Here is a 115,343-nt window from a genome sequence, read left to right on the forward strand (position 1 = left end):
CATGAGCCGGATTTACTATACCCTTTTCTGCGTTTCCACTTCCTAGAAAATAAAATAGTGATGGTCTTTCCATTGAGAAATAAGCAAAACTTTCCACTCCCATAGTAGGCTGGTCTAATTTATAAACATTGTCATCACCAATTAATTCACTTGCTTTTTTTTCAAACATCTCCGCTAGCTTATCGTTATTATAAAGACAAGGGTAGCTTTCCTCTATATCAATTTCACATTTGCCTCTCATAGAGTGCACAATGCCCTCTACTACCTGGACTAATCTTTTTTTTATATATTCCCTATGTTCACTTTTCATAGTTCTAATAATCCCTGATATTGTCACTTGTTCTGGTATAATATTTTGAGCTGTGCCTCCATGAATGGAACCTATAGTTATAACGGCTGCATCTGTGGGTGGAATTTCGCGACTTACAATGTTTTGAAGAGAAATAATAACATTGCTAGCTATTACAATAGGATCAATAGTCATATGTGGACTTGCACCATGTCCTCCTTTACCTATTATTTTTATAGTAAATGGATTTGATGCTGCATAGGCGTCACCTCTTTTTAAACCAACAGTCCCAGCTTCTAGCCACTCTTCTACATGAAGTCCAATAACAGCATCTACGCTAGGATTCTCTAGCACTCCCTCTTTAATCATTAAAGGCGCACCACCAGTAGTTTCTTCTGCTGGTTCAAAAAACAATTTAACATTGCCTCTGATTTCATCTTTCATGCTATTTAATATTTTTGCTGTTCCTAAAAGTATGGTGGTATGAGCATCATGCCCACAAGCATGCATTTTACCTAAAGTTTTTGATGCGTAACTGCATGTTTTCTTATCCTCTAGGGGAAGTGCATCCATATCTGACCTTAGCGCAATGGTTTTTTCACCCTTGCCGCGAATAATAGCACAAACCCCTGTTCCAGCTACTTCATAAAATTCAATACCTTCATTTGATAAAAAGTCTTTTACCTTTTGAGATGTCCTAAATAAATTAAAGCCCAGTTCTGGGTTTTCATGAAGATCACGCCTTATTTCTATTAACTCACTTTCAATATTCTTTGCCCTATCTAAAAAATTCAATATTTACACCTCTTTAATTGTTAGCCATTTACAAGAATAACTAATTTATTTTATTTGGGATGCACTAATGCTATTTTTCCCAATACATTTGGATTACATCTCCATTATTTAGCGTCTCGTAATAACTAGCTTTGCTTCCATTAAGCGTCAGTATTAAGTTTCCCTTTGAAATAGATAAATCGAATTCTACATAATCAAATATATCAAGAAATATGTATTTTTCTTTATTTTTAAGGGTAATGTTTTTTTTATTAACTTCAACCACAACACTTAGCACTCCGCTTTCTAATTTAGTATGTACAATTTCTGTGCTAGCCTGCTTTTCATTAACTATGGATCCCTTATTTTCTATTTCCTTGTGAATTTCAAGGGGTATATCAGTTTGTTTCACCTCTTGATCTTCCACCTCTTCCACAATACTTTCATCTTTTTCAATTACACTATATATTCTGTCCCCTTCTTTTATAATATAATCCTTTTGTAGCTCTTTATTATTCATTATAAAAATTGAACCACATGCAATATCAGGGAAATAATTTGCGTATTCCTGTATTGTAGTAGGGAACACTATGCGAGCATCGTCATCTTCTTTTATTACAGCGTTTATTCGCGACCTTTCGCCATTAATAAATGTTGCTGGCTCAATGTTTTGTATTATATCATCAAAATAAAAACTCACAGCTTGAATATTCTTCACAAAATCTATAATTTTAGGCTCAGCATTTTTTCCATCAATACAGAAATCAATTTCAATAACATCGCCTTCTTTTACCTCAGAATCAATATTACTCGGTATATTATTTATCCTTATTTCTGCTCCCGTGCCAAGAGTTCCAAAGGCCACTCGTTTTATCCCATTAACTACAAATCTTATATTACGTCCGTTTTTGCCAATCAATATTTTCGGGTTTATGCCTGATTGTACCATTACATCCATAACCGTATGTTTATGTGCATTAAATAGACTTATAATCTTATCATTTATGGTGACGTCAACAAAATCATGCCCTAGTTTCTTTATTGATATGAGTGCAATACCTAAAACTGTAACTCCTATGCTTCCAAGGTTACCATCACATATACAGTCAACTACTGCATCGCGACCTTTAATTGCAACCCTTTGAATTGGTAGATTTAAAATTTTAGCAATATTTTCTTTAATAAAAGGTGTATGTGCTCCCCCACCTACTAGAAATACTGCATTAGGAGCCTTTCCTCCATTTAATTCAATTATCTTATTCCCAATTTCTTCTGAAGTCTTAGTAACTGCGGGGTTAATTATTTTTAATACATCCTCTGGCTCTATTTCATTTTCAAAGCCTAAAACATCTATAAATTGAATTTTGTCTTCTCCACTGCACTGCTTTTTAATTATTTCAGCGGTATTAAAATCAACTAAATAAGTTTGCGCTATTATTTCAGTTATCTCATCTCCTGCAATAGGCACCATACCATAAGCACTTATGCTATCCTTGCTACTAATAGCAATATCCGAGGTACCTGCTCCGATATCCACTAATGCTAAATTTAATAATCTTAAATTCTGTGGCACTGCAGCTTCCATAGCAGCTATTGGCTCTAATGTTAAACTTACAACTTCAAGTCCAGCTTTATTCATAACGGCATAAAGACTATCAACCACTGAGCGTGGAAGGAAGGTTGCAATTATTTCTACTGCAATCTTCTCTCCTTTGTGGGCGTTTAGATTGGATATTATGTATCCATTTAAATAGTAATTTTTCACACTATATCCTACACAATAAAGCTTACCTTGTGTGGACTTATTAACTTCATCCTCAGCCATTTTAACTGCAGTAAGCTCTAAACTTCTAATGACTTCCCTATCAATTTCATTATCGCCCTCAATTTCTATTTCAGACTTTATTTCAGTTGTCCTTAAAAATCTTCCCGCAGCCGCAATAGCAACCTTAGTTAATGAAATCTTTAAACTGCCCTCTAATTCTTTTTTTATTTTTTTTACTCCACTAGCTACCAATTGAATATCATGAATTTGACCATCAATCATAGCTCTTTCTTCATGTTCTATATAACTTTCAGCAATAACTTGAAATTTTTTCTCCGCTATTACTCCCACTGTCCCTATGATGGATCTTGTTCCTATATCTAAGGCAAATATAATATCCTCTGCGTTAACATTTGTGATTTCCATTTGTATACCTCTTCCTCACAAAATTATTTTAATGTAATAAGCTCATATTCATAGAATATGAGCTTATTAAAATTATATAACATTATATAGCAACTTTCAACAAAACTACTGTATTAACTTAATTACTCCAGAGTTTTCTGATATATAAGGTAATTGTTTTATAATAGTGTAAATATATTTTGGTTTTGATTTATCCTCTTTTAAAACCTGCTCCAAGGATAATTCATTATAATACAATAGCTTGCACCAAAAATCCACAAAGTCATCTCTTGTAATAAAAATAATATTATCTCGCTCTTTAACTGTAAACCCACAGTTAAATCTCTCCAAAATTTCTACTTCTGAGTATTCTTTATTTGACAAAATTAATCGTACATCTTCCCACATTTTCTTAAATGCAACCATTATATTCCTCCTTAATAGGACTACCTTTTATAGTATAACATATTGATGTTCCGTGTTAAATATTACGCCCTATTACATTATATGTGTTATTCAATTGCTTTGCAACTAGATAATATAATACATAAATCATATAATTTAACCCCAAATTCTTTTCTACACTTTTGATATTAGTGAGTTATTATACAATACCGACGCATCAAATTTCCTTGTAATTCCACCCTCAAATTTCAAATCTAAATCTTTACTTGTAATTGAAATTACTTTTCCCTTTCCAAAATTTTTATGTAGTATAATGTCCCCTTCCTTAAAAGGCAACCCTGTAGGTAATCCCCCTATAATATTGCATTCCACAACAAATCGCGAAGTCTCCTTTACTTTTCCTTTTACATTTTTACAAATGCATAGCCAAACATTATCTATAGCTCTTGTAATTCCTACATAAAACAATCTTCTTTCTTCTTCTATGTTATTATCCATACTATTTACATGTGGTATATTCTCCTCATTACAATTAATAAGATATACATTTTTAAATTCCATACCCTTCACGCCATGAATTGTACTAAGTATTACCGCATCCTCATTTGTATTTTTCTTTCCCTTACTAATTTCTTCTTTAACCTGGTCTACATGAGCTAGAAAAGCTATTATAGAGTTATACCCATCTATGGATTGCCTAAACTCTTCAATGACATCCTCCATCTCACCTAAATCTATCTTAAACTTAGTACAATACTCTCTAATATAGTCATGATAGCCTATACTTAAAACTATATTGTCTATAGCACTTCTTAGAGAAATTTTATTTAAAATGTGAATACTTTTTTTTAATTTATCTAGCATCTTCATTTGAAAGATTGGTACGCCGGAAATATCCTTTACGGTTTCAAAACAGTCTTCTTTAACAATATTTCTTCTTAAATTGTCTAAATTTAATTTACTTACATACCTAAAAGGTTTATTAATTATTCTAAGGAAGCTCTCTTTATCGGATTTATCAATACTTAGTTTTAAGTATGCAATTATATCCTTACAAATGAAATGTTGAAAGAAATCATATTCCTTATCTAAGAGCATAAAAGGTATTCTTTTCTTTATAAAAACATCTATTAAACTTCTACACTCCACGTTTGTTCTGTACAATATGGCATTATCTTTATAATTTTTATCCAGCGTTTCATGGCGACTTTGAATAATGTTACTGATTTCCTCTGCCTGAGAGTTTTCATTTATATTATTGAGTACTGCAATACCACCATCTTGCTCTTTAAACGCTACTATAGTTTTTTCATTTCTCATGCTATTATTTTTTATAATATTCATAGATATTTCTACTATATTCTTTGGGCATCTATAATTAGTAGAAAGAGGAACTTTACCTCCCCCTTCAAAATGCTGTGAAAACTTCACCATGCATTCAGGATTCGAGCCTCTGAACCCATAAATACATTGATCTTCATCTCCTACTGCAAAAATAGAACTGTCTTCATTTAATAGTTTTAGTATATCTACTTGCATAGAATCACAATCTTGAAATTCATCGACTAGAATATGCTTAAATAAAGTTCTATACCCCTTAAGTATTGTATAGTTTTTTATAAATAAATCCCTACAGCCTATTTGGAGATCATCAAAATCAAATAAATTCCTTTCTTTCCTATACTGTTCATAAATATTATAAGCTGCTATAAATATTCCCTTATCAATACTTGAATCAAAATCATAAATTATTTTTCCACTTGTTTTAAATACGGAAATATTGTTTATTACTTCCTTTACTTTTTCATCGCTTACTTCATCTAAATAGGACATCAGTACATTTTTTATTAGCTTATACACCTCTAGTGTATTAATTATGTTTATCTGTCCATAATAATTTTTAAGGATCTTATAAAACAAGCCATGAAAGGTTCCAAAAAACGGAACTCTCTCTTTTCCATTGATAGCAATATATCTATTTTTCATATTAATAGCTGCAGCTCTTGTAAAAGTAATAACTATAATATTACTCGGATTAATGTTTTGCTCATTTATTAAATGAACAATTCTATTAACTATAACTACAGTTTTTCCAGATCCTGGTCCTGCAGTAACTAGTAAATTTCTATTATCTGAAAAAACTGCTGCTCTTTGCTGCTCACTTAGATTTGAATTTATTTTACTGTTAATCACTTTATTATTCATATTATGTTTGTTCTCCACCTTCATTCAATTGTCATATATTATGTTTATACCCAAAATACTATTGTAATAATCCTATTTAAACATTAAAATATAAATATGTTATAATTTCATTATATACTTTTATTAAATTTCAAAGGGGAAAAAATTATGAAACACTCAAAAGATTTTAATGTGCAGAATGAAAGAAATTTAACAATGCTCGTAGACTTTTATGAATTAACTATGGGAAATGGTTATCTTCATAATAATGTTCAAGATAAGATTGCTTACTTTGATATGTTTTTTAGACGAGTACCTGACGGTGGCGGCTATTGTATAATGGCAGGGGTACAACAATTAATTGAATATCTTTCAAATTTAAAATTTTCAGATGATGATATATCCTATCTAAAAAGCAAAAATATTTTTTCAGATGATTTTATGGATTATTTAAGAGATTTCAAATTTTCCTGTGATGTATGGGCAGTACCGGAAGGTTATCCTGTTTTTCCTGGTGAACCCTTAGTTATAGTTAAAGGACCTGTTATGCAGGCTCAATTCGTTGAGACAATGATACTCCTTACAATTAATCATCAAACCTTAATAGCTACTAAAGCAAGTAGAATATGTAGAGCCGCAAAAGGCAGACCTGTTATGGAATTTGGTTCTAGACGTGCCCAAGGTTATGATGGTGCTATATATGGAGCTCGTGCTGCTGTTATTGGTGGTTGTGTTGGTACTGCCTGCACTATAGCTGAAGAAATGTTTGGTATTCCAGCAATGGGTACTATGGCCCATAGTTGGGTACAACTTTTTGATAATGAATACGATTCCTTTAAAGCATGGTCTGAAACTTACCCTGATAACTGCGTACTACTTATAGATACTTATAATGTACTACTCTCTGGTGTTCCTAATGCCATAAAGGTATTTAATGAAGTACTTAAACCTATGGGAAAAAGACCTAAAGCAATTCGAATTGATAGCGGTGATATTACCTATCTAACTAAAAAAGTTAGAATAATGTTAGATGAAGCTGGATATGAGGATGTAAAAATCACCATTTCCAATTCTCTTGATGAATATATTATAAGAGGGGTTTTGGAAAGCGGGTCACAAATTGATAGCTTTGGTGTAGGTGAAAGACTTATTACTGCAAGATCAGAACCAGTATTTGGAGGCGTTTATAAACTTGTTGCTGTGGAAAATGACGGAGAAATAATACCAAAAATTAAGATTAGTGAAAATGAAGAAAAAATCACCAATCCTGCTTTCAAAAAATTATATAGAATTTTCGACAAAACATCCCACAAGGCTATTGCAGATTTAATTACCTTACACAATGAGGAAATCGATGAAACTAAACCCCTTGAAATATTTAATTCTATATATACTTGGAAAAAGAAAAAAATTAAAAATTTCTATATAAAAGATCTTATGGTTAAGATTTTCGAAAATGGACAGCCGATTTATGAATCACCGTCTGTTATGGATATAAAAGCATTTTCTGCTAAAGAAGTTTCTAAATTATGGAGCGAAGTTTTAAGATTTGAAAATCCTCATGCCTATTATGTGGATCTTTCTTCGGATTTATGGAATCTTAAGCAGGGCTTATTAAATTATTATTCCGAAACCTTTGAGCAGTAGCATGAATAAATTTATTATCTAGCCTAAAGGAATACAAGGAGGTATTATGGATCAAACTTTAAAAATCAAACTTTCCAAAGATGCTCATGACAAACTTATAGAAATGCTTAAACAAACCGATGAATATACTAGCGTAAGATTTATGTACGTAAGTGGTTGCTGTAAATCAGCAAAAGTTGACATTTACTTAGACAATTTTAAAACAGGAGACATAAAAAATAATATTGATGATTTGCCAATATTATATGATGAAACTCTCTTGGATAGCATTGTGGAACTCACAATAGCCTATAGTGATTCTAGATTTTGGGTTAAAACAGTTTCTACAAAAGATAGTAAGATAAATTGTTCTAAGTCTAATAGTGCATCCTGTAGTGGTTGCTCTGGAGATTGTGGTTCACATTAGACATGAAAAAATAACGTCCTATGGGTTACCAGCGGACGTTATTTGATTGTCTAAATTTTGGACAATCAGTATTCTAATATTTTTTCAAATCAAATATAATATTCAATAGGTGAAATTAAATCACAAACTATACGTTTATTAATGGACCATCAATTTTTCGCAGCAAATCCACAGTTTTTTTATAACTATCTTTACATGTAAGCTCAGGGAACCAGATGGCAATTTCACGTTCTGCACTTTCAGGGCTATCGGAGGCATGAACTAAATTATGAGTTTTATCTAGTGTAAATTCCCCTCTTATGCTTGCTAGTTCTGCTTTTACAGGATCTTTATCTCCATTAATTTTACGTACCACATCAATAGCTTTTTCACCCTTCAAAATCATTGCACACAGCTTGCCTTCAGTAAGATAATTTATTAATTCTTCAAAATATTCTCTTCCCTCATGTTCCCTATAATGCTCTTTAGCATCGTCCATTGTGGCAGTAATCAATTTTAATGCCACAATTTCTAGTGATTTCTCTTCATAATGATTAAGAATTTTTCCAATTAGTCCACGTTTAACTCCATCAGGTTTAATTAAAACCAAGGTTCTTTCCATTTAAATTCACATCCCTGTTTTGTATTAACTATAAAATAAATTATATCCTAATTATTAGAAATAATACACATGCACCTATAAAGGATACTATGTATATTTTTCTTTATACAACATTCTTAATGGAGAAGTTTTATCATCGTTATATAGATCATAGTCAGAAATATTCTTAATAGTGAAAGGTTTGAAATTTTTCAAATCAAGAAATGGGCATTTCCCCCCATTATCTGCCCATTTATAGAATGCACACTCCTTAAAACAGTCTATCTCTTCTTCCATAGTTGTTAGAAAAGGACACTGTAACATTTTATCACCCCACTCCCATAATTTGTTACTCTAGTAACATTGTCACCGTGGTAACATTATAAGACATTTTAACAATAAATTGAAGTGTTTTTTGAAAAAATTCACAATAATCATACAATACAGAAATATAGACCTAATTATTTATACCATCCTTTTATAAAAGTAGGTCACTTTCCTTCTGAAATGTCGTTAAAACCCGAAATCCTCACCAATTACAACTACTGTAATATCAGTTCTCATAGGCTTTCTTTTGATTACAGAGTAAATCCTACAGGCTCTAGTATCAGCTCTACAATCACTACAAACTCCAGTTTTAGTACAAGGATTAGGCATATTTAATCTTTTACAATTCATTGGTGCTGCAATTTGTTCTAGTCTTTCAAAAGCAGAAGCTTCATTTTTGCAAATTTTATTAACCCCCACTACAACAATGACTTTTTTAGGTCCAAAGCTCATTGCTGCCACTCTATTCCCTACTCCATCAATGTTTACAAGTTCTCCATCTAAAGTTACAGCATTAGAACTGCATAAAAAAACATCTGAAAGGAGCTCCGCCCTCATAGTTTCCATTTTATCTTCTAATGATAAAGTTGGGTCACCGTGATCTAATACATGTCCTCCCAATGATTTTACCTTTTCTTGTATCCCAAGTTTTTTTATAGTCATGGATCCTCCAAACCCTACTCGGTCTCCCTTATGTACATTCTTCACTATGAATTCTGAAACTTCCTCACCACTCTTACAATAAAGGGCTGAAAATCCATTTTTTTTAAGAACTTCCACTACTTTTAATCCTATGGTCTCATTGTGCCAATTATAAATTTCTTTCATTTTTTTCCCTCTTTTCAAAATAATTTATATTAATTATGTATTTATTATACCTCGTGAACTTTAAAATTACTAAAGCTTGTTCAAATTCATTTTGCAAACATATTGGATGGAATTTATATTACTGAAATATTGCATATAAAATATATCAATGCTATAATTGTAAATAGTAGAGGTTTTTAAATCAAGTACTAACTTATAAGTGCCTTAGTATCCTAAAGCACTTAGTATCTTAATGTACTTACTGTGTTAATAACAGTTATCCTATCCAGCGGAAAACTAGGAGGTAATAATCATGGGAGATAACCCAATGAAAATAAATAATAAAGAATATAGTTGTGCCATAGAGTTAACACTGGATATTATAGGTGGAAAATGGAAGCCAATTATTCTTTGGAAATTAGCCAAAAATGACGTATTAAGATTTAGCGAATTAAAACGGTCAATGGGCATAATAACACAAAAAATGCTAACTCAACAGCTTAGAGAATTGGAAGCATATGAAATGGTTCATAGAAAAGTATATGCAGAAGTTCCTCCTAAAGTAGAATACTCTTTAACAAAACAAGGCAAAAGTGTAATGCCTATATTAGATGTTATGTGTAAGTGGGGAACAGATTATTTTGAAAGCGTTGTCTCAGACAAGGAAGAATAATTTTTTATAAAAAAGAGTGGATTTCCACTCTTTTTTTGATTACTTAAATCATCATCTGCGATGCTGCAATTAACGACTTCAGAAGGAGATTTACCCCCTTGTAGACCTCTGGAGCAGATAACAATTCTCAATTGTTATCCCCCCACTGAAGTTTTTTATTTGTTATAGGTTGTAACTCCCACTTAAAGAAGTGGGAGACCTTCCTTCTGGAATGTCGTTAAATTATGCATGTTGGAAAGATTATATATTAAGTATATGAAATAAACATATGTTTTAACTTTTAGGGCACATTAATTATATAAAATATGATTTCAGCAATTATATTTCTAAAAGGAGTGGTTTTTTTGAATATAACAAATATTTCTTTAGCCTATATATTTTTTGGGATTTCTATAATAGCCTTTGTATTTTTCTTATATTACAAATTTCTAGTAATTAATACAGGTGCTAAAAGTAAAAGACGAGATAAAATTATTGGCTCCATGAAAGACCCTGACAATTGGAGACATAGAAATAATATTATGGCTTTTATCTCTCTTTTTTGGGCTTTTATCTCCCAAGCTGCTTTTATCTATCTAAAATTTTTCAATAAATCAGGATTAATTTCAATTATATATGTTTTTGTGTATTTAGCAGTTATTGTGTTAAGCGTTTCATTATTCCTTAAGAAGAATAAGCTTGTGGGGAGTAAGTAGTTCTTTCTATTAAAAATAGCTGTAACCAAATAAAAATTAATTTCTATTTGGTTACAGCTATTTTTGTAAATTATCCACATTATTAATTTAAATATTGTTACTATTTTGCAAAACATCCACAAAGCTTTTAATAATCTGCGCTGTGAAACCCCATATTATATAGTCATTATACTCATAAAAATACTCATCCATATACCCTTTTCTAAAATTATAATCTTTCCCTCCATTTATTAAATGGAAAGGAAAACCTTCTTGATTTACAGGTCCTATTTCCATTTTATAAAGCAGTGGCTCATTTTCTAAAAAGAATTTTAATGGAACTTTAAATATGTGGCTTACTTCATCAACGCTTGGGTTTATTTCTCCATATTTTAGTTCTCCTACAAATGCATGCATTATATTTCCATAGGGGCTTATATAATAATCCATATCTCCTATAACTTCAATTTGATCTCTTTCTAAATTTAGTTCTTCCATGGTTTCTCTTATAGAAGTTTCCCTTGGACTTTCATCTTCTTCCACTTTACCACCAGGCAAACATACATCTCCTGGCTGACTCCTTAATTTAAGAGCGCGCACTTCAAATATCACAGATAATTCGCCCAGTTCCTCTGTAAGTAGTATCATAACTGCACTTTCCTTAAATTCCCCTATTGGCTTAGAATTTCTACCTTTAAATATTTGTTCTAGCTTATTTATCATGTTAATCACCACCAGTTTATATTCAGATTAATAATATCACACAAGTCTATTAAAAACATTTGTTTTGTTAAAAATATGATTACAAGCTAACAAATTAGTGTATAATAAAATTAAAGGTAGGTGATATGTTTGCCACATAATATAAGTTTAGAATTAAATAATCTGTTGAATGAAATAAAAAATGCTTCAGATATAAATACCATATATCTTTTTGGGTCTTATGCTTATGGAACTCCTAATGAAGATAGTGATTTAGATATATGTGTACTAACTAATGATAAATCCTCAAGAAAAATAGATATAATGAGAACTATAAGAAAATCAATATCTAAAGTGGCAACTATGCCTGTAGATTTATTAGTGTACTATAATGATGAGTTCAAGGAAAGATCAGAAGTTGATTGTACTATAGAACACCAAATTTTGCTTCAGGGAGTTAAACTTTATGGACAGTAAACAAGTTTCAAAAGAATGGTTTGAATTTGCTAAAAGAGACTTAGGGTCTGCTAAATTCTTAATAAATATGTATCCAAAACCAATAGAAATTATTTGCTACCATTGTGAACAAAGTGCTGAAAAATATCTAAAAGGATATACTATATTTATGGGTAATAACTTAGAAAGGACCCACGATATAGTATTACTCAATAATAAGTGTAAAAATACCGATAAGAGTTTTGAGTATATAGAGGATGATTGTATTGAGCTAGTCCCTTATGGAGTTCAAGTTAGATATCCATATCAACTAGAAGTTAACGAAGATGATATGAGGAATGCAATAGATAGTGCAGAGAGAATTCAAAACTTTATAGAAGATAAATTAAAGTAGCTTATTTTAGGCTACTTTTTTAAATGTAAAAATTTTTATAAGCTGTGAATTTTTTTATTACTTACATAACATTAAAAAAAATGTTAAAATTTACACAACATCAAATTATGACGTATTGCAACTGTTGCATATACTTTTGTTTTTTACAGAGGGGGACTAAAAATTGAAAAGAATATCCGCATTGTTCGATCCCTATAGAGGGCTACCAAAAGAGATATATGTGCTTTTTATTTCAAAAATTATAAATGCTATGGGATGCTTTGTCATGCCATTACTCACCCTTATTCTCACAGAGAAAATTGGCCTATCTATGAGTGTGTCAGGAGCTTACATTAGTATAGCAGGATTAATATCTATGCCCGCAGCTATACTTGGTGGTAAATTAACTGATGTTATTGGAAGGAAAAAGGTTATTATTATATTTGATTTTTTATCTGCCATGTTATATATTGTTTGTGGATTTATGAATCCATCTATAAATATGATTTACGTGTTGATGCTTGCAGCTATGAGTATGTTTGTAGCTGGTCCGGCTCACGATGCTCTTATTGCAGATTTAACTACACCTGAAAATAGGGATGGTGCTTATGCATTGTCCTATATGGGGTGGAATATTGGATTCGCCATAGGCCCCATTATTGGTGGCCTTCTCTATGAAAATTATTTACCGCTTGTATTTATAGGAGATGCGGTAACAGCACTTATATCCCTTAGTTTAATATTTATTTTCATTAAAGAAACTATACATCTTACAAAACAGGAGATTACAGTGGAAAATAGGCATTTAGAATCTAGGGAAGAAGGATCAATAATATCAGTACTATCAAAGAGACCAATACTCATATATTTTGCATTATGTACTTTAGGGTACAATTTTGTTTATTCCCAATGGTCTTTTATGATGCCAATACATTCAGCGCAAAATTTTCTAAACCTAGGAGCCAAATACTATGGTTTAATGGCTGGCTTTAATGGATTAATAGTTATGCTTTTTACTCCACTTATAACTAAACTGTCACAAAACACGAAACACATTAGAAAAATGATCTATGGAGGCCTTTTATATGCATTTGGCTTTGGGATGCTAGGCATATTAAATGCACTACCTTTCTTCTTTGTATCTGTCTTCATATTTACTTTGGGAGAAATTATTTTGTCAATAAGTGTTACACCATTTATTGCAAATCATACACCTATGTCACATAGAGGTAGAATGAATGCCGTTCTTCCCATAATCTTTGGACTAGGCTATACTTTAGGACCCATAACTATGGGCAAAGCCTTAGGATATATTAGCATAGAATCAGCATGGCTGGTTTTAGGGCTGGTAGCATTTATATCAACAATATTTATGTGTATGCTTGAGAAATATGACGAAAACCAAAAGAAAAAAAATTTTACCGTAATCGACTAAACGTAAAATTTCATGTTCTTTTAAAATTAATAGCGGTTTTTCTTAGATTATGCTAACAAAAGTATATATTGCGTAGAATACATCGAGCAAGCCTTAGCAATTCTTAACTAAATTTAGTGAAAAATACGTTAAGAAAAGTTCATGTTTGAGCGCTAGCGAGTTTGAACTTTTTAGTATCTTTCACTAAATTTTGTTTAGAATTACTTGGCGAAGCGATTGCATTCCTAGCAATATATACTTTTCGTTATAGCATAATATAAGAAAAACCTCTTAGTTTAAAATAATACTATACCTAAGTCGTTAAACAATGTACCTTGTTCTTAATAACCTAAAATGATATACTTATTCTGTATTTATCAGTAGATAAATATAAAATTCAATATAAATGGAGAGATGAAAATTGAAAAGAAGAAATCGACTTTTATTATTTGCACTAGTATTTACACTAGCCTTTTCTACAACTGCCTTTGCTGCCGTTAAACCTCTTGAATTAATTGGTAAAGCTGCTATTTCTGTAGATATAGATACTAATGAGATTATTTACACCAAAAACATTGATAATAAGATGTATCCAGCAAGCATTACAAAGCTTATTACAGCCTTGATACTTGCTGAAAATAAGAAATCAACTGACAATTTGACCTATACAAAAACTGCAAAGGAGCAGCCAGCTTTTTCTTATAACCTAAATGTTCATCCTGTAGCAATAGGTGATACTATGTCAGCTGATAACGTAATGGATGGACTGCTTCTTTATTCTGGAAATGATATTGCATATATGATTGCAGATAACCTTGGTGGAAATTCAGCGGGTTTTGCTAAAATGATGAATGCCAAAGCGACTGCACTAGGGATGAAAGGCTCTCATTTTATCACTCCAAATGGTTTAGATGATATAAATGATCAACATTTTACAACCCCTTATGACTTAACTATTTTAGGTAGAGCTGCTTATAAAAATGAATGGGTAAAAAAATCCATGGCTAAAAAAACAAGCTCAATAAAATCTGCTAAAGGGCCTTCCGCTATTGTTGCAAATAGAAACAAACTCCTTGGAGTAGATGGTAACATAGGTGGTAAAACCGGCTATACACTAAAAGCTGGAAGATGTTTAATTTCTATATATGAACGGAATGGTCGCCATATCTTAGGCGTTGTTATGAATTCGGAGAATGATGCAAAAGATACAAAAGTCTTTGAAGATATGCAAAACCTAATCGACTTTAGTTATGCCGCTAAAAAAGAAGTACTACATCAAAAAAACACTGCTGTAAAAACAATTTCTGTGAACTATAAGGTTATTCCATTCATAGGACCAGAAAGAACAGTTAATATTCCATTAGAGTCAAAAGAAGATGTGACTTTTTATAATAATGATATAAAACCACAAACTATTGTTAAGGCTGATAGCATAAATGCATGGAAGCTTAATAAAGAGACTTCTGTTGGAACTTTAGAATTTAAACAAAGAGATGCTCAAAAGAGCTATAAATTATATTCAACGATTTCAAAATCTACCCTTATTAAAGACAATATAATAATCTACACTATAGTTACCATTCTATTAGTTGTAGTTTTAGGTTTAATTGTGCTATTAATTTCATCTATCGGCAAGCGTAAAAATCGTCATGGTAGAAGAATGGATTTTAAAAGGAGATAAGCAATGAATAAGGATTTCCAAGAATATACAGAGATTGCAGAATTACTAAAGGCTCTTGCTCATCCTGTAAGAATCTGTATTATAAGAGGGCTTATGAAAAAAGGTAGCTGCAATGTTAGCTATATGCAGGATTGCCTAAACCTTCCTCAATCCACCATCTCTCAACACCTTCAAAAGCTAAAAGCTTTAGGAATTATCCAAGGTGAAAGAAATGGCTTGCAAATTAATTATAAAATTTGTAATGAAACCATTGTAGACATAGTAAATGTAATGTTTCCTGATGAAGATTAATTTAAGTTTATAAAAAGCAGGTAGTACTATAATTTGTACTACCTGCTTTTTCTCATAGTATGCTATAACTAAAAGTATCAGATTATAAGTTTCGTTTTTTAAAGTTAAACTTACCATCAAAGCTCACTATAGTCACTCCCATTATTATTACAATGCACCCTATTACCTGCCAAATTGTAACGACTTCATTTAAGATTACTGCCGCAGCAATTAGACTCATAACAGGCTGTAAGTTTATATAGGTAGTAATGATTGTTGCTCCAAGTTGTTTTAGGCAATATATATATGCTATATATCCAATGCAAGAGCAGAAAATTGATAAAAACACTATATTTAATACGACCGTAGTAGAAGGCATTTTCACAGTACTAAAAAATAGTGAGGGGCTTAAGAATAATGACCCCCACATGATTTGATAGGTAGTTATAGTTATACTTCTATAATTCCCTTTAAAATTACTACAAACCCTATTGTAAATTAACCAAGAAAATACTGCTCCCAGAGCCAGGATATCTCCTATGCTACCTTTTGAAAATAAGCTTACCCTTTCCTTAGATGCAATTATAATAATAATTCCAACTAAGCTTAATGTAGCACCAAAGATTTTTCCATAGCTCATTTTTTCTTTATAAAATATTCTTTGGGAAAACAGAGTAAATACTGGTATAGTTGCAATTAAAATTGCCACATTTGATGCAGAGGTATTTGCAACAGCATAGTTTTCAAATATAAAATATATTGCTATTCCAAAGAGCCCACCCAATGCTACTTTAAACTTGTCCTCTTTTAGAATTTTCTCTTGAGGGTATTTTACTTTTAATATTATAAATAAAATTACTGCGGCGAGCATAAATCTATAAAATGCTGATAAAGTAGGACTTACCTCTTCCACTATAACCTTTATACTTAAATAAGATAAGCTCCACATAACCATTAAAATAATTGCCATTAAATGAGGTGTTTTTTTATTTTTCACTATGTCACGCCCTTTACTTTGACTTGTTATTTGTTTTTATACGCCCAAAATTATTATATCTTAGAATTTCCAAAAATTATAGTATAATTTTATTTCAAATTCTCATTTAATCTAATATATTCTTATGATAAGACACATATAAATAACAATTCGCTTTTCCATCATACTCCATATATTGATAGTATCAATATTAATATTAATATGGTAAATTATAATTTTGCAACTTTACCATTGTCAATAATTCATTTTTAGAGTATTATAGTATAGAAATGAATTATTTTAAGTTATTTATGATAATATGAAACCCAATAAAATTCATTTCACTAATTATATGTACTAACCTATGGAGGTGCCAATTTGAAAAAAGAATTTTCGCTAAGTAACGATAATGTAATGATAAATTTCACTGCAAAATACTGTAATAGTCCTGAAAAATTATTAGAAAGTAATGGCTTTAAAAGAGTTTTTAACGCTTATCTCAAAAAAATAAAGAAGAAAAATTCAAATATCTATAAATATTTAGTCCAAAATGCCCATACAGAAAATGAGGATTTAGATGTTTTCATGATACATTTGTTTAAACTTCTGTCTATATTAAATGTAAATGAAATTATTAATTTAAATACTAAATATAGTTCTCTTATAAATAACAAAGATTCCTTCATTGATTTTATAGAAGATTTTTATGGTTTTTGGAGAAAGCTTGAAAGATATACTGTAATTCAAAACAATAAAATTAATGATGGTTTAGAAAAAACAAGTTTTATTGAAGCTAACAATGATTTTTCCATGCTTATACTTAATTTGTATAGAAAAATTGAAGAGAATGTAGTTGGCCATAAACCTACGGTTTATAGACAACTACCTGCTGGTGGCAATGCTGGTCTTATTGTTAATAATGCAAATTGGCCTCTGCCTTCTGGATATGAAAAATTAAAAGACGTTCCCTTTATTGAATCAATAATGCTGGATTTACCTTATATAAGCTACCCTAAAAGAAACACTCGAGATGGTATTTTTAATGAATGTTTTGAAAATCCATTAGAGCATTGTACCCTAAGCACTGACCATTGGTTTTGTTACCCTGCAAAAGTAGGAACACTTCTTGCATTCATCTATGTTCACAGAGATTTTATGGCTCATGCAATAACTCTATGTAACCTATTTGAAATGGCAAGAGAGAAAGAATACAGGGGCATTAAACCAGATATAGTTTTTGTTTTTGGAGCTAAGGATTCTTCTCCTAAAGTCAAAACAGTATTTTATGATGATAGTGAAAATGATATTATGCTTGGATATATAAGTTATGGTGAAGAAATTGATTACTTCGGATATGTAAAAAAAATGGCCTTAACTCTGCATAACCTAATAATGATTAAAAGAGGTCATTTACCAATTCATGGCGCCATGGTTAATGTTGTTATGAATAATGGTAAAAGCGCAAATGTTGTTATTATGGGTGATAGTGGTGCAGGTAAATCTGAATGCTTAGAAGCCTTTAGAAGTTTAAGTGAAGATTACATCAGTGATATGACCATAGTCTTTGATGACATGGGTGTTGTAACTATGAATGAAGGTGGAAAGCCCTTAGGCTTTGGAACAGAGATTGGTGCTTTCGTAAGACTGGATGATTTAGATGCTGGTTATGCTTTTAAAGAAATTGACAGAAGCATATTTATGAATCCTGATAAAATTAACGCAAGACTTGTTATGCCTGTAGCAAGCTATAAAGATATTATTAAGGGATACCCTATAGATTTATTCCTCTACGCAAACAATTATGAAGAGGTAAAGGAAGGAAATGAAGAAATTACTTTCTTTACAAATCCAATGGATGCCATTGATGTTTGCAAAAAAGGGGCAAGGATGGCAAAAGGTACGACTACAGAACTCGGTCTTGTAACCTCTTATTTTGCAAATCCTTTTGGACCTGTTCAAAAACAAGAACTAGTGGATGTTCTTATAGAGAAGTATTTTGATGTGTTTTTCAAAACAGGAGTAAAAGTTGGACAAATTAGAACTTCCTTAGGTATAAAAGGTCAGGAAAAAGATGGCCCTAAAAAAGCGGCTAAAAAATTATTTGAATTAATCATAAAATAAAAAAGAAAAAAGTATATATTACTACAACTTCTGTTCGCTGCGCTAAGTAATTCTAAACTGATTTTAATGAAAGATGCTAAAAAGTGCAAACTCGCTAACGCTCAAACATGCACTTTTCTTAACGCATCTCCCATTAAAATCACTTAAGAATTACTAGAGCTTGCTCAAATGAAGTTTACGTAATATATACTTTCTTTACCGTGTAAAGAACAAAATCTCCCTACGGTCGAGTAAAAACCCTTATGCCAAGCAAATATGATAATTTCATCGTCCTTTAATTATCATATTTGCATCACATTCTGGGCATAGAACAATAGGACTACCACTCTTCTTGTCAAATTCCTCAGGTGTATAACATTCAAACGCAACAAATTCTGGTACCTCTTCTTCATACCCACATTTCTTACATTTAAAAAGTATCATCTTATCGGGCCCCTCTGTTTGAAATGGTATCTCCCTTTCATCCATTTTAATTTTAAAAATCCTTTTAATACGTTCCCATATCATAAATATACCCATACTTTCTGTGCCAAATTTGGAATAACTCCATTAGCTGACCGCATTTTGAACATTTCCCTGGATCTTTAGAAAAATTAATAATCATTAATTCTCTATACTTCATTTTTCTTATTTCCTTTTTCCAATTTATTTTTAATGTGTACTGAATTGCTTTAAGCCCACTTTTTATGTATTGCAATAAACCAAAACATTTTCTAATCTTTATACTTATACTTCCAGCATATACTCCATATAATCTAACCATTTTAAAATATTTAGGCGATATATGCATTAGTAACCTGCCTATAAACACTTGTGCCGTAACTGTTTCTTCTACTCTCTCATTAGTTTCATGACTCTTATACCAAAACGTTACATTTTTCCCATCATAGCTAAGTATTCTATATTCTGCTATCGCAGGTCTTGCTAAATATCTACCGATATATCTTGCTGCACCTCTTGCACTTTTCATTCTTGATTTGGCATTTATGTAAAATCCGTTAGGATAATCTTTGAACATTTTTAAGTACTCTGCTTTTTTATCTGGGTTTTTACTAACCATATAATTTATTAATTTGTACTGCCAAACTTTTCTAAAATATTTATAGTCAAAGAATTCCATATCCTTAACTTCATTATCCCTTGTTTTTATTTCTGGAACCAATGCATGCACATGTGGGTTAAACCCTATATTCCTTCCAAAAGTATGCACTACGCCAATCATTCCACTTTGCCAAAGCACTCCACCTTTTTTGCTTCTTTTCTTCTTTTTATATTCTTCTCTATTTTTATAGTTTACACCATTTGCAAACTCATTTATAACCTCATATACCATGTCTTGCAGGTCTTTCAGACTCTCTCTATTCCAAAAAAAATATTTTCTGTACTCAGTCGGTATCGTAAAAACACAATGCCTATGTGGAACATCCAAGATTTTACTTACTTGTTTCTCTACCCATTCGCTTATGTATTTTTTACCACATTTACTACAAAACCTACTTTTACATGTAAATCCTATTTTAAATACTTCCAGACATTTTAAACATATGTACGCAACAAAACCTAATGAAATATCTCCACATCCTATCATTTTCATTACTTCGATATTCATATGTTCTCTCATCTTTTCAGGATACTTTTCTTTATTCAATTTCCAAAACTTTGAATAATTATCTTCAAATATTTGTTTTATGGTAATCTTATTTTTTCTCATGATTTAATCATCTCATATTTATCTGATTTTTTCTATATATCTTTTAGCTAGAATGTTATCCACAGCGGCTTCCGCAAGCTGTTTCCTATATAAGAACAAATTCTCCCTACGGTCGAGTATAAATGTTATCCACAGCCACTTCCGCAAACTGTTTCCTATAAAATAAAAAAAACATATAAAATTACTCCACCCCAGTTTGAGGGTTTCTGTAAAATGAACTTACAGAATCAAAATTGTTTTTAAGTCTTAAGGCATTATTTAGTTTAAGTACTCTATCAGTATTTTTAATAATATAATTCTCAAGCTTATCCATGTACAAATTCCCCGCTATTTCATTTTGGGTAACCATGGTTAATCCTTTTTCCCAACTAGCTGTTAATTCTGGATTTAGCAAAGTAGGTATAGAATTTTTTACCACATCATATATAATTTCTCCAAGGAGCGTTGGCACAACTACCTGGGTTTTATTATTAGATTTGATGTATTCTATTTTTTCAAGCTTTGTTAATATTCCTGAACGAGTGGCACTTGTACCAATGCCAGATCCTTTTATATGCTCTCTTAGTTCTTCATCTTCAATAAGTTTACCCGCATTTTCCATGGCTATAATTATTGAACCTGTAGTAAATCTTTTAGGAGGAGAAGTTTTACCTTCTTTTACAATTAAGTCTTCCAAATTTACAACTTGACCCTTTTTTAAGGTACTTAAAAATTTCATATTTTTGCTTTCACTATCATTACTATCATTATCAGGTTTTAAAACTTGCAAATACCCAAGTTCAACGCAAACCTTATCTGTTGTGGAAAATCTTTCCTTGTTAATCTTTGTTATAATAGAAACCTTGCTATAAACAGCAGGGGGATAAAATATTGAAAGGAATCGTCGTAACACTAAATTGTAGATTTTCTTTTCTATATCTTTTAAAGACAAATAGTTTTGAAGCCCTTCTCCTGTTGGAATAATCGCATAATGATCTGTAATCTTGCTATCATCAACATATTTTGTTTTAGCTATATTACTATACCATTTTTTTCCTAGAATATTTGCAGCTATATTTTTTATTTCAGAGTCTCCCTTGAAATTTGTTAGCTTTTGTATGTTCTTATTAATTTCTTTTGCCACAGATGTAGATAATACCCTAGCATCCGTTCTTGGGTATGTGAGCATTTTTTTCTCATATAAAGCTTGAATATGACTAAGAGTTTGTTCTGGATTTATTTTGAATTTTTTAGAACACTCATTTTGTATCTCTGCTAAATTAAAAAGTAGTGGGGCATTCTTATTTTCTTTTTTCTTTACAACATTCTCAACCAGAATTTTTCCTTCTATACTAGAATCTCTAAGTTCTCCTATTAATTTTTCTGCATTTTCTTGTTTTTTAAATCCACCCTCATTATAAAGAAGTGGTGAGTCAAAATACTCAGATCCTTCTACCGCTTTCCATTCCCCCTCATAAATAGATTCTTCATCTACCTTAAAGCTTCCTATAATCTTATAAAATGGAGTAACAATAAACTCTCTAACTTCTCTTTCTCTTTGAACCACCATTCCAAGTACACAAGACATTACACGTCCCACCGCAATAACTATATAATTTTTTCCTAGATAATTACTTACAGTTTTTCCATAGACTAAACTTAGAAGTCTTGAAAAATTAATTCCCATTAGATAATCCTCTTTTGCTCTTAAATAAGCGGCTTCAGATAATGTATCATACTCTTTCAAATCCTTTGCTTCTTTAACTCCACGAATAATTTCCTCTTCCGTTTGTGAATCTATCCAAACTCTTCGTTTTTGTTTATTAGGATTCCCAGCCAAATCATCCACTAATCTATATATGTACTCCCCTTCTCTCCCAGAGTCTGTACAAACATAAACCCTATCAATATCTTCGCGGAGCAGTTGACTCTTAACTATATTAAATTGTTTTTTCACGCCCTCTATAACTTCATATTTATATGCCTTAGGTAAAAATGGCAAGGTATCTAAAGACCATTTTTTTAATTTTACATCATATTTTTCTGGATAACTCATAGTAACTAGATGTCCCACACACCAGGTAACAACAGCCTTATCAGACTCTATATATCCATCTGATTTTCTCCCATTTATTTTTAAAGCTTTAGCAAACTCTGCAGCAACACTTGGTTTTTCCGTAATAAATAATGCCTTACTGATATGTACCACTTCACTTTCTGTTAAATTACATTAATAGTCTCTGACTTAAACGTCATTGATAATTCTTTGAAAATTAATTATACCATTATTTATACACCTATTTCAAAAAAATTAAATGTCCCTTATAGTGTTTTTAGATATTCTTGCAGGTCTCTCCCAGTGCTTTTTGTAAATTTACCCTTATCTAATTTAAAGTATTGAGCCTGAATGCATTGTGAATTTATTAATTCTACTAAGGTTGCATGACAAGTAAGCACAAAAATTTGATGTGTCTCTGAAAGCTTTACTAAGGCTTTAACTGTATTCTTAGTATGTGCTATATCAAAATTAACAAAGGAATCATCAAGTATAACTGGCAAACTTGGCTTAATTTCTTTTATTCTACTTATTCGAACTGCCAAGAATAATTGTTCTTTTGTACCCCTACTTAATCCTTTTGAACTTTCCATAATACTCTCATCTCGTAGTACTGTTTTAAAGTCTCCCTGCATTAAGTCTTCCATAGGCATAATATCTTTATATTCTCCTGAGGTTATTTCACGCAGAATATCACTAGCTCCTTTTAAAAGCTTATCCTTGGTGTTTTCTAAAAATCTCTCTCTAATTTTTTCTAAGAATAATGCTGCTGTATTATAAATTGCGTATTTTTCTGCAAGTGGTCTTAACTGACTTCTTGCTTCTCTAATGTCTTGCTCATATTTCAGTAACTTTTCATCAGAATTCAATGCTCCAATCTCATCTTTTATAGTCTGTTTTTCATTCTTTAAATCATCTAATTGTCTTACCAAGTCCTTATTGTCTCTACTTAAAACCTCATAATCATAATTAAGTTCAGAAGCACTATCATACTGCTTATATAAATCATCCAGGATTTCTAATAGATTTTCATCTCTGCTCTGTGCAAGTTTTCTTTTTTCATCCTGTAGTAATCGTCCTATACGCTGGCTTTTTACAGATTGCAATAACTTGTCATTAATAATTTTTAATTCATTCTGATGATTCATATATTCTGTATACTCTTCACCCTTACTTATATATTTTTCTAATAACAAAATTATATTTTCACACTGATTTTCCTGAGAATTGTATGCCAAAGAAATATCTATATCTAAATTACCTCTAGCTAGAAACTCTTCTATTTCCTTGTCTACAATAATCAATTTTGAAAAGCTCTTTTCAGTTTTTTCTCCCAGCATCAAATGCTTATATAAAACCTCTACCTTTAGTAATATATCATTACAACTATTAGAAATATTATCTATATCTATTTCTTTTACGCTTATTTGCTTTGAATTTTTAGTGTTAAAACCATCAAACTTATTAATTAGCACATTAATACTATTCAAATATCCACAGATAGCACTAAATTCATTGTCTAGTTTTTTCTTTAATAAATTATATTCGCATATTTCATCCTTTAAAAAAGCTGCAATTTTAAAATAATCTTTAATACCCTCAGCTGTTACCCTGGCATCAAGCTTTAAAATATCCCTGTACTCATCCATGATATTGTTCATTTCTATTGAATTTTCTTCTAAATTTTTTAGTTCTCCATTGGTTTTACTAAAAAGAATCTCTATGTTGTCAATGCTTGCTTTAGTTTCTAAATTTCTATTTAACATTAGTTTGCTATTTGGGTAATTTATAAACAAATATATTGCTGTGCCTATGCCTCCAACTAATATTATTGAACATCCCAGTAATTTATCTATAAAAAACAATATAAGTCCTAAAATCATAGTGAATAGTGTAAATTTAAAATATTTTTTAGCATAAAACATAGAATCATAGGGTCTAATTTGCTTTTCTAAGGTTTCTCTTTGAATTTTAAAGTCTCCAATTTTTTTATTGCAAATTACTATTTCGGACTCTACTTTTCTAAAATTTTCTATATTGCTAGTTAATATATCTTGCTCTACCTCATCACAATTAATTTCTTCAACAATATTAAAACTAGACCAATTATTGTTAGCTTTTTTAATTTTATTCATCAGTGCTTGTGTCTTTTCATAATATTCTTTTTTTATAATGAGTAGATTTTTTCTCATTTCTTTAATGCCTGATATACCATTATAAAAGTTACTGATTTCCACCTTATTTTCAAGAAGCAACTCTTTAATATGCTTATCCTTGGATGTTTGACTTTGAAATTCAAGGTTGTCATTATTATACTGTTCTAGTTCTTTAATATATTGTGTTTTTAGAGCTTTTGCCTTTTCTATATTATATTCCCTTATATCCTCAGGATTAAATAAATAATTATTAAGCTCTCCTTCAAGATTCTTTTTATTTTCATTAAGCTCATAATTATGCTTTAACATCTCTAATTTAATTATATTGTTATTGCTATTTAGAAGTTCCACTTCTTTTGAAAAAATAGTATCCTGAAGCTTTGAAAATATTTTTTTCTTTTGCACAAAGGTATCTAGAAGCCCCATGGATTTTCTTCTTCCTTCTAGACTCTTTTTAATATTTTCCGTATAAGGCTTAAACATTTTAGTAGATGGATTTCCCCGAGTTCCACCAATGATATTAGCTTTTTCCCTTAATTCTTTAGAAGCCATCGGTATTTTTATAATGTGCTTAAAGCCTGCGCCTAGTAGCATAGACTGAATATTACTGTCTTCCTTATCTGAACTCTTATTAAGTTCATCAAGACTTATAGTGAATAGTTCTCTGTAGGTTGCCTTATCTATATTATATAACCCATTGCTATACTTATTATCTATGATATTTTTATAAACTATCTCCGGATTACTAAATCCTTTTAACAATATATTTACTTCATTACCCTCATGGAGTATCAAATCGCATCTCACATCATATTGGAATTTAGGTGGCGGTAGATTACTATTTTGAGAAAACCCATAGGGTATATTTCTAATTACCTGCATTAAGCTAGTTTTTCCGGACCTATTTGCTCCCCCAATAACTATTATCCCCTCCCCTAAGTTTTCAAGTTTTTCACCTTGGAACACCCCAAAATCTCTAATGTCTAACTGCCTTATTTTCAAATTCTCACCCCCTAAATTAACTCTAAAGCTTCTGCTAATTTTTCAATAACTAGTTCCCTTGCTTGCAATATAATATCCTCAATAATTTCTTCATCAAAATCAAATTTATCTTCATCTATATTTTCCGTGAAAATTTGCTTCTTCCAAATGGAACCCCAGTTTTTCACAAGTTGTACTCTATCTTCTCCCTCTTCCCTATATAAGTTGATTACTTCATCTAAATCACCAAAAATAGAGTTTTGCATCTTCATACTTTCAAAATCTTGCATAAGTGGAGCAGTTCTAAATATTATTGAATCTACCCACAGAAAACATTTTCCCTCTGAAAGTTCTTCGTTTATATCTTCTATAAACTGTTTATAATCATCTTCCTTCATATGAGTTATTTTATCCTGAAGCTCTGTTCTTCCTTTTATTACTAATTTCAAAATATAGCCTTTAATTTCCTCATTTATTGCTTGCTTTGCCTGCGTCAATTCATTAGAACTTTTGGAAAGAACATACGGTTCCTCTCTAGTTTTCTCTAAAATCAGTTCTGTTAAATCACTGAAATTCTCTATCTTGTTTTCTTCACCAATTATTATTTCTACTTTTTTATATATAATTGTTGCTATAGGTAAGAACTCCATATTAACAATTTCTTTTTTGCAAACCTCAACATAGAAAACTCCTCCTTGCCCCTGCTCTCCCATATCTCGGCCTTGAGGAATTCCTGAAAAAGCTATAATAGGCCTTGCATCACTTAGGATATTAGTTTTATGAATATGTCCAAGGGCCCAATAATCTATATTAGGTACCGCCTTAAGTTCATCTAAAGTGCAAGGAACATAATTTTTATTATCCCCCTCCATTGCAGTATGTAGCATTGCAATATTAAAGCAATCATTATCCAATAAATAGTTTTCATAAATTTTTTCTCTTTCGGCTCGAAGCTTATAGGATTTCCCAACAATTTTTGCTATAATCTCATTATCTTTACATACTTCAAAAATCTCTGCACTATCAGAACTTAATATATGAACATTTATAGGCATATCAAACAATTCTTGCTTATTACTTGCAGCATCGTGATTACCGTAAATAACATATACACCTATATTTATTTCACTTAGTCGTAAGCATTGATTAATAAAAAATCTATTGCTCCTCACTGACCTTAAATAACTGTCATATACGTCTCCACAAATCAATATAAAATCAACCTTATGCACAGTGGCAATATTGCATACCCTTTCAAATCCGCTATATACAGCCTCTTTACATAAGGTTTGTATTTCTTCTGATGGTTTCCCATTTATATTAAGAAAAGATCCTAAATGCAAGTCCGCAGCATGAATAAACCGAAATGTTCCACTCATTACTTTTCCACCGCCTTTTTTCAGATATCATTATAGATATTTTACCATAAAAACCAATTGTATATATTACTCAACTAGATTGAATTTTTATAATTTCAAACAATTTTTTCTAAGGTTTTTTGATGCCTTATAGTATAATAAATAAAAAAAAGCATATAATAATCTTAGTAGATGATTCAAAGTGGTTGAGTCAAGAGTGCTCCTAGACTGGAAATAGTTTTAGAGTATTCGGCCAAAGGTGTATACGATATCTGCTAAGGTTTTTTATATGCCAGAGGGAAGATTATTATGGGTTCTTAACAGCTATATATGTGCCCAACCGTACTTATATGGTTCTCCCGGATGTGTGATAGTCGAGCTAAGATGATATAGGTTGCCGCAGGTTTTATTAGTATATTACTAGGGGTTATTCTTGATTGAGAGATTGTTTTTAGCTCCCAAGGTGTTCTATATGGTCGAGTAAAGATGTATGTATGTGCCGTAATGCTCAAATGGGTATGTAGGGATGTGCATATGTTGTAGCGTAGATTGCTTTGAGTGGTCAAAAAATCCCTTGGGTTAAAAGGTAAGTTATTTTATGATAACTTGCCTTTTTTATCTTAGATTCACAAAAATAAGAACAAGTCAGTATGCTATCATATTTGACTTGTTCTTTATTTCCATTCTTTTATGTAAAGAATTATATGGTTATAGTCTATAAATATTATTTTTTTATCATTTCTAGATTTTCACTCATAGGTTTTCTAACATCGAAATGACCTTTAATACTCTCTACATTTTTTCCTTCAACAAGAAATTGGACCTTCTTTACCCCTAATTCCTTATCTAAAACTAATGTATTTATAATTGAAAACAAAGCCATTCCCTCTCCTGTAGATCCACCGGAGATTTTCTGCGTTGCGCTACTTTTAAAATCAACATAAGCAATATTTTCCTTAACTTGCACATCTATTACTTCTAAATCCACAGGCAACGTTGCAATTAATTTTCCTGCGCTTTGTGCACTAGGTCCTTTTACTAATTCGCCTACAATAGACTTTGCTGTAGGGTTTTCTATAGTTCTTTTTTCACCTACTAAGTTCATAGCTTGATCATCACTAAAATAAAGTACCACTTCGCTACTTTCTATTTTTTCGGTTTTAGGTTCTACTTTTGGTTCCACGGTGCCTCCAACTACTTTAGAGGGTTCTTTTGGCTGCTCTTTAACTACACTTTTTGAACTATCCTCTTTTTTTACCTGGTCTTTTCCACAAGCAACCAATGTAAACATTAATACACTACATAATATTACTGAAAGAATTTTCTTCATTTTTGTCACCTTCCTAATAAAATATTATATTAATAAAAGCTAAATATCAATATTTGAATTCATTAGCAATTATATATAAATTATATCATAGATTATAACCATATGTAGTAATGTTTATTAAAATTACCTTTTCTCCTCATAATATACTATGATATTATTAATTTTTTTTATTAGTTTTTGCATAATAAAGCAACATCGGGTAAGAATACTTAAGGAGAGGGTTTAGATTGGTTGAGCGAAGAGTATTACGAGGTTATAAATAGCTTTTTAATATTCGGCCAAAGGTGTATCTTAGGTCGTTATGGCTTAATTTATGCCAGAGGGAAGATCATTATGTGTCTTGAAAAGGTTGTATATTTGCATAACTGTGTGTATAGGATCTTAATAGATGTGTAATGGTCGAGCTAAGACTAGATTATGTGCCGCAGGCTCCAGTTGTAGTGTATAACATTATGTTCCAGTTATACTTTAATAATTAACTATGATGATAAGAGTTAGGGATTGTATATAGTCGGAAGATTATATATGTTCTCCAAGGTACATCTTTTAATCGAGCAAAGATGTATGCATGTTGTGTAATGCTTATATATAGTCGAAAGATTATCCTTAGGTGTGTAGGGATGTGTATATGTTGTAGTGTAAATCATTCTGAGCTTTCCATATATCCTAGGATAGGGCAGGTTTTAGCTAAACCTGCCCTTAAAATTTTTCATTGTAGATTTTGTGCATCATACTAATTGTTCAAAGTTCACATACCATTTAGAATATGTATTTCCCTCCCCATCTTTATAAGTACCCCTCTTATCCTTTACCATAACTGTTGCTCTTTTATTTATCTTATAAATGAATCCACTATATTTTTTATTCTCATGAGAGAAGCACACATTTTGTCCTATCTTAAAGCCATAATCCAGTGAAATTATCTCCTTTTGACTTGGCAATTGATGATGTACCTCTGTATGGGCAAATATATTATTAACCATAGTTTTAAACCTGCGCTTTTTACAACTAGATTCACTGTAAATATGGAACTCAATTAAATGACATAATTCATGTTCAAAAACTATTTGAAATGCCTCTAGAGAGTCCTTTGTATTTATACCAGATACTATCTTGTCTCTTTCTACCTTGTAATACTGAAAAAAGAATTTTATGCCCATCCTTATTTCATAAGTTTTTTCGATTTCCTCTAATAGTTTTATTTTTCTACTATACATAGTCTTCCCTGCAGCGGTGGTCATCCTAGTAGATAAAGAAAAAGTTATGCTTTCCTTTAAATTATCTCTAAAATAACTCTTAAAAAATTCTTCATCATATAAATCGAATAAAATTTTTATGTCCTGATTTGACATACATTGTATATTTCCTGTATTTACATTTTCAGATTTAACCATAAATTTATTTCTTATAGCATTTCTTTTTTTAACTATTTCCTGCTCACTGTATTTTAAATCTTTTATATTTTGTCCTATCATTATCCTTACTTCCTTATACTTAAGAGCCTTAAAAAATCACTAGTTCTTATTTTTTAAGACACTTTATTTTAACTTATAATTTCTAACCCGGATTATTCATGCAACACTAAAAAGCTATGCCTTACATAGCTAAAACACTGTATTCTATAAACTTTTAATTTTTCATGAAAAAAGTGATAAAAAAGTATATGCAAAAAGCCTCAAATTTGTTATGTTTAAGTTGACAAAACAAAACACAAAAACAAAGGAGAGACTTCTTACAATGAATAGTGTAAATGAAAAATCATTAGAATTCAACAAAAAAATTAAAATAGATTTTGAAGGTGGAAATTTAACATCAGATGCAGGGCTTTTATTATATAAAGAATTTGATGAAAAAATCGGCTTTAGTAAAACAATCAAAGAAAATATTTGTATTATAGATAGCTCAGCTGACGCTAGAACACATAAAAATGAAGACATTGCGATTCAAAGAATATATCAACGAATCGCAGGTTATGATACTGATGATAATGCCGATGAACTTAGACACGATCCTACTTTTACCAATATACTTGGTAAAGAATCATTAGCCTCTCAACCAACAATTTCTAGGTTTAATAAAAGGGTTACTGTTGAAACATTAAAAAGCCATGAATATATTAATGAAACGCTACAAGATAAAATTTATTCAGTTAGAATGCCAGAGCATATTATTTTTGATATAGATTCTACGAATTTTCAAACCTATGGTGATCAATATGGTTCAGATTATAACTCTCACTATGGTTCAAATGGATATCATCCACTATTAATGTTTGATGGGCTGACAGGTGATTTAATTAAAGCGGAGCTTAGGTCAGGAAATGTCTATACTTCAAGGCAAGCAGTAAGATTTATAGGTCCTGTGCTTAAAAGATATGTGAATAAATATCCTAATACTACAAGAGTTATAAGGGGCGATAGTGGCTTTGCCACTCCTGAGTTATATGAAATTTCTGAACAACTTGACACACTTTATGCAATAAGATTAAAGGTTAACCCTACATTATACAAATCGGCATGTGAATTTGCTAATGAAATGTCTAAATTGTGCAAAAGAGACTTTTGCTCATACCATGTTGTTTATGGAGAATTTAAGTATAAAGCATCAAGTTGGGAAAAAGAGCGTAGGGTGGTTGTAAAAATAGAAAAGCCAGAAGATCAAATATGCTATAACTATACGTTCATTGTTACAAATATGACATTGCCTCCAGAATCCGTGGTTAAATTCTATTGCAACAGAGGTACTATGGAAAACTTTATAAAAGAAGGTAAACTCGGATTATCTTTTGATAAAATGAGCAGTACTACTTTTATAGCTAATGCTAATAAGCTTCAAGAAATGGTACTTGCATATAATTTTAATAATTGGTTTCGAAATCTTTGCTTAGATAAAACACCAATGAAAAATATGACAATTGAAACTATTCGCACAAAATTAATAAAGATTGCAGCAAAAATAGTAAAAGGTGGAAGATATTTAAAGTTTAAATTATGCAGCAGTTGCCCTTACAAAGAAGTATTTTTTAATATATTAAATAGAATTTTCTATATACCTATATAGGTTCATTTGATTTAATAATTCATTTGCAAAACTTAATAATTTAAATAATATGATTAAAACAAATTGGTGAAGTGTATACTTTTTAAAATGTAAATATATGTATAATCATATTTTATGTGATTTCTATCCAGGAAACGCGATTTTTGTAATGAAAATAAATAATAAAACTCAAATTCTATGTGTTTTTAAAATTAAACCCATAAAATTTAAGTTCATGAATAATCCGGGTCTAAATATAATATATCATGATTCTAAAATAATAACTATGCATCTTTTACATATAAACAGACAAAGATCCCACATATATATCCTGTGGGATCTTTGTCTAATGTTTAGATAGTCTTTAAAATAGCGGTATGGATTATATATTGAAGTGTATCCTTAGGCTCATTAGGATTTACTCCTAAGCCTTTGATAAATTCACTCTTAATTTCAATTACATCACTATCCTGCAATTGGAATTTTCCTTGGATTTTATGGATTTCCTTGTCAATATTTTCTTTATAAAAAGATAGTACTATGTCTTTTTTAATAGATAATTTGAAAAGTAATAACAAATTTAAATAGTCATCTTTATTTAAATCTAAATCATTATTTTCCAATGCTTTATTTAAAAATTCTATTGATTTATTTAATTGATTAGTATATATTTTGATATCTTCATTACCTAGGACAAAGGCTAACATTGCTTTTGTAGTATATCTAATATTGTTTTGTATACTGTCATCCACATTGATACCAAAAGCCCCACTAGCAAATTGATTAGATGCTAAGACTTTTAATAACTGCTTTCTTTGAAAACCAGCATATTTATCATGTTCTTCTTTTAATATTGATAAATCTTTGTAATAAAATGCTGTTGATTCAGAGTCTCCATCTAAACTTTCATAGGAAAGTTCTAAGCTTTTTGTGGTTTTAACAGGTAGAATTTCTCTTATTCTTATGCCTAAGATAGGATCTTCCATCTCTTCATAAAGAATAAAAGAAGTTTCTTTGCAAATTATGCCAACCTTTTTAGAAATTTCTACAATCTTATTGTTCATTGCCTCTTGAAGTTCCCCGCGTTCATATTTTACTCTATGCTGAAGAGATCCTATACGTTTTTTATACCATATTTTTTCAATTAAATTAACATTCTCCTCTAGTTCAAGGTCATTCAGCATAATTATTCTTTGAATTCTCTCCTTACCAACTTTTCCTTTTAAGATAATTACTCCGCCAACTTCTCCATTAATTTTAGCAAAAATTGAAAACGGTTCTTTATCATACATATATTCAATAGTTCTTGGGAATGTTGTTTCAACCTTCATTTTACCCCAATCAATTTCAATATCAGTAACTTGAGGATTTTTAATTCTATTGAATTGTTTAAGCACAACATCTTCAATTCTTTCCCCAGGGTATATAACTTCTGCAGCACCATAAGAAATGCGAGCTAATTTATTTATAAAATAGCTATTTACTAAAGTATCTATCCCAAAAGGAAATATTCGACTTTCTTTAATATTCTCTTCCACAAAATTTAATATTTCTTTTTCGTTTTCCACCAAATCATCTGTAAATAAGAAAATTACATTTTCTTCTTTTTCACTTTTTCCAAGAAGTGCGTACTTTATTGCATCAAAAATCACTGCATTTTTTTCTGCTTTAAGTTCCTCAATCCATTTGCTGGCACTACTTAAATTTTCTTCATTAAAATCAACCTTTGTTTCTTTAGCGAAGAAATTAAGCTTATCTCCAAAGGCACAAATATTAAAGGTATCTCCTAATGTTAAATTTCTTAAGCATAGTTGAAGTGCATTTTTACCTTCTATTAATTTATTTCCGTCCATTGATCGTGATATATCTAAAAGGAATATATAGTTTGAAGCAGATGATTTTTGCTCAATTTCAAGGTCTGGTATAAATCTTAAATATAAAATTCCTTTATCATCCCTTGGATAATCATATATCATTCCTGTAGTTTCTAATTTTTCTAATTCTTCTAGTATGATTTCTAAATCCTTATCCATTCTTTGATTGTTTCCATCTAAAGTTACTTTATATAAATTATTTTCTTCGTATTCCACCTTTATTTTATGAGAAGAACACTTAAATTCTAATTTTGTTAAAGATTCAACGAGTAGCCTTAACGTAAATTTATAATCGTTATCTTTATGGATACTGCCTAATGCACTAGAATCTATTGTATTATCTTTCGAAAGATTTATTGGAGCTATTATTGTAGGGATAACCAATTTTAAGTTTCTATTCTCATAGCTCAGTTCTTCTATATAAGATATTTTTATTTTTACAACTTCATTGGGAATTATCTTACCTATAACTATTCTAAATATGTCATCACTAAATTCTTCAAGCAAAAATGTGTTATTATCCTTTTGATTAAAATTCTCATATATTTTATTTGCTTCATCTTTATCTTGTATTAATCCCTTTATAGTCCTACCACCTAGTACTGCTTCAAAACCTGATATAACTGCTCGCTCTGGAATTGGAAAAGTATAAATTGCCTCTACATCATTTGTTCCTTTATTTTCATATACATGATCAATAGTATACTCAGCGAATTCACCACATAAATTTCCTCTTATATTAACTTCTTTTAGAATTATGTTATTCTTCAATTCTTTTCCATGGTTTGTATTATTATTTGCCATTGTACCCCTCCTGATTTTATATCGCAAAGATTTACCAGAATCTTTAAAACATTATACATATATTTTATCATTAATAATAAAATTAGTCTTCCGATTTATTAAAATAATTTTAATTCTATTCCATATTTTTACTATTATAATAATTCATCATACTTATATAATATTCTCCTGATAAAAAAATATATAATTACTAAAGCACCTCTTTTATAACTCTAATGGCATTCTTATAAAAAATTTTATCCATTTCCTCTGAACTAAAATTATTTTTATTCAAAGCTATTGATAATTTTTCTATTTCACCAATATTCTTAATTTCAAGGCCTTGGTTACTTATTCCATCAAAATCAGAGCCAATAGAAATACAGTCTATTCCACCCACATTTTTTATATGGGATATATGGCACGCCATATCCTCTACTCTACTGAACTCATTACTGCCTAGAAATTGTTTTTCGAAACAAATTCCCATTACGCCACCGCGTGCAGCAAGAACTTTTATCATATCATCAGTTAAATTCCTAGGATGGTTACTTATTGACCTTGAATTAGAATGAGAGGCTACAAATGGTTTTTTAGAGTAATTTGCTACATCATAAAATCCACCATCTGATAAATGAGAAACATCGATAATCATGCCGAGATTATTCATCTCACTTACAACTTCAATTCCAAAATCCGTAAGCCCCTTACTTCTATCTTCCTTATTTTTATTTGGGAACCCTAGCTCATTTGGAAAATTCCAAGTAAGGGTCAAAAGCCTTACCCCTAACTTGTAAAAATTTCTCAATTGTTGGGTTTTCCCCTTAAGAACCCCACCCTCTTCGATAGTTAGAAATGCAGAAATCATCCCCTTTTTCATATTATCCATAAGTTCCTGATAGTTTGTGGCCAAGGCAATGTCCCCAATATTTTTTTCTAATTCTTCATAAAATTTATCTACCATTAATAAGCAATATTCTAAGGGGTCGTTTGCCTTATCCAGCTCTACAAAAAGAGCGAAAAACTGTGCAATGGAATTTGCCTTTTTCAATTTACAAATATCTACATTTAAATTATTCTCCTTTAAAACTGATTCTAGGTTTTTATCCATAAACTTCATGATTGTATCACAATGAAAATCTATTATGGGCATTAGTGTACCACCTTCCGTAAATAATACAAAATATATATTTTGTTACACCTCTAATATTTTATGCAAAATGTAAACCTTATATGTAATAGATTAATTATTCTTATTGTTTTAGAATGGCTCATTTAAAATTAAATTCTATCTTGAGTAACTTAAATTTATACCTTATAATCAACTAGTACATTCTATTAATTGTAATCACAATTTAATTCCAATGGAAAGGGGAAATTCTAAAATGAAAAATTGTATAGTAGCTCAATCAGGAGGTCCAACCTCTGTAATAAATGCTAGTGCCATTGGCGTACTAGATGAGAATATTAGCTCTCAATATTATGATAACGTTTATGCTGGCATAAACGGAATACAGGGTATTTTAAACGACCATATCGTAAACCTATCTAACATACCCTATGACGAGGTTAAAGGATTAAAATATACTCCATCTTCTGGTCTTGGCTCTTGCAGATATAAGTTGAAATCCGTAGAAGAAAGCCCTGAAGAGTACTTAAAGCTTTTTAAAATATTAGAAAAACATGAAATTAAAACCTTCTTTTATATCGGAGGTAATGATTCACAAGATACTGTGCATAAATTTAGTATTTACGCAAAGCAGCATAATAAGGATGTAAAATTTATTGGAATTCCTAAAACAATAGATAACGACCTACCAATTATGGATCATACCCCTGGCTTTGGTAGTGCAGCTAAACTAATTGCCACATCAGTTCTTGAAAACTTCCTAGACGCCAGTGTATACCCTGCAAAAGGAGTCTTCATACTTGAAACTATGGGACGCGATACTGGATGGCTGGCAGCTAGTGCTTGTATTGCAACAATTAATGGTAGACCTGCTGCAGATTTCATATATCTTCCAGAAGTTGCTTTTAGTACAGAGAATTTTTTAAGGGATATAAGTAAAAAACTTACTGAAAAAAATCATGTTTTTGTAGTAGTCTCTGAGGGCATAAGAACTAAAGAAGGCAAATTTATAGGCGAAGCTTCTTCCACTGGCCTTGATAAATTTGGTCATGCTCAGTTAGGTGGTGTTTGTGCATACCTGAAGGATTTACTTTTAACAACTGCTACGGCGCAAAAGGTTAGAGTTTTAGAACTTTCTACAATCCAACGTTGTTCAATGCACTGTGCATCACAAACTGATATTGATGAGGCCTATGAAGTAGGTAAAGCTGCTGCTGCTTATTCTATTGATGGAATAAGCGGAAACATGATAGGTATAAAAAGACTTTCAAATTCGCCATATGCCTCCAAACCTTTTGTACTTGAAACTGTAAAGGTTGCTAATAACATTAAATATTTCCCTCTAGAATGGATTAATGAGGAAGGTAATAATGTAACTCGTGAAGCCTACGAATATACCTTACCATTAATAATGGGAGAACCAAAAATTTCTATTGAAAATGGCCTTCCAAAATACACTTTTTTAGAGGCCCCATTTAAACTTTAAAACAAAAAAGCTCTAAGAAAAATTTTCATAGAGCTTTTTTTAAATTCACTATACTAAAATAGTGGGTTTTCATTACCATATTTAAAATAAATTAATGAATTCAAGAACCTTTGATATTTATTAATTTCAGAACTAACTTCTCTACCTCTAAAAATAACCATTGATATAACTTCCCACAAAAACACCCATCCACCTATATTAAATCCTTGTTGTACCGTTCCTAAAACTATATTACTACCAACACTAGTACTTAAAAAAACAGACACTGCTAGCAGACTAAGTGCTGTGATTAAATATTTAAATAATCTGCGATAATTATCCTTTAAAACTTTAATTTCTTGATGTAAATAAAAAGAATAGTAGGTTTTAATACCTGCAATTAACACTTCTTCTCGATTTACGTCTTTTTCCTCTTTGGGTAAGTAGAAACATATATCTACTCCATCTTTAGCCGGAATCTCTTCAAAACAGTTTTCAAGAAAATTTGCTAAATCCGGATCCATGTCTCTTTTTTTAAAAGGAGCACGATCCCAGTCATTAAATATATCATTATACTTGTCTAAAGCTACCTGTATAACGTAATTTCCTGTACTAGTATTTTTCTCGTAAATTTTTTGAAGATAATCACTTTTTTTCGCTTTCATGGGTTTTTTCTTCCATTTATTATTCATATTCCGCAATGCATTTTGCATATTATCAACCCTTCATAACCATTCAGTTATGCCTAATTATACACTTATTCTTGTGAATATCAAAATAGAGCCATTAAAGATAGTTAAAGGATTATTGAAACTATTCAAGTTATCCTCTAGTTTCCGTTAAAGTCCTTATGTTTAGAGTGTCACTTGCAATTAATCCTTTTATAATTTATTGGAATGTACTTAAATACCAGTTTAAAATTTTATCCCCCCAAATTATAATCAAAAAAGTAGCCATTATTATAGAAGGACCAAAGGGCATTTCCGATTTGCCATTTTTCTTTTTAAATCTCAATAAATAAATCCCAACAATACCACCAATTATAAAAGAAAAGAACATCATAATTAATGTTAATTTAAAACCTAAAAACAGGCCACAAAGGCCACAAATTTCTGCATCACCCCAGCCCATACCTTCTCTTCCAATAATAAACTTGGATAATAAAATAATAATAATTATGAAACCTGCACCAAATAAAGCCCCATAAAGGTAAGTAGCTACTGCTTGCCCCTGGTAAAAATTCACCCCTAGTAAAACAATACCCATGGCAATTGCTACCCATGTGGTTGTAGTATACACTTCCATAGTATCATAATCTATCATAGCTATAACTATTAAAAAAGGTGTTAGTATTAAATACCTTAAGAGAAAAATGCTGACTCCATATTGAAAGTAAGTTAATAAAAAAAGTATAGCAGTTGCAAGTTCTACCAGTGCATATCTAATAGATATTTTCTGGCCACAGCCTCTACATTTACCACTTAAAAAAATCCAGCTAATCACTGGTATAAGATCATAAGACTTAATATTATTTCCACAGGATATGCAGTGTGATGGTGGATACGCTATACTTTCTCCTCTTGGAATTCTGTATATACATACATTTAAAAAGCTACCTATTAATAGTCCTAATATAAAAATGGTTATTGGAAAAATACTTTCCATTAGATCACCTCATTTAATATTATTTTATAACTTTATTACGCACAACACAACATTATTTTTCAAAAACGTTATATTTTTACATGTTAAATAACTATGAATTTTAATCCCCCACTTATATAAATAGGGGGGATTCCTTCTTAAATTTCGCTAAAGCGAGTTATAAGATATTGTATATATACTTTTAACTTTTGTAGATTCAAAACTTTAGTTTTGCTTTGCTATAGAATTGTTTTTAAATTATTGTTTTTTATCTGTTGTAACTTTTGCCCCATAGTCCTTAGCATTTGGATACACTTCTATTTTATCCACATAGACTTTTGCAATGCCGTTACTAACTGCTACCGAAAAATTTTTATCTTTATATACCGCAGATGTTGGTATCAACTGAAGATAATCTCCTATAGCAACCGCATCCGCAGTAGCTTTATCATTAATTTCAACTGGTGCATCAGAAGTACCTATTGTTTCAGATACCTTATCTTGTGCTACTAAAACAGTAACTGCGTCAGCTATTGTCTTTGCCGTAGCAATATCAGCTTTTACTTTGGCATCTTTTTGTATACTGGCATACTTAGGCACCGCAATGGCCGCCAATACAGCAATAATTGAAATTACAATTATAAGTTCAATCAAAGTAAACCCTTTTTTCTTTTTCAAATTTTTCTTCATTTTATTTCCTCCTATAATGTTTTTTATTTTAACTCTTTTTGAGAGCTAATAACTTTAGCTAGTTTATCTAAAACTTCACCCCTAGTGCCCCTGTTTTCTAGCACCACAAATACCATCTACAGACCTAATTACCCAAATTATGTATTAGTGACCTTTAAAATTCTGTCCACTTTTTTTAAATTATAAACATACATTTATAATTATTTTTTACCTACTAAAAAATTAACTATGTCGTTAAATGAACAACAAAAAAACACACTCCTATTGAATATAGAAATGTGTTTTAGAAATAATCAGCTTAATTTTATTTTTTATTTTCCTCATTATCTGACATGAGTTCTATAAACTCATGTTTATTATAGTGAAACAATCCTCTAGACGTAATTTTAACTTCAGGTATTACTGGAAGTGCCATAAACGATAATGTTATAAAAGGATCATATTCGTCTCGCACTCCAAAGTTTCTAGCTATTCTACTAAGCCTCTTTAGATTTTCTGCCACCATATAGGGAGCTTCAAAGGTCATTATTCCGCCAATTGGCAAGTTTAATTGTGCAATAACCTTTCCCTCAGAAACCATGGCTATACCTCCACCACTAGTAACAAGAGTATTAACAGCTACCTCCATGTCTTTATCATTATCTCCCACCACTATAACATTATGAGAATCATGAGCTATTGTTTGTGCTATGGAGCAATGTTTTAAGCCTAAGCCTTCTATAAACGCAACAAAATGCTTACCTGTATTATGATGCCTTTCTATTACTGCTATTTTTAATATATCTTTTTCCATAGTTCTCTTTATATATCCAAATTCATTTTCTATTTTTTTCTTCACTAATTTAGTTTGCAGAGAATTTGGAATTAACTTTATCACATTTATATGTTCTACCCTACTTTGGACTTTGAAAATATCACTATTTATGAAATCCATATGCATTGATGAATTTATCTTTAAGTTAAAATATTTTTTATCCTGCAGTTCTGAATACACTTTACCATTTTTTATAATTTTTTTTATATTTAAACCCTTTAAATCTTCAAATAGCACTAAATCTGCTTTATAACCTGGGGCTATAGCACCTCTATCCAATAAGCCATAACACTTTGCTGCATTATGTGAGGCCATTATAAATGCCTTTATGGGACTCAATCCTTGTTTTATAGAAACTCTAATACAGTTATCTATAGATCCAATTTCTAGTAAGTCATCTATATGCCTATCATCCGTGCAAAATAAAAATCTTCCAAAATTACGATTATTAACAGCAGGAAGTATGTCTTTTATATTTCTTGCTGCAGAGCCTTCTCTTAGCATAACGTACATTCCTCTGCTAACTTTATGTGCTGCTTCCACAATATTAGTACATTCATGATCTGTTCTTATACCACAGCTTAGGTAAGCATTTAGCTCCCTCTGTGAAATATTAGGGCAATGCCCATCAATATGTTTATGTTTTGCCATGTCTATTTTTTTTAAAATATTTTCATCTAAATTTACAACTGCGGATACGTCCATTACCTCACCAAGCCCTAATACTCTATTATCATTTATTAATTCTTCTAAATCTTCAGCATTAAGAGTGTATCCACTATCCTCAATTTTTGTTGCTGGTACACAAGATGGTAACATAAAAAAAATATCTATAGGGGTTTCCTTACTATTCTTTAGCATAAAACGAATACCATCCAGTCCATCTATATTAGCCATTTCATGTGGATCTGCTATTATCGTAGTTACACCTTTTTTAATTACCACCTCTCCAAACTGCTGTGGCATAATCATAGAGGACTCCATGTGTACATGTGCATCAATGAAACCCGGGGTCACGTATAAATCATTACAATCAATTTCAGCATCCCCCGTGTATTCCCCAATGCCTACAATAGTCTCCCCAACTATTGCAATATCTCCTCTATCTATACTTTCAGTAAACACATTAATAAAATTTGCATTTTTAAGCACTAAATCTGCCTTAGCCCTTCCCATAGCTACATCAATGCTTCTCTTAACTCCATCCACACGCTCTCCCCCTTCAATATTTTTCATACGCCTTATATTAAATTATTACGGAAAGGGTCTTAGTATGCCTTTTTACTTACTAAAAAATTCAGATTATGATTTTTTTGCAAATAAAAAACACAGCTATTGCTGTGCTGTGATTTCTTCAGTTTTTAAATTTACTCTATTGTACCAATTTATATAGATATAAAATAAACTGACAACGTCCTGTTGATTATATAATAGTATTTTATCTTTTTTCTCTTGAGGCATTCTATTTATATAGTCATCATCTTTTACTATTTTACCAAAGGTTTTAGCTAAATTAGATCCACTTATTAATTCACTTTCGCGATCAATATCAAATTTCTTTTCTAGAGCTTTAAGGCCAATGCAAGTTCCTTCAGCTTTTTCATAACATTTTTGCAAATCTATTTCCCCAAAATATCCTTGTAATAAAAAATCTGTTTTATGTGCTTTTAATAAATAATTTATAACTGTAAAATCATTATTTCCTGAAAATGTAACGATGTATTTTTTATTATACTTCATTTTCATTTCTTCAAAATAATTTTTAGCTAAAGATAATATTTCTATAGCATCTTTTTTATTTTCCGCCATATATTGAGTAACCTTTAATTCTTTTGAAATTTCATCATAAACGCAACACCCAAAAACTCCAATACATATGGGCTTTTTATAAATGTAATGTTCTAAATCAAAAAACAATGCATCTTTAAAGAGTTGTTTATTTCCGTCTATGGTAAGCGAGCTTTCCATAGAAATTTCTCCTACTTTAACAGTACTAAGTTTTGTAATCACAATATCACTCTTTCCTACTAAGTTTACTAAGTTTCTTAGCAATTTTACTAAAGAACAAACTCATAAATTTGCATATATCTAACTTAAAACTCTGCTTCCTCTATTTTATCACAATTCCACTATTATATGAAATCATTTTAAAAATTTTGTTGAATTCCCCTGCTATTTTACATTGACACCAATTTATAATAATGTTAAAATGATATTGAGAATTATTTTCATTAAGGAGTGATTATTATGAGTATTTATGATTTAAAACCAGGAGATAAAGCGCTAATTCATTCAGTTTGTGGTGATGAAAAATTTGCTAAACGATTACTAGCATTGGGATGCATAGAAGGTACTGAAGTAACTTTAAAAGCTACCGCCCCTTTAGGCGATCCTATAATTATAAGTTTACGTGGTTTCAATTTAGCTATTAGAAAAAATGACGCTAAAAATATAAAAATAGCATAATTATTGTACAGAGACATAATGAGGAGGATTTGAATGATCACTGCTGCACTACTAGGTAATCCTAACGTTGGTAAAACAACTCTATATAATGCACTTACAGGTTCTAACCAATACGTAGGTAATTGGGCGGGAGTAACAGTCGAAAAAAAAGAAGGCTTTATCGATAATAAAATTAAAATTGTTGATTTGCCTGGTATTTATGCAATGGATACTTATTCAAATGAAGAAAAAGTTTCCAAAGATTTTTTGCAAAATGGTAATGTGGATGTAATTATTAATATTGTAGATGCATCCAGTCTTGATAGAAATTTATATCTTACTACGCAATTAAAACAATTTAACAAACCAATAATTTTAGTGTTAAACATGGTGGATGTAGCAATAGCTAAGGGTTTAGATATTAATTATGAGCTCTTATCACAAAAACTAGGTGTAACAGTAATACCTATAATAGCTTCAAAGAATAAGGGAATTTCTGATGTTCGAGATTGCCTACTTAAAGAAGATTATATTACCGCCTCTTCAAATAGCCTAAAATTCAAAGATGAAAAAGAAACTTATGCATACATTGAAGTTTTACTGAAATCAATCACCAATAAAAAAAGTGATAATAAAGTTTCTATTTCAGAAAAAATAGATAAAGTTGTGCTTAATAGAATAATCGCTTACCCCCTATTTTTCGGAAGTTTATTTTTAATTTTTATGTTCACTTTCAGCTGGGTAGGACAACCTTTAGCTGATTTTCTAGATACCTTGCTTAATGATTCTTTTGTTCCATTCTTAAAAAACCTACTTGCGAGTAACAGTCCTTGGTTTTCTTCATTATTAATTGACGGTATCGTAGGCGGAGTAGGTTCCGTAATAGTATTTTTGCCAGTTATATTGGCATTATTCTTAGGTATTTCATTTTTAGAAGACAGTGGTTACATGGCAAGAGCTGCTTTTATAATGGATAAGCTAATGAGGAAAATGGGTTTATCAGGTAAAGCTTTTATTCCATTAATTGTTGGTTTCGGTTGTTCTGTTCCAGCTATAATGTCTGCTAGAACTTTAGAGAGTGAAAAAGACAGAAAACTAACTGCACTTTTAGTACCTCTTATGTCTTGCAATGCTAGGCTTCCAGTTTATGCACTCTTTGCATCAGTATTTTTTCCTGGAAAACAAACCATTGTGGTATTTTCATTATACCTAATGGGTATTACTTTAGCCTTTGGAATTGGTATCTTATTTAAACACACATTGTTTAAAAAAGATGAAGAGCCTTTCATTATAGAATTGCCTGAATATAAATTACCAGAACCAAAAAGCTTATTAATTCATACTTGGGAAAAAGGTAAAGGTTTCTTAAAGAAAGCTGGCACTATAATCTTTTCAATCTCCGTAATAGTATGGTTTTTATCAAATTTCAACACTACAGGCATGGTTGATATAAACTCTAGCTTTTTAGCTGCTATTGGAAAATTTATAAACCCAATATTTATTCCACTTGGATTTGGTTCTTGGCAAAATTCCATAGCACTATTAACTGGTCTTATGGCTAAAGAAGTAGTTGTAGGTACCATGGGAGTTATATATGGTAGCAATTTAACACATGTATTACCTAGTTTTTTTACTCCTCTATCAGCTTATAGTTTCCTCGCTTTCGTATTACTTTACACTCCTTGTGTATCAGTAATAGCGACTATGAAAAAAGAGTATGGAAATAGAATGGCAATCTTTTCTGTAGCTTATCAATTAATATTAGCATGGGTGGTCTCTTTTATAATATTTAATGTAGGTAGTATTATAATAAGATAATAAAAAGGGGCTATTTAAAATCGCAGCCTCTAGTATAAAATATAGTGAGGTGAGGTGCCAATGGAATTTATTATTGTTTTTGTAATTGTTATTGTAGCTGGATATATCTTATATTCTAATATAAAAAAACAAGCAAAGGGTGATTGTGGTTGCGGAAATGGATGCAAGGGTTGTAGCCACAGCTGTGAGATAAAACCTTCTGCTAAGAATGATGACAAAATTAAATAAAAAACAGTCCTATAGTACATAAATGTATTATAGGACTGTTTTTTTATAGTTGGCTATTCACCACTTTTAGTGGCTGATTTGTGTTTATATTATTATTTAAAAGTGACATTTGTTTTTTTTCTGATTTTTCTTTCCTTTTTAAATCCAAATTATTTTCAATAATGTCAATCACCTTGAAAATTTTAGGCAAGTTTAGGACATCTTCGTAATTGTGAAGCATGAGGATTTCTTTTAATTTTTCATCATGTTTTACTAGGTATTCATTATATATTTCAACGCTCCTAGCTCCATTTATTTCATCTTGCCTTTTAATACCCGCAAACTTCTCTACACTTTTTAAACTACAGTTCTTCATTCCCATCTTTTTATGGAATGGTCTTATAATCTTAAACAAGTCAATATGTTCACTAGGCAGTCTAAACCCAAGATTATGTCTATTCATCTTTCTAATTACGAAAGGTTCATCAAAAGCTGTACCATTATAAGAACACCATTTTTCAAAATTGTTCATAGATTTTTTAAGTTCTTTCAAAATGCTCTCCTCTTCACAAGGCGATTCTGCGAAATATTGAACAATTTTAAATTGATCTTCTTTTAAGTAATATCCCAAAGATATCAATACTATTCTATCGCGTTCAAAATCAAAACCTGTAGCCTCAATATCCAAATACGCAATAGTGTCCATCTTATATTTTCTAAAAATCTCCTTGGGTAAAATAACGTTAATTTCATATTCTTTGATAAACATAGTTCCCCCTAATCTATAAAAAAAGAAAAGTATTACAACAAATGTTTTTCTATTTGCTAAGTAATTCTAAATAAATTTTACATTTTTCTATATTTTAATAATACATTAAAAACAAGGTTATTGCAAATCATTGCAATAATAAACAAACAAATAAATAATATGTCTGCATCTTATTTATTTGTTTGTGCCTAATCTGCTCTATTACATTCTATCTACTACTTCTATACCTATAAGGTTTAATGCATTCTTGATTACTTGACAAGTAGCTTCTACCATTTTAATTTTAGCTTTTTTATTAGATTCATCTTCTAAATTAGCTATATTATGCTGGTTGTAGAATTTATTAAAGGATTTAGCTACCTCAATAACATATCTTGTAACCATAGATGGTTCTAATTTATCAATAGCATACATAATTGAGTTTTGGAATCCTTCTAACTGTTTCACAAGTTCAAATTCTTCTTTAGAATTTAATTTATTGTAATCAAGCTCTACATTAGAGATAATCCCATTGCTATTTTCTTCAACTTTTCTTAATATGCTTTTTGCTCTTGCATAAGTATATTGAACATATGGACCTGTTTCTCCATCAAAGCTAAGCATTTCTTCCCAATTAAAAACAATATCTCTTTCTCTATGGTTCTTTAAATAAGTGAATATGATAGCACCTATTCCTACTTTTTTAGCTACCTCTTCTTTGTTTTCTAGTTCTGGATTTTTTACATTTATTATTTCAAGAGTTTTCGCCACCGCTTCGCTTAATAGCTCATCTAAGAAAATAACATCACCTTTTCTTGTAGATAATTTTTTATCCGCAAATCTTACAGTTCCAAATGGTACATGCACACAATCATCTGCCCACTCATTGCCCATAAGCTTTAACGTAGTAAATACTTGCTTAAAATGAAGAGCTTGATCTTTTCCAACTACATAAATATTTTTATGAAAATCATAAGTCTTCTTTCTGTAAGTTGCTGCTGCTAAATCACGCGTTGCATAAATTGTAGCTCCATCTGATTTTTTAATTATGCAAGGTGGTATATTGTACTCATCCAGCATTACAACCTTAGCTCCATTACTTTCTACAAGTAGACCCTTTGCCTCTATGTTTGCAATTACATCTTCCATTTTGTCACAGTAAAAACTTTCACCCGCGTAAGAATCAAATTTAACATTTAGTGTTTCATAAAGCTTTTTAAACTCCACTAGGCTTAAGTCTCTAAATTTAGTCCAAAGCTGAACTTCCTCTGTGCAGCCGTCTTCTAATCTCTTGAAGTACATTTTTGCTTCATCATTAAGTGCTGGGCAAGTTTCAGCCTCTTCATGGAATTTAACATAAATTCTTAATAATTCTTTAATAGGCTCTTTTTCTAAAGTTTCCTCGTCTACCCAATTTTTATAAGCATAAATAAGCTTACCAAATTGTGTTCCCCAATCACCAAGATGATTAACTCCAATACAATTATATCCTTCAAAAGAAAGTATCTTATATAAAGAGCTACCGATAACTGTAGTGAATAAATGACCTACATGGAATGGCTTTGCTATATTAGGTGATGAGTACTCTACTATCATATTCTTACCTTCACCCATTTTAGAAGAGCCGTAGTTTTCTCCATCTTTTAATATTTTTTCTATAGTGGCTTTAATAAATGCTCCTTTGTCTAAAAAGAAGTTTACGTAAGGACCAAAACACTCTATTTTTTCAAAACCCTCTGTCTCAATTTTTTCTTTTAAATCATTAGCTATTGCATTAGGTGCTTTTTTCATGGTTTTTGCTAACTGAAAACAAGGAAACGCAAATTCTCCCATTTCAGGTTTTGGTGGTATTTCAATTAAATTCTCTATTGTCTCTATGTCGAGTTCCACCAATTGTTTAATTCTTTCCGCAACTATTTTTTTATAATCCATATTATTTCCCTCCTATTTTGCTCTGTGCTAGAAAACAATTATTAATTGTTTTCCCTCCTGATTTTAGAACTCATATATTTTCTAATATAACAAAAAACCCATCTCTAAATAAAGAGACGGGTTATATTTCCGCGGTACCACTCTAGTTGACTATAAAGTCCACTCAATATTTTAACGCTCTTCGCGGCATGCCCTATAAGAGTCAAAAGTTATTCCTTCTAACTAGTTCAGGTAGCTCCTCCAAGGTTCTTTTCCTAAAATTAATCTGATTAATTTTGTTAAATAGTTGCCCATTTAACTTCCTATACCTTACAAGGCTTACACCATGCCCTTGCTCGCTTTAAGATTAATAAGAAAGTACTATCCTTTTCATAGAATTTAGTTATTATATATTCATTTCATATTACACCATATTATATTACTACTAGTATATTGTTGTCAACTTTTTTAATATCATAATTAAATTATATTTTTTACTTACATAATTTTTTAAATTCATCTGCTACAAATTGTACCTTTGTTCCAACAATAACTTGTAAACTTGTTTTACCAGGTCTCATTACTCCCATTGCACCTGAGGATTTAATGATTTTTTCATTTACACTTACCTGATCTTTAATTTCTAAACGTAATCTAGTTACACAATTATCAATAGATACTACATTTTCTTTTCCACCAACACCTTCTAATATAATAGATGCTATTTGTGTAAAATCATTATTTGCAAGTTTTACATTCATTTCTGCCTCTTTATCATCTTCTTCTCTACCAGGCGTTTTCAAATTAAATTTTGTAATTGCAAAACGGAATGTAATATAATAAATAACAGCGAATGCTAACCCAATTGGAATCAGCAAAATTGGATTTTCAGCCATAGGAGCTTTAAAGCTTAGAAACCAATCTACAAAACCTGCACTAAAATTAAATCCAGCTCTCACTGGTAACGATGCACATACGAAAGCAGAAATACCTGTTAGACCAGCATGAATTAAAAATAGACCTGGAGCTAAAAACATGAAAGCAAATTCTAATGGTTCTGTAACACCAGTGAAGAAAGAAGATATTGCTCCTGCTAATAATAACCCATATACCATTTTCTTCTTTTTGTCTTTAGCTGTATGATACATAGCAAGTGCTCCTGCTGGCAGCCCAAACATCATTACAGGGAAAAATCCAGTCATATACATACCAGTTACCCCTAATGTTCCTTTACCTGACCAGAAGTTACCAATATCATTAATTCCAGCTACATCAAACCAAAATACAGTGTTAAGTGCATGGTGAAGACCAGTTGGTAATAATAGTCTATTAAAAAATGCATAAATACCTGCACCAATAGCACCTGTAGATATAATTGACTTTCCAAAAGCTACTAATGCCTCATAAACTATAGGCCATATAAAGAATAAAATAATAGCTGCAAAAATTGACGCCCCAGCTGTTACAATAGCAACACTTCTTTTTCCACTAAAGAAACCTAAAGCATCTGGCAATTTAGTACCTTTAAATCTATTGTAACAACTAGCACCAATTAACCCTGCTAAAATACCAACGAATTGTGTTTCAATATGACTAAACGCTGCTGGTACTGCTGCAACTTTAATCACTTTAAACATTGCTACAGCTGCCGGGGATAATAAAGTTGTAATCATAAGCCATGAAACAAGACCTGCTAGCCCCGCTGTGCCGTCATTATCCTCTGACATTCCAACAGCTACACCAATTGCAAATAAAATCCCCATATGATTAATTAGTGCTTTACCTGCTGTTATTAAGAACGCTGCAGGTATGTTGTTTGCTCCCCATCCTGTAGGATCAATCCAATAACCAACACCCATTAAAATGCTTGCAACAGGTAGACAAGCTACTGGAAGCATTAATGATTTACCTAATTTTTGTAGATACTTCATCATAATAAAATTCCTCCCTCTATTTTTAAAAATTTATTTTAAGGATTTGTTACATCCTTAATTTCACAATAAATTTTTTAATAAAAAAAGCCGAAAAGGATAATTAATATTATCCTTTTCAGCTTTTGCCCGAATTTAATCGGTTACACGCTAAATAAAAGTTTCTATACATCTATAGATACTATACTATATTACATATATATAATCAATACTTTTTTTAATTATAGTAAATTAATTAATACCCTTAATACACTCTGAGAACTTTTTCAAATCAGTAATGGGCTCTGTGCAAGAAAAATTCTCACAAACATAAGCAGTAGTTTTTCCCTGCAATGGTATATGTGCTTTTATTTCAGGATTTATAGAATTTAACCTATCATCACCAGTGTTTAACACTACTGTAGCAAAAGGTAGATAATTGCTATTAATCTCTTTAATCATAGCCTTTGTTTCCACGTCCTCCTCTTTTCCTGCAACTATAATGTCTTTCCCTGGTACCCTACTATATAATAGTGCCGTCATAAAATAAGCATGAGCACTTTCTATAGTTTTAACCTTTGAAGCAAAAACTTCAAATTGCCTATCTGCCTCATTTCTGAGTTCATTATTAGCAGTTAACCTAGCAAGCCTTAACATATTTAAAGTAGCCACTGAGTTACCTGAGGGCACTGCACCATCGTATATATCTTTAGGCCTAACAATTAATTCTTCTCCGTCGATTCCATATAAAAACAATCCACCCTGATCTTCATCTTTAAATAGCTTAAGCATATTATCATTAAGTTCTAGTGCTTTAATTAAATATTTTACATTAAAAGTAGCTTCATATAATTCAATTAGTGCACTCACTGTGAAAGCATAGTCTTCTAAATAGCCTAAGTGAGCTATTTCACCATCCCTATATCTAGCCATTAATCTCCCTTTTTCATTAATCATATTACTTAAAATAAAATCCATAGCTTTTTGCGCCTGCTTAATATAACTACTATTATCAAAAACCCTTCCTCCATAAGCCAGTGCCGCAATCATAAGTCCATTCCAAGATGTTAATATCTTATCATCCTTGTAGGGATGAATTCTTCTTTCTCGATATCCAAAAAGCCTTTGTCTCATTTTTTCTAATTTTTGCTGCAGCTCATCATTTAGCTTAGAGCTACTTTCCATACCTATGAGGTTTGGAATATTCCTACCTTCAAAATTTCCTTTTCCAGTTATATCATAGTGGTCACAATAGGTTTTATAAAATTGCTCACCTAAAACTAAGCCCACTTCCTTTAATGTTAATAAATAAAATTTACCCTCGATGCCTTCACTATCTGCATCTTCAGCGGAATAAAAAGCCCCTTCTTTTGACGTCATATCCCTAAGTATATAAGTAAATATTTTTTCAGCCACTCCTTTGTAGAATACATTACCTGTAGCTTCAAAAGCCCCCACATATACCTCAGCTAAAAGTGCATTATCATATAACATTTTCTCAAAATGAGGTACTAACCATTTCTCATCTGTTGAATACCTTGAGAAGCCAAAACCAATATGATCAAAAATTCCACCCTCATACATGGCTTCCAGTGTTTTTTCTACTATTTCTAATGCTTTAGGCTCATTATAATTTTTCCAGTATCTTAACAAAAACTTCAAATTGTGAGGTGTTGGAAATTTTGGAGAAGAACCAAATCCACCATAATTCGCATCAAAGACACTGTTGAAACTATTATATGCATTATGTATTTCTTCTTCACCTATTTCCTCCCTATCTACCGATGCATCAATGCCTTTTATATGGTCTACTATTCTTTCACTGGATTTTACAATATCCTCTCTTTTCTCATTCCACTGCTGAGCAAGAGAGTTCAGTACATCCATTATCCCTGGCATTCCATATCTACCTTCCACTGGGAAATAAGTACCTGCATAAAAAGGTTTTTTATCTGGAGTCATAAAAATAGTTAAAGGCCATCCACCACTTCCTGTTAATGCTTGACATACCGTCATATAAATACTGTCTATATCTGGGCGTTCTTCCTTATCTACCTTTATAGCAACAAAATACTTATTTAAAATAGCTGCTACTGCTTCATTTTCAAAGGATTCTTTTTCCATTACATGACACCAATGACAAGTGCTATAACCTATGCTGACAAATATAGGTTTGTTATCCTGCTTTGCTTTTTCAAAAGCATCCTCACCCCATGGATACCAGTCTACAGGGTTATATGCATGTTGCAAAAGATATGGAGACTTTTCATTGATTAATCTGTTAGGTTTTCTATTTTGTTTTGTAGTGCCTAGTTTAGTCATAGCTACAACAACTCCTATCAAATATGCGTTAACAATATTATGCCCAAGGTAACTACTTTAAGTCCCTAAATAATCACTCTATGCTATTCTATTTTTTTCTCTCGGCGGAGAATAGTTTTGACGACCTAACTTCTATGTCTTGCCTTTTACTTTGCTGTGTACCGCAGGTTTTTATACATTCAGCGGAATATGAGTTATAATATGTTTAATTACTTTAAAAATAAAAAACTCAAGAAAAAGGGTGTGTTATTATGAATATAGAAATTAAGCAGGGTGTTAAAAAATATTTATATGAAAAAAATGTTCAAGATATTTACATAAAAATGGACAATAGGGGCGGATGTTGCTCAGGACCTGTTTTTGTTCCTGTGGTTAAGTTAGGCAAACCAGCTTATAGCAGCATGTATGACCTATTTGTGAAAGATGAATTTACATTTTACTTTCCTAAAAAAATGAGCAATGAAAAAACTGAAAACATTACGATTAAACTTCGGAATATTTTAGGTTATAAGTATTTAATTGTAAATGGAATACTTGCATATAAACAAAAAACATGGGAAAAGAAAAAATACTAAAATATTTGTTTATTATTTCAACGCACACTACACGAAAGCATCACATACCTGAGCATTACCAGCGAATTCACAATACTTGCACTGCTTACTATACAATTCAATGTTAAAATCTAAACTAAAATCATAATTATCCAATCTGCGTGTTAGCTGCATAATTTTTTCTTCATTAATTTTATGCTTACTCTCAGAATAATTAATAGTAATGATATCCTCTTTAAACTGTGGTTGCCAAAATTTCATACTTATATTTTCAAGACATATATCTCTATCAAATATTTCTAAAGATCTTTCTCCTAATATATACATATAAACAATAGCTTGCATTCTCTTACTTACTTCCTTATAATCAAGTTTCCTATTTTCTGTCTTCCAGTCCCATATTTCTATTTTATTATTTGGCTTAATAATTATTAAATCATACTTTGCTTGAATCCTAATATTATCTTTTCTCATTTTAATTTCATATTCCGGCAAATATATATTTTCATCTAAAATAATAAATTTTTCTCGAAGTGAATTTGTAAAGTGGAGCAATTCAGTATTACTATCATTTATTACCACAGGAATATTTGAAAAATATCTTTGGGCGGTAAGATGGAAATCCAGTCCCATGTCCATATTCTCATAATAATCCTCATCACTTTTTGAATCTTTTTTCCATCTGACATTATCCAAATATTTTATTTTGAATTTAAAAGGACATTTATCAAAAGTATTTAAAAGATTTTGACTATAGTAGACATGATTTAATTTTCTAATGTCTAACATTTACCGTCACCCCTTTGGCTATTTATGTAGTCTTGAAGAACATAAAAATACTTTGATGGTTTATCTTCATTCCATTTCCCTTCATTAGACTGGGTTGCCATTAAAATTAAATATTCTTTGGCCCTTGTTATCCCTACATATAAAAGTCTTATTTTTTCATTTATTATTTGTATTTTAGCTTCTTTTAATGGATCCTCACAAATATTATTACCTAGAATTTTAGCAATTTCAGCGCTACAAAGAACTGTTGGGTTTTTAAATTCATCTTTCAAATAATAATAGTCTTTAAATTTATCAGTTGTCATATATGGGTATTGATAAGATGTAATATTTAATATTAATACACAATCCCATTCTAAACCTTTAGCTTTATGACAAGTAGATACTGTTACTCTATCAGGGGATGGTTCATATCCTTCTAGGTCGTATATTATACCTGAAATATGGTCCAATACACTATTCTTTCCATCTAGCAATTGCTCTGCTACATATCGCAAGGAAAATTCACTATTATCTTTAGAAGCAAATCTAACATATGCTGAAGCGGCCTCTGCCATTGCTCTATTTTCAAGACTAAAATTTAGAACATCGCTAATATATAAAATCAGTCTATCAAAATTTGTCTGAGGATATTCAAATATTGTTTTAATTAACCCCATGGAATTTATAAATTCTTTATACACCTTGGAGCTTAATATTTCTCCTGGAATATCCAGCTCATTTATATTACCTCCACTTGGATACATAAGCTTTTCAACATCATAACCGCAAATAAAATCGAACAATTTTTCACTTTCTTCATTATGCTCTTCTATAAACACATTCTTAATTAAATCTTTAAATATAGCACTATCCTCTGGCCTTGAAATAAATTGCAGTATATATCCCAAAGTACTCGTAACTTTAATTTTTTTATCTGATTTATTTGATAACTCATCACATTCAATATTATAAGCTCTAAGAATATCTGCTATTTCTCTAACTTGATTATTAAAAGGAACCAATATTGCGCAGGTTTTACTAGGGAATTTTTCTTTAAATTTAATAGCCACACGAACAGCTTTTTTAATTTCCTCTTCTTTCGAGTTACACACCATAGTGCTTATACCATATTTATCTTGGCTAGTTTTGACTTTATCATTCAAACTTTTAATCTTTTGATCCACTAATGCAACTCTACACTTTTCCTCTCCATGTTGATTATTTGTATACCTAACTAGCTCATTTGCTAAATCAATAATATGATTTGTACTACGCCCCGCCATGAACATTTTGAACGCATTATTTGCATTACCACAAAATTCTCTAAAAAATTTAGGGTCAGAGGCTGTAAATGTTCCCGTTATACTTTGATTAACATCCCCAACCCTTACTAAATTACCACTTTTCTCAGAAATTAAGCTTAATATTTTCCCTTGAATTAAATTAGAGTCTTGACATTCATCTTCAAAGACAAAGGTATATTTTTTTTGTAACTTTTCTCTAACTGTGTCATCAGTTTTTAAAAGTTTATACGCAAGGACCAGCAAATCATTGTAATCTATATACCCTTCCCTTTTTAAAATTTTAGTGTAAGTATCATAAATTTCAGATATATGTACTAAGATACTATTTTGATCTAATAATTTTATATCCTCTTTTAATTTTTCAGGAGAAATGTCATTTATCTTTAATTCACCAATAATTGTATCCACTGTTGTAAAAAAATCACTCCACCACTTATCTTGTTTCCCTGTATATTTATTTAGAGCTTTATCCAGTATCATCCCCTTAAATACAGACTCTCCTCCCTTCCTTCGCCAGATTGATATGCAATTATTTAAATATAAACTCTTATTAACATCATCCAATATTTTAAATTCCTCATTAACCCCCATTACATCTGGTCTATCTTTTAATATTTTTAGTGCTAAACTATGAATAGTCATGACTTCATAATCGTTGCTTGCATTTATTCCCTTGTTTTGTAACACCCTAGAAATTCTATGTTTAAAGTTGTTAACTGCACTATTCATAAAAGTTACTATAAGTATTTTACCAGGTTTATGGACCTTATCTTTTATAATTTCACATACTAGATTACATATTATAAAAGTCTTTCCCGCTCCTGGAACCGCTGGCACTGCCATAGTTCCTTCTCGATATCCTATTATAGGCAATTGATCATCTCTATAAATTATTTCTTTAACTTCATTACTTATATCTTCATTATTCATTTCCTTTGTCGATGTTCTCATCTCCTTTATCAATGGTTTCACCTCTTTCACTTAATATTTCTATAAGTATATCTGCAAATATACTTTCTTGCTGGTATCCACTTAAAGAATATTCACTACCATATATGTATAATTCACCTCTACATTTTCTTAAAAGGCAATTAACAAGGGACATCAGAATTCCATATACATTATTATTTTCTTTCTTTTCGGTATATATATCATCAATATCCCAATTAGTTTTTAATACATAAGAATTTGATAATTCTCCTGCATTTCTAGGGCACCACATATTGCTGTTAATATCTGTCCATATCTGAACCTTACTATTTAAATTAGAGGTCAAATAAGTATAAGGAGATGTTAAAACTATACTATTATCTTGTAATAATATTTCCTGAATCTCATTCATGGAATAAAATCCGCTTCCTTCGCATCGAATAAATTCAATAAACCTCTCCTCTGAAGATTTCCCTTTAAATTCTAATTTATCTAAAGTATTTATGAAACTCTCGCAGCTTTCATATAAACCTATATAGTCCTCTATATGTTCTTTAACTTTTGGTAGGATTATAAGAACTTGTGAAAATGCATTTCTAAAAAATTCACCTAGAGAACTCTTGTGATCCATTAAATTAACTTTATAATTTTCTATCCATTGTTTTAACTCATTATATTTGCCTACTGCCTCATCCCCCACTCTACCTTCAATTTCCATGCTAAGATCTTGCAGGCCACTTTCCGCTACAAAAGGATAAAGTAAGGAACCTCGAATTGCATCTAGCCTTAGCATAAAAGAAAAAAAGTTTTTATAATCTTCCTTTGTTAACCTTATACTTTTATAATCATTACACAATACCGCGAGTACTATTAGAGGGTGTAAATATTCATTGTCTATAAATCTATCCTTTTTTGAAGTCTCCATAACTGATATGCTTAATTCCTTTGCTTTTTTCTGAAGCTCATAGGAAATAATGAAATCATTAAATGGACATATTATTGCTATGTCCTTTGGCTTAATTCCCTGATTTAATAATTCTTCAACTTTTAGTATTATTTTCTGGACCATTTCCGATCTTAGTTGTGGTGACATATCTATAAAGACTGGAACATCTTCATTTATTTTATCTGACCTATATGGAGTGTGCGCCCTGCTATCTATTACACTAGCAATGTTAATAAAATCATCATTGCAGCAAAAATGATTATCTAAGGTAAGCTCGTGATACTCAATGTTTAGTTTACTCTTCAAATAATCAGTATTAGCTCCATAATAACTACACAGGCCGCCTTTGGGATTATAAAACAAATATGCCTTATCCACATTATTAATAATTTTAAATAACAATTCTTGCTCTGCAGGTGAAGCCTCATCTATATCGTCTACTATAATATATTTTATATTATTTATACTAGTATATCTTGAATCATGAAGTAAATAATTATTATATAAATAAAAAGATAGTCCATAATCTACAATACCATTACACAATAATTTTGAGATATAATACCTAGTTACTTCATCCAATTGATTATATGTTTCTTTAATTAAGAAATCCTTTACCTCTAATGAATTATAAAGCCTAGTTCCTATTTCATCAAAAGGCACTAATGATAGTGCAGCATTATTAATATTAGAAATTAGATCTGATGCTATTTTTGAAGAAGTTGATGTTATATCCTGAAAGTATCCTTTAGCTTTTCTGAAATGCTCTACTAAGGATTTCATAGCATAATTTGTAGCATCAAAAGATGCGAACTCAGGCTTTAATATATTAATTTTTATTTCCTTACAATTCTCTACTACATAGGGCCAATAGAGTGATAATTCTCTCCTAATAAATCCATAGTAGGAGCTCTTTCTAATATCAGAAGCAGTATTAAAAATCACATCTTTTGTCCATGTTATATTTTGATATTTATTCATAAACAAGCATAATATATTTGAGCTTTTAATGTTTTCATTTTCTATCATGTTCCTATATTTAGAAACTGCAAGAGTCGTTTTGCCACTTGCTGAATTCCCTTTAACTAAGATACATTTCTGGCTAAATTTATTTTCATTTAATTTATTGTGGGCTTCTGTATAGTTCATAATATCAACTCCATGTAATCCATTATTTTTATGATTTTTATTTATAATTATTTTGTTACAATAGCATCAACCTATATATTTTGACTCCCCATTTTACCTTAATTATACAATGAAAAAGAGGCTTATAGTAGATTTTCAACTAAAGCCTCTTTTCTTAACGTACGAAATATCAGTTTTACATACGCTACACCTTTTCATATCAAAATCCCATACGCTATTGGGGGGAGTAGTTTTAATTTTAATATTTATAACTGTTACGTTCCTTGTAATTGCAAGATGACCATTTTTACGCAAGTGAGTCAGAAGAAAATAACTATTTTTAGACGTAAATTTAAAATATTATGTCACGAAACAAAAGGGCACTAACTCATTATAAGTTAATGACCTTATATATTAATTTATATTTTATTTTGGACTACTTTAGTATACAATCACCCATGCTAACACCCAATGATTTCCCATCAACAACTCCCTGTACCGTAACTGTATCACCCTTTTTTAAATTACCTATTTTATCAATATCAGCTTGTTCTTTAAAGGAACACAGAATACCTAAATCAAAGTCTGCTCCTGTTGAAAGATTAAGAGTAGTGTTTCCCAAAACAACAGAGATATCTGTTATCTTGCCACTAGTTTCAACTGTTTTACCTTTGTATGTTTTATCTGCCTTTACTTCATTTTCTTCATAAGCTTTTCCTAGAACAGTAGTCGTAACCTTTAACACTTCTACCTTTTTTTCTGCTGGCTTCTCTGTAGTCTTAGCTGGAGTGGTTGAAGTAGTTTTAGCTGGAGCAGTGGTAGCAGTATCTTTACCTCCACCCACTGCAGAACCTATACCACCTACTATTACAAGTGCCAATACAACAGTTAATACTTTATGCTTCTGAAAAAAGTTTCTTTGGTCTTTACCACAGTGAACACATTTACTTGCCCCTTTAGCTATCTCTTTATTACAAGCTTTACAATTTACCATTTTACTCATAAATAATCCCCCTCTTACTTTTAATTTTCAATTCAATATATCATATTTTTTCATTCAATTCAATATATTCCCATTTAATATATCTGAAAAAATTATTTTTATCATTATTATTTTGCCCTTTAGATTTTTATGCTAATAACCCGGATTATTCATGAACTTAAATTTTATGGGTTTAATTTTAAAAACACATAGAATTTGAGTTTTATTATTTATTTTCATTACAAAAATCGCGTTTCCTGGATAGAAATCACATAAAATATGATTATACATATATTTACATTTTAAAAAGTATACACTTCACCAATTTGTTTTAATCATATTATTTAAATTATTAAGTTTTGCAAATGAATTATTAAATCAAATGAACCTATATAGGTATGTAGAAAATTCTATTTAATATATTAAAAAATACTTCTTTGTAAGGGCAACTGCTGCATAATTTAAACTTTAGATATCTTCCACCTTTCACTATTTTTGCTGCAATCTTTATTAATTTTGTGCGAATAGTTTCAATTGTCATATTTTTCATTGGTGTTTTATCTAAGCATAGATTTCGAAACCAATTGTTAAAATTATATGCAAGCACCATTTCTTGAAGCTTATTAGCATTAGCTATAAAAGTAGTACTGCTCATTTTATCAAAAGATAATCCGAGTTTACCTTCTTTTATAAAGTTTTCCATAGTACCTCTGTTGCAATAGAATTTAACCACGGATTCTGGAGGTAATGTCATATTTGTAACAATGAACGTATAGTTATAGCACATTTGATCTTCTGGCTTTTCTATTTTTACAACCACCCTACGCTCTTTTTCCCAACTTGATGCTTTATATTTAAATTCTCCATAAACAACATGGTATGAGCAAAAGTCTCTTTTGCACAATTTAGACATTTCATTAGCAAATTCACATGCTGATTTGTATAATGTAGAGTTAACCTTTAATCTTATTGCATAAAGTGTGTCAAGTTGTTCGGAAATTTTATATAACTCAGGAGTAGCAAATCCACTATCGCCTCTTATAACCTTTGTAGTATTAGGATATTTATTCACATATCTTTTAAGCACAGGACCTATAAATCTTACTGCTTGCCTTGAAGTATAGACATTTCCTGACCTAAGCTCCGCTTTAATTAAATCACCTGTCAGCCCATCAAACATTAATAGTGGATGATATCCATTTGAACCATAGTGAGAGTTATAATCTGAACCATATTGATCACCATAGGTTTGAAAATTCGTAGAATCTATATCAAAAATAATATGCTCTGGCATTCTAACTGAATAAATTTTATCTTGTAGCGTTTCATTAATATATTCATGGCTTTTTAATGTTTCAACAGTAACCCTTTTATTAAACCTAGAAATTGTTGGTTGAGAGGCTAATGATTCTTTACCAAGTATATTGGTAAAAGTAGGATCGTGTCTAAGTTCATCGGCATTATCATCAGTATCATAACCTGCGATTCGTTGATATATTCTTTGAATCGCAATGTCTTCATTTTTATGTGTTCTAGCGTCAGCTGAGCTATCTATAATACAAATATTTTCTTTGATTGTTTTACTAAAGCCGATTTTTTCATCAAATTCTTTATATAATAAAAGCCCTGCATCTGATGTTAAATTTCCACCTTCAAAATCTATTTTAATTTTTTTGTTGAATTCTAATGATTTTTCATTTACACTATTCATTGTAAGAAGTCTCTCCTTTGTTTTTGTGTTTTGTTTTGTCAACTTAAACATAACAAATTTGAGGCTTTTTGCATATACTTTTTTATCACTTTTTTCATGAAAAATTAAAAGTTTATAGAATACAGTGTTTTAGCTATGTAAGTCATAGCTTTTTAGTGTTGCATGAATAATCCGGGAATAAGATTTTATAAAATTACCTCCACACATTTTTTTTATACTTATTAACTAAAATATCAATAGATTGATATTTTTTATTTATGTGGTGCTTAATTTCAATTTCTTTAGACTCTCCAGGTTGTATCTTTCTATCCGACTTAGTAAAATCGGAAAAATTTCAATTAAAAGCATGTGACTTTCCTTCTGAAATGTCGTTAAATCAAATAAAATAAGGATGTAATAATATGAGAAATATGCTATAATTTTTTAAACAGTTATGTCGAAATTCTAAGAAATTTCGAATTACTTAATAGAATTTATCTCTTTTGCTTTTATTTTCACAAAATTATATTCTTAAATTTTTACATAAATGACAATATAAAATAAAAATCGAGCACATTATAAATCTATTTGTATTGTGCTTAGTTTATCACCATGAAGTTTATACAAATATGCATTGAAAAATTGGGGTGTACCATGGAAAATACTATTAATAACATAATAATAGAACCATCTTTATATTCATGTGATAACATTATAATAGAGATTAATAAAGAATTTATTGATTTTACAGGCTTTACAATGAATGAATTATTAGGCAAATCACTTGTAGAACTAGGCGCAATTCTAAAAATCAACTCCCAAATACTTCTTCAAAATATTAGTAGTAAGTATTCAGGGTATATATTCACAAAATCACTTTCTGCAAGAGAAGTAAATATATCACTTTCTCATAACATGGTCACAAATAAAAAAATGTATACCTTTGTTGAAAAAACAAATTCCAGACTTAGTGACAAGCTTATTTTTGTAGAACACTCATTTATAGATAATATATCCGGTGTAGCCGTTTACAGTATACCTGATTTGATATTGCTTAAAACAAATCAAAAGTATCTTGAGTTTATGGCTTCGCCTTTTAATAAAGAGGAAAATAGTCTAGGTAGCCCTATTAACGAAATTATAGCTGGATTTATAGGAAGCCCATCTGAAGACATTTGGAATACTGTTGTTGAAACACAGAAGCCTAGTTATACAAAAGAATTTGAATTTACTGATCCTATAAAAGGTATAACTTATTGGGATTTTACCAAAATACCTATATTTGAAAATGGAAATATAAAATACATTTATGAAATTTCTATTGAGATTACTGAAAAGATTTTTAAAAACAGGAGTATACATAATCAAAGCAAGATGATAGAGCAGCAAAAGGAGCAGTTAGAAGATCAAAATACACGGCTAATTAATATAATTGAAAATTTATCTGAGGGAATAATGATTGCGGATAATAAAGGTAAAATTATAATGACAAACCTAGAAGCCCAACGGTTATTTTATCAATCAGACAAAGTAATTGATTTAGGTGAAGCTCTTAAAAACGCTAAAGCATTTGATATGAAAGGAAATGAGATACCATTTAAAAATTTCCCTTCAATTAGAGCGTTAAATGGTGAAATAGTAAAAAATGCTAAAATATTCGTAAGCCATCCTAATAAAGAGTATTTTGAGGAAATTAGCTCAATCCCAATTTATAATACCAATGGCGATTTAACTATGGCAGTATCCTGTTTCCATGATATTACTGAAACAATTGAGCAATCTAAAAAAATCGAAGAACAGAAAAATCTATTAGAAGCTATCATAGAAAATATAGTTGACAGTATTACTATTTTTGATAATAAAGGACAACATATACTACTTAATAAATCAGCAAGGGAACTGTATTTCCCTTCATCTGAATACACAGGCAAAATTGGTGATGAGTGTAACCAATCTGAGTTTTATAATATTCATGGAGATAAAATTGATTTAGAAAATATTCCAGCACGTGTTATAAGTGGTGAAAAATTCAAAAATATGAGACTAACAGTAAAATCTCCTAATAAAACATTAGAAATAGATGTTAGTGGTACACCTATTTATGACAATGAAGGTAAATTTACTTTAGGGGTGCTTTGCAGCCGTGACATGACCGACTATTTTAAGCATGAGGAGGCTATAAGAAACCGAAATGAATTCTTAAACAGAATTATAGATACTTTGGGTTTACCTGTTATTAGATTATCATGTCCCGATTTAAAAATCGTTGATATTAATAAAAAAGCATTTAGTTTTATTAAATTGTTGCTACCTAATGTGCAATCAATCAATCAAATAAAAAATGATATGACTTCCAATTTATTTGAATTATTAAATACAAGTGAATATTGCCTGTGTATTAGTGATATGTTAAAAGATAAGAAAACTAAGTTTTTGAATAAACAAAGTTATTTTGTAAATGAAAATGAAATTTATTGGAATGTTATCTTTGAACCACTCCTTGATGTAAATGGAGGAATTGAGGAAATATTAATTTTAATAATAGATGTTACTAATGAAATAAAATCTAATATAGTCATGGAAAAAGCATTAAAATCACAAGGAGAACTTCTTGTAAACATATCCCATGAACTTAAAACACCCCTAAATGTTATATTTGCAACAGCTCAGTTATTTAATATGTATTGCGAAAGTGGATCCCTTGACGATAAAAAAAATTCCATTGTTAAATATATAGACTCTATCAAGCAAAATTCCTATAGATTATCTAAAATTATTAACAACATAGTTGATTTATCAAAAATTGAAGCAGGCTTCTACAAATTGAACCTATCTAATAACAATATAGTCGAAGTTGTAGAGGAAATAGTAATGTCTGTAACTACTTTTACTGACAGTAAAGATTTAAATATTATTTTTGATACAGATGTAGAAGAAAAAATCATTGCCTGTGACACAGAAAAGATAGAGAGAATAGTATTAAATCTTATATCAAATGCCATAAAATTTTCAGATAAAGGTGATGAAATACTTGTAGATATTAAGGATAAGAATGAATTTGTTGAAATATCAGTAAAGGATAATGGCGTAGGCATCGAGCCTGAATACTTGGATATGATATTTGATAGATTTAATCAGGTAGATAAATCTCTATCAAGAAATGCAGAAGGTACAGGTATTGGCTTAAGTTTAGTTAAGTCCATTGTAGAATTACATGGTGGTAGTATAAATGTTGAAAGTGAATTTGGAAAAGGAAGTAAGTTTACAGTTATTATTCCTTCAGCAAAGGTGCTTCATGAAAATAATATATACAGTAGCAAAGTAAAAAACGGAAATGAAAGTATAAAAGTGGAACTTTCAGATGTTTATTCTTCATAATAATTCCATAGAAAAAGGCACCTGAGGTAAGCAGATGCCTTTTTCTATATACGAATATTATATTCCAGTACTCGCTATGATATTTGGTTTTTAAATTTACATTTTTCGATATAAAGCACAATATAACAGGTAACATAGTGATGCTAACGTTGCCAGTACAAATTTGCTACAGCACAAAGGAGTTCTAATTTAATTTCCTCTTAATATTTTCAACTTCTCCAACACTTAATCCAGTTCCCTTAGCAACCATATCAACGGCTAATCCCATTAACAAAAAATTCTTAGCATTTTTTATTGTTGCTTCTTTTAATCCTTCTTTTAATCCTTCTTCCAACCCTTCTTTTAATCCTTGTTCTCTTGCACTTTTTAATCTTGTCATTTGATCATGAAGTTCTGCCTCCCTTGATTCATAAGCAGCTCTTGCCTTATCATCTTTACTTATAACCTCAAGAATATTATAGGCTTTTCTTATTTTTTCATTTTTCTCAGCTAACATCAAAAACGCCTCCTTATTTCTTGCTTGCAAAAACATCATCCATTGAACTACTGGTTCATCTTCATCTTTAGGAACATTATCATCAAATAACTTTGGTAGCTCCAGATAATGAATCTCTAATACATCAGTTAATTTTTCATTAGTTTCATCTTCTGTTATATGAAAGCTTGTATGAAGCTTATTTATATCTATACACTTAAAATCAACTATATTTATAGTAATACATTTTTCAAGCTTATCATAAGTATCTCCTGATTTTATCTGCCCATTGTACATCTTACTCCAATAAAACAAAGTTCTTTCGGCCATATACGCTGTATATAAAACCTGAATTTCTATATCTATATGCTCACCATTTTTGGTTTTAGCTCTAACATCTAATATACCTTTTCTATCCTCTGCAAACTCTCTTAATAATTCTGTATTAATGAGTTCTATTTCTTCTAATTCATCCTGTGGCATTTTGAGTATTGCATTTAATAATTCTATTAATAAATCTTTATTCTTTTCATCTCCAAATAATAATTTGCTGACTAGGTAGGTGGAATTACTTCCACTTTCCCGTCTAAGAACCGTACTTGAAAGTTTCCCTTCATACGGCTCAAGCCCCTGAAAGCATTCTTTAGCATGAAAATGCCGGTTTCTATTAATAATTGGTCAATTGGTTAAAGTACAAGCCCTATGTGCTAATAATACTTTATCCTTTTGTTTATTTCCAATAGGATTATTATTATTATTATATGTTATACTTCTTTCTTCAGCAGTGTCCATTGATAATCCACATATAGTACATTTTCCATTCTGTTTTACCCATAATTTTTTAAATATTCCGGTTAGCTTCTTTGCTCCCAATTTGTACTTTCGCTCTTCAAAATATTGAGTATCAGTATATGGATTTTTATTAAGCTTTAGTGGTATATGTCTGATTATTTTCTTATCACTCATTAAAATCAGCTTCTTATTATCCTTGAATACCCAATTTCTAGCACCGTGTACTTTCCAGTATTTTGATTTTATCCATCTTTTGCCTTTGTTAGGATGTCTCCTTTTTGCCCATTTCCATAGCATTTGAAATGTAATATGGTCTATCTTTTGAAATATATCATTTGATACAGCACATTGATGGTAATTACTCCATCCAGTTATTATTTGATTTAACTTTATTATTAATATATCCTGTTCTACTGATTTATTCCCCTTTATAATCGCACTAATTTTACTTATTACCCTTTTAATTGATTTTTGAGATGGCTTAATCAGCAACTTACCTTTATATTTCTTTATATTCCATCCAATAAAATCAAAGCCTTCATCTATATGAGTTATTATTGTCTTTTCATCTGACAATTCTAGCCCTCTTTGGATTAAAAAACTTTTTATTATTTCTTTTGCTTTTATAGCAGTTTCACTGTCGGGAGCTGTAACAATAAAGTAAGTAAACCAAGGGAACTTCCCCCTTAGTTTCTCTCAGAACCGTACGTGAACCTCTCGGCTCATACGGCTCCCATTATTCGGCTGTTGGTAATATTCCCATTTTCCAGTGTGCAAACAAATTTCTATCTCTTTTCGCAATACATCCTAACCAATATTCTGCTCTTCGTCTGTGTTTTCTTTTCTTATACTTTCTTCGAACCCATTTGACTAAAGCATTATTGATATACCTTAATACTGCATACATTTCTGTTTTATAGAAATGTGTATAATAGTTTATCCAACCCTGTATCTTTTTGTTAAACATATTTGATATATCCCACAAATTTTTGTCTACCTTCAACTGTACTCTCCAACTTCTAACTTCTTTTCGGATTGATTTCTTTGCCTTGTCTGCTATCGCTGGTAAGAAACTTGTAAAATACTTTTCGTATTTACTCTTAGCACCTCTAGGCTTAAATGTATATCCTAGAAAATCAAATGATATATTTGGATAATCTCCCTTTCTATCATCATCTTTACAGTATACAATCTTTGTTTTATCAAGGTTCAGCTGTAATCCGTATTCTTCGAATCTTTCTTGCAAGCGTCTTTGTAGATATTTAGCCTGTTTTAGGGATACACAGTGTGTTACTGCATCATCTGCGTATCTTGCCCACGGAATTGTTTTGAATTCTTTTGTTATAAAGTCATCAAATACATAGTGTAGAAACAGATTCGCAAGTACCGAACTAATGACACCCCCTTGCGGGGTACCGGAAATTCTTGGAACTAATTCTCCATTTTCCATTTGAAATGGTGCAGTTAACCACCTTTGAATATATAGAATAATCCATTCTTCATTTGTATGTTTCTTTACCATTTTCATTAGAATGTCATGTCTGATATTATCGAATAGTCCCCTTATATCGAATTCAAGAACCCAATCTTTTCTCCAACACCTTTTTCTTGTGATTTCAACTGCTTGTATTGAAGATTTATTAGGTCTATATCCGTAAGAATCCTCATAAAACATAGTCTCCACTTCCGGCTCAAAATATAGTTTAACTACCGTCTGAGCAATTCTATCTTCAATAGTAGGTATTCCTAGTAATCTAGTCCCTCCACTTTTCTTTGGAATTGCCACAGCTCTTACAGGTTGGGGTATGTAACTTCCTGATGACATCCTATTCCAAACTTTGTATAAATTATTTTTCAAATTCTTTTCAAAATCTTCGATTGACTGTTCATCAACTCCATACGTTCCTTTGTTTGCTTTAACTTTCTCATAAGCTGTAACTACAGCTCTTTTAGAAATATTAAACGGCTTTGTTTCTGTCATAAGTTCCTCCTCCTTTTCAAAGTTGACTTATTTCTGAAACTGAATAACTCGAAGTCCTTCGCTCCACTTCCATTGCAGAAGTTTCTTCACTACTACGACTCAATCTGCCCCTATGCTTGCATCGATACTCTTTTCTCACAGTTCTTCTGCTTGAAATACTCTCTTAACATCAAGCCGTAGGTTCCCACGTTCCATACAAATGCCTGTACTAAATTCATGCCACCTTTATGCCGCCCACCGCCTAGCCAGTAAACAGGTTTCCTCTAGGCTTATCCCAAGTTAACGATCACCCCCTGGTTTTGATGGAATCTCTACGCTTTCGACATTTTCGTAAGTGGTTCACATGCTCATTCATCTCTTTAGTACATACTTGACAGATTACCTCTGCCTTTTCCTTAACGCTCAATACCATAACTTTTGATTACAGCACCTTAAGGTAGTTTGAAATCTCCACCTGCATGGCGATTTCGGAGGGCCCTCCTCCATCATCTGTATAGCATAGCTATATTAAGCCACTCGTGCGAGTTGCTTAATACGCTTTCGTGGCGCACAGTCATCCGCATAGCGGATTAGATTAACCTTGGGTCTTTCATTATTTCGGATTTTTGTACTTCTTTTAAATGTGCTTTTCAATAATTCGTCTATACCATCAAGAGTAAAATTAGCTAAACAAGGACTAATTGGAGAACCTTGTGCGGTTCCGCTTTTTGTAGAGAATAGTTTCCCCTTATATACATATCCAGATTTAATAAGCTTATTTAATACATTAGTATCCATAGGAGAGTTATCTGTTAGCCATTTATGTGATATATTATTAAAACAGCCTTTGATGTCTCCTTCTAGAACCCATGTTGGGGATGACTTGCGACTAAAGTTTATAAATATTTGTGACATAGCGTCTACACAACTTCTGTTTTTTCGAAATCCAAATGATGTTTTGTCACTCATGCTTTCTACAACAGGATCCAATCCCATCATATATAATGTTTGCATAGCTCTATCATGCATTGTAGCTATTCCAAGCGGTCTCAATTTCCCATTTTGTTTTCGTATATTTACTCTTTTTAATGGTTTAGGTTTATAGTTCTTACTGTTAAGCAACTTTACTGCTTCACATTTTTTCTTTGCTGAATTCCAGAGTATATTATCTATGCCCGGTGTTTTCTTACCTTTGTTTGTTGTTATACGTTTTACTGACATTAGTTTAGCATAGTGGGAATGAACCAGCATTCGCTGTAATTCTTTTACAAGTTTCCAATTTTTATTAATAGTCGCCTTTACAATCCTAGCTTGAATCTTATTAACGAATTTTTCAATGTTTTTCCAATCAATGCTTTTCCAATAAAAGCTTGCTTGTTTTTCGTCTAAGTTTGCAGTCTGTTTAATTAACAGTATACACATCTCCCTTATTCGTAAGATTCATTCCTTTAATGTAATCAAGCACCATAGTATAAGTCAGCATCCTTTCGGATCACTCCAAATATTGAAGAGTTATACCTTCCATTACAGAAGATCTTTCGCTTTTTATACTTTCCTATACCCTCTACTTCCCATAAAAAAAGGGCCTGTATAGGGCTTACCGAGTTCCAGTTTAAAACCAATTCAATGTGCCTTAGAACCTGTCTATAGCCCGGAGATACTGACCATCTTGCATACTGCATTTTCAGACATTATGCCCTTATCTCTCACCTTTTTTGTCCAAGCGTGTCAACCTTTTTTCGCTTGTTTGACTTAACGAGCCTTGCAACAGTTTGTTTATCCTGTTCATAACACATCATTTATGCTTGCAGTAGATAGGATAAGGTTTCCCATTTTTCCCGCTTTGTCCCAACAGCTTAGTACATTTCTGTTGCCAAAAATGCACCTGTGGTAGCATTACCCCAAATGGTAGGGATAGCCCAAAAGTTTAGTTAATACTTAGGCAGCTTTTAAACCGACCTCTCGTCACAGAAAAGCAAAATCATTCTTAGGTGACATTATAAACCCATCATTTAAAACTTCTCTTGTTACCACTTTAATCACCACACCTTAAATATATTTATATTTTTATTATATACCATATTGTGCTTTCCTTAAACAAAGAAATAGGCTAAATAGTAATTTAGCTATCTAAAACAGACCTTAATGAAATACTAGACACATTAGCAATGACTGAACCAGGAATAAGCATCAAAACATTTAATTGCTACATACATCTAATCTTAATCTAAAAGAGCTCCGATAAAATTTTATTTATCGAAGCCCTTTTATATATAGATACCCTGCTATGTCCTTCAGACCCTACTTTTTACAGCACACACTTTCCCTTAGCTTGTCATTGGTAATTTTTACACCCTTGGGATGATTTTTAAAAAAAGTTAGACTCGCTATTGTAAATCTGGTAACCTCACAACGTTAATTTTACAAGGACTTGCTACGCTGTTTCCTACTTTTATAAGATTAGTTAACTTGTGTCCAACAATTGCATTGGATTTTACAGTGCCTTTATACGCAAAGATAAAATGAGTTATATCACCCTCTATCGTAGGCATAGTAATGTTAAAACTACCAGTTTTACTTGTAACATCTATATTTGAAACACAAATTGGTTGACCATTTCCTATTATTTTATACAATTTCAAATCAGAAATTGTAAATTCATCATCAATTGCGATTTGTATGTTGGGACTTTTAATTGATGTTTTAAATTCTACTCCAAAGTTTCCACTAAAACCTTTTACTATTGCATACTCTGGTTTATCAGTAACTACACCATTTATAAACATTCCATGGTTTATAATAATAGTTGTATCTACTATTAAACTAACTTTGTTTGACTGCCCACTTACATTTCCTCCTACCTCTGTCTGTTTTGCTGTTATTTCATGCTCTCCATCTATTAATGCATTTGCTGGAACCAAGCTCCATTTACCATCAGGGGCTACCGTTGCTGTGCCTATAGGCTTTACATTATCATATACTGTTACTGTTGCTCCAACTTCTCCTGTTCCTGCAATCGTTGGTTTATTAATATTTGTAGTTGTCTTATCTATCGGAATTGTAATTACTGGCGGTAATAAGTCGCTTATAACTTTTAAGCTAAATTGCGGAAATTCCATTTGATCCTTCATGTTACCATTCAACTCTGTATAGGTAAGAATGGATTTTCCCAAATCACTTAAAACATAATTATCTTTCACAACCTTTGCTTTTAATGGAATTTGAATAATTACTGGTGATGCCCTATAAATCTGCTTTCCACTTACCGTTCTTAGTGTATAGTTTATAGACGAAGCGAGTTTTGCCTCAAGAGCCTTCATTATAACCTTCTTATAGTTCACAATACTATTTTGATTATTCACAGTAATGCTCTGTGTACTACTTTGACCATTTACAATAACTGCCGCATTTTTCGTTCCATCAATTTCTATATCCTGTGGATACACATCTGTTAATGTAATATCACCTAAAGAGATTGTATTCTTATAACTTCCATCGGTGTCCTTAAAACTATCTCTAACAGGTACATCATTTGGCTTAATTGTGTATTGCAAAGTAAATCCAGCCTTTAGTGGCGCTATATTTTTGCCACTAACAAGATTTTTGCTTAAAGTTAACCTATTTTCCACTATAAATGGTCCATAGAATCCTTCTCTTTGTATGTCTGTTCCCATTCCTGTTTGGTAAGCGATATAATAATTTCCTGGTGCTATTGGCAATTTAACCCCTGCATTTCCAGTAAATATATTTTCCGCATATTCTCCAGGTGCATTGCTTTTTGATGGATAAAACCAACCTGTTGGAACATTTTCACTATTGCTTCCCACTGCTCCATTCTTACTATATAGCATTCTAAATTCAGCTTCTCCACCCCAGTTGAAATATTCCAAATAAATCGGATAATATTGACCTGCTTTTAAATGAACTACTTCATGTGTGCTTCCAAAAGTAGATCCTTGCACTTTAAACATATTTGTAAATGCATTGGTTTGTCCATTTGCTGTAATATATCCCCTGCATCCATCATCAGAGACCGATCCAAATTCATAATCTCCCTCTTGGTCAACTTTAATATATCCCCAGAATTTTGATGCTTCTTTGTACTCTCCTCCAATATTTAAGTAACTCATGAAAGCAGAATTTGTATCCCACCTTTTATTTACTGTACTGTTTCCCACATTATAAGGTGCTACATCTTTCCAAGTTCCATATGCATCGACACTACTAGAAATGTCTGTAGTTTTATACGCTGTAGCATCAGAAGGATATTTAAACACTTTCTGCGGATCATTCCATCCTTTTTCATCGCTCATTGTCGCCATATGATTTACATCATAAGTTCTCCACTTTAGTTTTCCAGATTTATCTGCCTCTACATCTCCATTATAGGATTGATTCTGTAAATCAATCTTATTCCAATTCGCTGAAGGCATTGTTTGAGGGTTCGTACTTTGATTGATAAATTGATATTGAAAAAAATTCAATGCATTCCCTTTTACCGACATATTGGCATAAGCATCCCCACATAAATATGATGGATTTAAAAATTTATCCACTCTAGGGTTTGTATCTCCATTGAGTACACTATATTTCTCCCCCACATTTCCTGTGGAATCCGTTACCTGAATTCCAACCTCTGGAAGAATAGTTCCGTTCAATATCAAAGTATTAAAGTATTTTTTCACAGTTTGTCCTGCCGCTGTATAATTTACAAAGGAGGAATTGTTATCTCCTAAAATATAATTTCCAGTTCCATTCGCTTTATAAGTTACATCAAATGTAACAGGGTTCTGTGCTATATAAGATTTTTTATCTGGGCTCAATTTATAACATATATCATTTATTTTACCCTGTATCTGTGTTCCTACTTGTTTTAACCCATAAGGCAAAGTTTGTGAATCTACCATGGCTAAGTTAGTAGAAACAGTTTCTACAAAATCAGCACTAGCAATAATTTCAGAATCAATGGTTTTGTAAATTTTATTATACACTGCACTTACACTGGATTCATCTAATGCGGGATAATAAGACCCCTCCGCTGAAGTAGCTATTTGACTATTGTTCGTTGCAGCTCCAGTACCAAACCCTACTATAAAAGTATTCATTTTCATATCAGAATCAGCTATTTTTTTAGCTATTTTTTTAGCTATTATTTTTGCATACTCTAACCCTTCTGTATCAACTATTTGCCTTGCGCCATTATTCCATCCATACATATCATACATAATATTATAAGCAGCATAATATGGCGCATTCTCTTCACCTGTAGAATATTCCCAGTTATTTTTACAACTATAAGTATTTGCCTCTCCATCCGTCATAAGAAGGATGTACTTATCATGGTTGTTGTTTTGATTCAATAATGAATAATAAGCCTGCCTTAATCCATCGCCAGTATTTGTAAAGTTATCCATAGTCAAGTTTCCAATCTTAGTGTTTACATCACTCCTATTTCCAGAGTTCATGTTAGTAAATCTCAAACTCTGTGTTCCCACTTTGTTGTATTCCACTAAAGAAATATTAACATTCCCATTTCCATCAAACTTATTAACAAATTTTTTTGCAACATCTTGTATAATTTTTAATCTTGATTTCTCTCCATCGTAGTAAGGATCACGATCCGACCCCGGTATCCAATTCATACTTGTAGAAGTATCCATAACCAAAACAATATCTTTTTGCTTCTCCTCTGGTTGAAATTCCGTTACAGGAATAGGTTTTGGTGCAAGTAAATATTTTACAGTAAAAGTATTTCCATTTTGTATATTATTTGCATTTGTAGTTCTACTAATATCTAACAAATCCAATGTGGTTGGATTTGTTGGATTTGTTGGATTTGTAGATTTTTTATTAATTAAAAGCTTTACAAAGTCAATAGCAAATGCATCTCCAGTCGTATTCTGTTGTTTATCATCTATTTCTATAAACAGTTGCCCTTGATTTAGATTACTTAAAAATCTTTCTGGAATTTCCATCGTAACCAATTGTCCCTTATATCCCGTTTGATCCAACGAATTAATAAGTGCTTCAATTTCTGAAACTCGTTGCCCGTTTATTGTAAAAGTATATTGATTCTTTCCATTAGAAAGCTCCCCACTTTTTCTATCGGCATTTTTCGGTTGCAAATCACCTAAATACATTTGAAGTGTTGCATCTTTTATCACTATCTTTGAACCAGTCTGATAATTGGCTAAATCATAATACATATCTACACTATTTAATGTTGTACTGCTTCTAGGTGTATCTCTTGTAAATGCATCTCTCTGACTAATGCCCCAATCCTTCCTACCTGCATAGTCATAATCATAACCAGTTGGCAGCATAATTCTATCTGTAGGATTCGGTTCATCACTTGCCGCACTCGGAACTGCTATCATCCTTGTTTGATCTCCTGAAAAAGGATTAAAATTCGATGGCCATCCCCCTCCAAAATTGTCTATATCGCCCATTCTTATCATAAGTTCTGCCTCTGATGTGTTCATTTGGCGTGCTGTTTTAGCATTCCAATCCCCGTTCGCATTATCAGTTGTTGCAAAAGCAACCTTAGGAACCCCTGCAAATATGGTAACGATCATAACCATAACTAAAAAAATTCCAATTGATTTCATCTGTGTTTTTTTCTTTCTTTTAAAATTTTTGTTAAAGTTCATATTTCTCCCCCATATTCTAATCTTTATTTCTAAAGTTAACTTCATTAACAAATTTCTTTTTTTCGTTCTTTCCCTTTATAGAAATTAATTGTACTATCATCTAATGCAAACTTATATTTTTCTCCTCCAGCTTCTAATCTTTGTATTGATAGCGTTTTAATCGAAATCCCTTTTGATTCAGCCTTCTTTTCATTATCACCACTGTCTACAACTTCAATAACACTATATCCATCTATAATGCTATCCATCGTATAGTTAATTGTTTTCTCACACTGTGACTACAATTCTAAGTCCTTATTTACTGTATTTAAAAATCCACCACATACCTGTTTGCCTATTTAACTTACGTTTCTAAAATAGACTTTAGTCTTAATATTCTTCTTAATATCATTTTTTTCTAATTTAATTTCTATTTCAACACCAATAATTTTATCTCTTTGTTCAGTTTTATTATAGATAATATCCTCAATGTATTTAGCTATTTCAATCTTATCTGTATTATCTACTTGCAAATATAGTTTTTTGTTTTTTTTAGCATTATTTTCACCACTTAAAATAAATTCATACTCTATGTTTTCTTTAATAAACTTAATATTATTAGTTTTATTTTTTTCCATTTTACTACTTTGAATAGCTATATCACTTATTTTTTCAATAGCTTTTTCTGCTTCTGATTGAAGTTCTAGTTCAACTTGAGCTTTGTTTATAGCTTTGTAATCTGTTGAAAAAAAAGAGTAGATAACTGTAAGCGCTATAGATAAGATTGCTATGGAAATTACAAGTTCAATTAAAGTTATACCCTTTTTCTTATTATACACACTCACCTCTCCTATCCATATATTTATTTAATTACCACATTTGGAATATACTTATGTATCAATCTTATATATATTAGTTATAAAATTTATTCATTTTAATTTATTTTCCAATTTTTCAACTTAACTAAATCCTTGTTATTTATAAGTTTATCCTTATTAACATCTAATCCATAATTAGAATTTAATTTAATATCATAAACCGATTCATCATTGTCGTTATTATCATTTACAAATACACCTTCAAATACATTATAATAATTTTTAATCAAGTTTCTAACATTATCTTTATCATATTTTATATTTATAGTATTATCTTTACTACCAATGATTTTCAAATCACCTGAGACAATAATACTACCAGTAAAATCAATATTTCCTTTAATAGTTAAATCACCATTTACAATAATTATACCTTTTCTTACACTTGCATAGTCATTTGAATTAAAATCTAATTCGTAATTATTAAAATCTTTTTTAATATAGATTAAAGTTTCACCATTAGGTTTATCTTGATCTTTTAACTTATCAATATTTACTTTATAATTGTAAATTCCATTGATTGCTTCACCTTTTCCAAACGTATTATCAGGTGAGCGTGGATATACTTCATTTTTTGTTAATATGCCCATATTATTAACCATTCTATTAAATTCACTCTTTGCAGTTTTTAATTCTGTTTCTTCTATTGGAGTATTTTGGGGTATTATTTTCCCATCTGACACAACAGCTCCCGTTGCATTTACCCTTTTACCTAAAGTTATACCATTTAATTTTAATTGATTTTCACCTTTGTACTGTTCATAATAAGTTTTAAAGTATCTGCTCTTATAATCAGATGTTAAAGGCTGATTTCTTAGCTCACCTAAAGTGGCATCATCTTTAAATTTCCATACAAGAGTTAAAGGATCAAAATATTTGAAATCTACCTTTGCCATTTTTTTACCATCACCAATAAGTTTTTTTTCGTCAAAGGCACCTGTGTAAGCTATATAATTACCTTTTATGGCTATTGATTCTCCTGTCTTATATTCAGTAAGAAGATTAGAAATCGGATCTTTTATCCCCCCAATAAAACCTACTCCACTAATTATTGTCTGCCCCCCAATACTTAATTGCGAATTTTCATCTAAATTTCCTAAATCATCAGAATTTATAATTATTGCACTTGATTTATTAGATAATCCATCCTCCTCTTTATTAATCCAGCTTCCATCATCTATCCCATAAAAATTGCCTTTTATATGAATTTTACTTGCATTTGAATTTAGTTCTAAATCATCGCTAGTATATACTGTACCAGAATTATTAACTGTTAAAATTGAACCATTAGCTTCTAACCTTAATGTGTCATCATTTTTACCAACCTTTACATTCTTTCCATATATGCTTCCATTGACTGTACACGTCGTTTTCTTCGACAATAGAAAATCTTGGTTAGTCATTACATTGCCCAAAATATTAACTGTCGATCCTTGAGATTGAAAAATTATTCCATTATTTTTTATATGTTCACCTTTTTGTATATCTTCTTCGTCTTTACCTTTCACATAAATATCAGCTAATTTTGATTCTTCACCAACATTTAAATTTCCTTCTTCTACATACATATTCCCATCCACAGCAATAGCTTTTGACCACACCATATTAGGTATCTTTATTCTGTTAATATCTACAGAATAAATTTGTTTATACTCCGGCGTTATTATCTCATATTGGGCTGAAATAACTTTTTTCATACCATTTTTATTAATAAATGTAGACTCTAATTCCACATTTAATGTATGTTCTTTTTTTTCGTTTATCCCTAAGTCAATAAATTTCAAACTTCCTCCATTCTTCACTACTACCTTTGGATTTTTATCCTCTAATTTGTAATTATAAACTCCATTTAACACATATGGATTACTGTTTTCTTTAATTAGATTTTTTATTACATACTCATTAAAACTAATATTGAATTGTGCCTTTTGTTCTCTTACCAATGCGTCTGTATCAAAATCCCCATCATCTTTTACTTTAATATACTCGCTACCTGGATTTGATTTATCAAACTCTTCATCTATAAAAGATTCATCGCCGTTTAAAACTTTTTTCTTTTCATCTTCCCTCTTTTTCTCTTTCTTGATTTCCTTATCCATTTCTGTTTTTGTAAATATATCCACTTTTTCATTTCCATAATTTATAGCTTTTTCCACAACACTACTTATAATTTTATATGATTCATCTATCCCCGCTTCTGAAGCATATAAGATCTTTTTAACTTCGCCCTTAACAACTCTATATTTATAATTAGAAGCTGCTAAAGATATCAAAGCCATGCCCAAAATACTTAATACAGAAAATACAATAAGAATTAAAACTAACGCTGAACCTTTTTTTCTATATGATTTCAAATCATCACTTCCTTATCATATATGTTGTTAAAACACAAGATGGAATAACATTGCTAATCCATCAACTCTACTTAATTATTTTATATCCTTTTAATTCTTGCAAGACCTCAACTGCTGTTCCTTTTTTCTTCTCTACTTTTATATCAACTTCATATAAATCATAACTTTTCTTCTCAAGTTCAATTGGAGAACTAGTAAAATGTTCAATTTGACCAATAAAGTTATTTAAATTCAGAATCGACTTATCTTTAACAAAAAATATTTTTAGTTTTTTATCTTTACAATAATTAAAAACATTTACATCTAAATTAGAATCTGTTAAATTCACTTTTATCTTTATTTCATCATTCTTTTCCAATAAATTTAAAAATTTACAACCATTTAATGTAATCCCTTCATTGCACTGTAAAAGTTTAACATTTAATGTGTTATCAGTAATAAATTGATTTTCTTTTTGCAAAAAATCAATACCCTTACATCCACTAATGATACAACTATTAATCTTAACTACAGCATCCGCATCTTCATCTTTTACAGTTTCATACTCACTAACTGATTTATTCTCTATTTTCATAAATTTTGTTATGATTCCGTAACCATCTTTTTTAAATTCATCAAAATCTTTAATCTCTTCTTTACTGCAAAATTTGGCCTCCTCCATCCTTTTTTGTGCCAAGTTTAGTGCATTAAGCTTATCATCAGACTTTTTATTAATTTTCACACTAGTTAATGTTAACGATAAAATAGGACCGATGATTATTGCTAAAATAGCTAAACTTATAACCACTTCTATTAAGGTAAGACCCTTGCTACACTTTTTGACTTTCATAGGCTCTCCTCTTTTTAATTTCTAATAACCGAAATGTCACCTTTTTCTTTTAGTATATTTACTCTCGGTTTGTTTTTATCATCATCTAAAATATTTACAACAACACCTTTATCAGTATTATTTATAATTTTTATATTTGCTCCTGATAAATCTGACCCCATTCCTCTTTTTTGCGAAAAAATTTCTAGAATTACTTTTTCTCCATTAGGTACAAATTCAATAGAATTGCTAATTTCTTTAGGATATGTTTCTATACTTGTTTTATATTTATAAAAATATTTATTTCCTGTTTTTGTAAAATAAAATTCTACTGGTTCTATTCCTTCATTGTCTGCATAAATATATGATTGTCTTGATTCATCTTTTGCCTTTCCAATTCTTACAGTTGGCAAATCAGATGTTATAGGTTTTGTACTCATAACAAAGTCACTTTTTATTTCATTTTTTGCTTCTTTGTTTTCTTCTTTCTTTGTTATTATCTCATTGTTAACTTGTAATGAAGACGATAAACCAACAAAAGGATTCCCCTTCCCACTAGGTTCTTTATAATCCCACTTAAAATTATCATTACCATTAATCTTAGGTACACCATAAAACTCTAATATAAGATTTCCTGATACACCACTACCCTCACCTGCAGCTATGTTTATATTACTTACTATTATCTTTTTTTCATATTTCTCTACTTGCTTTATAAAACCTATAAGTTCATCATAGGTGCCTTTAAAATTAAGTGTAACTTGCATTTTATATGCACCAATAGATTTTGAATTATCAGCTTTTGTAATAGCTTTATCAGTATTTGTGGTATTTGGTTCTACCTTACTATCCTTTGTTTTTTCACTATTAACATCTTTTTTATTAGTACCATTAAAGCCACTTACCAACTTGTCCAATTCATTGACAGTATTTTTGTTTTTATCTCCAGCTTTTGCACTAGTAGCTTCAGTTTTCCCCGTACTTTCTTGCCTGTTTCCACTACTTACTTCTGAGAATCCTAATACATCTGCTTGTAGATTACTGTCTTTAATCATTTTATCTAAAACCATTATGATTTTTTCCTGCTCTATGGATGGAAACAGCATATCTGTTTTACTGAAGATTTTAGCATTTAAAATTTTATATTCTTCATTTTTTTTATCTTTTGATGCAATTTTTGCTTTAACCTGTTCCCATTTTTGTGAATATGTATCTCTACTAATTTTCAACTCAGTTATCTTTTGATTTTGTTTTGTATAAATAAATTTATAAAAACCATAACCTAACAACATTATTAATAAAACTCCTAGTAGCATTTGCTCCCTTCTAGTTACCTTCATTATTATCAACATCCTTTAAAGTACAATTTACACTAAAAGTTAAATTTTTATTTTCCTTAGATGATGCATTTATGCTAGCAATATGAACGTCTTTTACTACATCTAAATTTCTTAAAGTACGCTCAAATACTGCTATAGTTTCTCTATCTTTTCCTTCAGCTTGAAGTTGCATTCCGCTGGCATCAAAAGCCATGACTTTATAATACACACCTTCAGGAACGCAGGAATTTATTTTATTCATTAACTTACTACCTACAAAATCACTATTATTTATGCCATCACTAATATTAGATACTATGCCATAGTACTGGTTCATTACAGCTAATTTTTTTTCTTCATTTTCTATTTCTTTTAGCTTAACAAGATTATCTTTTAACCTTAAATTTTGCTGTATATCCACTATTTCTGAATTTAGCTTACTTATCTTAAAATAATTAAAAGCAAAAGCAAAAGTAATGAATAAGACTAAACCTATAGATAAAATAGCAACATAATAATATTCTTTTTTATAATCTCTTTTATGCCCTGTATAAGGAGCAAAAAAGTTAAAATCCTTCATAAGTCTCACCTACCTCAATCTTATTATCGCTCCTATAGCGTTTAAATATTTGCTTAATTCCCCATCTACATTAGATGAATCTACTTTAAATGGATCTGCTTTAGATTTGTCTACTATTTTAGAACAGTTTACATTGCTTAAGCTCTGTATTTTAGTAACAGGTAAGTTCAATGCATCTTTTATAAATGTTTCTATACCTTTAATATTTGAACTTCCTCCATAGATATATATTTTGTCTACTTTATTTCCTTGTTCTTTAGTTTTATAATAATTAAGCATTCTTTCTATTTCTTGAATCCAATTTCTTACTTGTGCTTTTACAATATCGTTTATGGTTGAACTTTGCATATCACTGGAAGATTCTCTTTCTAAATTACAACCTTCAATCTTTTGCCGCTCTGCCTCTTCTTCTGATATAGATAGTTGCTTAGCAATATCTATATCTATATGAGAACCACCATAATTAATAATTCTAGTAAACTGCACATTTCCATCTGAAATAATATTTACATTTATAAAATCATATCCTAAATCTATAACTGCAACAGTATCTTCTAAACTGTAATTTTCATCGTTAACTTTTATATCGCAAGTAAATAACTTATTAATGCTGTTTGAACTAATATCTAATGCTACCGCATTACCCTTTAATTCCTTTACTAAATTATAATATCCCTCTGCCATGGTTTTAGGATACACAACTACTGTAATTTTTGCCTGTTTTATACCCTCGTCTTCAAACTCTTCTAATATTTTATATTGCATTATATAATCATCAAACATAATTGGTAAATATCTTTCCATCTGAAACTTAATTATAGCGTCCATATCTTCCTTTTTAGCTACTGGAATATCAATGTCTCTAGTTATAACTGAGGTGCTTTTTGACGTGATAATAATTCTTTTACATTTTATATTTTCAACTTGTAAAACATCTGAAATTTCACTTTTAAATTTAGTTATATCTAAAATATTTCCATCATTATAACACCCTAATGGAGTAATCATGGTAATTGCTTTTTCTATGATTACATTTTTTTTATTTTGAGTTCCTAGAACAATTTTTGTGTTTTTCGAACCTATATCTAGGGATAAGACTTTTGAGTTGAACATTGGTGGTCACCTCTTTTTTAGTTTATTTAGTTTAAATGTTTAATATAGACTTCCAGTTCTTGTTACGTACCCTGAGATGGTAACAAGAACTAGAAGTTTTTGATTTCTATTTAGGATAAACTAATTCTCCAACTGCACAAGTGGACTTATTATATACCTTAACATTTCCACTAGTATCTATTTTTACATAGAAGCTTGTGACCTTATCTTTTGTCTTAGGAACATTTTCTAACTCAGCTGCGATAGTGTGTCCTACTAGTGTAGCAGTATTTGCTGAAACAATTTCTATGGCCTCAGCAGGAATATAATGGTTTACATTTACTGCTGTTGCTGATAAAATTCTGTCATCTGCTAGAAGTACACTAGTTGTATTCGCTATTAACTTTCCATTTGCAAGTTCTGCTTTATCCTTTGCATTTCCTGTCAAACTTCCAAACTTAGGAATAGCAATCGCAGCTAATATCCCTATAATCGCAATAACAACAATAAGCTCAATCAACGTAAACCCCTTTTTCTTTTTTTTCTTCATTAGATCCATTTTCATTAATAAATCCCCCTTTAACTTATTAAAATCATATAATAATGACTTAACTGTAAAATAAATTAAATCATATACTAACAAAATTTCAGTATGAGTTTAATTCCCCCTTTTGAAATCCTTAACATGAAGCACTGAAGGTTATGCTTTAACAACTACTGAACTGTCTTAAACATATCAAACATCGGCATCATCATAGCAATAACAATAAATCCAATTAAAACTCCCATAATTATTATCATAAGTGGCTCTATCATTGTAGTCATTCTTTTCAGTGCTGCTTCTAATTCTTCATCATAAAAATTTGCAGTCTTGTCCAATATGTCATCTAATGACCCTGACTCCTCGCCTATTTTTATCATAGAGTGTAGCATTACAGGAAATATTGTTGTTTCTCCTAAGGCTTCACCTAAAGATACACCTTTAATCACTTTTTCTTTAACTTGTCCTAAGTTTTTTTCTGCTACTTTGTTTCCAACTACTCTTTGTACTACATCTAGGGCTTGTACCAAAGATACGCCACTGGCAAGTACTGTAGATAGTGTTCTGGTAAATCTAGAAACTATTACTTTTTCTGTAGTATCTTTAATTATTGGTAGTTTTAATTTCAATCCATCTAGTGATAATCTACCTGCTGGAGTTCTAGTATAAGTTTTTATGCCATAAATCCCTCCACCTATAACTACAAGTAAAATGTACCATTTAGTTCGTATAAATTTACTTAACCCCATAACTATCCTGGTGGGTGCTGGCAGTTCTACCCCTGAGCCTTCAAACATTCCTACAAATGTAGGCATTATAAATGTTAAGAGGAAAACTACTACTACCACGGATAACCCTGCAAGCACCATTGGATAAACCATAGCACTCTTAAGTTGATTGTTTATTTTATTTTCTTTTTCAAAATGGGATGCCATTCTGCTCATTATTATATCTAGATTACCACTGACTTCACCCGTGTTAATCATATTTACAAGTAAATCGGGAAACACATCGTTATGCTTTGCAAGTGCCTCTGAAAGAGATATACCCTTCTGCACATCATCATATGCTTCATTTAAGCATTTCTTCAATTTTTTATTTGCAGTTTGTTTTCTTAAAACATCTAATGCATTAGAAATATTAGCACCTGCGTTTATCATGGTGTGGAACTGTCTACAGAAAATATATAAGTCCTTTGTTTTGACTTTTGAAAAAGATTCAAGTAAATCTTGCTGCTCACGCTCTAATACTTCTTTGATTTCTATAGGATAGTAATTATTATCTTCTATCATGGCTAACACTTCATTTTTACTATTAGCTTTAAAAGTTCCTTCTATTTTCTCACCTTTATGATTCATAACTTTATACTTAAATGTAATCACGTGCTCACCCCCCTATTCCTTCAAAAATGCTATCTTAACCAATTCCTCTATAGTTGTCATCCCCTTTAGCACTAAATCCGTACAGGATGTTTTTAGGGTTTTCATCCCATTTTCTATGCTTATATCTTTTATTTCATCTATACTAGCGTTACGCATGATGTATTCTCTGTGTTTACGAGTTACTTCCATTATTTCGTATACACCTATTCTTCCTGCGTATCCGCTGCTATTGCAGTGTCCACAGCCTTTGCCTTTGTAAAGCAATAATTCTTCTGCTGAGTGAATACCTAAAACTTCTTTATCAAAATCAGTGGCTACGAAATTTTCACTGCACATTGGGCATATTTTTTTCACAAGTCTTTGTGATATAATTCCTGCTATAGCACTAGCTACTAGGTAGGGTTGTATATCCATATCTATAAGCCTTACAATTGCTGAAGGTGCATCGCTAGTGTGTATGGTACTAAGTACTATATGCCCTGTTATAGCAGCTCTTACAGCAATTTCTGCTGTCTCATTGTCCCTTATCTCACCTATCATAACAACATCAGGGTCTTGTCTTAAAATTGACCTTAAACCTGATGCAAAAGTTAGTCCTGCTTTTGCATTTACGTTTACTTGGTTTATCCCATCTACTACGTACTCTACCGGGTCTTCTACTGTTATAATATTTTTACTGTTATCATTAAGTTCACTTAATAATGTATATAGTGTAGTGGATTTTCCACTACCCGTAGGTCCTGTAACCAAAATTATTCCGTATGGGTTTTTAAGTATTCTTTCTGCTTTTTCTAAGTCATCTTCGTTCATACCTAATTTTTCTTTGCCTACTAAGAAGTTTTCTCTATCTAGTACCCGGATAACAATCTTTTCACCGTTAATTGTTGGCAAAGTAGATACCCGCAAATCTACCTTCTTATTATCTACAACTGTTAAAATTCTACCGTCCTGCGGAATTCTCTTTTCTGCAATGTTTAATTCTGCAAGTATTTTTATACGAGTTATAAAAGCGTTATATATATCTTTATTGTATTTAGATATCTCTTTTAAAGTTCCGTCTATTCTAAATCTTATTTTTATGTTATTTTCAAAAGGTTCTATATGAATATCACTAGCTTTTAGCTTTATTGCATCACTTATTATAGAATCAACAAGTCTAACCGCTGGAGCGCTTTTTATATCATCTAATTGCGCTTTATTTTCTTCCTTACCTTCATTTGTTCCTTGAGCTTTTGATAAATCCGCGGCAGCTTTCTTAGCATTTTGACTAGCATAATATATATCAATTGTATTTTTAATATCTTTTGTTGATGCAATATATATTTTAACGTCAAAACCTGAAGATATTTTAACATCGTCTATTGCAAATATATTTAGTGGATCAGACATGGCAATCTTTAGTTTATTGTCTTCCATACCAAAGGCAACTAAATTGTATTTTTTTGAAATACTTTCTGGAACACATTGAGCAACTTTTTGCTCAATGTGTTCCATATCTAGATATACTCTATTTATAGATAATTGTTGTTCTAGAACTTCTAAAATATCTTCTTCACTTAAAATACCATCTTCAATAAGAATTTCTCCTAGCCTTTTACCTGAGCCTTGCTGTTTCATTAACACTTTCTTAAGTTGTTCTGGAGCTATCTTTCTAGATTCTACTAATAAATCTCCCAATCTTTTTTTTGCTACAATCTTCATTAGTTATGCTCCTTTATAAAAAAACTATATACACTTTCCATTTGGTTCATTTAAAATATTTCTATATGCCAACTATATTTATAATATTTTACCTTTTTTGCTATAATTATTATTATTGTAATACGATTAACATATTATTACAACATTTTTTTAATATAATATATTCTAAAATAAACATTATTTGTATTTTATCCTTAGTTCTCAAATTTCATTTATTTTCTTTAATTTTACTCATTTTCCAATTAAACTGTCCCTTCGTAATACATGTTTTTTATGCTCTTTACTAAACTAATTTTTTAATATTAAAACATAGGTTCTGTCGTTAAATAAAATCGACTGTAATTAGATTTATAAATCAAATCTAATCACAGTCTTTTTCATTGCATGTTCATATACTTTTGTGTATTTGAGCGTTCTTGGGAATTTTACTCTCAAGAAAAAGAAATTTAAAGTATCTTGATAAAACGTAAATAACAATTAAAACAGCTAGTACCTCTTGGAATTTAACCAAATATTTTAACATATATATTGGTTGTTTAATTTTAACTAGATACCCATTAAGTTGTTTCATAGCAACTGCGCTTATCACCATTGGAAAAGTGAAAGCAGAATAACTTGGGTAAAATTTAATTTTCAGCAACTTTGGTAAATACGAACTCACCCCTAGAAACATTATAAAGGCTAACCCTCCTAAAAAGCCTACTAAAAAATTATTTTTCACTGGAAAACATGCTAAATATCCAGCTAAACATAAACTAGCTGGAGCCGTAAATATCGCAATAGTCGGTAGTGCTGGCTCTTGGATCTCCTTAATAAAGAATGTCCTGTAAATCACAATAGGTAGCAAGCATAAATATGATATAAGACCAAACCAAAAAATACCTTTTCCAAGGCTAATGAGATTATAGGTAGGTGCAGTCATACTTGCTACCACAATACCAACATAAACTACAAAATAGCTAGGGAAAACTTTTTTTATATCAAAGTTGAAAATAAATTTTATTGTAAAATAAATTATTAGGAAACAATGCATTAATAAGCCAAAAACCCAAACGCCAAATGATATTGAAGGAGCATAGGGCTTTATATAGGTTGCCAAAATCATTAAACCCATAGTAAAAGTAGGTATTACGCTTGCAACAACCGGGTTTTTAAAAGAGGCTACTACTGCTTTTGTATCAAAAACTATTTTAAATATAAGTAGCAATAATATTAATGCAGATAGAATCCCAAAGATGTTCCTATATATGTCACCATAAGATAATAATAGATTGCCAGTTGCAGCTATTGCTAACATAAGCCCTGCAATTGGTACTGGTATTTTTTTAATTAAACTTTCCATTTTTCACCACCTTACTCATCAATATTTACAAGTCCCAGTTCTCTAACTATAATTTGTGCAGCTTTTTGGGCTATTTCTCCAGTAAATGAAATGCATTGTGCTTTATGTTCTCCAGACGCCATGTCCATTCCATGAGTAAGGACTTTACAACATAAGACTTTGTGATTATTTTTAAAACTTTCTTGTAATTCATTAGCAAGTTTAAGAGTATTTTGAACTTTAGAGTCTCCACCAGTTGTTCTACCAAAGAAATAACCTAAGCACATTACTCCACCTGATACAGCACCACAAACGCACTTTGATTTTCCTATTCCAATAGGAAATCCTGAAGCCATTGCAATCATCTCATCTGGCATTGGAATTTCAAAATTGCTTTTTATTGAGCTAACAATAGCCTCCGAGCAAAAATAATCACCTTTTCTGAATGACTCTTCTGCATCTCTTCTGATCTTTTTAATACTAACTTCCTTTTTCATTTAATTGCCTCCTTCTTAATAAAGTAATCTATATAACACTATATATACAATATTACAGCAAGTCCAATAGATAATTGTAATGCATTAGCACTCATTTATATTGAAAACTGTTACAAACTTATACTTCTTATAAAAATAATAAAATTTCCCCATTGACAATAAACGAATGGTCGTTTATTATATAATTATTAGAGGTGATCCAATGAGAAGAAAAGATGACGGAAAAGAAAAGAGCATAAAAGAAGCAGTGATTAAGCTAATACTTCAGCAAGGTTTTCATGGTACTTCTATTTCAAAGATTGCTAAAGAAGCAGGGGTCTCCCCAGCTACCGTTTATGTTTATTATGAAAATAAAGAAGTAATGCTTCAAGATATATATATTGAGTACTCTGAAGAAATCTTTGATTATTTACTTAGCAGGCTTAGTGATGACATGGATGGACATCAACTTATTGAAATACTTACCAGGGGGTATTATACCTATATACAAGAACATGGAGAAATATTTCACTTTGTAGATCAATTTTCAAACTGCCCAGCCCTGTCTAGTCAATGCTCATCCCTAAAAGGCATAAATAATTTCAACGAACTGCTGGAAAATATGAAAGAGAAGAGAGTAATTAAAAATTTTAAAAATGATAATTTAATAGCTATAATTTTTTATCCAATAAAATCTATTGCTATTAAACAATGTATTGGAGAAGTTGAACAGGTGCAGCTCCTTGAGGAAATGATTACAATAATTCAAGATGCCCTGCTTATATAATTATAAAAGCGAGAAAATTTTGTAAAACTAGTAATTGCAGAATATCTCGCTATTAATTAATAAATAATTAAACGAACATTCACTTATAAATATTATTAAAGAAAGGATGATTATAATGATAAATATAGATGCGAAAAATAAAGATGGAATGGTAATACCTGTATCAGACATAGTTTTATTACCAGGAATGGCTTATACTTTGAAGTTAAATAAGATTAGTGAAGAGGAACTTGAAAATTTAGCTAAGAAGGAGCAATTTAGTATTGCATTACCTTTAAAACAAAACTTTAACCAAAGTCAGTTAACGCAAGAGGATTTTCATAAAGTTGGAGTTTCCTTTCATGTGAATGAAGTTGAAAAAACAGAAAGTGGATACCAATTAAAAATTAAAGTGTTAGATAGGGTAGAAGTTAAAGAACTTAGTATAGGAACTGGCTTTACTCGTGTAGAATTTGAACTTGCACCTGATGTTATTGATCTTACAGAAAAGAGTCAAGAAGAAATGCTTACTTATGTGAAAAAGGTTACTCGTGAAGTTAGTGAAAATTTCAAGGGCTCAGACCAATTCATGAAGATAGTAGATGAGCAAAAGGATTTAAATAAACTCATAGGTCATCTTACTCAATTTATGCCACTTTCCAATGAAGAAAAGTATGAGTTACTTGAAACTCAATCTTTAAAAGAGAGAAGCCTTAAATTTATGGATTATCTTTTAAAGCAGAAAGAATCTCTAAAATTGCAATTTGAGATGGCAGAAAAATTCACGCAAAAAGCCAACAAAAATTATAGAGAGTCAGTACTAAGAGAACAATTAAAAGCTATACAAAATGAATTAAATGAAGGAAAAAGTCAAGGTTCTAAAAAAGATAAAAATTATGCAAATAGGATTGAAGAGGCTCAAATGCCAGTTGAAATAAAAAATGCTGCCTTAGATGAACTTGAAAAGTTAGAAAGTCAAAGCGAAAATAGTTCTGAATATAATATTATACGTAACTATTTGGATCTATTAGTACAACTTCCTTGGAAAAAAACTGAGGCTAAGGCTATTAATCTAGGACAAGCAAGACGTATCTTAGATGAGCAGCATTACGGACTTGAAAAGGTTAAAGATAGAATAATTCAACATTTGGCAGTTATGAAGCTTAAAAACGATAAAAAGGGTTCCATTTTATTACTAGTTGGACCTCCTGGTACTGGTAAGACAAGTTTAGGAAAAAGTATTGCAGCGGCTCTTGATAGGAAATATATAAGACTTAGTTTAGGTGGCATACGTGATGAAGCTGAGATTCGTGGCCATAGAAGAACTTATATAGGTGCAATGCCTGGAAGAATTCTTCAAAGTATTAAAAAATCAGGAGAAATAAACCCAGTTATGGTTTTAGATGAAGTGGACAAACTAATGTCAGGTTACAACGGAGACCCAGCCAGTGCACTACTTGAGGTACTAGATCCAGAGCAAAACAATAGTTTTACTGACCATTATTTGGATTTACCTTATGATTTGTCTGAGGTATTCTTTGTAGCAACAGCTAACTCCCTAGATAATATCCCTAGGCCTCTACTGGATAGAATGGAGATAATCCCAATATCTAGTTACACTATGAATGAAAAATTTCATATAGGTAAAAATCATTTAATACCTTCAGTACTTGAAGAACATGGATTAAATAGTGATCAGTTAGTTATTGAAGATGAAGCACTAGAAAAAATAATTAGTGAGTACACTTTAGAAGCTGGAGTTCGCGGACTTAAAAAGCAAATAGCTACCTTAGCTAGAGTTACTTCAGAGAAAATCGTGTCAAATACGGTAGATTTACCATTTAAAGTTACAGTAGATGCACTAGATGACTTACTTGGAAGAAAAGTTTCAAGCCATGATAAGGCTCAAATGGATAATCCACCAGGAGTTGTCACAGGTCTAGCATTTACATCTGTAGGCGGAGAAATACTTTTCATCGAAGCTACTGACATGCTAGGGACTGGACAAGTTACCTTAACTGGGCAACTAGGAGATGTTATGAAAGAATCCGCAAAGATTTCCTTAAGTCTCCTTAAATCAAGATTACCAATTAACACTATAAACTTTAAGGAAAGAGATCTTCATATTCATGTTCCATCAGGATCTACTCCTAAAGATGGCCCCTCAGCTGGAATTACACTATTCACTGCACTTGCATCCCTTGTTACAGGCATAAAGGTGGATCCAAAACTTGCAATGACAGGAGAAATAACTTTAAGAGGCGCAGTACTTCCAATTGGAGGACTTAAAGAAAAATTAATAGGAGCTCAAAGAGCTGGAATAACAAAGATATTAATTCCAAAGGATAATTTAATTGACCTAAAGGATGTGCCCCAAGAAATTAAAAATCAATTAACTATTAAGACAGTAGAAACTGTAGAGGATGTACTTCGCGAGACTTTGGGAATATCATTACCTAGAGTAGAACATGTATTTAATCCTAAGACATCTACGGTGGGAACTTTTAACGTAAATCAAATGTAGTTAATATATATAACAATAAAAATTAAAGGAAGCCCTAAGTGGCTTCCTTTAAAATTTTAATCTAAATTGTTCAAAGTATTATTTAATTCCGTATAACTCAGCTAATTTATCAAAAGATGGTAGTGAATTTTGTATTTTTTCATAAGATATACAGTAAGCGAGCCTTGCATGTCCTGGGCATTCAAATGCTGACCCTGGTACTAATAATAAATTAAATTGTTTTGCCTCCTCACAGAATTTTTTATCATCTGCTATTGGTGTTTTAATAAATAAATAAAAGGCCCCTTGTGGTTTTACACATTTAAAACCTATTTTTGTAAGATGATTGTATAAAACATCTCTATTGGACTTATATATATTGACATCAACTTTAGTCTCCAGGCAATTTGCAATAACCCTCTGGAATAGTGATGGTGCATTTACAAAGCCTAAAATTCTATTGGCCACATTTAAGGATGCCATTATATCTTCAAAAGAATCCATTTTAGTATTAGCAACCACATATCCTATTCTCTCCCCTGGAAGTGATAATGATTTACTATATGAATATCCAATAAATGAATTTTTATAATATTTTAAAATATATGGAACAAAAGCATTATCATAAACTATTTCTCTATATGGCTCATCAGATATTAGATATATGCTTGTACCTAACTCTTCTTCTTTTTCACAAAGTAATTTTGCTAAGTCTTGTATAACTTTTTCTGAATATACTGTACCTGTGGGGTTATTTGGAGAGTTCATAATAATTGCCTTTGTTTTGTTATTTATTTTATCTTTTAATACTTTCATATCAGGTTCAAAGGTATTAATATCCGTAGAAACTACTACAAGTTTACCATCAAAATTATTTACATAGTTTCTGTATTCGCCAAAAAATGGTGCAAACACAATTACTTCATCCTCAGGATTAAGTAATGTTTTAAGCAAAATATTTAATCCTCCAGCTGCTCCACAGGTCATAACTATGTTACTGGAATTAATATCTATGTTATGTTCTTTATTTATAAATTGTGCTATTTTAGATCTAACATCTTCATATCCAGAATTATTCATATATCCATGTACAAGCTTAGAGGGAGTTTCATTTAATATTTTATTAATTTCATTTTTAATACTTTCAGGTGGTTCAACATTTGGATTACCCAAGCTATAGTCGAAAACGTTTTCTTCTCCATGAATCGCAGATAATCTTTTGCCTTCCTCAAACATAGCTCTTATTATAGAACTATTAGCAACTAATTTTTTCATCTTATTAGATATCATTTCAAGTCTCCTTTTATGTTTTTGGTAAACATGGTTAATTTAGTATCAAATTCTATAATTAAGTATATCATAAAAAGGTTGATTTGTTTGAAGATTCTAAAAAAAACATTAATTCTAAAGAATAATTTAACTTTGTTTTCATTATTTTGTGGTATATTATTGACATAAGTAAATGATCTAAATATAAATTAAGGTGGTAGAATATATGAATGAAACTATAAATTTATTAAAAGCTCACAAGTCCATAAGAAAATATAAAAATCAGCCTATAGAAAATGAAAAAATAAAAACCATTATAGAATGTGCACAAAGTGCTCCAACTTCTAGTTTTATTCAAGCCTATACAATCATAAGTGTTGTGGATAAGTCTAAACGAAAAAATATAGCGCATCTTTCAGGAGATCAAAGTTATGTAGAAGAGTGTCCATTATTTTTAGTTTTCTGTGCTGATTTGAATCGTACCAAAACATCCTGTGAAATTAACCATAAAACTATGGCAGAGGGATACACAGAAACTTTTATTTTAGCAACTGTGGATGCTACTCTTGCTGCTCAAAATGCTTTAATTGCTGCTGAATCACTAGGACTAGGTGGGGTTTATATAGGTGGTATAAGAAATAACCCCACAGAAATATGTAAAATTTTAAATATACCTTCTGGAGTATACCCCGTATTTGGAATGTGTCTTGGTTATCCAGATGATGCACCAGGTATAAAAGCAAGGTTACCACTAGACGTAATATTTAAAACGGATGAGTATAATATAGATGGTGATGCTAAAAAAGTAGAAGAATACGATGCACAGGTTAGTGCGTATTATAAAAAAAGAACTAATGGAAAAAGATCAGACACCTGGACAAGCCAAGTATCTAATCTAATGGACAAACCTCAACGACCACATATGAAAGATTTTTTAAATGAGCAAGGGTTTGAAATGAAATAAGTTAAAATAATTATTTTTTAAATAATTCTACAAAATTTATATTACTAGGTGGGCATTCTCTAACGGGAATGTCTATTCTACTAATTTAATCCTTAATTTTCAACTTAATCCTATTTCAACCATTCAGGTTCTTCTCTTATAATCGGTCTTATACCATATTTTTCATCAAAGTCTTTTAAAATATTTTCCCTAGTTTCTGAGGATGATTTAATATTAGAAATTAAATCCTTTGATATACCATATGTAAATGGACAATTAGCTATACATATCCCACAATCTGTGCCTAAACTCCTCCATCTTCTGTAACACTCCTCGGGATTTATCTTCCACCTTAATACGCCTTGCTCTTCTGCCATTTCAGTCTTAGATATCGATTTCCCTGGGCATGTCTTTGCACATCTTCCACAATCCAAGCAAAATTCTTTAACACCAAAATCTTCTGGTGCATCTGGTACAATAGGCATATCTGTGGTTACTACTCCCAGTCTAACACATGCTCCATCTTCTTTAGTTATAAGTAGACCATTTCTTCCAAACTCGCCGAGGCCTGCATCTCTTGCTACAAGTGGCGCTATAACTAAATAGTTCCCATCCATATGATTTCTAGCATCATACCCTAGTTCCCTAATGTAATATGAAAGTATCATTCCAATAGTGGCTGATTCCACATATCCTTTTGTAACCGCTATGGATTCTGGAAGCTTTGGCGCTCTCATAATCATTTCTTTATCCATAGCTACTGCAAAAACAATTCCATACTTATGTCTTTTATTAATTTCTTCACCATAATTTTCTTCATGTCTTCCCCTGTGAGAATAGTAATGATAATCTTTCATTTCTGTTATGCCAACTAATTTTGCATTATAAAACTTAGCTAATCCTTTGATTTTTTCTGTTATAGCAACTGGGTCAATGTCAGCTTTATTTTGTGCTATTTCGCCTTCACTAAATTTTCTTATATCGTATAAATATTTAAAGGAGGCGTCTACCATAGGCGAATTTATGCTATTAAACATCACAGAACCTTGCCCTCCCATGGATGGTAAACTTCTCAATGAATCATCCGCCTCCTTTAAATCTGGTTTTTTACTATAATAATCATTATAATTTTCGCTTCCTTCAATGTAATTCATTCTTGCAAACATTGTATCTCTTTCATCGAAACTTTTCATATATTTTTCTCCTTTGATGTTTTTTATAAGTATCTTAAACTCAAACATTAATCTATTTTTCCAGCTAAGTTATCGCTTCCAATAGGAAAAAGTTTGTCCTGGCTTTATAACTATACCATTTAATTTAATTTTATTATATTGATATAATTCAATAATTATCCTTCACAAATTATTCGAAAAATAAAAAACCCTGAGATATTCTCAGAGCTTCTTAACGATTCTTTATTTATAATACTTTCTCTATGCTAATATACCCTCCTCAAGCATTTCTTTTACATGCGCAGCGTCCTTATCTCCTCTTCCTGAAAGATTTATTATTATAACTTTATCTTTTGGAAGTGAGGCTGCTAATTTTATACCATATAATCAACCTCTCCCATATATATGGTGCAATCCATTCCAAACAATGCACAAACTGTAGATGTTGCAACACCGTGCTGACCTGCTCCTGTCTCTGCTATTATACGGTTTTTACCCATTTTTTTTGCTAGCAGTGCTTGACCTATAGCATTATTTATTTTATGGGACCCAGTATGATTTAGATCTTCTCTTTTAAGATATATTTTTGCTCCGCCAAGTTTTTCACTTAATCTTTCCGCATAATATAATGGATTTTCTCTTCCTACATATTGTTTTTGATAATAGGCAAGTTCTTTCAAAAACTCCTCATCAAGTATACATTTGTAAAACTCCTCTTCAACAACTTTTAAAACCACTTTTAATATTTCTGGAACAAATGCTCCTCCAAATTGCCCAAAATAACCAGTATTCTTTTCCATAATAAATCCTCCTCTTAATTTTAAATTTGCCTTGTTTTAAACGCAAAAAAGCCCCCTATGTGCTATAAACACATAGAGGGCGAACATTCTCGCGGTACCACCTCAAATTACCTTCACAAAAACAAAGGTATCTCTCAGATACAGGAAATAAATCCGATATCATATCCATATAACGGTGGAAGCCGTGTCCCCTACTATTATTTCGGTTCCCTCTCGTAAGTCCATTCAAAGTGCTCTAAAATATCAGGCTCACACTATCCCTGTCTCGCTGTAGTTCTCAAACAAATTTACTCTTCTTACTCATCGTTTTATTTACTTTATACTATTCCATTGTGAATCTTCAAAATTGTCAATAAAATTTACGGAATATTTAAAATTTTTTTAAGATTTATATCTTTTAAACCAACACTCAATATGCTATAATAATTCAATAATAATTGTTATTTGACAATTCCTTAAATATTTTATTATCTTATCTAAATGAAGTGTAACTGTTTTCTTGCAACTTTTAGTTTTTATTTAAAAGTAAAAAAGAAAGGTGATGATTTTATGAATAACAATACAAAAATATTTGTTAACTTACCAGTTAAAAATCTTACTAAATCCATGGATTTTTTTACTAAACTTGGTTTTACATTTAATCCTCAATTTACTGATAAAAATGCCACATGTATGAATGTTGGCGATAACATATTCATAATGTTATTAATTGAAAGATTTTTTAAAACATTTACAAATAAAGAAATATCTGATGCTAAAAAAAACACAGAAGTCATTGTGGCATTATCTGTTGATAGCAAGGAGAAAGTTGATAAAATTGTAAATAAAGCTCTAGCCGCTGGTGGAAAGACCTCCAATAAACCCAATGATCAAGGTTTTATGTATGGTTGGAGTTTTCAGGATCTGGATGGTCATCTTTGGGAGATAATTTATATGGATAAAAATATAGATACTTAAGATAAATATTGAAGCAATAAAAAAACATAAAGTAAGAACCTGAGTATTCACTCAGGTTCTTACTTTTTAATGAGTCACTCAAATGAGTGCCTTGCATATCCCCTTTAGATAGATAAGCTATTTATTTCACAAAGTGTATTAACAACAGAAAAAATTAATATAGCTGCTAAGTTTGCTGTAATATCATCTTGATCAAATCTTGGTGAAACTTCTGCAATGTCAAAGCTTACCACTTTATTTGATTTTAAAATGTATTTAACAAATTTTAGTACACGTTCAGGATCTAGTCCAAGTGGCTGAGATGCACTTACCCCTGGAGCAAAAGCTGTAGAAAATACGTCTGAACATATAGTTACATATATATAATCTTTTAATTTTATGAAATCGTCAATTTTATTTATAACTTTACAATCATCTCCATCTATAATATCCTTTGCAAGCATGTATTTAGCTCCTAGTCTATCAGCCGTTTTAAAAAGATCTATAGTGTTACTGTGCTTTTGAACACCAATACACATATAAGAGTATTTAAGCTCTCTGTAGCTACAAATATCTGCTATTTGTCTAAACATTGTTCCGGAACTTCCTCCTTGTGTATAAGGTCTCAAATCAAAATGAGCATCAAAATTTACTATACCTATATTAGGCTTTTTACTTTTTTGTGATAAATAATTTAATATACCCATATAATTTCCAAAAGCAACTTCATGTCCGCCTCCCAAAACAATAGGAAACAGATTTAAGCTTAAAACCCTTTCTATTGCTTTAGATAAAATATCTTGGCTTTCCAAAAGTGTGCAATCTTCGCAAAATATATCTCCTGCATCAAAAAGTTTTACCTCTTGTAAAAAATTACATGGAAGCTTGGCTAATTCATTTCTTATACTTTGGGGACCCTTTGCTGCACCTATTCTTCCCCTGTTAAGCCTTACCCCTTCATCACAGCAAAAACCAATAAAAGCAAACCCAAGTTTTCCTGTGTATGCAACTAAATCAAGGCTTTTTAAATCTATCATATTTACACATTGATGCCATCTAAAGGCATCATAATTGGTTTCACTATCAGTTCTCCCCTGCCAAACTGCCTCATCTGTTTTTTTATAATTTTTTTCAAACATCCTATTTTTCCTCCTAAGTTTTCATATATTTATAATTGGAATACAATAGCAATCCATTTTAAAGTTCTCTATAACTTCTACCTATCATAAGGTAATAATGTTCCCTTTGCTTTTGTATATATATTTTATTCTACAAATTATATTAATAACCTTTATATAAAACTATTTTTTGAGTATCTTCCCATTGATTCAATTTAAATATTTGCAATTTGAGGAGTTTTTGTATAACATTAGTGCTATAATTAATATTTACAATGCTACTGTAATCAAAAATAAATAATCAGATATAGACAGTCTCTGTTGACTGATCAAAAAGGAGGCAAATTGTTATGAAAAATTTTGCAAGTGTTGAAAAAATCGGATTAAGAGATAAAGGAACAAAAAAACTTATCGTTGTATACCCATTCAAACCCCAGGGTACAGATGCTGAAATCGATAAAACCGTTAAAGACTGGTATTATAAACAAAGTTGCTCCGCTGAAGATGAAATTTTAACTTCATACGTAGATTTTTTAACTGAAAATGAAATAAAAACACATAAATAATATATAAACAAAAACAGAGCTCACAAGTTGGGCTCTGTTTTTTTGTGTAAATTTATCCACATAAAACAATTTTACCCTAAATTATAGTTGCATTGGAAACTATAATGATATATCATTAAATTAGTAGGGAATGCAACTAATTCTGGAGGTATAAATAAATGAATGAAAATAGAAACTCTGTGGCAAGATGGATTTCTCTTTTGCACAGGCATGGCCATGAATATGTGGGAAGGCAACTTAAGCAATATAATATTAATAAAGGTCAATATATTTTTTTAAATGCATTATATAAGAAAGATGGAATAAGGCAGGAAGAATTATCGGATTACCTTAAGATTGATAAAGGTACCACAGCAAAGGCTATTAAAAAGTTAGAGGATGATGAATATATCATTAGAATAGTAGATAAAAAAGATAAGAGAGCATATAATGTTTACCTTACTGATAAAGCGTTAAAAATAAAACCTACGGTAAGAAAAGCCATGATGGCTTGGACAGATATTTTATTCTTGGGATTTAGTGAAGAGGAAAAGGAAACTGCATTAGTACTATTAGAAAGAATGGGTAAAAATGCCACCACCACAAATGATGCAGCAAATTAGGAGATGATAATAATGCATATAGTCGCTTCTACTAAGAGATTTATTAACAATAACTTTCACGCTCTTACACATAAGAATTATAGATATTTTTGGCTTGGACAATGTGTTTCCTTAATAGGTACTTGGACACAAAACATAGGGCAATCTTGGCTAGTGCTTTCCATAACAGATTCTGCATTTTTGCTTGGTCTTGTTGGAACCCTGCAGTTTTTACCAGTAACTTTTTTCTCATTGTTTGCGGGGGTAATAACAGATAAGTTTCCAAAGAAAAAAATACTGATTTTCACTCAGACAATATCCATGCTACTAGCTTTTATATTGTCTGGATTAGTATTTACACATACTGTGAAGTACGAATACATACTAGTTCTAGCACTATGTCTTGGATTTTGCAATACACTAGATATGCCAACTAGGCAAGCTTTTAATATGGAAATTGTAGGAAAAGAAGATTTAATGAATGCCATTGCTTTAAATTCTGCTACTTTTAATTTAGCAAGAATTATCGGACCAGCTATTGGAGCTATGCTTATGGGATACCTTGGCGCGGGATGGTGTTTTTTGTTAAATGGTTTTAGCTTTATGGCAGTAATCTATGGGCTAGTTCACATTGAAGCAGTGGCTTATGTAAGAATGAAAAGTTCGCAAGAAGGCATATTAAGGGAAATAGTGAATGGTCTTAGATACATAAAAAAGAATCCCGTTTTATTAGAAACCTTAATATTAGTTAGTATTATGGGGATATTTGTTTTTAACTATAGTGTTTTAATACCTGTATTTACGAAAAATATACTGCATATGGATGCAAAAACCTATGGAATTTTATTGTCTGCCCTTGGTGCAGGTTCTCTTATTGGAGCAGTTCTTGTTTCCTTGAAAAGTAAAGGCGGTCCAAATAGAATTCTTATGATAGGTAGCTCTATTGCAATTGGCATAATGTTAATTGTCACTGGCATGAGCAATTTATATTATTTTACTGCACTAAGCTTAGCTATAACAGGCATATTTAATATGTTTTTTTCCACCACTGCTAATTCCACGCTGCAGCTAAATTCTAAAGATGAATACAGAGGAAGAGTAATGAGTGTATATTCACTTGTGTTTGCTGGATTCACTCCTATAGGAAGTTTATTTTCAGGATTTGTAGCTGAGAAATACGGGGCTAGAGTTTGCTTTATATTATCAGGTATTTTTACAATAGTATTGATATTGCTACTTATGACATGGGTTAAACTTAAAAAAAAAGACACAAATACAGGAAAATAGCCTGTGTTTTTTTGAAAATTTCTTTAAACAATTCCAATATTAATTAGCTAATAAGGGGCTTAATAATTGATTAAATTGCTTGTAATTATATTTTAAAAATCATTAATCTATTTCCTCGCTGAAACTCCCACACATAAATGAATGTGGTTCTTGAATACTAAATAACTTCTTTTATACTCTCATTTATAATAAAAACTATAAATTACAACATATAAAAACTAATTATTTTCTTCAAGAATTTCACTATCAAGCATCACAATTGACACATTAACGATAGTATATGGCTCGTTTCAAAACCTAAGTATACTATATCGTACTAAAATAACCATGTCTAATGGTATCTTTTAGTAGTGCTGCATAATTGCTCCTTGAAAATCATGTAGTAACTATCATACTTGCTAATATTTTCTTCAAAAACTTTGCTATATCATCTAAATCACCATAAACTTGGTATTCAGCCAAATAATATGCATCGTCTAAAGTGTTGTCAGCTCTGGGAGCAATATCATCTTTTGTATTCTTTAAACTTATCCTAATATAATAATGACCAAATTCTATTTTTATTTAAATACCTAATTCGTTTTTTACAATTTCACCATCTTTAATAATCAGCTCTATATTTTTTAAGCATTTTAAATTCGTTAAAGGATTTTCTATTTTTTTAAGACCTGACAATTAGTAATTGGGCCGTAAAATTAAAAAGGCTGTACAGTCAGTGAAAAGAAATCTTTCACTGACTGTACACTTTATTGTTAGTTGACAATTGCATTTATTTTTTATTCAAAGAGGTACAAAATTAGTGCAATCATTTTTTACCTTTTATTCCAATTTAATATATGCAATAATAATCCTATTACCATCTTATTTCAAATATTTTGGAGGTAGTTTATTATGTATAATATTAAAAAAATAACATCAGACACTATGAAAGAATTCTCGCAAAAGATAGAATATGGAAAAAATAACTTTATTCCTATGCTACCATTTATCAAGATGCCTTTTCATGATTTTGATAGATATAATTCATATAACGATAAGGGGCTTTTTTTAATTGATTATCTTGATGAGGGTTACTGCCTTTATCATCTTTACCATTTAATTCAAGCAGATAATACTTTAAGAGCAACCCTAATTCTTCCATCAAGTTGGGATAAAAGATTTGATTTAATTGAAAAATCTATTTCCAACATTAAAGAGTGGTTTATTACTGAAGATACTTCAGAGAAATTCATTATTCAGTCTCTTGAATATGGTGAGATTGAATATTATCCAACACTTTCCCAATATCTCATACCAACAATAATAAGAAATGGATTTGAACCTAAGTACAGAATGTATATGAAGAGACAAGCAGACCTTCCTGTGAGTGAAGTTAGTAACCTTAAAGAAGGCCTAGAACTAGTGAATTATTCTGATGATATTTTAGAGGATATTGTTTACTTTTATTATAAGAACGAATCAATTAAAAACCTGAAGTATTTTACAAACTGCACCTATGATGAATTTCTTGAAATGCTAAAACAAGACTTCACCATCAATAATGCAAAATTCATAAAAACTACAAATGGAAGTATTATTGCTGGTATTATTCCATCATTAGATTCAGAAAAGGTGTGGATTGATAATTTTACTGTACACCCTGATTATGATAACAATGGAGTTAACGAATATATTCTAGGTAAAACAATAAAACATTTATCAAAGAGTTCCTCAGAAGATAATGTTTATATTTACTTGAATAGAGATTGCCAGAATGCAATTTCCGCTTGTGAAAAAAATGGGTTTGCCCCTTTTGAATTTTGGGTAGATATGATTCTAGAAAGGTAAGTAGAAATTTATATTCAAGGGGGTTTATTTATTGAATTATAAAAATGCAAAGGATATGTTTCCTCCTGAACTACTAAGAGAAATACAAAATTATGTACAAGGTGAAAGAATTTATATACCTCAACTTGATAACGTAAGAGTAACTTGGGGAGTAAAGAGTGGATCACGTCAAAAAATAACCTTTAGAAATGGAGAAATTCATAAAAAATACAAAGAAGGCTTAAATATAGAAGAGTTATCAGAAATATTTTGTTTGAGTAGTGAGTCAATAAGAAAGATAGTTTATAAAAATTTAAAAGAAGAAAAGAATGATAGCTGATATAAGATTATTATTAAAAATTAAATTTAAAAATAGGGGGACATTATGATATATACAATAAAAGATAGTAAAAGAAAACATATGTTAGAAGCTTATGACAAAGATAATAAATTAGTAGGGGAAGCTGTAATTTCACCTTTTATGGATTCTGATTTAGCTGAAAAACCTAGATTAAATATTTATATTGATATTAAGGTGACAGATGTTGCAAATAAGACTCTGTTAAAAGATCAAATGTTTGATGAAATAATGAAGCGCGCGCGTGCTATAAAAGAAGAGAACAAAGATATTGATGTAAGGGTCTACCATTGTTGTTTTTCGGATAACAAAGAGAATATTGCATATTATTCTTCTAAAGAAGGTTTCAAGTACGATGAGGGTATGCATATAATAAAAAAAGAGTTAACTGAGGAAAATTTCGAGATAGCAGATATTAATGGTATTGATTTTGTTAAACTTGAGCTTATAGACGAAGATGAGATAATCCAGTTAGTGGAAAAGCAAAATAAAGTATTTAATGGGGGTTATTCCTTAGAGGATTTAAAAAAATTGAGAAGTGAAAATCAGTGGCTGAGTATAGCAGCCAAGCATGAAGGTGTAATCCTAGGTAATATCATAATTATTGTGAAAGAAAATGAGTCAAACACCAAATATGGTTGGGTAGATGATTTGTTTGTTTCAAAGGAATGGAGAAACCGAGGTATTGGTAAAAATTTAATACTTAGAGCCTTCGAATGTTTAAAAGCTTTGAATATTAAGGAATCAAGCTTGGAAGTATGGAGTGCAAATAAAAGAGCATTGTCGGTTTATAATAGTTTAGGATATACATTTTATGAAGAGACAGAGTCATCAATTGGGATGTTTCTTTAGTGTAAAAAAGAAGATTCTCTTTACTTATCCTGTTAATAAAAAAACATTCCTAATTCTATACGAGACAATGTAGAAATAAAGGCAGGAGAAAACTTGCAAGAATTAAGAGGCAAGGAATGATTTGTTTTGTGTGGGGTGGCGTGTTGGAGATCGGGTTAGTTTTTTATTTTTTTAAGACCTGACAGTTAGGGGTTGTGGGTGTAAAAAAAAAGACTGTATAATTAGTGAAAGTAAAACTTTCACTAATTATACAGTCTAGACTAATGTTTATTGTTTGTTGACAACAAAAAATTTATTTACTCATCGCCTCTTCAACTGCAACCGCAACTGCAACTGAAGCTCCAACCATAGGGTTATTTCCCATACCGATAAGTCCCATCATTTCAACGTGAGCTGGCACTGATGAAGAACCTGCGAATTGTGCATCTGAATGCATTCTTCCCATAGTATCAGTCATTCCGTATGAAGCAGGACCTGCTGCCATATTGTCTGGGTGAAGAGTTCTTCCAGTACCACCACCTGATGCAACTGAGAAGAATTTCTTACCTTGTTCTTGGCATTCTTTTTTATAAGTTCCAGCAACTGGGTGTTGGAATCTTGTTGGGTTTGTTGAGTTTCCTGTAATTGAAACGTCTACTCCCTCAAAATGCATTATTGCAACGCCTTCACGTACATCATCTGATCCGTAACATCTAACCTTAGATTTTTCTCCTGTTGAAAAAGCTATTTCTTTAACTATATCTAATTTACTAGTATAGTAATCAAATTTTGTTTGAACATATGTAAACCCATTAATTCTTGAAATTATATAAGCTGCATCTTTTCCAAGACCATTAAGTATTACTTTTAGAGGTTGTTTTCTTACTTTATTGGCAGCTCTTGCAAGGCCAATTGCTCCTTCAGCCGCTGCAAATGATTCATGTCCAGCTAAAAATGCAAAGCATTTAGTTTCTTCGCGAAGAAGCATAGCTGCTAAATTACCATGTCCAATTCCAACTTTTCTATCATCAGCAACAGAACCTGGTATACAGAAACATTGAAGTCCTTCTCCTATATATACTGCCGCATCAGCCGCTTTTGTGCAACCTTTTTTAATTGCTATAGCAGCCCCTACTGTATATGCCCAACAGGCATTATCAAAGGCTATAGGTTGAATTCCTTTTACTATATCAAACGCATCTATACCTTTTTCTTCACAAATTGTTCTTGCTTCTTCTAGTGAATTTATTCCGTACTTGTTTAATACAGGTACTATTTGATCTATTCTTCTTTCAAAACTTTCAAATAAAGCCATTTAATTATTCCTCCTTCTATATTATTTTTGTCTTGGATCGATTACTGTTGTAGCTTCATCAAATCTACCATAACTTCCAGTAGCTTTTTCCATAGCTTCATTAGCATCCATACCTTTTTTAATCATATCCATCATTTTTCCAAGTTGAACAAATTTATAACCTATTATCTCATTGTTTTGATCTAGTGCTATATTAGTAACATAACCTTCAGCCATTTCTAAATATCTTGGGCCCTTAGCTAGTGTTCCATACATTGTACCAACTTGACTTCTAAGACCCTTACCTAAGTCTTCGAGTCCAGCACCTATAGGTAGTCCACCTTCAGAGAATGCTGTTTGAGTTCTTCCGTAAACAATTTGAAGGAATAACTCTCTCATAGCTGTATTTATTGCATCACATACTAAATCTGTGTTTAATGCTTCCAAAATAGTTTTTCCTGGAAGTATTTCTGATGCCATTGCAGCTGAGTGAGTCATACCTGAACATCCTATTACCTCAACTAATGCTTCTTGTATTATGCCTTCTTTTACATTTAATGTAAGTTTGCATGCACCTTGTTGAGGAGCACACCAACCAATTCCGTGTGTTAAACCTGAGATATCTTTAATTTCTTTAGATTGTACCCATTTTCCTTCTTCAGGAATTGGTGCAGATCCATGATTAGGTCCTTTTGCAACACACATCATTTCTGAAACTTCTGTTGAATAAATCATAATATTATCTCCTTCCATATGTAGATGGTAATTTACTGTGACTTAAGGTCCTTGGGAACCAATTCATCCCACTGGGACAAATTCTTAAAATACCTTACCAATTCTATTTTAACAAAAAAAACCTAACTTAACAATAGCATTAATAGATTACAGAGTAATATCGCTGGCAAATCTCCTACTTCAATAATCTTTTTAGTTAAAAAAAACAGACCAGATACTATGTTTTACAAAGTATCTGGCCCGTTAATTTTACGCAAGCTGTTTTCTATATAATAAAAAAACTTTACAGGGAATTTCATTCTACTTATAAAGTCATAATTAGATAATTAAATCATACTATTACTTAATTATGATTAGTTCTATTCTTCTGTTTTTTTGTCTATTTTTTTCTGTATCATTTGATACTATAGGTCTAAATGCTCCATATCCAGCCACTTCGAAGCTTTGTTCTTTTATGCGTTTATCTGGTGGAATTTCACTAGTTAGAAACTTTACTACACTTATTGCTCTAGCTGATGAAAGCTCCCAATTGCTTTCATATTTACCAGTTTTTATTGGTATATTGTCACTGTGCCCTTCTACTTTTATATTCTTATTATATTTTTTTAATACATCTGACATTTGTGTCAAAATCACTTTAGCTCCTGGTTTTAATTCTGCACTTGCTGTGTCAAAAATCATATCATCTTTAAATCTAATTAAAACACCTTTTGCTTGATTTTCAACTTCAATAGACGATTGTAAATTTTTCTTGTCTACAATTTTTTTTACTTCCTTATAAAGATTATCCATTTGTTGTTCTGCTGAGCCTACAATTGCAACATTTTTATCTAACATGCCGTTACCTACAGATGGCTTAGTACCTGATTGTTGAGAAAAAGCCCCCATATTATTCAAAGAGGCCATAGCTTGCTTTGCTTTACTTTGGTCAATAACAGCCATGGAATATAAAAGTACAAAAAAACACATTAAAAGTGTAACTAAATCTCCATAAGTTGCAAGCCACTCATTACTTATACCCTCATCTTCTGTGTCAAAGTTATTTTCTTCGTCCATAATGGTCCTCCTTACATACTATTCTTGACTATTAACTTTTGCATCAATTGCTTCATTTTCTTTGTCGTTATAGAATGCCATTAACTTTGTTTTTATGGTATTAGGATTTTCACCTGCTTGAATACTCATAAGTCCTTCAATTATCATTTCCTTTTGGTATATTTCGGCTGTTGTTTTAGACTTTAGCTTTTTTGACATAGGTAGAAAAACTACATTGGCTATTAAAGAACCATAGAATGTGGTAATTAAGGCAACAGACATTTGCGGTCCTATTGTGGATGGATCTGATAAACTTTTCAACATGTTTACAAGCCCTATAAGAGTTCCTACCATACCAAATGCTGGTGCTAGGGATGCTCCCGTATCCATTAATCCCCTGTTACTACTATGCCTTTCAACTGTTCCTTTCAGCTTTATAGAAAGAACCCTCTTTATAGTTTCAGGCTCTGAACCATCTATAATCATCATTAAACCTGTTTTAATAAACTTGTCCTCAATTTTAGGTATTTCTTCTTCTAAAGCCAAAAGACCTCCTTTTCTAGCTTTCGTAGACCATTCAACCAAACCGTTTATAATTTCAACTTCATGCTTTCCCTTTTCTTTAAATACGATTCCAAAACATTTTACAAATTGCATTGCATTATTCTTTCTGGCACTTAATAATAAGGCCCCCGCCGTACCTCCTATAACTATAAGTATAGACGGTATATCAACAAAAGTTAAAATAGATCCACTTGTCAATATTCCAAATAAAATAAAACCCACCGCTAAAAACATACCTATAAGTGATATAATATCCAAAGCTATCTCCCCCTAATTCATGTAATCATTATTATTAGTTTTTACTTATACTCTCCTAGAACAAATATTCAATTAAAATTAAGAGCATTATATGTAATTGTAAAAATAATACATATTCTCTTTATTCTACAAATTTTTCTATGAAGTTTTCACCAAAACTCTTAGAAAAACTAAGGTTATTGTCTAAAAAAAACATTTATGTCTTTTTATTTTTCATAAATATTATTGTATCAAAATTTACAATAAAAAGCAACCAATGGAAGACAAAAATTAGCATTTAATGTTTCATTTTGTAAATTTATTTTCACTTCCATAATATTGATTTTTCCTAAAATAAGGGACAACGTAAAGAAAAAGGTGAGCATTTAATTTAAATGTTTTTTGTTCATTATATTAGCATCTTTTTAAGTGAAGTTTGTTGAAAACTATTATAATCTGTAATCTATTAACTAAAGGTAAATATGAGAAAATTGAAGGAAATAGTTTTTAATATTTCATTTTTCTGTTGATTTAATAATATATACATGTTATAGTGTTAAAAATGCTGGAAAAGCTATTGTTTACAGAAAATAAACCTAAAGTTGAAAGTTAAAAACAAGTATAATTTTTTTAGGATTATTCTGTCAAAATTAGAGTTATAAATTTAAGCAGTACCGCGGACATCTTTTCGCGTCATAGTGAAAAGACATGTCTATTTTTTTATATTATTTTAGGCTACTGCACCAAATATAAATTTGATTCACTTCAACCAGTTTTCTCCCAACAATAGAGATGACTGGTTAACGACATTTCAGAAGGAAAGTCCCCAACTTATATAAGAAGGAATTACATTCTATAACAAATATAAAACTTCAGTTGGGGGATAACAATTGATAATTGTTATCTGCCCCAGCGGTCTACAAGGAGATAAATCTCCTTCTGCAGTCGTTAGCATTACAGCTTCGCAGATTATGATTTAATTAAATATAAAAAGGAGTGATATGTAATGGAGGAGAAGAATAAAAGAGAAACATTTTCAACAGGGTTTGCAGTTTTTTTTGCAACATTGGGTTCAGCAGTAGGTCTAGGTAACATATGGAAATTTCCTTATTTAATTGGGTCAAATGGCGGAGGAGCGTTTCTCTTAGTGTACCTTTTATGTGTTGTGTTAGTTGGTATTCCAATTATGTCATGTGAATTTTACATTGGTAGGAAGTCTAGAAAAAATGCAGTGGGAGCTTTTAAAAAGTTAAATGCTTCTAAAGGCTGGAAAACTATTGGATTTATGGGGGTAACTTCAGCATTTCTAATCGCATTTTTTTACAGCTCTGTTGCTGGGTGGGTTTATTCCTATGTTTTCAAAGCAATAAAGGGTGATTTTGCTGGAGTTACTTTGGTTACAGCCAACACAAAATTCATGTCCACTTTAGTCGGACCACTATCTCCAATTATATGGCAGTTTATAGTTCTCTGCGTGGTTTCGATAATTCTAATTGCAGGAGTTAAAAATGGAATTGAAAGAATAACAAAAACGCTTATGCCGGTGTTATTTATATTAATTCTTATCTGTGATATAAGAGCATTAACACTTCCAGGTGCATCTCAAGGCTTAAAATTTTTATTCCATGTTGATTTTACGCAACTAACTGGACCTGTAATACTCGCTGCTCTTGGTTTGGCATTTTTCAAATTATCATTGGGAATGGGAACAATGCTTACTTATGGAAGTTATTTCACTCAGAGTAATAATATGATAGCAACTTCAGCAAAAGTTGCACTATCTGACTCTTTAATTTCCATACTGGCAGGGATTGCAATATTCCCAGCTGTATTCTCCTTTGGTTTGACACCTAGTGAAGGTCCTGGGCTTCTATTTAAGACCATACCACTTGTATTTTCAAAAATACCTTTTGGTAGTGTATTATTAGTAGCATTTTTCTTTTTAACCGCTATTGCAGCTACAACAGCAATGATTTCTATGGTTGAAGTTCCAGTTGCGTATTTTACGGAGGAAAAGGGTATTGGTAGAAAGAACTCAGTATTACTTACAACCAGCATAATGATGGTAGTTGGAATACTTGCAACATTATCCGCTCATCCCACAAGTGTCCTTGGTAATATTCATATACTAGGACAAAGAGGATTTTTCGATTCCTTCGATTTTATATCTTCTAATATATTACTCCCAATAGGAGGGCTTTTGATAGCAATTTACGTTGGGTACTTTGCTAAAAAAGAAGATTTTAAACTAGAGCTATCAAATCAAGGAACCTTAAATAATGATCTTGTTCTAAATATTATATATATATTTATTAAATTTATATCACCATGCCTTCTTATTATTGTTTTTTTTAATTCAATTGGAATAATAAAATTATAAATAAAAGCTATGTAAGTTAAATAAGCCTCAATAATTATTGAGGCTTATTTAACTAAATGTATAAATATCCAAACTTTCTTCTAGTTTGCAATGCCCATAATACCAACTATACTCATCTAATTTAATAGCTTTTGCTATACATTCCTCTTTATTTCCTTTTAGTCTAAATAGAGAAATCATATTTTCACCAGTCTTTCTAGCGAATACAATGCCTGATCCCTTAGAAATATAATTAGGCGCAAAATCAAAATTATTCCCTTTGGTTATTTTTTCTACATTTTTAGTTTTCAAATCTACAGTATATATATTGTGTGGTGCCTTTAACCACTGCTCAGCATCACTACTGGCATTAGAAGCTGAGTATATAACTTTTTTTCCATCTGGTGAGAAAGATGGGGTCATTGTAACCATACCTTTAGCCATAATATTGTATGGGTCCTTAGTAGTAGATATCATGTTCTCTGGTAAAATAGGATTGAATATTCCATTTGTTACATCTACCGTTCCTATAGTTTTGTTAACATTCATATCTCTTACGCCACCATTATTAACCACAGGCATCTTTCCATCTATAGGATTTATAGCTAAATTATCTTTATAAGCTAATGCATATACTTGTTCATTACTAAAAGGTGTAAACTTATTATTTTTCACATCATACACTCCAAAAGGAACTCCATCAGCGTTTGTTGATCCGGAGCGAACCCTGCACCATATATAAACATAAGCTCCATCCTTTGAAACTCCGGCAGCCCTAGGCGCTAAACCCATATCTCCTGTTTCACCATTCCAAGGCTTAGATTTTACTATTAAACTTTCCTTAGCTAAATCTAAATCATATCTTATAAGTCCTTTTGGTTCAATATATTGACCATCATCCTTTGTGTAATGTCTATATACTTCTCCATATATATTTCCCTTTTTATCACTTACCATATCTTCATAATATTCTTCACTTTTAATATAAATAGAAGATTTTTGGGTTTTTAAATTAAACCCATTAAGTCCACCCTTTTCTGTTCCGTATGCTAAATCCGTATCCTTTCCCCATGCATAACTTACCACCTTGTCCGCAACTTTAATAGGTTTTTTCTGTCCTTTTATTAAGTCAATTTCAGCTATATAAAGATTTTCATCTTTTGTATAAGCAACATTTACTCCATCCGGCGAAATACTAGGATTTTTAAATACTCCCTCCTTATCTACTAATACTTCCTTGTCTAATTTGGATAAATTCACTGCCCATAAACTCTTATCCTTAACCATTACTGCAAAATCATTGGAATTTTTATTTTCTTTTGTTTTACCTAGCGCAGTACCTACAAACGCTCCTGTAACTGCTACAACTACTGCTGTTGTTAAAGCTATTAAATTTACCAGTCTTTTAGGCTTTTTGATCATTTCCACTCTCTCCTTTCTACTTTTCGCTGACATGACCTCAGTGTAGTAATTAGTTTTGCCTCTTTTATCTGTTTTTAATATTCATTTTTTTTACAACCCTACAAGTAAGAGTTAGCAACATATTTAATTTCCATTTCAATTTCTCAAATTGTCGGGTTACTATTTCCTACAATATTACTCCATTATCTACAAATCCTATTATAGCCTTATACTACAATTTGTAGATAATTAAGTTATGGTTATAAATATGGTTTCCTTGCATCAGGAGTAGGAATGCAATCCTTTATATTTTATTTGCTAAAAAAGTTCTTGGTGATGTTGGAGCATTTAATAAAGAAGCTGCTGCGAAAAAAGCTTCCATTGAAGCTAAGAAAGGCGTTTTAACAAAAGATGAAAAGAAAAGCGTTATTGCGATTTTTATTCTTTCTTTGTAATTATTTTCTGGGCAGGCTTTGAACAAGCTGGTTCAAGCTTAACAATTTACACAAATCAATTTATAAACAGAAACGTAGGTGGTTTTGAAGTGCCTACAAGTTGGTTCCAATCTATAAATCCATTCTTATGTGTTGTTCTTGGTCCTCTTTTTGCAATGCTCTTTGTACGGCTTGCAAAAAGATCAAAAGGCCACATCCCCACTGCAACTAAAATGGGGTATGGCTTAATTCTACTGGGTATTGGTTTTGCACTTATGGTTGGTGCAGCAATGGAAAGAGGTAATTCAGCTGATGCAGCAATTAAAGCGAATATCCTTTGGCTTATAGGCGCATATACATTGCACACTGTTGGAGAAATGTTCTTATCTCCAGTTGGCCTTTCAATGGTTAGTAAACTTGCACCAAGGCAAATTGCTTATTGATTCTGCCCTATGCTCTTCATAATAATCAAAGCTGTATCCTCTATAGCCCTTTTAGTAACATCAATTGTTAGGCACCTTGTTTTTTTCATTATTTTTTCTGCATAATCTAACTCATCCAGTATTCTTGCATCATTAGCATATTGGAAGCTAGAATTAAGTCCATTAAATTTATCCATTCTATGTTTTCTTATTTCAATAAGCACAAAAGGATCTATTTTTAGCCCTATTATCTTCTTTCCAGGAATACTGTATAGCTCTTCTGGAACAGGAATTTCTGGCATTAAAGGTATATTTATTGCTTTAATTCCCTTATTAGCTAAATACATACATAATGGAGTTTTTGAAGTTCTTGAGACGCCTATAAGAACTACGTCCGCATATTTTATTCCATTATAATCCCGACTATCATCATAATGTATAGCAAACTCCATAGCTTCTATTCTTTTATAATACTCCTCATCCATGTTCCATATTGCACCTGGAATATATTCTGGCTGTTTATTTAATAACTTAGCAGCCAGGCCTATTCCTGGTCCTAAAACATTTGATACAAATATCCCTTTTTCTACGCATCTTTGAACTAAAAATTCTTTTACATCTACCATAATTATAGTTGAAATAACCATTGCTTTGGAATTAGTATCTATTTTACTAATAAAATTATTAACATCCTCAGCTGTTTTCATATGTGGTATTTTTTTCACTATTACACTATCTGGGAACTGACTTGCTACTGATTTAGCTACAAGTTCTGCTGTTTCTCCTATTGAATCCGATACTGCATATATTGTTAGCATTTTTACATCTCCTCTACTTTCTTTTGTATTTTTTCTTCTACTAATATAAAGTTAATTATAAAAATTAAATTAAATTATCTTTTTTTAATAAATTGAATAAGGTTGGATTTAGATTAAATTGATTCATTAAAGCATTAACTTCTGCTAGTGCTTTTTCTCTTTTATCCACAGATATATTAGCTTTTGAAGCTCTAATTAATATATTTTTAGGAGAATGCGATATATCTATAAATTCTAGAAGCTGAGTTTTGTATCCAACGCATTCTAAAAGATTGGCTCTTACTGAATCTGTCATAAGTGCTGAAATCCTTTCTTGAACTATTCCATACTTTGTTAATATTGATAATGACTCTGTTCTAATTTGGCTATTAATTTCATGTTGACAGCAAGGAACAGAGAAAATCATCTTGCTATCCCACTTTATTGCATTATATAGTGCATAATCGGTAGCTGTATCACATGCATGCAATGTAATAACCATATCAACCTTATTATTATATTTGAACCCATTTATATCCCCTAGCTCAAAATGTAAGTTTTCATAATTATATTTTTTAGCTATATCATTACATTTTTCAATTACATCTTCCTTAAGATCAAGTCCAATCATTTTTACATTAATCTTTTTAATTTGTACAAAATAGTAATATAGTACAAAGGTTAAATAAGACTTCCCACAACCAAAATCTAATATAGTAAGTTCCTTAAAATCATTATTCTTAATCTCATCATCGATAATTTCAACAAACCTGTTTATTTGCTTATACTTATCATATTTTGAATTAACAACTCTGCCTTCTTTTGTAAAAATACCTAAATCTATAAGAGGCTCTATTATCATTCCCTCTTTAAGAATATAATTTTTTTCTTTGTTATGTTCCTTATTAACCAGTTTTACATTATCACTTTTTTTCATACCCAAATGAACTTTACCTTTTTTAGATATTTTCAATTCAAATGTAGCTGCATTTGACCAAGCATCAACTTGTTTATAATTAGATGATACATATTCTAAAAGTTTTTCTTCTAAAATATCCATATCAATATTTTCATGAAAAACTTGCTTGTCAGTGGATTTTTCTATTTGATAATATTGTTTCGCATCATTTTCCTTTAATACAAATGTTATTTTATTGTAGGGCACATCCACATTCATTTTATTGCTTATAACTAATTTTATAATCTCCTGCTGCATAATTTTATGGATTGCATTAATTAGTTCTTTCATTTCAACACACCTTTATATTTATTTTAAAACTACTTTTCTATACAATTATATCATTAAATATCAACTTAATTAATTCTAATATTTAAAAGAGCATTAGCCATTATTATGTCATTGAACTAAAGTATTATTCACCTATATATATCAAAATTGAAAAGGTAGCATTATGAGTAATATCATAGAACAGACACTGATATTTTTTTATTCGTTTTTTGTTTGTTTTTTATTATTAATTACTCTATAATGAAAATATTAAGTAAAAAAGGAGTTTTTGTATATGAATATTTTTGAAGATGAGGACATACTTCTAAACATAGGTTTTTTACTACCTTCTATTAGTGCACTATTTAATAATGATTTAAGTTTATTACTTTCTGACACGGAAAAAATAATTAAAATCGTAAAAAATGAATCTGCTCCAGGTGGAAATTATGGTGAAGGAGATATATTACCAAAGGATATCCCTGCCTATCAATGTATGCAAGAAAATAAAACAATAATAAAAATTTTATCTAAAGAATACTTTGGTGTAGCTATAAAAGCTGTAGCAACACCTATAAAAAATAGATCCGGGAAAATAATAGGCAGTATAGCTATAGGTAAAAGAGCTTGGGGCGATGATATAAACACTCATGCTGAAACTTTTATAAGTTCTTTTAATGAAATTTCAAATGTTATTGGCGGTGTGTCATCTGCAATACAAGATGTAGCTATATCTAGTAATAATATATTAGATGAAGTAAATGAAACCAATGAGTATATGAAAAAGACCGATGAAATTATAGGTTTTGTTCAAAACATATCAAAACAAACAAATTTATTAGGTCTAAATGCTGCAATAGAATCAGCCAGAGCTGGAGAACTAGGTAAAGGCTTTGGTGTTGTTGCTAATGAAATAAGAAATCTATCAAGTTCTAGTAGTCAGTCTATAAAAGAGATTAACACTGTTTTAAACAAACTTAAAACTTCAATTGAAAGTATTACAAATAACTTATATGAGAATAACAAACTTTTTGAAACACAAGCTGCAAGTATTGAAGAAATTAATAGTAGTATAGCTGAACTCAATAATACAGCTCAAATTATAAAGCAAATTTCAGAACTAATTTAGGTAGTCTGTAATTTAAAAACCATTCCCCCCCATTTTTAAGATTATTAAGTTGAAATTTGCCAAAATAAGGAGTATTATATATAATACTGTATAAAATAATACACTTTAAATTTAATATGGTAAAATTTAAATATACTAGGGGGAAAAAATGAAAAAATTAAGAATTTTTTGTAGCGCTCTTACTATTATGTTCCTTATGGGAACACTAGCAAATCCTATTATTTCTGTAAGTGCAAAAACAACCACTACACAAGTAGCAGCAGTTAAAACTGTTACTAAAGAACTTTTGGAAAACTATAAGGTTGGTCAAGTTTATCATGGCTTTAAGCTTATTGAAGATGGTAAGTTAAAAGACTATAATGCTGTAGGCAGAATATTTGAGCATGTAAAAAGTGGTGCTAGACTTGTTCAGTTTAAAAATGCTGACGAAAATAAATACTTCGCAGTAACTTTCAGAACACCTACTGACGATAATACTGGTAAACCACACATATTAGAACATTCACTGTTAATGGGTGGCTCTAATAAATATCCTGTTAAACAACTACTTACATATTTTTTAAATGGTTCTCTTTCCAACGAAATGAATGGATATACACAAGCTGATAGAACCTTCTATCCATTTGCTACAGTAAATGAGCAAGAATTTAATAATCTAATGGATGTATATCTTGATATAGTTTATAATGCAAGAGTTCAATCCTCAGAAAATATTTTTAGAGAAGAAGCTTGGCATCATGAAATAACTGATGAGAAAAATCCAATTGAAGATACAGGTGTTGTACTTAATGAAATGAAAGGTGCAATGAGTTCACCTGAGCAACAACTAATAGTTGCAATTAATAGAAGTTTACTTCCTAATACAACCTACAATTTTGTATCTGGTGGGGACCCAAAGAATATAACTAAATTATCATATAAAGAACTTGTTGATTTTTATAAAAAATATTATAATCCATCGAATAGTTTTATATTCATATATGGTGATACACCTTTAGATGATAAATTAAAACATATTGATGAGAGCTTTTTAAGCAAAATTACCAAAACTACTGTTGACTCAACAATAGTTAAGCAAACACCATTTACTGAAAGAAAGTACTATGAAGCAGAATACGGAATTCCAAAAGAACAACCAGCAGATAATAAAGACTATCTTACGTTAAACTTTGTTACTGGTGATGCTTCTAATTTAGAACAATTAGTAGGTACTCAATTATTTACATCTTTAGTTTTAAATAATGAAAACTCAATTTTACACAAAGACTTAAGAGCTGCTGGTTTTCAAAATATAAGTGCATTTTCAAATCCTGGACAAGCACAATGTGTTACAACAATTTTGGCATCTAACACAGATAGAAAGCAAAAAGATTTATTCGAAAAAACAGTTATGAATTCATTAAAAGAAATATCAAAACAAGGTATTGATAAAGAATTATTAGATTCTACCTTAAATAGCTTTGAATTATCTGATAAGCTTGGTAAAGCATATACTAAAGAGACTGGAAAATCATTATATGGTCTTGTTAGCATGGGTTTTGCTTATGATACAAATATGTTATCACCCTTTAAATCCAATGATGCAATGATGGAAACTTTAAAAAACGCTTCTAAAACTCGTTATTTTGAAAAGATAATTGATGATAAATTTGTAAATAACAAATTCACCTCTTTAGTAACATTTAAAGCGGTACCTGGTTTAAATGATAAAGAAAAAGAATCAGAAGTAAAAAAATTAGCGGACTATAAAGCATCTTTAAGTAAAGACGATTTAAATGCATTAATTAAATCAAACCTTGAATTAAAGCAGTGGCAATCAACGCCTGAGTCACCTGAAGTATTATCAAAGCTTCCAATGATTAATGTTGATTCTCTAACTCCTAAAATCACTAAAACACCACTTGAGCTAAAAAGTGTAGATGGAGTTAAAGTACTTTATCATCCAATGTATACAAATGGAACAAACAATTTATCATTACACTTTGATACAACATCAGTTAAGCAAGTTCAAATTCCTTATATAAAATTATTATCTTCCTTACTTGGTAATATGGATACAAAAACTCACACTCAAGATGAATTAACAAAATTAAGTGCAAAATACTCAAATGGTCTTAGTATTTCGGCACAAGCTTATTCTTCAATTAATCATAAAAACACTTATGCTCCAACCCTGCAAGTAAGTGCAACTTCTTTAAACGAAAATGCACCAAATGCAATAAACCTAATGTTAGATGTCATTAAGGATACTAAAATAAATGACAAAGAAAAATTAAAACAAACAATAAATAACATTAAAACAAACTTAGATTCTTCAATTGCAAACAATGCTATCTCTTTAGCACTCAATAAGAATTCAAGTAATAACAGTGCATATTCTGCATATATGAATAGCTTAGAGGGTGTGGAATACTATAATTTCATTAGTGAATTAAGTAAAAATTTCGATATAAACTATGATGGAATAGTTAAAAATCTTGAAGAGGTTTCAAAAACTATTTTCAATAAAAACAATTTAACTTTAAGTTTAACTGCTGATGATAATGAATTTAACAAGTTCCATAATAACTTAGCAAACATTATTGCTAATCTTCCTTCTGATAAATTAACTACTCAGAATTATAAATTTAAATTTAATAGCAAAAAAGAAGCATATACAATTGAAGCTCCTATCAACTATAACATTCAATCTTTTAACTACAAAGATTTAGGATACAATGCTAAAGGAAGCCTTCAAGTATTGACTCCTCTTGTAAACTCATTCTTATGGGATACTTTGAGAGTTAAAGGTGGTGCATATGGTGCTTATCTATCAGCTGATGAGACTGGAGAAATGTCTATATTTACTTATAGAGACCCAAGAGTTAAAGAATCTTTCCAAGATATAAAAATGATATCTGAATTTTTGAGAAATGCTGATAAGATATCACCAATGCAATTAAATCAATATAAATTAGATGCTTTAAAAGGTTACTATACACCAAAATCAATATATGAAAAAGCTTCTCAGTCTGATGGTTTATACTTTAGTGGAGTAAACGATGATTATCGTCAAAATTGTATAAATAAAATTCTAAATACAACTACTGATGATCTAAAATCCTATGCTCAAATGTTTGAAGATGGATTAAACGAAAATAAAATTACAACCTTTGGTAATACCAAAGCAATAGAAGCTAGTAAAGATTTATTTGATAGTATTCAACCATTAATAAAATAATTAATAATCAAATCGCAAAAAGTGGTTATGAAATTTCATAGCCACTTTTTGTGATTTAATTATAAAAAAAGAACTAACATATGAAAAAGAAATGTGTAAAATAAGAGGAAATGAAATTTCTATGATATATCAAGAGCCCATGAGTTGAGTAGTTGCATGAGACAACGTATAATGATAGCTATGCCTCTATGTTGTAACCCTAGCGTAGTTTAGTATCAGATAACCCACCACTGCTTTAGATGTTACAATCCAAGCTAAAATA

At 30.8% G+C, this 115,343-nt stretch carries 91 protein-coding genes, 2 pseudogenes and 1 other annotated feature (2 of these 94 only partly in view); of the genes and pseudogenes, 32 read left to right on the forward strand and 61 right to left on the reverse strand.

Features of this window, described 5'->3' with window-relative positions:
* The 4 genes from G9F70_RS18405 to G9F70_RS18420 form a co-directional block, all read right to left on the reverse strand.
* Nucleotides 1-1,084 carry the 5' portion of a M20 family metallopeptidase gene (locus G9F70_RS18405; protein ID WP_164944563.1) on the reverse strand. The gene continues 89 nt to the left of window position 1, outside the view, so the window shows 1,084 of its 1,173 coding nt (coding positions 1-1,084); it begins with the start codon at nt 1,082-1,084; its stop codon lies off the left edge, out of view.
* Between the two features lie 70 nt (nt 1,085-1,154).
* Complete coding sequence (locus tag G9F70_RS18410; protein WP_164944564.1) at nt 1,155-3,254, reverse strand: cell division protein FtsA; 2,100 nt, start codon at nt 3,252-3,254, stop codon at nt 1,155-1,157.
* Nucleotides 3,255-3,359: 105 nt separating this feature from the next.
* Nucleotides 3,360-3,659 (reverse strand): hypothetical protein, encoded by a 300-nt coding sequence (locus G9F70_RS18415; protein WP_125003926.1) that lies wholly within the window; start codon nt 3,657-3,659, stop codon nt 3,360-3,362.
* A gap of 153 nt (nt 3,660-3,812) precedes the next feature.
* Nucleotides 3,813-5,843, reverse strand: coding sequence for an ATP-dependent helicase (locus G9F70_RS18420; RefSeq protein ID WP_164944565.1), 2,031 nt, complete (start codon nt 5,841-5,843; stop codon nt 3,813-3,815).
* 147 nt (nt 5,844-5,990) lie between these two features.
* Between G9F70_RS18420 and G9F70_RS18425 the strand changes: the two genes are divergently transcribed.
* Both G9F70_RS18425 and G9F70_RS18430 read left to right on the forward strand, forming a co-directional pair.
* Nucleotides 5,991-7,469 (forward strand): nicotinate phosphoribosyltransferase, encoded by a 1,479-nt coding sequence (locus tag G9F70_RS18425; RefSeq protein ID WP_164944566.1) that lies wholly within the window; start codon nt 5,991-5,993, stop codon nt 7,467-7,469.
* A 46-nt stretch (nt 7,470-7,515) separates the two neighbouring features.
* The gene (locus G9F70_RS18430) at nt 7,516-7,875 is read left to right on the forward strand and encodes a hypothetical protein (protein WP_164944567.1); all 360 of its coding nucleotides are present in this window, start codon (nt 7,516-7,518) and stop codon (nt 7,873-7,875) included.
* Between the two features lie 127 nt (nt 7,876-8,002).
* On the opposite strand, the gene ndk is transcribed toward G9F70_RS18430, so the two are convergent.
* From ndk to G9F70_RS18445, 3 genes are all read right to left on the reverse strand, one after another.
* Nucleotides 8,003-8,476, reverse strand: coding sequence for a nucleoside-diphosphate kinase (gene ndk / locus G9F70_RS18435; RefSeq protein WP_164944568.1), 474 nt, complete (start codon nt 8,474-8,476; stop codon nt 8,003-8,005).
* Between the two features lie 87 nt (nt 8,477-8,563).
* A complete protein-coding gene (locus G9F70_RS18440) occupies nt 8,564-8,779 on the reverse strand; it encodes a hypothetical protein (protein ID WP_125005869.1) in 216 nt (71 codons plus the stop codon).
* Nucleotides 8,780-8,968: 189 nt separating this feature from the next.
* Entirely contained in the window at nt 8,969-9,610 is a 642-nt protein-coding gene (locus G9F70_RS18445) for a lactate utilization protein (RefSeq protein ID WP_164944569.1), read from the reverse strand.
* 292 nt (nt 9,611-9,902) lie between these two features.
* Here G9F70_RS18445 and G9F70_RS18450 point away from each other — a divergent pair, with 292 nt between their 5' ends.
* Nucleotides 9,903-10,262: a winged helix-turn-helix transcriptional regulator gene (locus G9F70_RS18450; protein WP_164944570.1), complete on the forward strand. Its 360-nt coding sequence runs from the start codon at nt 9,903-9,905 to the stop codon at nt 10,260-10,262.
* Nucleotides 10,263-10,606: 344 nt separating this feature from the next.
* Nucleotides 10,607-10,957 (forward strand): hypothetical protein, encoded by a 351-nt coding sequence (locus G9F70_RS18455; protein ID WP_164944571.1) that lies wholly within the window; start codon nt 10,607-10,609, stop codon nt 10,955-10,957.
* 87 nt (nt 10,958-11,044) lie between these two features.
* Here the strand turns inward: G9F70_RS18455 and G9F70_RS18460 are convergent, their stop codons facing one another.
* Nucleotides 11,045-11,659, reverse strand: a complete 615-nt coding sequence (locus tag G9F70_RS18460) for an NUDIX hydrolase (RefSeq protein WP_164944572.1) — start codon at nt 11,657-11,659, stop codon at nt 11,045-11,047.
* A 129-nt stretch (nt 11,660-11,788) separates the two neighbouring features.
* Here G9F70_RS18460 and G9F70_RS18465 point away from each other — a divergent pair, with 129 nt between their 5' ends.
* From G9F70_RS18465 to G9F70_RS18485, 5 genes are all read left to right on the forward strand, one after another.
* Nucleotides 11,789-12,115, forward strand: coding sequence for a nucleotidyltransferase domain-containing protein (locus G9F70_RS18465; RefSeq protein ID WP_202882616.1), 327 nt, complete (start codon nt 11,789-11,791; stop codon nt 12,113-12,115).
* Nucleotides 12,105-12,488, forward strand: coding sequence for a HEPN domain-containing protein (locus G9F70_RS18470; protein ID WP_164944574.1), 384 nt, complete (start codon nt 12,105-12,107; stop codon nt 12,486-12,488). Before G9F70_RS18465 ends, G9F70_RS18470 begins: the two co-directional genes overlap by 11 nt.
* A gap of 163 nt (nt 12,489-12,651) precedes the next feature.
* Entirely contained in the window at nt 12,652-13,902 is a 1,251-nt protein-coding gene (locus G9F70_RS18475) for an MFS transporter (protein WP_224617666.1), read from the forward strand.
* 400 nt (nt 13,903-14,302) lie between these two features.
* Nucleotides 14,303-15,562 (forward strand): D-alanyl-D-alanine carboxypeptidase family protein, encoded by a 1,260-nt coding sequence (locus G9F70_RS18480; protein ID WP_164944575.1) that lies wholly within the window; start codon nt 14,303-14,305, stop codon nt 15,560-15,562.
* 3 nt (nt 15,563-15,565) lie between these two features.
* Nucleotides 15,566-15,853 (forward strand): ArsR/SmtB family transcription factor, encoded by a 288-nt coding sequence (locus G9F70_RS18485; RefSeq protein WP_164944576.1) that lies wholly within the window; start codon nt 15,566-15,568, stop codon nt 15,851-15,853.
* Between the two features lie 82 nt (nt 15,854-15,935).
* Here the strand turns inward: G9F70_RS18485 and G9F70_RS18490 are convergent, their stop codons facing one another.
* Nucleotides 15,936-16,829 (reverse strand): DMT family transporter, encoded by an 894-nt coding sequence (locus tag G9F70_RS18490; RefSeq protein ID WP_164944577.1) that lies wholly within the window; start codon nt 16,827-16,829, stop codon nt 15,936-15,938.
* A 357-nt stretch (nt 16,830-17,186) separates the two neighbouring features.
* On the opposite strand from G9F70_RS18490, the gene G9F70_RS18495 reads away from it, so the two are divergent.
* Nucleotides 17,187-18,929 (forward strand): phosphoenolpyruvate carboxykinase, encoded by a 1,743-nt coding sequence (locus tag G9F70_RS18495; RefSeq protein WP_164944578.1) that lies wholly within the window; start codon nt 17,187-17,189, stop codon nt 18,927-18,929.
* 264 nt (nt 18,930-19,193) lie between these two features.
* Here the strand turns inward: G9F70_RS18495 and G9F70_RS18500 are convergent, their stop codons facing one another.
* The 7 genes from G9F70_RS18500 to G9F70_RS18530 form a co-directional block, all read right to left on the reverse strand.
* A complete protein-coding gene (locus tag G9F70_RS18500; RefSeq protein ID WP_224617360.1) occupies nt 19,194-19,448 on the reverse strand; it encodes a hypothetical protein in 255 nt (84 codons plus the stop codon).
* Nucleotides 19,417-20,640 carry a transposase gene (locus tag G9F70_RS18505; protein WP_224617359.1) on the reverse strand — a complete coding sequence of 408 codons (1,224 nt, stop codon included), beginning with the start codon at nt 20,638-20,640 and terminating at the stop codon, nt 19,417-19,419. Before G9F70_RS18505 ends, G9F70_RS18500 begins: the two co-directional genes overlap by 32 nt.
* A 181-nt stretch (nt 20,641-20,821) precedes the next feature.
* Complete coding sequence (locus G9F70_RS18510) at nt 20,822-22,819, reverse strand: DNA topoisomerase (RefSeq protein ID WP_164947922.1); 1,998 nt, start codon at nt 22,817-22,819, stop codon at nt 20,822-20,824.
* Between the two features lie 122 nt (nt 22,820-22,941).
* Complete coding sequence (locus G9F70_RS18515) at nt 22,942-25,833, reverse strand: AAA family ATPase (protein ID WP_164947918.1); 2,892 nt, start codon at nt 25,831-25,833, stop codon at nt 22,942-22,944.
* A gap of 11 nt (nt 25,834-25,844) precedes the next feature.
* Nucleotides 25,845-27,191 carry an exonuclease SbcCD subunit D gene (locus tag G9F70_RS18520; RefSeq protein WP_164947919.1) on the reverse strand — a complete coding sequence of 449 codons (1,347 nt, stop codon included), beginning with the start codon at nt 27,189-27,191 and terminating at the stop codon, nt 25,845-25,847.
* Between the two features lie 703 nt (nt 27,192-27,894).
* A complete protein-coding gene (locus G9F70_RS18525) occupies nt 27,895-28,500 on the reverse strand; it encodes a GerMN domain-containing protein (protein WP_164947920.1) in 606 nt (201 codons plus the stop codon).
* Between the two features lie 728 nt (nt 28,501-29,228).
* Nucleotides 29,229-29,975 (reverse strand): SprT family zinc-dependent metalloprotease, encoded by a 747-nt coding sequence (locus tag G9F70_RS18530; RefSeq protein ID WP_164947921.1) that lies wholly within the window; start codon nt 29,973-29,975, stop codon nt 29,229-29,231.
* Between the two features lie 262 nt (nt 29,976-30,237).
* Between G9F70_RS18530 and G9F70_RS18535 the strand changes: the two genes are divergently transcribed.
* A complete protein-coding gene (locus G9F70_RS18535) occupies nt 30,238-31,560 on the forward strand; it encodes an IS1380 family transposase (protein WP_224617865.1) in 1,323 nt (440 codons plus the stop codon).
* Between the two features lie 332 nt (nt 31,561-31,892).
* Here the strand turns inward: G9F70_RS18535 and G9F70_RS18540 are convergent, their stop codons facing one another.
* Complete coding sequence (locus G9F70_RS18540; RefSeq protein ID WP_164947426.1) at nt 31,893-34,217, reverse strand: VIT and vWA domain-containing protein; 2,325 nt, start codon at nt 34,215-34,217, stop codon at nt 31,893-31,895.
* Nucleotides 34,218-34,407: 190 nt separating this feature from the next.
* Nucleotides 34,408-35,349 carry a dipeptidase gene (locus G9F70_RS18545; protein WP_164947425.1) on the reverse strand — a complete coding sequence of 314 codons (942 nt, stop codon included), beginning with the start codon at nt 35,347-35,349 and terminating at the stop codon, nt 34,408-34,410.
* 232 nt (nt 35,350-35,581) lie between these two features.
* Between G9F70_RS18545 and G9F70_RS18550 the strand changes: the two genes are divergently transcribed.
* The gene (locus G9F70_RS18550) at nt 35,582-36,811 is read left to right on the forward strand and encodes a 6-phosphofructokinase (RefSeq protein WP_164947424.1); all 1,230 of its coding nucleotides are present in this window, start codon (nt 35,582-35,584) and stop codon (nt 36,809-36,811) included.
* Between the two features lie 53 nt (nt 36,812-36,864).
* On the opposite strand, the gene G9F70_RS18555 is transcribed toward G9F70_RS18550, so the two are convergent.
* The 5 genes from G9F70_RS18555 to G9F70_RS18575 form a co-directional block, all read right to left on the reverse strand.
* Nucleotides 36,865-37,482: a hypothetical protein gene (locus G9F70_RS18555; RefSeq protein ID WP_224617668.1), complete on the reverse strand. Its 618-nt coding sequence runs from the start codon at nt 37,480-37,482 to the stop codon at nt 36,865-36,867.
* A gap of 196 nt (nt 37,483-37,678) precedes the next feature.
* Entirely contained in the window at nt 37,679-38,455 is a 777-nt protein-coding gene (locus G9F70_RS18560; RefSeq protein WP_164947422.1) for a prepilin peptidase, read from the reverse strand.
* Nucleotides 38,456-38,692: 237 nt separating this feature from the next.
* Nucleotides 38,693-39,124 carry a prepilin-type N-terminal cleavage/methylation domain-containing protein gene (locus tag G9F70_RS27320; protein ID WP_164947421.1) on the reverse strand — a complete coding sequence of 144 codons (432 nt, stop codon included), beginning with the start codon at nt 39,122-39,124 and terminating at the stop codon, nt 38,693-38,695.
* Nucleotides 39,125-39,428: 304 nt separating this feature from the next.
* Entirely contained in the window at nt 39,429-41,147 is a 1,719-nt protein-coding gene (ade, locus tag G9F70_RS18570; RefSeq protein WP_224617671.1) for an adenine deaminase, read from the reverse strand.
* 123 nt (nt 41,148-41,270) lie between these two features.
* On the reverse strand, nt 41,271-41,948 hold the full coding sequence (locus tag G9F70_RS18575; RefSeq protein ID WP_164947419.1) for a ribonuclease H-like domain-containing protein: 678 nt from the start codon (nt 41,946-41,948) through the stop codon (nt 41,271-41,273).
* 237 nt (nt 41,949-42,185) lie between these two features.
* On the opposite strand from G9F70_RS18575, the gene G9F70_RS18580 reads away from it, so the two are divergent.
* Genes G9F70_RS18580 through G9F70_RS18590 form a run of 3 tightly spaced genes read left to right on the forward strand, consistent with a single transcriptional unit; the run spans nt 42,186 to nt 44,429 of the window.
* Nucleotides 42,186-42,404: a ferrous iron transport protein A gene (locus G9F70_RS18580; protein WP_125006142.1), complete on the forward strand. Its 219-nt coding sequence runs from the start codon at nt 42,186-42,188 to the stop codon at nt 42,402-42,404.
* A gap of 33 nt (nt 42,405-42,437) precedes the next feature.
* Complete coding sequence (feoB, locus tag G9F70_RS18585) at nt 42,438-44,201, forward strand: ferrous iron transport protein B (protein ID WP_164947418.1); 1,764 nt, start codon at nt 42,438-42,440, stop codon at nt 44,199-44,201.
* A 60-nt stretch (nt 44,202-44,261) separates the two neighbouring features.
* Nucleotides 44,262-44,429, forward strand: coding sequence for a FeoB-associated Cys-rich membrane protein (locus G9F70_RS18590; RefSeq protein WP_164947417.1), 168 nt, complete (start codon nt 44,262-44,264; stop codon nt 44,427-44,429).
* Between the two features lie 43 nt (nt 44,430-44,472).
* Here G9F70_RS18590 and G9F70_RS18595 read toward each other — a convergent pair whose 3' ends face one another.
* The 4 genes from G9F70_RS18595 to G9F70_RS18610 all read right to left on the reverse strand — a co-directional run bounded on the left by G9F70_RS18595 (nt 44,473) and on the right by G9F70_RS18610 (nt 51,299).
* On the reverse strand, nt 44,473-45,177 hold the full coding sequence (locus G9F70_RS18595; RefSeq protein ID WP_164947416.1) for a ribonuclease H-like domain-containing protein: 705 nt from the start codon (nt 45,175-45,177) through the stop codon (nt 44,473-44,475).
* 201 nt (nt 45,178-45,378) lie between these two features.
* Nucleotides 45,379-47,088, reverse strand: coding sequence for an arginine--tRNA ligase (gene argS / locus G9F70_RS18600; protein WP_164947415.1), 1,710 nt, complete (start codon nt 47,086-47,088; stop codon nt 45,379-45,381).
* A 473-nt stretch (nt 47,089-47,561) separates the two neighbouring features.
* Nucleotides 47,562-49,001 carry an N-acetylglucosamine-specific PTS transporter subunit IIBC gene (gene nagE, locus G9F70_RS18605; protein WP_164947414.1) on the reverse strand — a complete coding sequence of 480 codons (1,440 nt, stop codon included), beginning with the start codon at nt 48,999-49,001 and terminating at the stop codon, nt 47,562-47,564.
* A 228-nt stretch (nt 49,002-49,229) separates the two neighbouring features.
* On the reverse strand, nt 49,230-51,299 hold the full coding sequence (locus tag G9F70_RS18610; RefSeq protein WP_164947413.1) for a thioredoxin domain-containing protein: 2,070 nt from the start codon (nt 51,297-51,299) through the stop codon (nt 49,230-49,232).
* A gap of 251 nt (nt 51,300-51,550) precedes the next feature.
* Here G9F70_RS18610 and G9F70_RS18615 point away from each other — a divergent pair, with 251 nt between their 5' ends.
* Nucleotides 51,551-51,874: a CC/Se motif family (seleno)protein gene (locus tag G9F70_RS18615; RefSeq protein ID WP_164947412.1), complete on the forward strand. Its 324-nt coding sequence runs from the start codon at nt 51,551-51,553 to the stop codon at nt 51,872-51,874.
* Between the two features lie 27 nt (nt 51,875-51,901).
* On the opposite strand, the gene G9F70_RS18620 is transcribed toward G9F70_RS18615, so the two are convergent.
* From G9F70_RS18620 to G9F70_RS18640, 5 genes are all read right to left on the reverse strand, one after another.
* On the reverse strand, nt 51,902-52,642 hold the full coding sequence (locus G9F70_RS18620) for a PD-(D/E)XK nuclease family protein (protein ID WP_164947411.1): 741 nt from the start codon (nt 52,640-52,642) through the stop codon (nt 51,902-51,904).
* Nucleotides 52,636-54,879, reverse strand: a complete 2,244-nt coding sequence (locus G9F70_RS18625; RefSeq protein ID WP_224617674.1) for an ATP-dependent helicase — start codon at nt 54,877-54,879, stop codon at nt 52,636-52,638. Before G9F70_RS18625 ends, G9F70_RS18620 begins: the two co-directional genes overlap by 7 nt.
* On the reverse strand, nt 54,851-56,953 hold the full coding sequence (locus G9F70_RS18630; RefSeq protein ID WP_164947409.1) for a hypothetical protein: 2,103 nt from the start codon (nt 56,951-56,953) through the stop codon (nt 54,851-54,853). The genes G9F70_RS18625 and G9F70_RS18630 overlap by 29 nt, the downstream gene beginning before the upstream one ends.
* Before the next feature lie 415 nt (nt 56,954-57,368).
* The gene (locus G9F70_RS18635; protein WP_164947408.1) at nt 57,369-57,935 is read right to left on the reverse strand and encodes an OB-fold protein; all 567 of its coding nucleotides are present in this window, start codon (nt 57,933-57,935) and stop codon (nt 57,369-57,371) included.
* 367 nt (nt 57,936-58,302) lie between these two features.
* The gene (locus tag G9F70_RS18640) at nt 58,303-59,625 is read right to left on the reverse strand and encodes an IS1380 family transposase (protein ID WP_224617782.1); all 1,323 of its coding nucleotides are present in this window, start codon (nt 59,623-59,625) and stop codon (nt 58,303-58,305) included.
* A gap of 633 nt (nt 59,626-60,258) precedes the next feature.
* On the opposite strand from G9F70_RS18640, the gene G9F70_RS18645 reads away from it, so the two are divergent.
* The gene (locus tag G9F70_RS18645) at nt 60,259-62,982 is read left to right on the forward strand and encodes an ATP-binding protein (RefSeq protein ID WP_164948036.1); all 2,724 of its coding nucleotides are present in this window, start codon (nt 60,259-60,261) and stop codon (nt 62,980-62,982) included.
* A 184-nt stretch (nt 62,983-63,166) separates the two neighbouring features.
* Here the strand turns inward: G9F70_RS18645 and G9F70_RS18650 are convergent, their stop codons facing one another.
* From G9F70_RS18650 to G9F70_RS18730, 17 genes are all read right to left on the reverse strand, one after another.
* Nucleotides 63,167-64,132 carry an Rpn family recombination-promoting nuclease/putative transposase gene (locus G9F70_RS18650; RefSeq protein WP_318011019.1) on the reverse strand — a complete coding sequence of 322 codons (966 nt, stop codon included), beginning with the start codon at nt 64,130-64,132 and terminating at the stop codon, nt 63,167-63,169.
* A 3-nt stretch (nt 64,133-64,135) separates the two neighbouring features.
* Complete coding sequence (locus G9F70_RS18655; protein WP_224617528.1) at nt 64,136-64,825, reverse strand: group II intron maturase-specific domain-containing protein; 690 nt, start codon at nt 64,823-64,825, stop codon at nt 64,136-64,138.
* Between the two features lie 160 nt (nt 64,826-64,985).
* Nucleotides 64,986-66,230 (reverse strand): group II intron reverse transcriptase/maturase, encoded by a 1,245-nt coding sequence (gene ltrA / locus G9F70_RS18660; RefSeq protein WP_224617366.1) that lies wholly within the window; start codon nt 66,228-66,230, stop codon nt 64,986-64,988.
* A gap of 507 nt (nt 66,231-66,737) precedes the next feature.
* Nucleotides 66,738-67,631, reverse strand: a complete 894-nt coding sequence (locus G9F70_RS18665; protein ID WP_224617527.1) for a reverse transcriptase N-terminal domain-containing protein — start codon at nt 67,629-67,631, stop codon at nt 66,738-66,740.
* A 965-nt stretch (nt 67,632-68,596) separates the two neighbouring features.
* Nucleotides 68,597-72,859, reverse strand: a complete 4,263-nt coding sequence (locus G9F70_RS18670; RefSeq protein ID WP_164947022.1) for a VWA domain-containing protein — start codon at nt 72,857-72,859, stop codon at nt 68,597-68,599.
* Nucleotides 72,860-72,903: 44 nt separating this feature from the next.
* Entirely contained in the window at nt 72,904-73,107 is a 204-nt protein-coding gene (locus G9F70_RS18675; RefSeq protein WP_164947021.1) for a hypothetical protein, read from the reverse strand.
* A gap of 90 nt (nt 73,108-73,197) precedes the next feature.
* Nucleotides 73,198-73,677 (reverse strand): type II secretion system protein, encoded by a 480-nt coding sequence (locus G9F70_RS18680; protein WP_164947020.1) that lies wholly within the window; start codon nt 73,675-73,677, stop codon nt 73,198-73,200.
* A 95-nt stretch (nt 73,678-73,772) separates the two neighbouring features.
* Entirely contained in the window at nt 73,773-76,070 is a 2,298-nt protein-coding gene (locus G9F70_RS18685; RefSeq protein ID WP_164947019.1) for a DUF2572 family protein, read from the reverse strand.
* 67 nt (nt 76,071-76,137) lie between these two features.
* Entirely contained in the window at nt 76,138-76,899 is a 762-nt protein-coding gene (locus G9F70_RS18690; RefSeq protein ID WP_164947018.1) for a prepilin-type N-terminal cleavage/methylation domain-containing protein, read from the reverse strand.
* Between the two features lie 14 nt (nt 76,900-76,913).
* A complete protein-coding gene (locus tag G9F70_RS18695) occupies nt 76,914-78,218 on the reverse strand; it encodes a hypothetical protein (RefSeq protein WP_164947017.1) in 1,305 nt (434 codons plus the stop codon).
* Entirely contained in the window at nt 78,205-78,777 is a 573-nt protein-coding gene (locus tag G9F70_RS18700) for a PilN domain-containing protein (protein ID WP_164947016.1), read from the reverse strand. The genes G9F70_RS18695 and G9F70_RS18700 overlap by 14 nt, the downstream gene beginning before the upstream one ends.
* Before the next feature lie 9 nt (nt 78,778-78,786).
* Nucleotides 78,787-79,890: a pilus assembly protein PilM gene (gene pilM / locus G9F70_RS18705; protein WP_164947015.1), complete on the reverse strand. Its 1,104-nt coding sequence runs from the start codon at nt 79,888-79,890 to the stop codon at nt 78,787-78,789.
* A gap of 106 nt (nt 79,891-79,996) precedes the next feature.
* The gene (locus G9F70_RS27325; protein WP_318011001.1) at nt 79,997-80,434 is read right to left on the reverse strand and encodes a prepilin-type N-terminal cleavage/methylation domain-containing protein; all 438 of its coding nucleotides are present in this window, start codon (nt 80,432-80,434) and stop codon (nt 79,997-79,999) included.
* A 149-nt stretch (nt 80,435-80,583) separates the two neighbouring features.
* Nucleotides 80,584-81,792, reverse strand: coding sequence for a type II secretion system F family protein (locus G9F70_RS18715; protein ID WP_164947014.1), 1,209 nt, complete (start codon nt 81,790-81,792; stop codon nt 80,584-80,586).
* 12 nt (nt 81,793-81,804) lie between these two features.
* Nucleotides 81,805-83,493, reverse strand: coding sequence for a GspE/PulE family protein (locus tag G9F70_RS18720; protein WP_164947013.1), 1,689 nt, complete (start codon nt 83,491-83,493; stop codon nt 81,805-81,807).
* Between the two features lie 388 nt (nt 83,494-83,881).
* Nucleotides 83,882-84,835, reverse strand: a complete 954-nt coding sequence (locus tag G9F70_RS18725) for a TDT family transporter (protein WP_164947012.1) — start codon at nt 84,833-84,835, stop codon at nt 83,882-83,884.
* An 11-nt stretch (nt 84,836-84,846) separates the two neighbouring features.
* The gene (locus tag G9F70_RS18730) at nt 84,847-85,311 is read right to left on the reverse strand and encodes a C-GCAxxG-C-C family (seleno)protein (protein ID WP_164947011.1); all 465 of its coding nucleotides are present in this window, start codon (nt 85,309-85,311) and stop codon (nt 84,847-84,849) included.
* A gap of 202 nt (nt 85,312-85,513) precedes the next feature.
* On the opposite strand from G9F70_RS18730, the gene G9F70_RS18735 reads away from it, so the two are divergent.
* Both G9F70_RS18735 and lon read left to right on the forward strand, forming a co-directional pair.
* Nucleotides 85,514-86,077, forward strand: coding sequence for a TetR/AcrR family transcriptional regulator (locus G9F70_RS18735; protein WP_164947010.1), 564 nt, complete (start codon nt 85,514-85,516; stop codon nt 86,075-86,077).
* Nucleotides 86,078-86,192: 115 nt separating this feature from the next.
* Nucleotides 86,193-88,580: an endopeptidase La gene (lon, locus tag G9F70_RS18740; protein WP_164947009.1), complete on the forward strand. Its 2,388-nt coding sequence runs from the start codon at nt 86,193-86,195 to the stop codon at nt 88,578-88,580.
* A gap of 78 nt (nt 88,581-88,658) precedes the next feature.
* Here the strand turns inward: lon and G9F70_RS18745 are convergent, their stop codons facing one another.
* Complete coding sequence (locus tag G9F70_RS18745; protein ID WP_164947008.1) at nt 88,659-89,849, reverse strand: pyridoxal phosphate-dependent aminotransferase; 1,191 nt, start codon at nt 89,847-89,849, stop codon at nt 88,659-88,661.
* Between the two features lie 205 nt (nt 89,850-90,054).
* On the opposite strand from G9F70_RS18745, the gene nfsA reads away from it, so the two are divergent.
* Complete coding sequence (gene nfsA / locus G9F70_RS18750) at nt 90,055-90,792, forward strand: oxygen-insensitive NADPH nitroreductase (RefSeq protein ID WP_164947007.1); 738 nt, start codon at nt 90,055-90,057, stop codon at nt 90,790-90,792.
* A gap of 110 nt (nt 90,793-90,902) precedes the next feature.
* Here nfsA and G9F70_RS18755 read toward each other — a convergent pair whose 3' ends face one another.
* Both G9F70_RS18755 and G9F70_RS18760 read right to left on the reverse strand, forming a co-directional pair.
* Nucleotides 90,903-91,964 (reverse strand): 4Fe-4S dicluster domain-containing protein, encoded by a 1,062-nt coding sequence (locus G9F70_RS18755; protein WP_164947006.1) that lies wholly within the window; start codon nt 91,962-91,964, stop codon nt 90,903-90,905.
* A gap of 365 nt (nt 91,965-92,329) precedes the next feature.
* Nucleotides 92,330-92,743, reverse strand: a pseudogene (locus G9F70_RS18760) (pyridoxal-phosphate dependent enzyme); the annotation flags it as partial.
* 72 nt (nt 92,744-92,815) lie between these two features.
* Nucleotides 92,816-93,056, reverse strand: a binding site (T-box leader).
* Between the two features lie 236 nt (nt 93,057-93,292).
* On the opposite strand from G9F70_RS18760, the gene G9F70_RS18765 reads away from it, so the two are divergent.
* Nucleotides 93,293-93,700, forward strand: a complete 408-nt coding sequence (locus G9F70_RS18765) for a VOC family protein (RefSeq protein ID WP_164947005.1) — start codon at nt 93,293-93,295, stop codon at nt 93,698-93,700.
* Nucleotides 93,701-93,804: 104 nt separating this feature from the next.
* On the opposite strand, the gene hutG is transcribed toward G9F70_RS18765, so the two are convergent.
* The gene (gene hutG / locus G9F70_RS18770) at nt 93,805-94,818 is read right to left on the reverse strand and encodes a formimidoylglutamase (RefSeq protein WP_164947004.1); all 1,014 of its coding nucleotides are present in this window, start codon (nt 94,816-94,818) and stop codon (nt 93,805-93,807) included.
* Between the two features lie 329 nt (nt 94,819-95,147).
* Between hutG and G9F70_RS18775 the strand changes: the two genes are divergently transcribed.
* From G9F70_RS18775 to G9F70_RS18800, 6 genes are all read left to right on the forward strand, one after another.
* Entirely contained in the window at nt 95,148-95,363 is a 216-nt protein-coding gene (locus tag G9F70_RS18775) for a hypothetical protein (RefSeq protein WP_125004869.1), read from the forward strand.
* Between the two features lie 158 nt (nt 95,364-95,521).
* Entirely contained in the window at nt 95,522-95,965 is a 444-nt protein-coding gene (locus tag G9F70_RS18780; protein ID WP_164947003.1) for a MarR family winged helix-turn-helix transcriptional regulator, read from the forward strand.
* Between the two features lie 12 nt (nt 95,966-95,977).
* Nucleotides 95,978-97,231: an MFS transporter gene (locus tag G9F70_RS18785; protein ID WP_164947002.1), complete on the forward strand. Its 1,254-nt coding sequence runs from the start codon at nt 95,978-95,980 to the stop codon at nt 97,229-97,231.
* An 891-nt stretch (nt 97,232-98,122) separates the two neighbouring features.
* The gene (locus G9F70_RS18790; RefSeq protein WP_164947001.1) at nt 98,123-99,058 is read left to right on the forward strand and encodes a GNAT family N-acetyltransferase; all 936 of its coding nucleotides are present in this window, start codon (nt 98,123-98,125) and stop codon (nt 99,056-99,058) included.
* Between the two features lie 31 nt (nt 99,059-99,089).
* Nucleotides 99,090-99,377: a CD3324 family protein gene (locus G9F70_RS18795; RefSeq protein ID WP_164947000.1), complete on the forward strand. Its 288-nt coding sequence runs from the start codon at nt 99,090-99,092 to the stop codon at nt 99,375-99,377.
* 45 nt (nt 99,378-99,422) lie between these two features.
* On the forward strand, nt 99,423-100,247 hold the full coding sequence (locus G9F70_RS18800; protein ID WP_164946999.1) for a GNAT family N-acetyltransferase: 825 nt from the start codon (nt 99,423-99,425) through the stop codon (nt 100,245-100,247).
* A gap of 292 nt (nt 100,248-100,539) precedes the next feature.
* Here G9F70_RS18800 and G9F70_RS18805 read toward each other — a convergent pair whose 3' ends face one another.
* From G9F70_RS18805 to G9F70_RS18820, 4 genes are all read right to left on the reverse strand, one after another.
* A complete protein-coding gene (locus G9F70_RS18805; protein ID WP_164946998.1) occupies nt 100,540-101,541 on the reverse strand; it encodes a GGGtGRT protein in 1,002 nt (333 codons plus the stop codon).
* 21 nt (nt 101,542-101,562) lie between these two features.
* Entirely contained in the window at nt 101,563-102,255 is a 693-nt protein-coding gene (locus G9F70_RS18810; protein ID WP_164946997.1) for an iron-sulfur cluster assembly scaffold protein, read from the reverse strand.
* 339 nt (nt 102,256-102,594) lie between these two features.
* Complete coding sequence (locus G9F70_RS18815) at nt 102,595-103,311, reverse strand: flagellar motor protein MotB (RefSeq protein WP_164946996.1); 717 nt, start codon at nt 103,309-103,311, stop codon at nt 102,595-102,597.
* 18 nt (nt 103,312-103,329) lie between these two features.
* Nucleotides 103,330-104,112: a motility protein A gene (locus G9F70_RS18820; RefSeq protein ID WP_164946995.1), complete on the reverse strand. Its 783-nt coding sequence runs from the start codon at nt 104,110-104,112 to the stop codon at nt 103,330-103,332.
* Between the two features lie 985 nt (nt 104,113-105,097).
* Here G9F70_RS18820 and G9F70_RS18825 point away from each other — a divergent pair.
* Entirely contained in the window at nt 105,098-106,471 is a 1,374-nt protein-coding gene (locus G9F70_RS18825; protein ID WP_164946994.1) for a sodium-dependent transporter, read from the forward strand.
* A 48-nt stretch (nt 106,472-106,519) separates the two neighbouring features.
* On the opposite strand, the gene G9F70_RS18830 is transcribed toward G9F70_RS18825, so the two are convergent.
* Nucleotides 106,520-107,872: a PD40 domain-containing protein gene (locus tag G9F70_RS18830; RefSeq protein WP_164946993.1), complete on the reverse strand. Its 1,353-nt coding sequence runs from the start codon at nt 107,870-107,872 to the stop codon at nt 106,520-106,522.
* Between the two features lie 283 nt (nt 107,873-108,155).
* Nucleotides 108,156-108,332 carry a hypothetical protein gene (locus tag G9F70_RS18835; protein ID WP_224617676.1) on the reverse strand — a complete coding sequence of 59 codons (177 nt, stop codon included), beginning with the start codon at nt 108,330-108,332 and terminating at the stop codon, nt 108,156-108,158.
* Between the two features lie 18 nt (nt 108,333-108,350).
* Between G9F70_RS18835 and G9F70_RS18840 the strand changes: the two genes are divergently transcribed.
* Nucleotides 108,351-108,728: a hypothetical protein gene (locus G9F70_RS18840; protein WP_318011020.1), complete on the forward strand. Its 378-nt coding sequence runs from the start codon at nt 108,351-108,353 to the stop codon at nt 108,726-108,728.
* Here G9F70_RS18840 and G9F70_RS18845 read toward each other — a convergent pair.
* Nucleotides 108,722-109,525 (reverse strand): pyruvate, water dikinase regulatory protein, encoded by an 804-nt coding sequence (locus tag G9F70_RS18845; protein ID WP_164946992.1) that lies wholly within the window; start codon nt 109,523-109,525, stop codon nt 108,722-108,724. The genes G9F70_RS18840 and G9F70_RS18845 overlap by 7 nt on opposite strands.
* Before the next feature lie 64 nt (nt 109,526-109,589).
* Nucleotides 109,590-110,753 (reverse strand): class I SAM-dependent methyltransferase, encoded by a 1,164-nt coding sequence (locus G9F70_RS18850; protein ID WP_164946991.1) that lies wholly within the window; start codon nt 110,751-110,753, stop codon nt 109,590-109,592.
* A 274-nt stretch (nt 110,754-111,027) separates the two neighbouring features.
* Between G9F70_RS18850 and G9F70_RS18855 the strand changes: the two genes are divergently transcribed.
* The 3 genes and pseudogenes from G9F70_RS18855 to G9F70_RS18865 form a co-directional block, all read left to right on the forward strand.
* Nucleotides 111,028-111,861, forward strand: coding sequence for a methyl-accepting chemotaxis protein (locus G9F70_RS18855; protein ID WP_164946990.1), 834 nt, complete (start codon nt 111,028-111,030; stop codon nt 111,859-111,861).
* 148 nt (nt 111,862-112,009) lie between these two features.
* Entirely contained in the window at nt 112,010-115,081 is a 3,072-nt protein-coding gene (locus tag G9F70_RS18860; protein ID WP_164946989.1) for an insulinase family protein, read from the forward strand.
* A gap of 129 nt (nt 115,082-115,210) precedes the next feature.
* Nucleotides 115,211-115,343, forward strand: a pseudogene (locus tag G9F70_RS18865) (peptide ABC transporter ATP-binding protein) (its annotated part continues 115 nt past the right edge of the window); the annotation flags it as partial.

The organism is Clostridium sp. FP1 (assembly GCF_011065975.2).
Lineage (GTDB): Bacteria > Bacillota > Clostridia > Clostridiales > Clostridiaceae > Clostridium_AD > Clostridium_AD tagluense.

What these genes read in the sequence shown, in the direction of transcription:
- G9F70_RS18850 (WP_164946991.1), bottom strand. Translation starts at nt 110,753, where the DNA reads ATGAAAGAACTAATTAATGCAATCCATAAAATTATGCAGCAGGAGATT.
- G9F70_RS18645 (WP_164948036.1), top strand. Translation starts at nt 60,259, where the DNA reads ATGGAAAATACTATTAATAACATAATAATAGAACCATCTTTATATTCA.
- lon (WP_164947009.1), top strand. Translation starts at nt 86,193, where the DNA reads ATGATAAATATAGATGCGAAAAATAAAGATGGAATGGTAATACCTGTA.
- G9F70_RS18580 (WP_125006142.1), top strand. Translation starts at nt 42,186, where the DNA reads ATGAGTATTTATGATTTAAAACCAGGAGATAAAGCGCTAATTCATTCA.
- G9F70_RS18735 (WP_164947010.1), top strand. Translation starts at nt 85,514, where the DNA reads ATGAGAAGAAAAGATGACGGAAAAGAAAAGAGCATAAAAGAAGCAGTG.
- G9F70_RS18530 (WP_164947921.1), bottom strand. Translation starts at nt 29,975, where the DNA reads ATGATAGGACAAAATATAAAAGATTTAAAATACAGTGAGCAGGAAATA.
- G9F70_RS18855 (WP_164946990.1), top strand. Translation starts at nt 111,028, where the DNA reads ATGAATATTTTTGAAGATGAGGACATACTTCTAAACATAGGTTTTTTA.
- G9F70_RS18505 (WP_224617359.1), bottom strand. Translation starts at nt 20,640, where the DNA reads ATGAGAAAAAATAAGATTACCATAAAACAAATATTTGAAGATAATTAT.
- G9F70_RS18830 (WP_164946993.1), bottom strand. Translation starts at nt 107,872, where the DNA reads ATGATCAAAAAGCCTAAAAGACTGGTAAATTTAATAGCTTTAACAACA.
- G9F70_RS18430 (WP_164944567.1), top strand. Translation starts at nt 7,516, where the DNA reads ATGGATCAAACTTTAAAAATCAAACTTTCCAAAGATGCTCATGACAAA.
- G9F70_RS18630 (WP_164947409.1), bottom strand. Translation starts at nt 56,953, where the DNA reads ATGAACTATACAGAAGCCCACAATAAATTAAATGAAAATAAATTTAGC.
- G9F70_RS18535 (WP_224617865.1), top strand. Translation starts at nt 30,238, where the DNA reads ATGAATAGTGTAAATGAAAAATCATTAGAATTCAACAAAAAAATTAAA.
- G9F70_RS18765 (WP_164947005.1), top strand. Translation starts at nt 93,293, where the DNA reads ATGAATAACAATACAAAAATATTTGTTAACTTACCAGTTAAAAATCTT.
- nagE (WP_164947414.1), bottom strand. Translation starts at nt 49,001, where the DNA reads ATGATGAAGTATCTACAAAAATTAGGTAAATCATTAATGCTTCCAGTA.
- G9F70_RS18675 (WP_164947021.1), bottom strand. Translation starts at nt 73,107, where the DNA reads ATGGATAGCATTATAGATGGATATAGTGTTATTGAAGTTGTAGACAGT.
- G9F70_RS18470 (WP_164944574.1), top strand. Translation starts at nt 12,105, where the DNA reads ATGGACAGTAAACAAGTTTCAAAAGAATGGTTTGAATTTGCTAAAAGA.
- G9F70_RS18545 (WP_164947425.1), bottom strand. Translation starts at nt 35,349, where the DNA reads ATGCCCATAATAGATTTTCATTGTGATACAATCATGAAGTTTATGGAT.
- G9F70_RS18695 (WP_164947017.1), bottom strand. Translation starts at nt 78,218, where the DNA reads ATGAAGGTAACTAGAAGGGAGCAAATGCTACTAGGAGTTTTATTAATA.
- G9F70_RS18700 (WP_164947016.1), bottom strand. Translation starts at nt 78,777, where the DNA reads ATGAAGGATTTTAACTTTTTTGCTCCTTATACAGGGCATAAAAGAGAT.
- G9F70_RS18665 (WP_224617527.1), bottom strand. Translation starts at nt 67,631, where the DNA reads ATGTGTATACTGTTAATTAAACAGACTGCAAACTTAGACGAAAAACAA.
- G9F70_RS18790 (WP_164947001.1), top strand. Translation starts at nt 98,123, where the DNA reads ATGTATAATATTAAAAAAATAACATCAGACACTATGAAAGAATTCTCG.
- hutG (WP_164947004.1), bottom strand. Translation starts at nt 94,818, where the DNA reads ATGTTTGAAAAAAATTATAAAAAAACAGATGAGGCAGTTTGGCAGGGG.
- G9F70_RS18420 (WP_164944565.1), bottom strand. Translation starts at nt 5,843, where the DNA reads ATGAATAATAAAGTGATTAACAGTAAAATAAATTCAAATCTAAGTGAG.
- G9F70_RS18785 (WP_164947002.1), top strand. Translation starts at nt 95,978, where the DNA reads ATGCATATAGTCGCTTCTACTAAGAGATTTATTAACAATAACTTTCAC.
- G9F70_RS18460 (WP_164944572.1), bottom strand. Translation starts at nt 11,659, where the DNA reads ATGATAAATAAGCTAGAACAAATATTTAAAGGTAGAAATTCTAAGCCA.
- G9F70_RS18500 (WP_224617360.1), bottom strand. Translation starts at nt 19,448, where the DNA reads ATGGGTATATTTATGATATGGGAACGTATTAAAAGGATTTTTAAAATT.
- G9F70_RS18730 (WP_164947011.1), bottom strand. Translation starts at nt 85,311, where the DNA reads ATGAAAAAGGAAGTTAGTATTAAAAAGATCAGAAGAGATGCAGAAGAG.
- G9F70_RS18550 (WP_164947424.1), top strand. Translation starts at nt 35,582, where the DNA reads ATGAAAAATTGTATAGTAGCTCAATCAGGAGGTCCAACCTCTGTAATA.
- argS (WP_164947415.1), bottom strand. Translation starts at nt 47,088, where the DNA reads ATGGATTATAAAAAAATAGTTGCGGAAAGAATTAAACAATTGGTGGAA.
- G9F70_RS27320 (WP_164947421.1), bottom strand. Translation starts at nt 39,124, where the DNA reads ATGAAGAAAAATTTGAAAAAGAAAAAAGGGTTTACTTTGATTGAACTT.
- G9F70_RS18725 (WP_164947012.1), bottom strand. Translation starts at nt 84,835, where the DNA reads ATGGAAAGTTTAATTAAAAAAATACCAGTACCAATTGCAGGGCTTATG.
- G9F70_RS18485 (WP_164944576.1), top strand. Translation starts at nt 15,566, where the DNA reads ATGAATAAGGATTTCCAAGAATATACAGAGATTGCAGAATTACTAAAG.
- pilM (WP_164947015.1), bottom strand. Translation starts at nt 79,890, where the DNA reads ATGTTCAACTCAAAAGTCTTATCCCTAGATATAGGTTCGAAAAACACA.
- G9F70_RS27325 (WP_318011001.1), bottom strand. Translation starts at nt 80,434, where the DNA reads ATGAAAATGGATCTAATGAAGAAAAAAAAGAAAAAGGGGTTTACGTTG.
- G9F70_RS18555 (WP_224617668.1), bottom strand. Translation starts at nt 37,482, where the DNA reads ATGAATAATAAATGGAAGAAAAAACCCATGAAAGCGAAAAAAAGTGAT.
- G9F70_RS18745 (WP_164947008.1), bottom strand. Translation starts at nt 89,849, where the DNA reads ATGATATCTAATAAGATGAAAAAATTAGTTGCTAATAGTTCTATAATA.
- G9F70_RS18825 (WP_164946994.1), top strand. Translation starts at nt 105,098, where the DNA reads ATGGAGGAGAAGAATAAAAGAGAAACATTTTCAACAGGGTTTGCAGTT.
- G9F70_RS18425 (WP_164944566.1), top strand. Translation starts at nt 5,991, where the DNA reads ATGAAACACTCAAAAGATTTTAATGTGCAGAATGAAAGAAATTTAACA.
- G9F70_RS18445 (WP_164944569.1), bottom strand. Translation starts at nt 9,610, where the DNA reads ATGAAAGAAATTTATAATTGGCACAATGAGACCATAGGATTAAAAGTA.
- G9F70_RS18805 (WP_164946998.1), bottom strand. Translation starts at nt 101,541, where the DNA reads ATGGCTTTATTTGAAAGTTTTGAAAGAAGAATAGATCAAATAGTACCT.
- G9F70_RS18520 (WP_164947919.1), bottom strand. Translation starts at nt 27,191, where the DNA reads ATGAGTGGAACATTTCGGTTTATTCATGCTGCGGACTTGCATTTAGGA.
- G9F70_RS18810 (WP_164946997.1), bottom strand. Translation starts at nt 102,255, where the DNA reads ATGATTTATTCAACAGAAGTTTCAGAAATGATGTGTGTTGCAAAAGGA.
- G9F70_RS18540 (WP_164947426.1), bottom strand. Translation starts at nt 34,217, where the DNA reads ATGGCAAATAATAATACAAACCATGGAAAAGAATTGAAGAATAACATA.
- G9F70_RS18620 (WP_164947411.1), bottom strand. Translation starts at nt 52,642, where the DNA reads ATGTTAGACATTAGAAAATTAAATCATGTCTACTATAGTCAAAATCTT.
- G9F70_RS18755 (WP_164947006.1), bottom strand. Translation starts at nt 91,964, where the DNA reads ATGAAAAGTTTCGATGAAAGAGATACAATGTTTGCAAGAATGAATTAC.
- G9F70_RS18800 (WP_164946999.1), top strand. Translation starts at nt 99,423, where the DNA reads ATGATATATACAATAAAAGATAGTAAAAGAAAACATATGTTAGAAGCT.
- G9F70_RS18560 (WP_164947422.1), bottom strand. Translation starts at nt 38,455, where the DNA reads ATGGAAAGTATTTTTCCAATAACCATTTTTATATTAGGACTATTAATA.
- nfsA (WP_164947007.1), top strand. Translation starts at nt 90,055, where the DNA reads ATGAATGAAACTATAAATTTATTAAAAGCTCACAAGTCCATAAGAAAA.
- G9F70_RS18410 (WP_164944564.1), bottom strand. Translation starts at nt 3,254, where the DNA reads ATGGAAATCACAAATGTTAACGCAGAGGATATTATATTTGCCTTAGAT.
- G9F70_RS18525 (WP_164947920.1), bottom strand. Translation starts at nt 28,500, where the DNA reads ATGAAGAAAATTCTTTCAGTAATATTATGTAGTGTATTAATGTTTACA.
- G9F70_RS18440 (WP_125005869.1), bottom strand. Translation starts at nt 8,779, where the DNA reads ATGTTACAGTGTCCTTTTCTAACAACTATGGAAGAAGAGATAGACTGT.
- G9F70_RS18640 (WP_224617782.1), bottom strand. Translation starts at nt 59,625, where the DNA reads ATGAATAGTGTAAATGAAAAATCATTAGAATTCAACAAAAAAATTAAA.
- G9F70_RS18780 (WP_164947003.1), top strand. Translation starts at nt 95,522, where the DNA reads ATGAATGAAAATAGAAACTCTGTGGCAAGATGGATTTCTCTTTTGCAC.
- G9F70_RS18595 (WP_164947416.1), bottom strand. Translation starts at nt 45,177, where the DNA reads ATGTTTATCAAAGAATATGAAATTAACGTTATTTTACCCAAGGAGATT.
- G9F70_RS18635 (WP_164947408.1), bottom strand. Translation starts at nt 57,935, where the DNA reads ATGAGTAAAATGGTAAATTGTAAAGCTTGTAATAAAGAGATAGCTAAA.
- ndk (WP_164944568.1), bottom strand. Translation starts at nt 8,476, where the DNA reads ATGGAAAGAACCTTGGTTTTAATTAAACCTGATGGAGTTAAACGTGGA.
- G9F70_RS18610 (WP_164947413.1), bottom strand. Translation starts at nt 51,299, where the DNA reads ATGACTAAACTAGGCACTACAAAACAAAATAGAAAACCTAACAGATTA.
- G9F70_RS18625 (WP_224617674.1), bottom strand. Translation starts at nt 54,879, where the DNA reads ATGAGAACATCGACAAAGGAAATGAATAATGAAGATATAAGTAATGAA.
- G9F70_RS18720 (WP_164947013.1), bottom strand. Translation starts at nt 83,493, where the DNA reads ATGAAGATTGTAGCAAAAAAAAGATTGGGAGATTTATTAGTAGAATCT.
- feoB (WP_164947418.1), top strand. Translation starts at nt 42,438, where the DNA reads ATGATCACTGCTGCACTACTAGGTAATCCTAACGTTGGTAAAACAACT.
- G9F70_RS18815 (WP_164946996.1), bottom strand. Translation starts at nt 103,311, where the DNA reads ATGGACGAAGAAAATAACTTTGACACAGAAGATGAGGGTATAAGTAAT.
- G9F70_RS18775 (WP_125004869.1), top strand. Translation starts at nt 95,148, where the DNA reads ATGAAAAATTTTGCAAGTGTTGAAAAAATCGGATTAAGAGATAAAGGA.
- G9F70_RS18615 (WP_164947412.1), top strand. Translation starts at nt 51,551, where the DNA reads ATGAATATAGAAATTAAGCAGGGTGTTAAAAAATATTTATATGAAAAA.
- G9F70_RS18590 (WP_164947417.1), top strand. Translation starts at nt 44,262, where the DNA reads ATGGAATTTATTATTGTTTTTGTAATTGTTATTGTAGCTGGATATATC.
- G9F70_RS18845 (WP_164946992.1), bottom strand. Translation starts at nt 109,525, where the DNA reads ATGCTAACAATATATGCAGTATCGGATTCAATAGGAGAAACAGCAGAA.
- ltrA (WP_224617366.1), bottom strand. Translation starts at nt 66,230, where the DNA reads ATGACAGAAACAAAGCCGTTTAATATTTCTAAAAGAGCTGTAGTTACA.
- G9F70_RS18450 (WP_164944570.1), top strand. Translation starts at nt 9,903, where the DNA reads ATGGGAGATAACCCAATGAAAATAAATAATAAAGAATATAGTTGTGCC.
- G9F70_RS18415 (WP_125003926.1), bottom strand. Translation starts at nt 3,659, where the DNA reads ATGGTTGCATTTAAGAAAATGTGGGAAGATGTACGATTAATTTTGTCA.
- G9F70_RS18860 (WP_164946989.1), top strand. Translation starts at nt 112,010, where the DNA reads ATGAAAAAATTAAGAATTTTTTGTAGCGCTCTTACTATTATGTTCCTT.
- G9F70_RS18690 (WP_164947018.1), bottom strand. Translation starts at nt 76,899, where the DNA reads ATGAAAGTCAAAAAGTGTAGCAAGGGTCTTACCTTAATAGAAGTGGTT.
- G9F70_RS18670 (WP_164947022.1), bottom strand. Translation starts at nt 72,859, where the DNA reads ATGAACTTTAACAAAAATTTTAAAAGAAAGAAAAAAACACAGATGAAA.